The organism is Bradyrhizobium sp. RDM12, from assembly GCF_051917485.1.
Classification (GTDB): domain Bacteria; phylum Pseudomonadota; class Alphaproteobacteria; order Rhizobiales; family Xanthobacteraceae; genus Bradyrhizobium.
Genome location: NZ_CM133064.1, coordinates 1885001 through 1999799 on the forward strand (window position 1 = coordinate 1885001; position 114799 = coordinate 1999799).

Consider the following 114799-nt stretch of genomic DNA (forward strand, 5'->3'; position numbering starts at 1 on the left):
CGAAGGTGATCGCCCAGCTCGACGGCGTCGCCAAGAAGCACGGCTTCGCCAGCTATGACGACTACAACAACGTCGTCGACAACATCAGCCTGGTGCTCGGCGGCTTCGATCCCGCCACCAAGAAATATGTCGGCGCCGAAGCCGTCATCAAGTCGCAGATCGCGCAGGTCGAGGCCGACAAGAAGATGCCGGCCAAGGACAAGAAGGAAGCGCTCGACGAACTCAATCAGGCCCTGAAGACCCCGGCTCCCGCGATCGAGAACAAGGGCAACATCGATCTCGTCGGCAAGTATTACGACAAGCTGGTTGCCGCGTTAGGGGATGATCAGAACTGAGCTCTCACTGTCATGCCTCCCGAATCGACCATTCCAGTCCATTTTGATGTGTCAGCTATGTCTCCGAACACCTGTCAGTGATCTGTCCGGTCTAAACACTTCGCGGGCGATGACACTCGCTTGCACCAAAAAAGCCCCCGGAGACACCTCCGGGGCTTTCGTCGTTTCCGCCCTTCCTCGCGCTCTCGGTGCCTCACGTCTTTGTCCGCATCTTTGCCGTGAAGCTGTCGAAGCTCAGCGTTGCGAATAACGCTGTCGCTATTCAGATTTTTGAGAGTCCATCACTTAGGCCCGCTTTGCGAAGCCCGTCGAGGAAATGATCCAGGTCGATCGGGTCTCTATACCTGTTGGCGCGCATCCGCGCGAGTTCGAGTGTGTTGAGGGGCAGAGCTTTGCCATTCTCACTCAATTCTCTCTCGAATGAATGCGCGCGCCTCAAAGCTTGCTTCTGTCAATCGATCAGTTTGCGCGTAGCACGCGGCAAGGAGCGCGTGCGACCAGCGGTCACTCGACCGGGCTTCCCTGAGAACTTTGATCGCCTGTTCGTATTCGCGAGCCGAATAAAGAGCCAGCGCGTGGTACCAATGGTAGATGTTGGGTGGAAACGGATTTAGCCGTTTAGCCGACTTGATCCACGTGAGCGCGTCCTTCCAACGCGCCCAGTAGGCCAGAATATTTGCAAAAGCAGCGGCGATATCGGCGTCGTTCGGATTGAGCGTCAGAGCGCGTTTGAAGTGAGTTTCAGCCTCTTGGTCGCAATCTTGCAGGAAAAGACATTGTGCGAACACGCCATGCGACCAGGCATCGGTCTCGTCGAGTTCGAGGGCGATCTCGATCTCGCGGTCGTAGCGTTCCGTCCAAAGAGCGAAGCCGCTTGCGGCGTCCAGAAGCTTGACGGTCACCCGCACCCGTTTCCCGATACGGCGCGCGCTCCCTTCCACCACGTATCGCGCGCCAAGTTGCCGGCCGACCTCTCTGATCTCGGACGAGGTGGCCCGGTAAACGAAGCTGGAATGGCGGGCCACGACGAAGAGCGAACGGAAGCGCGACAACTCCGCAATTGCGAAGCCGCTGGGTACGTCGAGCCGGCATCATTGCGAGCCGGGATCATTGTGAGGTGACCTGCCCCTCCTTCGCGAACGCCGCCTCCATCGCCTTCCGCGTCCTGATCGTCTCGTTGTTGGCCTCGAACTCCACATCGCTCCAGCGCACGATCTCGCCATGGGCGACGTCGTGCTTCAGCCTGAGGCGGTGCGCCAGCCCGATCGGCAGCGCGCCGGCGTTCAGGCTCGCGGCCGCAGGCACCAGCTTGCCCCACACTGTGTAGCCGCCTTCGCCGTCCAGCATCTCGCCGGCGCGCAGGTTTCGCTTGGCCACCGACGCGACGTCGCCACGGAAGCCGTAGGGCTGCCCGGTCGGCTCGCCCCGCAGCGCGGCTGACAGCACCGAGATGTTCAGCTCCAGCCCGATCAGATGATAGGGCTTGTACATCGCGGCAAAGCGTCCGCTGCCGTCGGTCTTCAGGCCGTATTGCTTGAAACAGTCGGCGGCATAGTCGTTTGGCGCCTCCAGCACGACGTAGACGCCCCAGCGCAGATCGCGAAACACCGGCCTTCCGTCCCGCTCGAGCGAGGAAACGACTTCGACCACGCCGGAGCGCTCCAGCACGCCGCCGCGCGAGCGCGGCCGCATGATGTGCGGGAGATCATCGACGCCGCAGGGCGGAAACAACAGCCCTTCCGTCGGCACGTCGAGACCGCAGGCGTTCGCGATCGCCGCCATTTCGATCGCCGACTTGGTGCCGTCGAGGAAGGAGTTGAACATCTGCGGGTTCATGCCGGCCGACTGCGCTTCGCCCGCGGTGAGACCATAGTGCTGCCAGACGCCGTCCGGCGTCACGTCGTGATAGGCCGGCAAATATTTTGTCCCTTTGCCGGCTGCGACGACGTGAAAGCCGGTGGCGCGGGCCCAGTCCACCATCTCAGCCGTCAACGCCGGCTGATCGCCATAGGCGAGCGAATAGACGACACCTGCTCTCCGCGCCTCCTCGGCGAGGAGCGGACCGGCCAGCACATCGGCCTCGACATTCACCATCACGATATGTTTGCCGGCCGCAATCGCAGCGCGGGCGTGCCTGATGCCGGCGGCCGGATTCCCGGTCGCCTCCACCACCACATCGATGGCGCCGCCGGCGATCGCGCGTGCGCCGTCATCCGTGAAGACGGTGGCCGCAATCCGCTCGGCGCTCCAGCCGACGGTGCGGCAGGCCTCGCGCGCGCGCTCGCGATCGATATCGACGATAACAGGCACCTCCAACCCCGGCGTGTGCGGCACCTGTGCCAGAAACATCGAGCCGAATTTGCCGGCGCCGATCAGCGCGACACGGACAGGCTTGCCGGCGGATGCGCGGGCCTGGAGGAGGCGGAAGAGGTTCATGGGGGATTCCGATTATGATCGTGTCGCGGGACGCGAAGCGCCGCTCCGCAGAGCCGGGACCCAGAGAAAAACTATCCGCGTGGCGTGGGCCCCGGCTCAGCAGCGCATCGTCGAAGAGACGCTGCGCTGCGTCCGGGGCACCATACCTTACTCCGCCGCCTGCCGTGGCGCGCGGGCCAGCCGCAGCAACGCGTCATCATCCACCGTCTTGATCGGCGCGAAATCGCGGTGCGCGATGTAGTCCGGCCGGGTCGGGGTGCGGATGTAGTTCGAGACCGCGTTCAGCGTCAGATACACGATCTTGCGCGGGTAGGGCGTGATGTTGCCGGCCGAGCCGTGCACGAGATTGCCGTGGAACATCAGCATGCCGCCGGGCTTGCCGGTCGGCGCGACGATGCCGCCCTGCTTGACCAGCCGCGTCACCGTGTCCTCGTCCAGCGTCCACAGTGGATAGGACGTGGTGGCGAGGTCATGCGAGGCCTTGAGATCGCCGGCGTTCTGGCTCTGTGGCACCAGCATCAGAGGCCCGTTGATCGGCATCACCTCGTCGAGGAAGATCGCGATGTTCATCGCGCGCGGCTCCGGCATGCCGTCGTCGCGCTTCCAGGTGCCGTAATCCTGGTGCCATTGCCAGACGTCGCCGGTGAAGGCCGATTTCGCGTTGATCTTGAACTGGTGCATGTAAACAGGCTCGCCGAACACCTGCTCCACGGGATCGATCATGCGCGGATGCGCGCCCAAAATGCGGAAAGCCTCGTTGTAGAGATGCGCGGCAAAGGCCGTGCGCGGCGCACCGCTCTTCTCGCGCCAGACCTCCGGCCGGTTGGCGTCGTAAATGCCGACCGCCTCGCGCGCTAGGAAGTCGACTTCCTCCGGGCTGAACAGTTCAGGCAAAAACAGCCAGCCCTCGCGGTGGAAGAACTCCAATTGCTCCTGCGACAGTTTCATGGGTCGTCCTCCTTCGTTGTTTTGTTTTTGTCATTCCGGGGCACGCGAAGCATGAACCCGGGATCCATTGATGCGCAGTCTCTGTAGCCCGACAGATTCCGGGCTCGCTCCTGCAGACCGCCGCGGAATGACGGCGAGTGCTGCTACGCCGCGACCTCGTCCGTCGCCCTCAATCTCTCCTCGGTCATCCGTCCCGCCGTCTGCGCATGCGCCAGCGCCGCGCGTTCGGCCGCCTTGGCGTCGCCTGCGAGAATGTGCTTGGCGATGTCGGCATGCTCGGCCCAGGCGCTGTCGCGATAGTCGAGCTCGGCGAGCACGGTCGCCATCGAGCGGCGCATATGCGGCCATTGCGGCGTGATGGTCTCCTCGATCACGGGATTGCCGGCGAGCTGGTAGATGGCGCGATGAAAATCGACATCGAGCGCGATCAACTCGGCGAGCGTGGTCTTGCGATCGATGCCCCGTCCCGCAGCGAGCGCCGCGTCGAGCCGCGCGCGTCCCGCCGCGTCGGTTGCGGCGCGCATCGCGGCAAGCCGGGCTGCGAGCGCGTCGATGGCGCCGCGCACCTCGTAAAGCTGGCGGATGCGGGCGGGATCGAGCTGGGTGACTTCAAAGCCGCGCTTCCCGCTCTCGGCGACGAGCCCCTGCCGGTGCAACAGATGCAGCGCGTGCGACACCGGCTGGCGCGAGACGCCGAGTTTGTCGGCGAGCTCGTTCTGCCGGATGCGCTGGCCGGGCTGCAGCGTCCGATCTGAGATCGCCTCCAGGATCCGGGCATAGACCTGGTCGATCAGGTTCGGAAGCGGGTCGAGGGGGATCACGCCGGCAGCTCCGAAGAGGGAATACGGAATTCCGTGTTCGAAAATAGCGTCGGAGGGACAGGTCGTCAACGATGTCGTTTCGGGCCGGATAAGCCTTTGATTCTGTTCGGGTCGTCTACTGTGCACGGGGTTGTTTTGAGGAAGTTGCCACGCCCCGGGCTCCCCTACGCCGTCAGGAATCTGTCCACCACGTCGCCGAACGCCAGCGGCGCCTGCTCGAACATCCAGTGTCCCGCATTGGGGATCACGGCCGTCTTGCTGCCCGCGATGTGCGCGGCCAGCACGCGCCAGATCACCGACAGGCTGCCGGTGGTGGCGCCGCCGCCGATCAGCAGTGTCGGCGTCCTGATCGCCTGCATATCCGCAAGCGTGTAGGGCCTGCGCTGCTCGTTGATCTGGCCGAGGAAGGTCAGTGCGTTGTCGCGCAATTGCTGTTTTGCAGCGGCCGGCACGCGCCGCCACGAGCCGTCGCCTTCGATGCCCTCGTAGAAGTTCTGCAGTGCGCCCTCGATGTCGCCGGCGCGGATCATCTCGACGGAGCGTATCGTCTTCGCGGCGAGCGGCGGATGCGCGGGCGTGCCTTCGGGCACAGGCAGGCTGGCATCGAGATCGCCGCCCGGCTCGGCCAGCACCAGCTTTCGCAACAGATCAGGCCGCGCCTGCGCGATGCGAAACGCGATGTGTCCGCCGCGCGAATGGCCCATCAGATCGACCGGGCCGGGCTTCACCTGCTCGATGAAAGCGATTGTGTCGGCGACGTGCCGGGCCATCTTGTAATCGTCGCCAACGGCGTCCCAATGCTCGGGAAAGAAGCGCCGCAGGCTGACCGAGATCACCCGATGGTTCTTCGACAGCGGACCGAGCACCGAATACCAGGTGCGGAAATCCCCGAGCGTGCCGTGCACGCAGACCAGCGGATGGCCCTCGCCGATTTCGAGATAGGCCATGTCGTAACCGTTGAGGCGGAATGTCTGCATGGTCAGCTCGCCAGAAAGTCCAGCACCACTTCGGAGTATTTCTGCGGCGCCTGCTCGAACATCGGGTGCGTCGCGTTCGGGATGATCGCCGTCCTGGAATTGGGCACATGCGCGGCGAGCGCGTGCAGCACCTTCGGCAGCAGGCCTTTCGTTCGCTCGCCCAGGATGAACAACGTCGGCATCAGAATCGCCTCCGCATCCGCCTTCGAGAACGGCGGGCGATTGTCGCGGATCTGGCCGATCAAGGTATAGGCGTTGTCGCGCAAATTCTGCTTCACCATCGCCGGCAGCCGCGGCCAGGTGCCGGGTCCTTCCAGCGTGTCGACGAAGACGGCAAGCCCGCCATCGACATCGCCGTCCGTGATCTTCTCGGCCGAGGCCGTGAACCGTGCCAGCAGCGGCGAGGGGCCGCCGGCATGGTCGGGATCGAGGCTCGCATCGAGCTCGCCGCCGGGTTCTGCGAGGACGAGCCGCCGTAGCAGATACGGCCTCGCTTGCGCGACGCGGAAGCAGATGTGCCCGCCGCGGGAATGTCCCATCAGATCGACCGGGCCGAGGTCGAGCTTCTCGATAAAGGCGATGACGTCACTGACATGCTGGGCAATCGAATAGGTGTCGCCGACGCCGTCCCATTGGGCCGGGAAGAAGTGCCGCAGGCTGACAGCGATCATCCGGTGCCGCCGCGTCAGCGGCCCGAGCACGCAGCCCCAGACGCGGAAGTCGGACAGCGAGCCGTGCACGCAGACCAGCGGCGGGCCACCTCTGTTCTCGCCCACATCGAGATAGGGCATATCATATCCGTTGACGTGGAAGCTTTGCATTCGGGACTCGCGCGAAGGGGCGGAACTGCTGTGCAAGATTCCCGGAAACCGGGTGGATCGCAACTATTTCCAAGCCTAGATTGAGCCCGAGATCACGATGGGGGCATGCGACGAGGACGCGAGCTCAGGAACCAAGCCATGACCAACCAGCATTTTGCCCTGTTCGACACCAGGATCGGCCTCTGCGCCATCGCCTGGGGCCCGCGCGGCATCAACGGCACGCAACTGCCGATGGGCGGTGAGGAAAAGATCCGCACCCGCATCAGCCAGCGCCACGCCGACGCCAGCGAGGCCGAGCCGACCCCTGAAGTGCAGCAGGCGATCGACCGCATCGTGAAACTGCTCGCGGGTGAGCCGGATGACCTCACAGACATCCCGCTGGATCTCGATGGCGTGCCCGACTTCAACCGCGGCGTCTACGAGATCGCTCGCGCAATCCCGCCCGGCAAGACCATGACCTATGGCGACATTGCAAAACGCCTCGGCGGCGTCCAGCTGTCGCGCGACGTCGGTCAGGCGCTCGGGCACAACCCGTGCCCGATCGTCGTGCCCTGCCACCGCGTGTTGGCCGCCGGCAACAAACCCGGCGGCTTCTCGGCCAATGGCGGCGTGGTGACCAAGCTGAAGATGCTGGAGATCGAAGGCGCGCTGGTGAACCACACGCCGAGCTTGTTCGATTGAAGCGCTCAAATCTTCGCCGCCGTCTTCGGCCAATATTTGTCGCGCAGATGCCGCTTCACCAGCTTCCCGGTCGGCGTGCGCGGTAGCTCGGCTTCGAAGTCGACCGAGCGCGGGCATTTGATTGCCGAGAGGCGCGCCTTGCAGTAGGCGATCAGGTCGGCCTCGAGCGCCTTGCCCGCACGCTTCATGTCGTGCGGCTGCACCACCGCCTTCACCTCTTCGCCCATCTCCTCGTTCGGCACGCCAAACACCGCGACGTCGGCGATATCAGGGTGAGCGATGAGAACGTCCTCGGTCTCCTGCGGGTAGATGTTCACCCCGCCCGAGATGATCATGTAGGATTTGCGGTCGGTGAGGAACAGGAAGCCGTCCTTGTCGAGATAGCCGACGTCGCCGAGCGTCGACCATCCTTTGGCATTATAGGCCTTCTTGGTCTTCTCGGGATCGTTGTGATAGGTGAATACAGGTGCATCGGCGAAATAGACCGTGCCGATCTCGCCCGGCGGCTGCTCCTCGTCGTTCTCGTCCAGAATCTTGATCTTGCCGACCACGGCGCGGCCGACGCTGCCGCGGTGCTCCAGCCATTGCTGCGAGTTGCAGACAGTGACGCCGTTGCCTTCCGAGCCTGCGTAATACTCGATCAGGATCGGTCCCCACCACGCGATCATCTTTGCCTTGACGTCGACCGGGCAGGGCGCGGCGGCGTGAATCGCGCCCTTCAGCGTGGAGACGTTGTACTTCGTGCGGACCTCGTCCGGAAGCTTGAGCATGCGCACGAACATCGTCGGTACCAGCTGCGACTGCGTCACCTTGTATTTTTCGACGAGCTTGAGGAAATCCTCCGCGTCAAAATGCTCCATGATGATCGAGCTGCCGCCGAGCACGATCGCCATCATGTTGAAGCGCAAGGGGGCTGCGTGATAGAGCGGTGCGGGCGACAGATAGATGCTCTCGGCGTTCATGCCGCACATATCGGCGCAGAGTACGCGGAGGAACGCGTTCGGCACGTCGATATTGTTACCCTCAAAAGCCTTCTTGATGCCCTTCGGCCGGCCGGTTGTGCCCGATGAATACAACATGTCGTAGCCGGCGACTTCGTCGGCAATCGGCGTGACTGGCTGCGCGGCCGCTTCCTTGTCGTAGGAGCGGAAGCCGGGCAGGGGCTCGTCGACCATGTAGAAGATCGGCTCGCCCGGCGCACTCTTGACCAGGTCCTTGATTTGGTCGGCGCATTTCGGCGTGGTGATCACGACCTTGGCGCCGCAATCGCCGATGATGTAGTCGATCTCGTCTTGCTTCAGATAGCGGCTGATCGCGGTGTAATAGAGCCCGCTCCGTTGCGCCGCCCAGCAGATCTCCATGAAGGCGAGGCGGTTCTCCATCAACAGCGCGATGTGGTCGCCGGCTTTCAGTCCAAGCGAACGGAACAGGTTTGCACCCTGGTTCGAAAGCTCGTCGAGTTCGCGGTAGGTGATCGCCTTGCCGGTTCCGGCCATCTGGTAGGCAATTTTGTTGGGCGTGCTCTTGGCGTAGACGGACGGATGGGTCATGGCGTTCCCTCAAAAAAAGAGGCGAGCGGTGAATGGAGACAGGGGCGGAAGCCGCTCCCTGTCTCCACTCGCCACTCGCCATTTGTTCTTCGCTTTTCTTCTTACAATCGTTCGACGATGGTCACGTTGGCCATGCCGCCGCCTTCGCACATGGTCTGCAGGCCATAGCGCTTGCCGCGCTGATGCAGGGCGTGGACCAGCGTCGTCATCAGCTTGGTGCCGGAGCCGCCGAGCGGATGACCGAGCGCGATCGCGCCGCCATTGACGTTGAGGCGGGCGGGATCCGCACCGGTCGTCTTCAGCCAGCCGGTCGGCACCGAAGCGAAGGCCTCGTTGACCTCGAACAGGTCGATGTCGTCGACCTTCATGCCGGCCTTTTCCAATGCGCGCTTGGTGGCGTGCAGCGGGGCATCGAGCATGATGACGGGATCGCCGCCCGTCATGGTCATGTGGTGGATGCGCGCGAGGGGTGTGAGGCCAAGCTGCTTGAGGCCGCGCTCGTTCACGACCATCACGCCCGAGGCGCCGTCGCAGATCTGGCTGGCGCTCGCCGCGGTGAGCTTGCCGTTCTCGGCGATCAGCTTGACCCCCTTGATGCCTTCCAGCGTGGCGTCGAAGCGGATACCCTCGTCGATGTGATGGGTGTCCTTGCTCCCGTCGGCGCGGGTGATCTCGAGCGGCACGATCTCCTTCTTGAAGTGACCGGCTTGTGTGGCTGCGATCGCGCGCTGATGACTGTTGTAGGAATATTCGTCGAGCTCGTCCTTCGACAGGCCATACTTCTCGGCCATCATTTCCGCGCCGGTGAACTGGCTGAACACGATGTTCGGGTACTTTGCCTCGATGCCCGGGCTCTTGTAGTTGCCAAAGCCGTTCTTGGCCGGGAGCTGGGACGACAGGCCCATCGGCACGCGCGTCATCGATTCCACGCCGGCCGCGATCACCACGTCCATCGTGCCGGACATCACGGCTTGCGCCGCGAAGTGCAGCGCCTGCTGCGAGGAGCCGCACTGGCGGTCGATCGAGGTGCCTGGCACGCTCTCCGGCAGCTTCGAAGCCATGATCGCGTTGCGCGCAACGTTGTTGGACTGCTCACCGACCTGCATCACGCAGCCCATGATCACGTCCTCGACCAGCGCAGGATCGACCTTGGTGCGATCGACCAACTCGTCCAGCACCTTCGCGGCGAGATCGGCCGGATGCCAGCCGGCGAGGCGGCCCCCCTTGCGCCCGCCCGCGGTGCGCGCAGCGGCGACGATATAAGCCTCGGCCATTTCGGTCTCTCCCATGATTGTTCTTGATCGGGTTGGGTTGTCGGGGGCGGATTTAACGGGCGAGCAATCGTTTAGTCAATCGATCAATTAACCCTTGTGGGGAGGCGCTGCTTGGGCTTATCTGCGGCCCGCTTCGAGCGGCGAGAACAAGGGATCTCCGTGACTACCAGCGTACCGAACAGGCTTCCCGGCGGAAAGAATTCCACGGCAGAGAAGTTGCTCGTGGCCGCAAGCGAGCTGATGATCGAACGCTCCTCGATCGAGATCTCGCTCTCCGACATCGCACAGAAGTCGGGCGCCAATGCTGCGCTGGTCAAATATCATTTCGGTAACAAGGACGGCCTGCTGCTGGCGCTGCTCGCGCGCGACGCCGCGACAGAAATGTCCAATCTGGAATATCTGCTGGCGCAGCAGATCACCTCCACGGCGAAGCTGAAGCTGCATATCGCCGGCATCATCCGCGCCTATCACCGGTTTCCCTACATGAACCGGCTGATTCACTATCTCCTGCACGAGAGCGTTGCCGGCTCCGCGGACGAGGTCTCGAAATTCTTCGTCGCGCCGCTGCTCGACTTTCATCGCCGCCTGCTCACCGAAGGCGTCAGCCGCGGCGAGTTCCGCCAAACCGATCCGGTGCTGTTCTACACCAGCCTGATCGGCGCCTGCGATCACCTGTTCTTCGGCCGGCACGCGATGTCTCGCGCGACCGGCGTCGGTCCGGTCACCGATGACGTCTGCCGGCAATACATCAAGCACATGGAAACGCTGATCTGCGGCGGCATTCTCACGCAAGTCGAGGAAGCCGCCGCGGCCGGATAATCCGACCGAGACGTTCAGTCTAGCAGTCTGCTGAAGAACCCCTCGCCACGGAGGAGGCTTGATGATTCACTTATCATCTCGATTCGGCGGAGGCGATCATGCGCGGCAGGTTTACGGATCAGGGCGGCCTGTTTTCGTACATCGCGCCGGATAAGCGTGTGCCAGCGAACCACCCGCTGCGGAAGGTCCGGGAACTTGTCCGGGATGTTTTGAGTGATTTGAACCGCAGCCTTGGGAGGCTCTACGCCAGCGAGGGACGTCCTTCGATCCCTCCGGAGCAATTGCTAAGTGCGCTGCTGCTGCAGGTGTTCTACGGCATCCGCTCGGAACGTCAGTTGATGGAGCAACTGGACTACAATCTTTTGTATCGGTGGTTTGTGGGACTGTCGCCGGACGATCCGGTTTGGGACCCGACCACCTTCACCAAGAACCGGGAGCGGCTGCAGAACGGCGATGTATTCACGAAGTTCATGACCAGGCTTCTCAACCATCCACAGGTCAAGCCGCTGCTGTCGGACGAGCACTTCTCGGTGGATGGAACGCTGATCGAAGCCTGGGCTTCACAGAAGAGCTTTCGTCCCAAGGACGGCAGCGGCGACGATGATGACGGCGCGAACTTCCATGGCCAGAAGCGCAAGAACGACACCCACGCGAGCACCAGTGACCCCGACAGCCGGCTTTATCGCAAGGCGGCCGGACGGGAGGCCAAGCTTTGCTATATGGGCCACGCCACCATGGAGAACCGGCATGGGCTGGCGGTGGCCGGCAGGGTCACGCATGCCAATGGCACCGCCGAACGCCGGGCTTCGGAGACCATGCTGAAGGCGAGACGCAAAGCCGCAGGCCGCCGCATCACGGCCGGTGAGGACAAGGCGTACGATACCGCCGATCATGTCGCCAATCTTCGCGCCATCGGCGTGACGCCGCATGTGACACAGAACCAGGCCGTCACCAAAACCGGCAAGACCCGCAACAGCGCCATCGACGAACGAACCACGCGGCATCCAGGGTACGGCATGTCGCAATCGCGCCGGGCGATGGTCGAGTGCATTTTCGGATGGGGCAAGCAACACGGCACCATGCGCAAGACCAAACATCGCGGCATCGCTCGCGTCGCCGCCGACTTCCTGCTCAATCTGATCGCCTACAACCTGATCCGCATTCCAAAACTGCTTGCCCCTTAGCCACCCGGCGTCAGGGTGCCCCCAACACCAGGCTAGAAATCACATCCAACTCCGCCACGCCGCCCCAACAACGACCGGACAGAATAAGAAAACTCTCCATTTCAAGGTTTTTCAGCAAACTGTTAGAGAAGAAACGCGCAAGGAAAGGTAGCCTGTCATGGAACTGAAAGACGTAGCCGTTCTCATCACCGGTGGTGGTTCGGGTCTTGGTGAAGCGACCGCGCGCGCCATGGCCGCGAAGGGCGCCAAGATCGGCGTGATCGACCAGAACAAGGACAACGCCGAGAAGGTCGCGGCAGAAGTGAAGGGCGTCGCGCTCCATGCCGACGTCACCAGCGAGGAGCAGATCAAGGCGGCGATCGCCAAGGCGGAAGCCGCGCACGGCGTTGCCCGCGTGCTGATGAACTGCGCCGGCATCGGCGGCTCGCAGCGTATTGTCGGCCGCGACGGCGTCTATCCCCTGGAAAAGTTCGCGCGCATCATCAACGTCAATCTGATCGGCACGTTCAACTGCCTGCGCCTGTTCGCCGAGCGCCTCGTCACGATCGAACCGGTGGGCGAAGAGCGCGGTGTCATCATCAACACCGCCTCAGTGGCTGCTTACGAGGGCCAGATCGGCCAGATTGCCTACTCCGCCTCGAAGGGCGGCGTCGTCGGCCTCACCCTGCCTGCCGCGCGTGACCTCGCGAGCCAGAAGATTCGCGTCAACACCATCGCGCCGGGCCTGTTCTTCACGCCGCTACTGATGGGTCTGAACGAAGAAGCCCGCAAGAGCCTAGGCGCACAGGTGCCGCATCCCTCACGCCTCGGCGATGCCAAGGAATACGGCGCGCTTGCCGTGCACATGGTCGAGAATCCGATGCTCAACGGCGAGACCATCCGTCTCGACGGCGCCATCCGCATGGCGCCGCGGTAAGGCTGCTCTTCCTTCTTCCCCTGTGGGGGAAGGTGGCGCGAAGCGCCGGATGAGGGTCTCTCCGCGGAGACAGACCCCTCACCCAAACGCGTATGTGGCTAGCGATGTACATGCCCTCTCCCGCGACAAGGGGAGAGGGCGCAGCAATCGGCGCCGCCACCCGCGGCTAGCACGAGGCTCCCATGTCCCAACCGCTGCTGATCGAGCACCGGGACGGCGTCGACCGCGTGACGCTCAATCGTCCTGACAGTCTCAATGCGCTCGATCCTGCGCTGATCGATGCGCTCAACGTCTATTTCCAGGGCCTCCAGCGCAATCGCGATACACGCGTTGTTGTGCTGAAAGGGGCGGGCAAGAACTTCTGCGCCGGCCTCGACCTCAAGGCCGCGATGGCGCGCCGTGCGGGGCAGCAGGAGCCGCCCGGCGTCACCGAGTCGCTCGACTCGCAGCGGCGCATTGCCGACATCGTGATGCTGATGCGGCGCTGCCCCCAGCCGATCCTGTCGCTGGTGCAGGGCGCAGCGGCCGGCGGCGGCTTTGCGCTGGCGCTTGCCTCCGATATTCGTATCGCGACGAAGTCGGCCCGGATGAACTGCGCCTTCATCAAGCTTGGCCTCGGCGACTGTGACATCGGCACCAGCTACTTTCTGCCGCGTCTCGTTGGCGTGTCTGTGGCGTCCGAGCTGATCCTGACTGGACGCTTCATCGGCGCGGAGCGCGCGCTCGCGGTCGGGCTCGTCTCCGACGTCGTCGACGAAGACAAGCTCGATGACGCCGCCGAGCCCTATGTCGATGCGATGATCACGGCATCGCCGGTGGGCCTACGCCTGTCAAAGGAATGTCTCAACATGAGCGTTGACGCCGGATCACTGGAAGCCGTGATTGCAATGGAGGATCGCAATCAGGTCCTGTGCAGCCGCTCCGAGGAATTTTCGGAAGGCATCAGGGCCTTCCTTGAGAAGCGAAAGCCTGTCTATATCAAGCGCTGAACAAGGATCCGCAAAGGACGATAATTCCGGGAGACGCAAAATGGATGGAAGCGCGGCGGCGGTGATGTCAAAGCCCGCCTTTCGCAAGGTCGAGTGGCTGGCACGCGACATCGATGTCGAGCGCCGCGCCGACGGCACGGTGGTGCTGAAGTCGCGTATTCCGCTGCAGGCCTACGAGAAGCATCTTCCGGCCTCGCTCGCGAAATGGGCGACGGAAGCGCCGGAGCGCATCTGGCTCGCGCAGCGCGGCGGACCCAATCGCGAGTGGCGCAAGGTTTCGTATGGTGAAGCCAAGTGCACCGTCGATGCTCTGACTCAAGCGTTACTCGATCTCGGTATCGAGGGACGCCCGGTCACGATCCTCTCCGGCAATTCGATCGAGCACGCACTGATGACGCAAGCCGCGATGCAGGCGCGCTCACCGGCGGCTCCGGTGTCGCCGGCCTATTCGCTGATGAGCCACGATCACGTCAAGCTGAAGTACCTGTTCGACCTGATCAAGCCGGCCGTGATGATGGTGCAGGATGGCCCCACTTTCGAGAAGGCGCTGAAGGCGCTCGATCTTACCGGCGTCACGGTGGTTCACGTCGTGCGGCCGTGCGACGGCATCAAGAGCGTCAGCTTTGCCGAACTGGCGGCAACGCGCGTAACGGCCGATGTAGAAGCATCGATCGCGAAAATCACGCCCGATACCGTCGGCAAGCTGCTGTTCACCTCCGGCTCGACCGGCATGCCCAAGGCCGTCATCAACACGCAAAAGATGATGTGCGCCAATGCAGCGATGATGATGCAGGTGCGGCCGCGCGCGCCGGGCGGTCCGATCGCCACGGTGCTGGACTGGATGCCCTGGAATCACACCATGGGCGGCAATGCCGCGTTCCACCCGGTGCTGGTCGACGGCGGCACGCTCTATATCGACGACGGCCGGCCGATGCCGGGGCAGTTGGAAGAGACCATCAAGAATTTGCGCGAGATCTCGCCGACCTATTACGCCAACGTGCCGGCCGGCTACGCTGCGCTCGCTGCTGCCATGGAGAAGGATGACGCGCTGTGCCGCTCGTTCTTCAAGAACCTCTCGATCATGGCCTATGGCGGCGCGCGGCTGCCCGATGATTTGTACGACCGCATGCAGGCTCTCGCCGTGAAGACCACCGGCGAGCGCATCGTGTTCTACACCGGCTGGGGCTCGACCGAGACTGCGCCGACTTCGACCGGCACCTATTGGGACACCGAGCGCGTCGGCCTGATCGGGCTGCCGTTCCCCGGCGTCGAACTGAAGATGGTGCCGTGCGGCTCGAAATATGAACTGCGCCTGCGCGGCGTCAACGTCACGCCCGGCTATTTTGGCCAGCCTGATCTCACCAAGAAGATGTTCGACGAGGAGGGGTTCTACTGCATCGGTGACGCCGGCATTTTTGTCGACGAAGCCGATCCGGTGAAGGGCATCATCTTTGCCGGCCGCGTCGTCGAGGATTTCAAGCTCACCACCGGCACGTTCGTCCATGTCGGCTCGCTGCGTACCGATGCGATCGCGGCCGCGACGCCGGTCGTGCATGACGCGCTGGTCGCGGGGCAGGATCGCGCCTTCATCGGTCTGCTGGCCTGGCCAGATCTGCACGCCTGCCGCCAGCTTGTCGGCAATCCCGATCTCAGTTTCGAGGATGCGGTCAAACATTCCGAGGTCATTGCCTGCTTCAGGCGTGGCTTGGAGGCGCACAACAAGGAGTGCGAAGGCGCCAGCAGCCGCATCATCGCGCGCGATGCTGATGGCCGAGCCGCCCTCGATTGACGGCAATGAGCTCACCGACAAGGGCTACATCAACCAGCGCGCCGGCCTGGAACGCCGCGCTGCGCTGGTCGATCGGCTCTATGCGGACCAGCCTGACCAAGACGTCATCATTCTCAAGTAATCGACATCATTCAACACGGGTACGCGCCATGAACTTCGATTTCTCTGACGACCAGAAGCAGCTCCGCGACCAAGCGCGCAAATTCCTCGCCGAAAAATGTGCGCCGAAGGCGGTGCGCGTCGTGCTCGACGGCAAGGCGCCCTACGACAAGGAGCTGTGGAAGGGCCTCGCCGAAATGGGCTTTCTCGGCGTCGCGATCCCCGAGGAGTTCGGCGGCGCGGGCGCGGGTCATCTCGAGCTCTGCGTGATCGCGGAGGAGATGGGCCGGGCCAATGCGCCGGTGCCGTTCTCCTCGACTGTGTATCTTGCCGCCGAAGCCGTGCTGATTGCCGGTAGCGACGCGCAAAAGAAGAAATGGCTGCCGGCGATCGCCTCGGGCGATGCGATCGGTACGCTGGCGCTGTTCGAGGGCAAGGGCAATCCGGCGCCGAAGAACGTCAAGCTGACCGCCGCGAATGGCGTGCTCAACGGCGTCAAGAAGCCGGTGCCCGATGGTGCGATCGCCGATTTCGCGGTGGTTGCCGCGCGCACGGGCTCCAGCGGTCGCGACGGCGACATCTCGCTGTTCCTGGTTGACTTGAAGGCCGGTGGTGTCGAGATGAAAGGCCTCACCAATCTCGATCCGACCCGAGGTCAGGCTGAGATCACTTTCAAAGATTGCAAGGCCGAGCCGCTCGGTCCCGCCGGCGAAGGCTGGAGCATTCTGACCCAGGTGCTCGACCGCGCCGCGGTGCTCTGCGCCTTCGAGCAGGTCGGCGGCTCCGACCGCGCGCTGGAGATGGGCCGCGACTACGCCCTCGACCGTATCGCTTTCGGCCGCCAGATCGGCTCGTTCCAGGCGGTCAAGCACATGCTTGCCGACATGTATGTCTCGGCGACGCTGGCGCGCTCCAACAGCTATTACGGCGCCTGGGCGCTCTCGACCAACGCGGCCGAACTGCCGGAAGCCGCCGCCGCCGCGCGCATCAGCGCGACGCAGGCGTTCCAGCATTGTGCCAAGAACAATATTCAGGTTCACGGCGGCATGGGTTTCACCTGGGAGTTCGACTGCCACATGTACTACCGCCGCGCCAACGCCATGGCGCTCGGGCTCGGCAGCCTGTCCTATTGGGAAGACCAGCTGATCGATCGCATCCGCAAGAAGAATGCGGCGTAAGGACCGGGCCATGAACTTCGACGACACCCCGCAGGAAGCCGAATTCCGAGCCACTGCTCGTGCCTGGATCGGTACCAACGCGCCCAAGCAATACGAGGAGGAGCTGCGCAAATCCTCGCTCGGCCGCACTCAGCTCAAGGACGCCAACATTCTCGAGGTCGCAAAGGCCTGGCAGAAGAAGAAGGCCGATGCCGGCTGGGCGTGCCTGCACTGGCCGAAGGAATACGGCGGCCGCGGCTCGTCGCCGATCGAGCGCGTGATCTGGCAGCAGGAGGAGGGCGCGTTCGGCAAGCTCTCCCACATGTTCATTATCGGTCACGGCATGTGCGGCCCAACCATGATGGCGTTCGCGCGCGAGGAGCATAAGCGCACCTATCTCCCTCCGCTCGCCTCCGGCGAAAAGGTCTGGTGCCAATTGTTCTCCGAGCCTGCCGGCGGCTCTGACGTCGCAGGCTTGCGTACCCGCGCGGAAAGGGACGGCAACGATTGGATCATCAACGGGCAGAAGATTTGGACCTCGGGCGCGCATTATTCCGACTACGGCATCCTGCTGACCCGCACCGATCCGAACGTGCCCAAGCACAAGGGCCTCACCATGTTCTTCCTGGACATGAAGAGCCCGGGCGTCGAGGTGCGGCCGATCAAGCAGGCGAGCGGTGCCTCCGACTTCAACGAGGTCTATTTCACCAATGTCCGCATCCCCGATCATCAGCGCCTCGGCGAGGTCGGCGACGGCTGGAACGTCTCACTGACGACGCTGATGAACGAGCGCATGTCGATCGGTGCGGGCGTGTCGACCGGCCTTCCCGAGCTGTTCGAATATTGCGCGAGTCTGATGCTCGACGAGGGTCCCGCGATCGAGGATCGCGCGGTGCGCTCGAAGCTCGCCAACTGGGCGGTGAAGGCGAGTGGCCTGCGCTACACCAGCATGCGGGCGATCTCGGCGCTGTCGAAGGGCGAGCGGCCGGGTCCGGAAAATTCCATCGGCAAGCTGGTCGCGGGTTCGATGATCCAGGACGTCGCGACCTACGCGCTGGATCTGCAGGGCGCGAGCGGTGTGGTCAGCGGTCCGGAGGATGCCGAAGTTGCCGGCCGTTTCCAGGCGATGCTGCTGCGCGCGCCGGGGACGCGCGTCGAAGGCGGTACCGACGAGATCATGCGCAACATCATCGCCGAACGGGTCTTGGGCCTGCCCGGCGATATCCGTGTCGACAAGGACGTGCCGTTCAACAAGATCCCGACCAAGGGAAGATGAGTTCGTGTCCCGGACGCGATGCAGCGCGCAGCGCTGCTTCGCAGAGCCGGGACCCAGAAGCCACAATGGGCCCCGGCTCTGCAGCGCACCGCTTCGCGCTGCGCCGCGTCCGGGGAACGAGAGAGGAGCTCGAACATGAATTTCGACGACACCCCGCAGGAAGCCGCATTCCGCGAGACCGCGCGCAAATGGGTCGACGCCAACGCGCCGAAGCAGTTCGAGCAGGAGCTGTCAAAATCCTCGCTCGGCCGCATCAGGCTTGCGAAGCATGACATGGTCGAGGTCGGCAAGGCCTGGCAGAAGAAGAAGGCGGAGGGCGGCTGGGCCTGCCTGCACTGGCCGAAGGAATATGGCGGTCGCGGCGCCACGCCGATCGAGCGCGTGATCTGGCAGCAGGAAGAGGGCGTCTATGGCAAGCTGACGCAGCCGTTCCAGATCGGCGAGGGCATGTGCGGCCCGACCGTGATGGCCTGGGGCAGCGAAGATGCCAAGCGCCGTTATCTGCCGAAGCTCGCCTCGGGCGAGGAGATCTGGTGCCAGCTGTTCTCCGAGCCGTCGGCCGGTTCCGACGTCGCGGGCCTTCGCACGCGCGCCGAGAAGAAGGGTGATAGTTGGGTCGTCAACGGCCAGAAGATCTGGACGTCGGGCGCGCACTATTCCGATTACGGCCTGTTGATTGCGCGCACCGATCCGAACGTGCCCAAGCACAAGGGCCTCACCATGTTCTTCCTGAATATGAAGAGCTCCGGCGTCGAGGTGCGGCCGATCAAGCAGGCCAACGGCATGCAGGAGTTCAACGAAGTCTATTTCACCGACGTCGTGATCCCCGACAGCCAGCGGCTCGGCGCTGTCGGCGAGGGCTGGAGCGTGTCGCTGACCACGCTGATGAACGAGCGCATGTCGATCGGTTCGCGGCTTGCGACCGGCGTGCCCGAATTGTTCGAGTTCTGCTCGAATCTGATGCTTGAGGACGGGCCCGCCATCGACGATCCTGCCGTGCGCTCGAAACTCGCGAGCTGGGCGGTGAAGTCGAGCGGGCTGAAATACACCAGCTACCGTGCGATCTCGTCGCTGTCGAAGGGCGAGCGGCCTGGACCGGAGAATTCCATCGGCAAGCTGGTGTCGGGCATGATGCTCCAGGACATCGCGACTTACGCGATGGACCTTCAGGTGCGGCCGGTGTTCTCACCGGCACTGATGAGGAGACGGTGCACGGCCAGTTCCAGCAGATGCTGCTGTCCTCGCCTTCGATGCGCATCGCCGGCGGCACCGACGAGATTTTGCGCAACATCATCGCCGAGCGCGTGCTGGGATTGCCGGGCGATATTCGCGTTGACAAGGACGTGCCGTATAACAAGATCCCGACCAAGGGACGGTGATCTCGCCTCTCGTATCTCGTAGGGTGGGCAAAGCGAAGCGTGCCCACCATATCAAGCCGCTGGGGCAAGTCTGTCGGTGGGCACGGCGCTATCGCGCCTTTGCCCACCCTGCGAAGAAAGAGCGCGAGCTGATCCATGGACGCACAAGTGAAGCAGAACGACCGCATCGGCGTGCTCAAGGAGCTCCTCAACGAGCGCTACTCCGTCCGCGCGTTTCTCCCCAAGGACGTCGATCGCGCCACCATCGAGCATGTGCTGACCACGGCACAGCGCACCGCGTCCTGGTGCAACAGCCAGCCCTGGCAGGTCGTCATCGCCAGCGGCGAGGCCAAGGAGCGCTTCCGCCAGCTGATCTACAAGGAGGCGTCGGGTGGCCTCGGCGAGGATTATGATTTCGTGCCGCCGCGTGAATATGTCGGTGTCTATCTCGAGCGTCGCCGCGAGAGCGGCTTTCAGCTCTACAACACGCTGGGCATTCCGCGCGGTGACAAGATGGGCTACGCCAGGCAGGCGCTGGAGAATTACAATTTCTTCGGCGCGCCGCACGTCGCGATCATTCACACCAGCGAGCCGCTCGGCATCTACGGCGCGATCGATTGCGGGGCTTACGTGTCGAATTTCATGCTCGCGGCCCAGGCGCTCGGGCTCGGCACGATTCCGCAGGCAGCACTTGCGCGCCATTCCGGCCTGATCCGCCGTCACTTCAACCTGCCCGACGACCGCCGTGTCGTCTGCGGCATCTCGTTCGGTTACGCCGACCACGCGCACAAGGTCAACAGCTACCGCACCTCGCGCGCAACTGTCGCCGACGCGGTGACGTTTGTCGACAAGTGACCGAGCGGAAATAAGCTGCCCAGGCGCATGAGAAGGCGGCCGGGCAACGACCGCCTTCACAGCTGTTGCCTTAAGTCGATGACGCGGCTATCCGCCGCTGCCGCCGATCACGGCGCGCACGGTCTCGTCGGGCCCGAAGTCCTCGGCGCCGTCGACATAGAGCAGCGCGGCGAGCTTCGAGCGCGCGCGGTTGACGCGGCTCTTGATGGTGCCGACCGCACAGCCGCAGATCGAGGCCGCATCCTCATAGGAGAAGCCGGAGGCGCCGACCAGGATCAGAGCTTCGCGCTGGTCCTGCGGAAGCTTCTCGAGCGCGCCGCGGAACTCCTCGAACTCGAGATGGGCGTTCTGCGAAGGCTGCGTCTTCAGCGTCTTGGCATAGTTGCCCTCGGCATCCTCCACCTCCCGCCGCCGCTTGCGATAGTCGGAGCGGAACAGGTTGCGCAGGATCGTGAACAGCCACGCCGGCAGGTTCGAGCCAGGCTGGAACGAGTCGATGTTGGCGAGTGCGCGCAGCAGCGTCTCCTGAACCAAATCGTCGGCGCGGTCCGCGTTGCCGCTGAGCGAGATCGCGAACGCGCGAAGGCTCGGCACGGCCGCGAGGATATCATCACGCAGCGAATTCGTGAGAGGCATCAATCCCTCCCATTGTTGTCGTTGGAGCCCCCAGCCCCATTCTCGTTCTGGGATCCACCTCCTGGCGCATCAAGCTTCTTGATGAGCTCGGCGAACCGGTCCGGCACCCCCTGCCGCACGACGTCGTCGTACATGGCGCGCAGTTGGTGCCCGATCCGGGACTGGATCTCCGGAGTGAGGCCTCCCTTGCCGGGGGTCGTGCTTTTGCTGGCTTGAGACTTGAGATCTTTCATGACCTGTTCCACGTTTCCCCGAGTTAAGTGACTGCAAAGTCGAGAAGTTTTCTCAACCGGGAGCCGTTCCCTGGATGAGTTCAATTCCACGTTCGACAAAAAGTTCCCAGGCCTTGGGAACTTTTCTTATCCTGAAACGTAATCTGTCCAGCAGGGGAACCCGGGCCTCCCTTCGCAGTTCCTGATTTTCGCGATTGGCCCGAATGAATGGAGTGGGGATGTCCCGTTCGCAGCTTGTTGCTGAGCACTTGCCGTTGTTGCGCCGATATGCGCGCGCCCTGACGGGCAGCCAGGCCTCCGGTGACGCCTATGTCGCAGCCATGTTGGAAGCCATGCTGGGAGATCCGTCGGTGCTCGACGAGAGCCATGGGCCGCGCGCCGGTCTGTTCCGGCTGTTCACCCAGATCTGGAATTCGGTCTCGGTTAACGACGACGCCGAGGTGGCGACGCTGCCGATGCCGCCGGAGCGGCGGCTGTCCAACATCACGCCGCTGCCGCGGCAGGCCTTCCTGCTGCTCTCGCTCGAAGGATTTTCGGAAGAGGAAGTCGCCTATATTCTCGCGACCGATGTCGCCGAGACGCGGCGGCTGGCCGATGCCGCCGGCCGCGAGATGGCCGCCGAGATCGCGACCGACGTCCTGATCATCGAGGACGAGACCTTCATCGCCATGGACCTCGAGAGCCTGGTGAAGAATCTCGGCCACAATGTCGTTGGCGTCGCGCGCACCCATGCCGATGCGGTGGCACTAGCCAAAAACAAGCGGCCGGGCCTCATCCTCGCCGACATCCAGCTCGCCGACGGCTCGTCGGGCCTGGATGCCGTCAACGAACTGCTCCGCACCTTCGAGGTGCCGGTGGTGTTCATCACCGCCTATCCGGAGCGCTTCCTCACCGGCGAGCGTCCGGAGCCAGCCTTCCTGATCTCAAAGCCGTTCCAGCCCGCGATGGTGTCGGCGGTGGCAAGCCAGGCGCTGTTCTTCCAGCGCAACTCGCGCAACCGCGCGCCCAAGGCGCCTGCGGCGTAACAATCGCGCGGCGAGCCATCTGGCGATGATGATTTGATCCGGCGTGCTGCAAAGCACGCCGGATTTTTTGTGCCCGCTTGGGCCGCTTGACGCGCGTCGCGTTCACCGCCCATACCTCGCGCATTGCCCTGATCGGAGACGTGCCCATGGACCAGCAACTCATTGACCGCCTCGCCATCCGTGACCTCGTCGAGAACTGGGCGGTCTGGCGCGACGCCGGTGACTGGGAGCGCTTTGCAACGGTCTGGCACGAGGATGGCTGGATGTCGGCGACCTGGTTTCAGGGGCCGGCGCGGGATTTCATGCGCGTCAGCCAGGAGGGTTTTGCAAAGGGCGTGCGCATCCTGCATTTCCTCGGCGGCACCAGCATCGACCTTGCCGGCGAGCGGGCCATCGCGCAAACCAAGATGACGATCTCGCAGCGGGCCCCGGTGCACGACGTGCTCTGCGACGTCGTTTGCACCGGGCGCTTCTACGATTTCATGGAGAAGCGGCAGGGCAAATGGGGGATCGTCCGCCGCCAGCCGATCTACGAGAAGGACCGGATCGACCCGGTCGATCCCGCCGCAACCCTTCAACTCGACCAAAAGGCGCTCGCCGCACTGCCTGAGGGCTACCGCCACCTCGCCTACATGCAGGAGCTGATCGGCTACAAGGTCAAGCGCGACATGCCGGGCCTGATCGGTCCCGAGGTCGAAAAGCTCAATGGCGACGGGCGGGACTGGCTCGCGGGGAAGGCCAAATAGCCTGCAGGCAAAAGTGAACGCCAGACAAAAGTAAGGCGCGACTGGCATCACCACAGTCGCGCCCTACATCACCGGCTTATGGGGCAGGGGGGAATAGCCGGCTGCTGAGACGACTCCCCGGCGCGGGAGTCGTTCCAGGCGGCCTGCAAAATTTTTCGCAGGCACGTGCCGCCTCCGCACACGGTTAAGTGATCTTAACGTTTGGGAAACTCAGGCGCTCCCCTCGCGTTGTTCCCGCGACCGCCATGGGGCGAGGGGCCAACAGCCATGCCACAGCTTCAAAAGATGTTCTTTGGTGCCGTCGCACTCGTCGCGACGCTCGGCGCCGTCCAGGTTGGCGCGGTGCAACTGGGCTCCGGCCATGATCAGGCGGACCGCTGGCAGGTTCTGGCCAACCAGCCGGCTCCACCCTCAGGTGGCAGCGTTGCAGATCACAATGTCAATCGTGCCGCTAAGTCCGACCGGCTCGGGGACTTGAAGCCGGCGGCCGTTCCCACCCGCACTGTCTCGATGCGGCTGAACGATCTGGCGGACACGTCCGTGCTGCTCCGAGTCCCAGCGGTCACCGAGACCGGTAATGCCAAGCCGGCTCCCACGTTATTGAAGCCGGGCCGCAAGCCGACGATCGCGTGCGAGCCGATGGTCAGCTCCTGACCGAAGTCGCCAAGCTGCTGCAGCCGGGCCGCTGCGTGACCTGATCGGCGCCGTCCCTCATGCAAAACCGCCCGCCGGGCGGACGGTTTTGCATGTGCACTTGATCCCCTGTCGCCTCGCGTTATATCCCGGGTTTCCCCACTTTTGATTGACCGGGTAAATGCATGACGACGTCCGATACGGCCACGCATACGCAGCCTTTCCAGGCTGAGGTTTCCGAACTGCTGCACCTGATGGTGCACTCCGTTTATTCCGAGACCGACATCTTCCTGCGCGAGCTGGTCTCCAATGCCTCGGATGCCTGCGACAAGTTGCGCTATGAGGCGATCGCCAGTCCGGCCCTGCTGGGCGAGGGCGACGCCCTCAAGATCCGGATCGTCCCGAACAAGACGGCAGGGACGCTGACGATTGCCGACAACGGCATCGGGATGGAGCGGCAGGAGCTGATCGATCATCTCGGCACCATCGCCCGTTCCGGCACCAAGGCCTTCGTGTCGAAGCTGAAAGAGGCCAAGGACGGCCTCGGTCTGATCGGCCAGTTCGGCGTCGGCTTCTATTCCGCGTTCATGGTTGCCGAGAAGATCGTGGTCGTCAGCCGCCGCGCCGGCGAGAGCGATGTCTGGACCTGGACGTCATCAGGCGGCTCCGGCTTCGAGATCGCGCGCGCGAGCGACGAGGAGGCGGCTCGCGTGGCGCGCGGCACCGAAATCGTCTTGCACCTGAAGGACGATGCGAAGAAATATCTCGAGACCTACGAGATCGAGCGCATCGTTAGTGCTTATTCCGACAACATCCTGTTCCCGATCGAGCTCGTCCCGGAACAAGGCGAGCCGCGCCAGATCAACTCGGCGAGTGCGCTGTGGCAGCGCTCGAAATCCGAGCTTTCGACGGAGGACTACAAGAAGGCTTATCAGCAGATCGCGTCTGCCTTCGACGATCCCGCGATGACGCTGCATTATCGCGCAGAGGGCCGCTATTCCTACGCCGTGCTGCTGTTCGCGCCCTCGACAAAGCCGTTCGATCTGTTCGAGCCGAATCGCAAAGGACGCGTGAAGCTCTATGTCCGCCGCGTCTTCATCACCGATGACGCTGACCTGTTGCCGGGCTATCTGCGCTTCATCCGCGGCGTCGTCGACAGCGAGGATCTCCCGCTCAACATCTCGCGCGAGATGCTTCAGAACAACCCGCAGCTGATGCAGATCCGCAAGGCCGTGGCGACCCGCGTCGTCAACGAGCTCGAAAGCCTCGCCGAGAAGGATGCGGAGAATTTCGCAAAGATCTGGGACGCCTTCGGTGCGGTACTGAAAGAGGGCATCTATGAGGATTTCGAGCGCCGCGAAAAGCTGCTCGCGCTGTCTCGCTTTACCACCACGACCGGCGAGAAGCGCGCGCTCAAGGATGTCGTCGCCGGTTTCAAGCCGAACCAGACCGAGATCTACTATCTCGTCGGTGACAGCATCGATCGGCTGAAGTCCAGTCCGCGGCTGGAGGCCGCGACCGCGCGCGGCATCGAGGTGCTGCTGCTGTCCGATCCGGTCGATGCGTTCTGGACCTCGATGCCGACGGAGTTCGAGGGCAAGCCGCTGAAGTCGCTAAGCCAGGGCGATCTCAATCTCGACCTGATCCCGCGCGTCGACGAGAAGGATGAGGCGAAGAAGGACGAGCCCGAGGCAGACGAGGCCGCCACCATCGCAGTGATCAAGGCGGCGCTTGGTGAGCGCGTCAGCGACGTCAAGGCCTCGACCCGCCTCACCAGTTCCGCCTCCTGCCTCGTCGCCGACAGCCAGGGTCCGAGCCGCGAACTCGAGCGCATCCTGGCGCAGCAGAACCGCGGCATGCGCACCAAGCCGATCCTGGAGATCAACCTGCGCCATCCCATGGTCACGGCGATCACGAGGGCCCAGGCCGGCTCGAAGACGGTCGACGATCTCAGCCTGCTCCTGCTCGAACAGGCGCAGATTCTGGACGGCGAGCTGCCGGAGGATCCCGCCGCGTTTGCCGCGAGGCTGAACCGGCTGGTGCTGCAGGGGCTGGGCTAGCGCGAGCCCAGCCTACTCCGCCGCGTCCTTCTGCTCTTCGCTTTCGGCCTCCGCTTCCGGCTTTCTCTCCATCCAGCGTGACAGTGTGTTGGAGAAGCGGTCGAGGTAAAGGTAGACAACGGGCGTCGTGAACAAGGTCAGCGCCTGGCTGACCACGAGACCGCCGACCATGGCATAGCCGAGCGGTTGGCGGATCTCGGCGCCGGTGCCGGTGCCGAGCATCAGGGGGACGCCGCCGAGCAGCGCCGCCATCGTCGTCATCATGATCGGCCGGAAGCGCAGCAATGCGGCCTGGCGGATCGATTGCTCCGGCGTCAGATGCTGCTCGCGCTCGGCGGCGATGGCGAAGTCCACCATCATGATGCCGTTCTTCTTGACGATGCCGATCAGGAGGATGACCCCGATCAGGGCAATCAGGCTGAAATCAAAGCCGAACACCATCAGGATCGCGATCGCGCCGACGCCGGCCGACGGCAGCGTGGACAGGATGGTCAGCGGGTGGATATAGCTCTCGTACAGCACCCCCAGCACCAGATAGACCACGACGAGTGCGGCGAGAATCAGCATCGGTACGGTGCCGAGCGATTGCTGGAACGCTTGCGCGGTCCCCTGGAAGCTCATTGACAGCGTCGGTGGAGCGCCCATCTCGTCGACCGCGCGCATCACGGCGGCGGTGGCCTGTCCGAGCGCCACGCCTTCGGCAAGGTTGAAGCTGATCGTCACCGCCGGAAACTGGCTCTGATGCGCGATCGCGAGCGGCCGCACCGGTTCGTTGGTCCAACGACAGATGACGGAGAGCGGAACCTCATCGCCGGTCAGCGGCGACTTGATGTAGAGCTTATTGAGCGTGTCGAGCTTGCCCTGCAGTGCCGGCGTGATCTCGAGCACGACATGATAGCTGTTGGTCTGCGTGAAATATTGCGCCACCTGGCGCTGGCCGAAGGCGTCGTAGAGCGTGTCGTCGATCAACTGCGGCTGGATGCCGTAGCGTGCGGCGGTGTCGCGATCGATCGTGAGCTGCACCGTCGTGCCCTCGGTCTGCTGGTCGGTCGCGACGTCGCGAAGCTCCGGCAGGCCTCTCATCTCCGTCAGGATCTTCGGCGCCCATGCGTCCAGTTCGGCGAGATTGGCATCCTGAAGCGTGAACTCGAATTGGGTGCGGGTGGCGCGACCGCCGAGCCGCACGTCTTGCGAGGCCTGCATATAGAGGCGCGCGCCCTCGACCTTGGCGAGCTTCGGCCGCAGCCGCGCGATGATCTGTTGCGCATTGGCGTGGCGCTCCTCGAGCGGCTTCAGAGTGACATACATGCGTCCCGAATTGAGCGCCGTTCCACCCCCGCCGATGAACATCGCGATGGAATCGACGGCAGGGTCGGCCTGCACAATGGCATTGAGCTCCTCCTGCCGCCGCTTCATCTCGGCGAAGGAGATGTCCTGGGGCATTTCCGACACCGCGGTGAGGAAGCCGTTGTCCTGCTGCGGGAAGAAGCCTTTGGGGATCAGGATGAACAGCAGCGCCGACAGCGCGACGGTGGCGAAGAAAACGCAGAGGGTAACGAGGCTATGCCGCAGCGCGAGGTCGAGCCCGCGTTCATAGGCGCCAAGCAGGCGCTCGAACAGCCGCTCGCTCCATTGATAGAAGCGGCCGCCGCGGGCTTCGTGGTCGGAACGGAGAAAACGTGAGGCCATCATTGGCGTTAGGGTCAGCGACACCCCGAGCGAGACGAAGATCGCCATCGAGAGCGTCACCGCAAATTCGCGGAATAGCCGGCCGATAATGCCGCCCATCAGCAGCAGCGGTATCAGCACGGCGATCAGTGAGATGCTGATGGAGACGATGGTGAAGCCGATCTCGGCGGCGCCCTTGTAGGCGGCGGTAACCGGATTCTCGCCCCGCTCGACATAGCGCGTGATGTTCTCCAGCATCACGATGGCGTCGTCGACCACAAAGCCGACAGCGATGGTCAGCGCCATCAGCGAGAGATTGTCCAGCGAGTAGCCGAACACCCACATCAGCGAGCAGGCCCCGAGCAGGGCTAGCGGCACGGTGATGCTCGGGATGATCGTGGCCCAGAAACTGCGCAGGAAGATGAAGATCACCATCACCACCAGCGCGATGGTGATCATGAGCGTAATCTGCACGTCGTCGACCGCGGCGCGGATGGTGATGGTGCGGTCGCTGATGATCTTGATGCCGATCGCGGGCGGGATCGCCGCGATCAGCCGCGGCAGCTTCTGCTTGATGCGGTCGACCGTTTCGATGACGTTGGCGCCTGGCTGCTTGAAGATCACGAGGAACACGCCGCGCTTGCCGTCGGCCCAGGCCGCGGTCTTCATGTCCTCCGGTCCCGGCACCGCCTCGCCAATGTCACGAATCCGCAAAGGGGCCCCGTTACGATAGGCGACGATCACATCCTGCCACTGCGTAGCCTCGAGCAGCTGGTCGTTGGCGTAGACAGTGTAGGCGCGTCGCGTGCCGTCGATGTTGCCCTTCGGGCTGTCCGTCGTAGCGATCGCGATCTGGCTGCGCACGTCCTCCAGCGACAGTCCCTTGGCGACCAGCTTGGCCGGATCGACCTGGATGCGCACCGAGGGCTTCTGCTGCCCCCCGACAAACACCTGGGCGACACCGGGAATCTGGCTGATCTGCTGCGCGAGCTGGGCGTCGGTACGGTCGCTGACGGTGGTCAGGGGCAGCGTGTCGGACGTTGCCGACAGGATCATGATCGGCGAGTCCGCCGGGTTGACCTTCCGATAAGTCGGCGGTGAGGGGAGGTTCTTCGGCAATTGGCCGCTCGCCGCGTTGATCGCAGCCTGCACATCGTTGGCGGCGGCATCGATCAGGCGATTAAGATCGAACTGGATGGTGATCGATGCCGAGCCGAGCGAACTCGTCGACGTCATCTGCGTGATGCCGGGGATTTGCGCGAGCTGGCGCTCGAGCGGCTGCGCCACGGAGGAGGCCATGGTTTCGGGGCTGCCGCCCGGAAGCGACGCGGAGACCTGGATGGTCGGAAAGTCAACCTGCGGTAATGGCGCAACCGGCAGCAGGGGGTAGGCCACGAGGCCAACGAACAGGATGCCTGCCATCAGCAGCGAGGTGCCGATCGGATAGCGGATGAACGGAGACGAGATGCTCTCTTGCATGCTCTGGGACCACGGGTGGGCCAGCGCATCTTCGCCCCGCGCATGGTGGAGCCGCGCTCGCAGGATCGAGCGCGAATGTGCGTTTCCTTCGGCCCATATGTTTGTTGATTGCCCTGGAACATCATCGGTCCTGGGCCGGCGTCGTGATCGAAAGAGTAGTCCGTTCGCCCGGGCCTGCGAACGGATTCCTGCGCCAATGGCGTGCGACCTTTGTCGAAGGATGGCTCTAGCGCGATATGCGTTTAGTGCAGACCGGCTACGGAGCGCCTTCGCCGTTTCGGATCGTTACGGCGCCGTGTCGGATCGTTTTTGGTGCTTGTCACAAGCGGGAGAGGTATGAGCAGCGACGATCGCTTCTTTCGCGCTGTTGTGCCATATCGAAATGGCATAACGCCTGCCGTTGCTACCGATTCGAGGAAATGTCCGATGCGCCTGCCTGTCCTGACCCTCTCCGCCATTGCCACGCTGTTCGTAGCGGCAGATGCCAGCGCCCAGACCTATGATCCGCGCTACCCGGTGTGTATGCACGTCTACACGGGCGGAGGCGGCGGCTTTGGGGGTGGCGGCGGCGGCTATTTCGACTGCTCCTTCACGTCGCTGCCGCAGTGCCGTGCGACAGCGTCCGGCCTCGCGGCCAGCTGCGACGTCAATCCGTACTACGCTTTCGATGAGCCGCCGCCGCCACGCAAGCGTCACCGGAAGGCGCACTGACGGGCCGTACGACGGCATCCGGCCGGGCCGCGACCTATGACCTCAATCCGTATTACCGCGCAAACGTAACGCCGCCGCTTCATCAGCAAAGGCAGAACGCCCGCTCGCTTGTCATGATCCGGCCTTCCGCGATTGCGCCAGTTCAAGACGCATATCGGTGATCAGCCGCACGCTCCTGCTTCCGCTGGCGCGCATGGCTTGCGCCCGCGGGGAGGCTATTCCTTCTTGATCCCCGACAGCTCCACCACCTCGCGCCAGCGGTCGGTCTCTGCGGTCAGCATGCCGCCGAACTCGCCGGGATTGCCGTGCAGTGGGATCGCGCCGAGCTCGGCGATGCGGGTCCTGATCTCGGCGTCGGACAATGCCGTGTCGACCTCGCGATTGAGCAGGTCCACGATCTCCCGCGGCGTGCCGTAGGGAGCGCCGACGCCGTAGAATGAGGATGTCTCGTAGCCGGGAAGCGTGTCGGCGATCGGTGACACGTCAGGCAAAATCTCCGAGCGCTCGCGCGTGGTGACGCCGAGCGCGCGCAGCTTGCCCGCGCGCACCAGCTCGAAAGACGAGGTGACGTTGTCGAACATGCCCTGGATCTGGCCGCTCATGACGTCGGTCAGGCCCGGTGCGGAGCCGCGATAGGGCACGTGGGTGAACTGGATGCCGGCCATCGACTTGAACAGCTCACCGGAGAGATGCAGCGAGGTACCGATGCCGGACGAGGCAATCGACATCTTGCCGGGATTGGCCTTGGCGTAGGCGATGAATTCAGCGACGCTGTTCACCGGCAAATCGTTGTTGACCACCAGCACCAGCGGTATGCGCGCGACGCCCGCAACGGGTGCGATGCCTTTGGCGAAATCGTAAGGCAGCGCCGGATCGAACGACGCGTTGATCGCGTTGGCAGTCGAAGTCAGCAGCAGCGTGTAACCATCCGGCGCGGAGGTGATCACCGCCTGGGTGCCGATATTGCTGCCGGCGCCCGGCTTGTTCTCGACCACGAAGGCCTGGCCGAGCCGGTCGGACAGCCGCTGGCAGATCAGACGTGACAGCACGTCGGTGGCGCCGCCCGGTGCATAGGGCACCACCCATTTCACGCTGCGCGACGGATAGGACGGGTTGCCGATGGCAAGGGCGCGCGGAGCGATGAGCGTGGCCGCGGCACAGGCGGCGGTCTGAAGGAAATGTCGCTTGGTGATCATCGTGGCTTCCAGTTCATCTCTCGCGGCGAGGGGACGCGCGCAGCGCGCCCGAATGACTGGATTGCTGTCGCAAGAATCGCGCCTGGCCGCACCACGTTCCCGTCGGTTTGGTAAAGGATGATCGCAGTTAATCGAGAGCTAACCGAGTTTTACCTTGTCTCTTAACACCTGGGCAGGGCCCGCGAGCTAAGCTGCGGGGAACAAGCAGACACCGCCCCAAAGAATGAACGGCATGACCACCGGCGTCATCGAGCAACCGAAAGCGCGCGCCCCCTCGGCCTCAAAGATCTGGCTGAAGGCGATCGAGCTGACTGCGCGGATCGAGACGCTGCCGGGCCGCCTCTTCGCCGACGTTGTCGACGATTGGGCACGCCGCCAGCCCGATCGCGTCGCGCTGGTCACGGACGACGCAAGCGTCGACTATGACGGCCTGTCGAAGCGTATCAATCGCTATGCGCGCTGGGCACTCTCGGTCGGCCTCGCCAAAGGGGGTACCGTCGGCCTGATCATGCCGAACGGCATCAATTATGTCGCGGCCTGGCTCGGCATCAGCCGCGTTGGCGGCGTAGTGGCGCTGATCAATACCAGGCTTGTCGGTCCGTCCCTCGCGCATTGCCTCGATGTCGCAAAGCCCTCGCATATCATCGTTGCGCATGATTTCGCGGAGACGCTGGAGAGCGCAAAGCCGCATCTGAAGACCGACGCCAAGATCTGGACCCATGGCGATGCCCGCAACGAGCGCGCGATCGATGATGCGCTTGCCGCGCTCGATGACGGGGCGCTGTCGCCGGAGGAGCGCGGCGACGTCACCATCGACGACCGCGCGCTGCTGATCTACACCTCCGGTACCACCGGCCTGCCGAAGGCCGCCAGCATCAGCCATCGCCGCATCCTCAATTGGGGGTTCTGGTTCGCGGGCCTCACCTGCGCGACGCCGCAGGATCGGCTCTATGATTGCCTGCCGCTGTTCCACTCGGTCGGTGGCATCGTCGCGCCGTGCAGCATGCTCGCCGCCGGAGGATCGGTGGTGATCGCCGAGAAGTTTTCGGCCTCGAACTTCTGGCCCGACATCGTCCGGCACGACTGTACGCTGTTTCAGTACATCGGCGAGCTCTGCCGCTATCTGCTCAAGGCGCCGCCGTCGGAATACGAAAACCGGCACCGCCTGCGGCTGGTCTGCGGCAACGGCCTGCGCGGTGATATCTGGGAGGATTTCCAGAGCCGTTTCGCCATTCCCGGCATCCTCGAATTCTATGCCGCGACCGAAGGCAACTTCTCGCTGTTCAACGTCGAGGGCCAGCCGGGCGCCATCGGGCGCATCCCGCCGCTGCTCGCGCATCGCTTTCCCGCAGGCCTCGTCAAGCTCGATCCCGACAGCGGCGCGCCGCTGCGCAATGGCGATGGCTTCTGCATCGCCTGCGCGCGCGGTGAGGCCGGTGAGGCCATCGGCCGTATCGGCAAAGCGGACGAGGGCGGTGGCCGCTTCGAGGGTTATACCGACGCCGGCGAGACCGAGAAGAAAATCCTTCGCGACGTCTTCGCCAAGGGCGATGCCTGGTTTCGCACCGGCGATCTGATGCGGCTCGACGACAAGGGCTTCTTTCACTTCGTCGATCGCATCGGCGATACCTTCCGTTGGAAGGGCGAGAACGTCGCGACCTCCGAGGTCAACGATGCCGTGCGCGATTTCACCGGCGTGGTCGATGCCACCACCTATGGCATCAGCATTCCCGGCGCCGACGGCCGTGCCGGCATGAGCGCGATCGTCGTGAACGAGGGATTTGATGTCGAAGCGTTGGCCGCACACCTCGCGCAGCGCCTGCCGGTCTATGCCCGTCCTGTCTTCATCCGCATCTCGCGCGAGCTCGATGCGACCGAGACATTCAAGCAGAAGAAGGGCGAACTCGCGCGTGAGGGCTTCGACCCAGGCGCAATAGAAGACCCGATGTTCATGCTCGAGCCGAAATCCGGCGCCTATGTCACACTCGACTCCAGAGCTTTTGCGCAGATCGTGGACGGTACGATCAGGCTGTAGCGCTGCAAAATCGAAAGATGGGTCGAATTTTATCTGAATTGTCCAAGAGGCCATTTACTTCTGTCAGGTAAACACGGGGCATGGGAAGGCGGTCATCACGAGCCGCCGCAACACGTACGATTAACTAAGTAAGAGGCGAACCAGCCATGTCGGTACGATCCAAGGTCATTGAGGCGATTCAGCAGATCGCCAAGGAACAGCACGTCACGCTTCCTGCGCTCTCGGACGATCTGTACCTGCACGAGACGGGCTTTGACTCGCTCGCTTTCGCGATCCTGGTCGCGCGTCTCGAGGATGAGACCGGCGTCGATCCCTTCACCATTTCCGAGGACGCAGCGTTCCCCGCCACCGTGGGCGATTTCGTGCGGGCCTACGAAAATGTCCCCGCGTGAGATCTTTGCGCTCCGTGACCATCTCGGCGCGGAGCTGACCGGCCGTACGCTGTCGGATGCGCACCATGTTGTGTCGCTGACCGCTATCTTGTCGCAGACCGTCCTCGGCGGCCGCCTGCGCGAGCTGTCCGGACGCGCGGTCTTGCTGAAGCTGTCGGACCAGCTCCGCTCGGGCCTCGCCATGATCGAGCTCGACGGTATCGTCCGCCGCATGTTGCTGTGCCCGCCGGATCTCAACCCGGCGCATCTGGACGCCCTGATCGCGGATGCGGGGATCGATGCTGTCGTTACCGACGAGCCTGATCGCTGGGCCGCGACCGGCGTGTCGCTGGTCGTTACTGCGCAATTGCCGCTTCAACCCACCGCGCCTGCGCAGACCGAGCGCGCGACCGAATGGCTGATGCTCACCTCCGGCACATCAGGCGTGCCGAAAATCGTCGGCCATACGCTGGAAGCACTCACCGGTGCGATCGTCGCCGAAGGCCCCGCCAAGGACCCGCGCCGGTCTGGGCTACGTTCTATGACATCCGCCGCTATGGCGGCCTGCAGATCTTCCTTCGCGCCGTGCTCTCCGGGGGCTCGATGGTGCTGTCGGACCCGCACGAGGCGCTCACCGATCACGTTGCCCGGCTGAACGCGCGCGGGGTCTCCCACATCTCCGGCACGCCCTCGCATTGGCGCAAGCTCCTGATGAGCGGCTCCGCGGCGCAGTTTGCGCCGGCTTATGTTCGCCTCTCCGGCGAGATCGCCGACCAGGCGGTGCTCGACGGGCTCAAGGCGGCATTCCCCCGTTCCTCCGTCGGTCATGCCTATGCCTCGACCGAGGCCGGCGTCGGCTTCGCCGTCGATGACGGCCTCGAAGGTTTTCCGGCGAACTATCTCGGCAACCGTAACGGCGTCGAGATGAAGGTTGTCGAAGGTTCGCTGCGGATCCGTTCGACGCGCACCGCACATGCCTATATCGGCCGCAATGCGGCCGCGCTCACCGACGGCGACGGTTTCGTCGACAGTGGCGATATCGTCGAACTGCGCGGCGACCGCTATTATTTCGTCGGCCGCCGCGGCGGCATCATCAATATCGGGGGGCTGAAAGTTCACCCGGAAGAAATTGAAGCGGCGATCAACCGTCATCCCGACGTGCGAATGTCGCGGGCGAAATCGCGGCGGAGCCCGATCACGGGCGGCATCGTCGTCGCCGATGTGATCCTTGCCGACGGCACCGACCAGGCACGCGCGAAGGAAATTCGCGACCAGATCCTGGATCAGTGCCGCGCGCAGCTGGCGTCCCACAAGGTGCCGGCGGTGATCCGCTTCGTCGAGGCGCTCGACGTCACCCCGGCCGGCAAACTGGCGCGTACCGATGCATAATGTCCTCGTCACCGGCGGCAGCCGCGGCATCGGCCTTGCGATTGGCAAGCGTCTGGTCGGCGCCGGCTACAACGTGATCGCGGCCGCGCGACGCGAGAGCGACGAGCTCAAGGCCGCGATCGCCGGGTCAGAGGGACGTCTGCATTTCCGCGCCTGCGACCTTGCGGTGATCGATGCGATCCCGGCTTTCGCAAAGCTCCTGCGTGATGAGTTCGGCCCGACCTACGGTCTCGTCAACAATGCCGGTCTCGGCACCGAGGGCCTGCTCGCCACCATGCACAATTCGGAGATCGAGGCGCTGGTGCAGCTCAACGTGCTGTCGCCGATTATCCTCACCAAATATGTCGCACGCCAGATGATGGCCGATGGTGCTGGCCGCATCATCAACATCTCCTCGATCATCGCGACGACGGGCTATAATGGCCTCTCGGTCTATGGCGCGACCAAGGCCGCCGCCACCGGCTTCACCCGATCGCTCGCGCGCGAGGTCGGCAAGCTCGGCATCACCGTGAACGCGATCGCGCCCGGCTTCATCGTTACCGAGCTGACGCATGATCTCTCCGACGAAAGCCGCAAGCGCATCGCCGGCCGTAGCGCGCTGCGCCGCCTGCCGGAGACCGAGGATGTCGCGCGCATGGTGGAATATCTGCTCGGCGAGGGCGGCCGCAACGTGACCGGCACCGTGTTCACGATCGACGCCGGGAATACGGCTTAAGACGGAACTCTGCCGTCGCAATCGGGTTGATCCGGCGCAATGACATCACGCCGGATTTGGTTGTAAGATGCTCCGTCATCGATTGGGTTACGTCAATCGAACTGCCCTAAACGGCAAGGAGCAGTCCATGGCCTCTCAGAATATGGCCTCTCAAAATATCGCCTTTCAAAATATGGCCACGTCAAGCACCCCCGTTGCGAGCCACGGCCGTACGTCTATGGAGCCATTGCCCACGAAACTGGACGAGGCCCGTTGCGCGCCGATGTCGCATCAAAACTCCGGCAGCCACGGCCACGAAATTTATCCGCAGCAATTCGTGCGGCTAATCGGCTGTCATGAAGCCTTGCGCAAGCGCGCGAGCGAAAATCTGCATTAGGCGATAGCGCGGGGCTGCGTCGCCTCGGCGATTGCATTTGATTATGCTTGCCGGCGTGAGCAGGCATCTTGTTGTCGAGCCCGTTTCGGCCAATGATGCCCTGCCTTTTCGGGGAGCCGGCTGGCGAACCCAAACCGGTCCCGCCACGTATCTCGTCTCACCTGCAACCCGACCGGCTCCTGCAATGAGCGCCGCTTCCTTCTACGGCAGCATCCCTGTTTTCCGCGGCTTCACCAGCCTGATGGAGCCCGAGCTCTATTCCCGCTGCCGGAGGACTGGAGCGTCGGCGTCGCCGACATCGTCGATTCCACCAAGGCGATCGCGGCGCAACACTACAAGGCGGTCAACATGGCTGGGGCTGCCGTGATTGCGGCGGTGACGAACGCGCTGGAAGGACGCGAATTTCCTTTCGTGTTCGGCGGCGACGGCGCCGGTTTTGCCGTCGCGCCGGCGGATCTCGTGGCGTCGCGCGAAGCTTTGGCTGCAACGGCGACCTGGGTGCGGGAAGACCTCGATCTTAAAATGCGCGTCGCGCTCGTGCCGGTGAGCGCCATCCGAGGGCAGGGTCTCGACGTGCGTGTGGCGCGCTTCGGTCCGTCGGCTAATCTATCCTATGCGATGTTCTCCGGCGGCGGGCTCGCCTGGGCCGACGCCGCGATGAAGCGCGGCGAGTTCGCCGTCGCTGAGGCGCCCTCAGGCACGCAGCCCGATCTCTCCGGCCTCTCCTGCCGCTTCGAGGTGATGCCGGCCTCGCGCGGGCTGATCCTCTCGGTGCTGGTGATGCCGGCAAGCGGCACCGACCCCCAGGCCTTTCGCAAGGTGATCGAGGACATCATCCATCTTGTCGAGCGCAGTCCGGATTCCGGCCGTCCCGTGCCACCGCAGGGGCCGCCGCTGAAATGGCCTCCGCAAGGCCTGGACTACGAGGCGCGGGCGATCCGTGGCGGGTCGTTGCTCAAGCGCCGCGCCGGTCTGCTCGCCTATACGTTCTTCGCCTATGTCCTGATGCGCTTCGACATCAAGGCCGGCGGCTTCCTTCGAAGGTCTACAAGCGCCAGGTCGTCGAGAATTCCGACTTTCGAAAATATGATGACGGCCTGCGCATGATCCTCGACTGCACGCCGGAGCTCGAGCGCGCCTTGAGCGATGCTCTTGCGGCCGCTGCGCGCGATGGCGTCGTGCGCTACGGGCTTTATCAGCAGGATGCCGCGATGATGACCTGCTTCACGCCCTCGGCGCTGCGCAGCGACCACGTGCACTTCATCGATGGCGCGCGTGGCGGCTACGCCTCGGCGGCGACGGCCTTGAAGGCGATGGTGGTGGCCGCGACCTAGCGTCCCGCCCGCGTCCAGGTCTCGCCGCCGCAGAGCGCGCCCACGCAGCCTTCGACGCGCAGCGTCTCGGCTGATGTCACGGAGACGCTGCTTGCATAGGTGCTGCCGTCATCCGCATTGTAGATCTGGCCCGACCATTTGTTCGGTCCTGCTGGCTGCATGCCGGAGAACAGCGGCAAGCCGATCATCGGCCGCTTGGCGAGTGCGGGATTGGGATTCTTGCTGTCGGTCGCGGGCTGGCCGGTCGCGGTGTCGTATGGTTCACGCAACCACACGATGACGCCACAAATGCCGCCGCCGCATTTGCTGATCCTGACGCGGGCATCGCCGGCCTGGGTGAGCCAGGTCCCGCTCGCGTCAGCACTTTGCGCACGCGCGGCCGTCATGCCGGACAGCGCACCCAGGAGCACGGAGAGGACGACGAATCTGCGGGACATGGAAGGGCCTCGAAATGGAGGCGTCTCCATAGCAGCAAATCAGAATCGTGCAACGCCTGATGGAATCACATTCCTGGCTCATTTGCCCCAGTGAATAGTTCACCACGGCAGGCCGCAGAGGTCGATGGTGCCGAGCGTCGGCGCACGGACGATGTCGAACACGTAGGGCGCCATCTGTGTGAAGCGGACGCGGCCCTCCGGCTGCTCGCAATAGATGTCGCCGGTGAAGGCGCGCCATTTGCGGGCCTCGTAGAACGCGACATTGTGCGGCTCGCAGAACAGCATCGCGAAGCGAACCGCCTCGTTGGCGCGCATCGTATGCACCGCCGCGTCGATCGCCATGGTGGCATAGCCGCGGCGCCGGCGATCCTCACGCGTAGAGACGCCGCCGATGCCGCCGACATGCGCCTTCTGTCCATTCCAGGTGATGGTGCGGAAATAGATGCCGACGTGGCAAACAAGGCCGTCCTCAGGCGTCTCGATCAACACGCGCAGATCGGCATGGGCCTATTTGATGTGGCTCCAGGACGGCTGCTCGGCGGCGTCGCGCCCCCAGACTGCGCTGAGTAACGGTTGTGCGATCGGCCAGGAGGCGTCGCCGTTCAAAATGTCGATTTCGATGCTCATGGCTTTCGCAGCTCTGCTCCGTGGCGCATTCGTTCTGATATAAGCGCTTCAAAGGCAATGATATTTTTCGAGGACATGAAAGTTGTGCAGACACGCCATGCCGTCGCAATCGCGCCTTTTCGCAAATTGACCGTATTTAACGGCGCAGGAACCTTCTATAAGGGGTGATCGTTAGAACACGTTCCCCACCAGTTGCGGACAAGAACCCATGACATTCACGCTGCCCCCCCTCCCTTACGCCTATGACGCCCTCGGCCAGTTCATGTCGAAGGAGACGCTGGAATTCCACCACGACAAGCATCATCAGGCCTACGTCACCAATGGCAACAACGCGCTCAAGGGCACCGAATGGGAAGGCAAGTCCCTTGAAGAGATCGTCAAGGGCTCGTTCGGCAAGAACCCTGCGGTGTTCAACAACGCCGGCCAGCACTACAACCACATCCATTTCTGGAGCTGGATGAAGCCCAATGGCGGCGGCTCCAAGCTGCCGGGCAAACTCGAGAAGAAGATCAACGAGGACCTCGGCGGCTTCGAGAAGTTCAAGACGGACTTCCAGGCGGCCGGTGTTGGCCAGTTCGGCTCCGGCTGGGCCTGGCTCCAGGTCAAGAACGGCAAGCTCGAAATCGCCAAGACCCCGAACGGCGAGAATCCGCTGGTGCACGGCGCGACCCCGATCCTCGGCGTCGACGTCTGGGAGCACTCCTACTACATCGATTATCGCAACCGCCGTCCCGACTATCTCAAGGCGTTTGTCGAGAACCTCGTGAATTGGGAATACGTCGAGTCCCTGTTCGACAAAGTCTGAGATTTTTACTCCGTCAATCCGGGATGGTGCGTTAGCACCAGATCCGGAATCTCGAGATTCCGGGTTCGGCTTCGCCGCTCAGGAATGACGGAAATAACCGGGGCGGTCGCTCACGCTGCCGCCTCTTTGCTGTGTGGAATGGCCCTGCGTGACGGCCGTGGACAGACGTAATGTTATAATATAACGTCTTGGGTATGGTTCCCGCCGCGTCCCACGCCCATCATCCCGACGATGCTCATGGCCACTCCTATGGCCATTCGCACGGGCACGACCACAGCCACGCCCATGTCCACGACGCGGCCTCTCCGCACCCGGCCCAGGACGCGCCCTGGTCGATCCTGCGCATGACCGTGGCCGGCCGCCTCGCGGCAGCCGTCGCCGTCTGCACCGTGCTCTGGGGCGTCGTCTGGCTTGCGATGAGGTGACCATGGCAGCGCTCCACTTTCACAATGTCACGCTGGGCTATGACCGCCATCCGGCCGTGCACCATCTCAACGGCGAGGTCGCGTCCGGCGCGCTGGTCGCCGTGATCGGCCCCAACGGCGCCGGCAAGTCGACGCTGCTGCGCGGCATCGTCGGCATTCTCCGGCCGCTCGACGGCAGCATCCATCTCGGCGGGCTCGATAGCCGCGATATCGCCTATCTGCCGCAGAGCGCCGACATCGACCGTAGCTTTCCAATCTCGGTGTTCGATTTCGTCGGCACCGGGCTGTGGCGCGCGGCCGGCCTGTTCGGCGGCATCAGCAAGGCTGCGCGCGAAAAGATCCTTCGCGCGATCGCTTCGGTTGGCCTCAACGGTTTCGAGAACCGTCCGATCGGCACGCTCTCGGGCGGGCAGATGCAGCGCGTGCTGTTTGCGCGCGTGCTGCTCCAGGATGCACGCCTGATCGTGCTCGACGAGCCTTTCAACGCCATCGACAGCAAGACCGCGGCCGACCTGCTCGTGCTGGTGAAGCATTGGCACCGCGAGGGCCGCACCGTGCTCGCGGCGCTGCACGACATGGAGATGGTGCGCACCCATTTCAGTGAGACGCTGGTGCTGGCCCGCGGCCCCGTGGCCTGGGGACCGACGGCGGAAGTGCTCACGCCGGAAAACCTGCTGGTCGCGATGCGGATGTGCGAAGCTTTCGACGACAGTGCGGCGGCCTGCGCGGCCGACGATCCCCGCTCGCGGGCGGCGTGATCCCAGATGGTCTATGACGCGCTGATCGGTCCGTTCGCCGAATTCGAGTTCATGCGGCGAGCGCTCGCCGCAGTGATCGCGCTGTCGTTGGCGGGCGCGCCGATCGGCGTGTTTCTGATGTTGCGGCGGATGAGCCTCGTCGGTGACGCCATGGCGCACGCAATCCTGCCGGGCGCCGCCGTCGGTTTCCTGCTCTCCGGCCTCAATCTGTTCGCGATGACCGCCGGCGGCCTGATCGCCGGCTTTGCCGTCGCAATCCTCGCCGGCGTGGTCGCGCGCTCGACCGGATTGAAGGAGGACGCCTCGCTCGCGACCTTCTATCTGGCCTCGCTGGCGCTGGGCGTCACCATCGTCTCGATCAAGGGCACCAATATCGACCTGCTCCACGTGCTGTTCGGCAACATTCTCGCGATGGACGACCAGACGCTGCTGGTCGTCGCCTTCAACGCCACGGTCACGCTGCTGGTGCTGGCGGTGATCTATCGCCCCCTGGTGATCGAGAGCGTCGATCCGCTATTCCTGCGAACGGTCAGCCGCGCCGGCGGCCCGGCGCATCTCGCCTTCCTCGCGCTGGTCGTCATCAACCTCGTCAACGGCTTTCAGGCGCTCGGCACGTTGCTTGCGGTGGGCCTGATGATCCTGCCGGCGGGTATTGCGCGGTTCTGGTCGCGCGATCTCACGGTGATGATCTGTCTTGCCGTCGTCGCCGCCGCGGTCTCGGGCTATGCCGGCCTCGTGCTGTCGTTCCAGACCCGCGTACCGTCGGGCCCTGCTATCATTCTGGTGGCGACGGTGTTCTACATGGTCTCTGTCCTGTTCGGCCGGGTCGGCGGCATCGTCCGGCAGCTGTTTCCGGGCCGGCATCTGGAAGCATGACGATGCGGCGCCTCCTGCTTTGCGTGCTTCTGCTGATCGCCTCGACGTCACACGCCGCGGAGCGGCTCAACGTCGTCGCCAGTTTTTCGATCCTCGGGGATTTCGTCCAGGCCATCGGCGGTGATCGCATCAACGTCACGACGCTGGTCGGCCCCGACAGCGACGTCCACGTCTATGCGCCGGCGCCATCCGATGCGAAGCGGATCGCGGACGCAAAACTCGTCATCGTCAACGGGCTCGGCCTCGAGGGTTGGCTGCCGCGGCTGGTGCAATCCTCCGGCAGCAAGGCGACAATCGTGACCGCGAGCGTCGGCGTCGCGCCTTTGAAGCTCGGCGCGGCCGCCGATCCGCACGCCTGGCAGTCGGTCCCCAATGCCAAGGTCTACGTGGCCGACATCACCAACGCGCTGGCCGCCGCCGACCCGGATGATGCAGAATTCTTCCGCACCCGGGCAAAAACCTATCTGGAAAAGCTCGAAGCTCTGGACCGCGAGGTTCGTGAGGCCGTGACCAGGATCCCGCCGGATCGGCGCAAGGTGATCTCGACCCATGCGGCCTTCGGCTATTTCGCCGCCGAATACGGTATCCAGTTCATCGCCCCGCTGGGCGTCTCCACCGAAACCGAGCCCAGTGCGCGGGACATCGCGGCCATCATCAGCCAGATCAAGGCCCAAAAATCCCGGCCGTGTTCCTGGAAAATATCAGCGACGACCGGCTGATCCGCCGGATCGCCGCCGAGACTGGGGCCAGGGTCGGCGGGACCTTGATTTCGGACGGTTTGACCGGCGAAAAGGGGCCTGCACCCACTTACATTGACATGGTCAGGCACAATATAAAGACCCTGACCAGCGCGCTTGACCACTAGGGCAGGGGGCCACCCCGCCGTGCGTCGCGCGGAAAGCCCGAAGCCGGAGTTGTTATGTCTGAAGCGACCTCCCCAAAAATTCCCGTGACCGTCCTGACCGGCTATCTCGGCGCCGGCAAGACCACGCTGTTGAACCGCATCCTGTCGGAAAACCACGGCAAGAAATACGCCGTCATCGTCAACGAATTCGGCGAGATCGGCATCGACAACGACCTCATCATCGGCGCCGATGAGGAAGTGTTCGAGATGAACAATGGCTGCATCTGCTGCACCGTGCGCGGCGACCTCGTCCGCATCATGGACGGCTTGATGAAGCGCAAGGGCAAGTTCGACGCCATCATCGTCGAGACCACCGGCCTTGCCGATCCGGCGCCGGTCGCCCAGACCTTCTTCGTCGACGAAGACGTGCAGAAGAACGCCCGCCTCGACGCGGTCGTCACGGTCGCCGACGCCAAATGGCTGTCGGATCGTCTGAAGGACGCCCCCGAGGCCAAGAACCAGATCGCGTTCGCCGACGTCATCGTGCTGAACAAGACCGATCTCGTCACCAAGCCCGAACTCGCCGAGGTCGAGGCCCGCATTCGTGCCATCAACCCCTATGCGAAGCTCCATCGCACCGAGCGCTGCTCGGTGGCGCTGGCCGATGTGCTCGATCGCGGCGCGTTCGACCTCGACCGCATTCTCGATATCGAGCCGGACTTTCTGGAGGTCGATGATCATGACCACGACCATGATCATCATGGCCACGATCATCATCACCACCATGATCACGGCCACGGCCTGAAGCACTATCACGACGAGGACATGCAGTCGCTGTCCCTCAAGTCCGACAAGCCGCTCGATCCGAACGTGTTCATGCCCTGGCTCCAGAATTTGGTGCAGGTCGAGGGCGGCAAGATCCTGCGCTCCAAGGGTATCCTTGCCTTCCACGACGATGACGACCGCTACGTCTTCCAAGGCGTCCACATGATGCTGGAGGGCAATCACCAGCGGAAGTGGAAGGAGGATGAGCCGCGCCAGAGCCGCCTCGTCTTCATCGGCCGCGAATTGCCCGAAGAGCTCATTCGCACGGGCTTCGAGAGCTGCATCGTCTCGTGATGAAAGAGTTTACGCCGGCGCCCGATTCCGCCTCGATCGTCTCCGTCACCGATCGCGTCAAGCCTGTTACGCTCAACATGGGCGTGACCTCGGTGCATTTCCTTGGCCCCCGCGCCGCCTTCGTCGGCGGTGAGGAGAACGTTGCATTCGTCGATGCCAAGGGCGAGGTCAGCACCGTCGCCGTGCACAGCGGCGGCATCCTCTCGACCGCCTCCGATGGCAAGCGCCTCGTGATGGGTGGGGACGACGGCAAGGTCGTCGCGCTCGACGCCAAGGGCGAGGTGACGCTGCTCGCGACCGATCCGAAGCGGCGCTGGATCGATGCGGTGGCGCTGCATCCGGATGGTGCCTACGCCTGGTCGGCCGGCAAGACCGCGACCGTCAAGAGCGGCAAGGCCGAGGAGAAATCACTCGAGGTGCCCTCGACCGTCGGCGGCCTCGCGTTCGCGCCGAAGGGCTTGCGGCTCGCGATCGCGCATTACAATGGCGCAACGCTGTGGTTTCCGAACATGGAAGGATCAGCCGAATTCCTGCCCTGGGCCGGCTCGCATCTCGGCGTCACCTTCAGCCCGGACAACAAGTTCCTGGTCACCACCATGCACGAGGCGGCGCTGCACGGCTGGCGGCTTGCCGACAACAGGCACATGCGGATGACCGGCTATCCCGGCCGCGTCCGTTCGATGTCCTGGAGCGCGGGCGGCAAGGCGCTGGCGACCTCGGGCGCCGACACCGTGATCCTGTGGCCGTTCGCCAGCAAGGACGGCCCGATGGGCAAGGAGCCCGCGATGCTGGCGCCGCTGCAGGCCCGCGTCGCTGTGGTTGCCTGCCATCCCAGGAACGACATCCTCGCCGCCGGCTACAGCGACGGCACCGTGCTGATGGTGCGGATGGAGGATGGCGCGGAGATTCTGGTCCGCCGCAACGGCACGCCGCCGGTGGCCGGGCTCGCCTGGAACGCCAAGGGCACGCTGCTGGCCTTCGCCGACGAAAATGGGGACGGCGGACTTCTGGAGCTTTGAACTGTCATCGTTCCGGCCGTATAGGGACTCATGCGGTTCCTGACGACCTTCCAGCTTGCTGATTTTGCCGACACCCTGATCAGCCTGTTCACGGCGTTCGTGCTGGGCACGCTGATCGGTGCCGAGCGGCAGTATCGGCAGCGCACCGCCGGCCTGCGCACCAACGTGCTGGTCGCGGTCGGCGCTGCCGCCTTCGTCGATCTCGCCATGCATCTGACTGGCGCGGACGGCGCGGTGCGGGTGATCTCGTATGTCGTCTCCGGCATCGGATTCCTTGGCGCTGGCGTTATCATGAAACAGGGCATGGACGTGCGCGGGCTCAACACCGCGGCGACGTTGTGGGCCTCGGCCGCGGTCGGCTCCTGCGCCGGGGCCGACATGGTCGCGCAGGCCGCAGCGCTCACCGTGTTCGTCATCGCCGGCAACACGATGTTGCGTCCGCTGGTCAACGCCATCAACCGCATTCCGTTGAACGAGAAGACGTCGGAGGCGACCTACTATTTCAAGCTCGCGGTCGCGACCGACGCCCTCCCCGACATGCGCGACCGCGTCGTCGACAGGCTCGAGGCGGCGAAGTATCAGGTGGCCGACATCGAAGTCGTCGAGATCGGCGACGATGTCCTGGAGATCGTCGCAAAGCTGGTGGCGACCGCGGTCGATCCGAACGAGTTGAACGCGGTGGCGACCGATCTCCAGCATCTGCCCGGCGTACGCCACGCCACCTGGGAGGTCAGCACCACGGACTGAGCGTGGCGTTTTGGCAGGCTGGCGCCCGGTTCCAGTCCCGGCCGGGCACGGAACCGCAGTCGGAGAACTTCGTTGGTCTCGCGGACAAAGACGGTGATCGACATGCCCGGCCAATATGACAAGCGCAGATTGAGGCTCGACCTGACAATCGCTTGCTCGCTGTTCGCAGCAGGGATCGCGGTATCTGTGATGTCGCTCGCCCAAATTCGCGCCCAAAGCCGGATGGAGCTGGCGCAGGCGACGCAGCCGCTCCAGGGCACGCCCTCCAACGATCGGGACAAGACGCCCGCCGAGGCAAAACCTGGCGGCGAGCGCCCGACCACCCCGGCCCCCGAGCCCGCCCGCCCCGATCCGCAGACGCAAGGCGCTGCGGGCGCGGCCAGGCCCGCTCTGCCGCCCGCCCCGGCCGAGAAGGTCGCGCCGCCGATCAAGGAGAAGTAGGCGATCTCTGTCATTTCGGGGTGCGCGAAGCGCGAGCCCGGAATGAACGGGTAGAGAGCCGTCTCACCGCACCAGCACATTCCGGAACTGCCAGGGATCGCTGGTGTCGATATCTTCCGGGAACAGTCCCGGACGATCAGTCAACGGCGTCCAGTCGGTGTAGAATCCCTTCACCGGGCCGAGATACGGCAGCTGGATCTCCAGCAGCCGATCGAAATCCATCTCGTCTGCTTCGACGATGCCTTCGTCCGGATTTTCCAGCGCCCACACCATGCCGCCGAGCACGGCGGAGGTCACCTGCAGGCCGGTGGCGTTCTGATAGGGCGCGAGCCTGCGGGTCTCTTCGATCGAGAGCTGCGAACCGTACCAATAGGCATTGTTGTCGTGGCCGAACAGCAGCACGCCGAGCTCGTCGATGCCGTCGACGATCTCGTTCTCGTCGAGGATGTGGTGCTTTTCCTGCATCTTGGCGGCGCGGCCGAACATTTCGTGCAGCGACAGCACGGCATCGTCGGCCGGATGATAGGCATAGTGGCAGGTCGGCCGATAGATTGCCTTGCCCGATGCGTCACGCACCGTGAAGTAATCGGCGATCGAGATCGACTCGTTGTGGGTGACGAGGAAGCCATATTGCGCGCCGCGCGTCGGGCACCAGGTGCGCACGCGCGTGTTGGCGCCGGGCTGCATCAGATAGATGGCGGCGCCGCAGCCGGCTTCGTGGGTACGCGCATTCTCGGGCATCCATTTCTCATGGGTGCCCCAGCCGAGCTCGGACGGCTGCACGCCTTCCGACAGAAAACCTTCCACCGACCAGGTGTTGACGAATACATCCGGCTCTTTCGGCGTCCGGGAGCGCTGGGTGTCGCGTTCGGCGATGTGGATGCCCTTGATGCCGGCCTGCCGCATCAGATCCGCCCATTCGGCCTTGGTCTTCGGCTTGGAGGCATTGAGCTTCAGATCGGCGGCGACGTCGAGCAGCGCCTGCTTGACGAAGAAGGAGACCATGCCGGGATTGGCGCCACAGCAGGAGACGGCCGTCGTCGAGCCGGCGGGGCGCGCCTTCTTGGCGGCCAGCGTCACTTCGCGCAGCGCGTAGTTGGAGCGCGCTTCCGGGCCCTTCGAGGAATCGAAATAGAAGCCGAGCCAGGGCTCGTTGACGGTGTCGATATAGAGCGCGCCGAGCTCGTTGCAGAGCTCCATGATGTCGGTCGAGCCGGTGTCGACCGAAAGGTTGACGCAAAAGCCCTGGCCGCCACCTTCGATGAGCAGTGGGGTCAGCAATTCGCGGTAATTATCCCTGGTCACGGCCTTCTGGATGAATCGCACATTCTGCTTCTCGCAATGCGCCTTGCGGCCCTCGTCCTTGGGATCGATCACGGTGACGCGCGACTTGTCGTAATCGAGATGCCGTTCGATCATCGGCAGCGTGCCTTTGCCGATGGAGCCGAAGCCGACCATGACGATGGGACCAGTGATCTTCGCGTAGATCTGCGAGGGGAGGCTCATGGAATGGTTTCTCCGGAACGTGCTGGCGGACAAAGGGTGAGGGGTGGCACAGGCGCTGCGGCGCTTGGCGGTGACTTCGATCTCGACCTTCATCTCGGGCTTGGCGAGGGCGCTGACGACCAGCAATGTCGCAGCCGGCCTGATGTCACCGAGAACCTCGCCGCAGACGGCGAAGTGGGCGTCGACGTAGCTGGCGTCGGTGACGTAGTAGGTCGCACGGACGATATCGGCCATCTCGAAACCGCCCTCTCTCAGAGCGGCTGCGATGGTCTTGAAGCAATTGCGTGACTGGCTCGTGACATCGGCCGGCATGGTCATCGTGGTGTAGTCATAGCCGGTGGTCCCCGCGACAAAGGCGAACTCGCCGTCGATCACGGCGCGGCTATAGCCGACGGTCTTCTCAAGGGGAGAGCCGGTGGAGATCAGACGACGGGACATGGTCGTGGGCCTCGACTGAAGGGGGATGTTTGGCGGGTTAAAGGGCGTTTCTCAGGCCCGCGCAACCCTAAAGGAACGGCAAACACGGGCATCGCCGCGGAACGCGGCTCGGGTCGTTGCTGTCATGGCAATCCCTCAGGCCGCGTGCGCCTGGAGGGCACGAAGGACCCTCCGTTTGGGCAGGGCCGCGCCGGTCGGGACGATCATCCCCTCGACACCATCGAGCGCACCAGCCTCGAATTCGATCGCCAGCAGGCGGTCGCGCTCGAACGCGCCGGGCAGCATCAACGCGCCGGTCCTCTCGGCCGAGAAGCCGAAGCGGGTGTAGTAGGACGCATCGCCGAGCAGGATGACGGCGGCATGTCCGCGCGCCCGGGCGGCGGCCAGCGCTTGTTGCATCAGCGCGGCGCCGATCCCGAGCTCGCGGCAGGCAGGGTCCACCGCCAACGGTCCGAGGACCAAAGCGGGCCTGCCTCCGGCGCTGACGTGCCACAGCCGCACGGTTCCCACGAGAGTCCCCTCGCGCACGGCCGACAACGCAAGTCCGGCGGCGGGTGCACGTCCGTCGCGCAGGCGCTGGCAGGTGCGGTCATGGCGGTTCTCGCCAAAGGAGGCATCCAGCAGCGCTTCACGGGCGACGGCGTCGGCAGCACGTTCCGCACGGATCGCGAACGGAGCGGCTTTCGAAGTGAGGGCGACTTGTGGCTTCCGAAAAGCAGTCATGGCGCGTCAGTCCCCGCTTGAAGCCGACGTGCGCGTAGCGCGCCGGTCCAAGGCGTCGTCAGAAATCGAAATGTTGGGGGGGGAGCCGGCAAGCCGGCTCCCGGGTTCGTCAGGCCTCAGAAAAGAGGCGGATCAGATGTGGTAGGTCTTCAGCGGCGGGATGCCGTTGAACGCCACCGCCGAGTAGGTCGACGTATAGGCCCCGGTGCCTTCGATCAGCACCTTGTCGCCGATCTCGAGCGTGACGGGGAGCGGATACGGGTTCTTCTCGTACAGCACGTCGGCGCTGTCGCAGGTCGGGCCGGCGAGCACGCAGGGCGTCATGTCCGCGCCGTCATGGGCGGTGCGGATGGCGTAGCGGATCGACTCGTCCATGGTCTCGGCGAGACCACCGAACTTGCCGATGTCGAGATAGACCCAGCGCACCTCGTCCTCGCCGCTCTTCTTCGAGATGAGCACAACCTCGGATTCGATGATCCCTGCGTTGCCCACCATGCCGCGACCCGGCTCGATGATGGTCTCCGGAATCTGGTTACCGAAGTGCTTGCGCAGCGCGCGGAAGATCGAGCGGCCGTAGGTCACGACCGGCGGGACGTCCTTCAGGTACTTGGTCGGGAAGCCGCCGCCCATGTTGACCATGGAGAGGTTGATGCCGCGCTCGGCGCAGTCGCGGAACACCTGCGAGGCCATCGCCAGCGCACGGTCCCACGCCTTCACCTTGCGCTGCTGCGAGCCGACATGGAAGGAGATGCCGCACGGCTCCAGGCCCAGGCCCTTGGCAACGTCGAGCACGTCGACGGCCATTTCCGGGTCGCAGCCAAACTTGCGCGACAGCGGCCATTCTGCGCCGGCGCAGTCATAGAGAATGCGGCAGAACACCTTCGCGCCGGGAGCGGCACGGGCGACCTTCTCGACCTCGGGGACGCAGTCCACGGCAAAAAGCCGGATGCCGAGCGCGAAGGCGCGCGCGATGTCGCGCTCCTTCTTGATCGTGTTGCCGAACGAGATGCGGTCGGGTGTCGCACCTGCGGCCAGCGCCATATCGATCTCGGCGACCGTCGCCGTATCGAAGCAGGAGCCCATGGACGCCAGCAGCGCCAGCACTTGCGGCGCCGGGTTCGCCTTGACGGCATAGAACACGCGGCTGTCGGGCAGCGCCTTGGCAAAGGTCTGGTAATTGTCGCGCACGACTTCGAGGTCAACCACGAGGCAAGGCTCGGTGTCCCGGCCCTCGCTGCGGCGGTTGCGCAGGAATTCCTGAATACGTTCGGTCATAGCACTCTCCCAAACGGCCCAGCGACGGGGATCCGTTCAAAAAATGTCGTCGGATAAGAGCGCTCCGGCCAGATCACGCGATGGAGGCGTGACGAGCCAAAGACTCACATCAGACTGTGCTGCCGTGGATTGGTTGGGAATTTTCCCGCCCGCACACCTGGCAATGAAGGACAAGCCTTTTCAGTAGCCCGCGCCGGCGTTGGACTGCCGGTAGAGACCAAAAAAGCCCGATCCGTCGTTGCTTTAAGTCGCGTCCCCCGTTGAGAGCGGGGTGCGCCGGTTCGCCTCCGGCTGCCAGTCACGGTTGCAAAAAGTGAAGTCACCTTCGACAAGGCATCTCTTTGGAGAGATGCTGGACGCTCCGGGTTTGCTTCTGTCGTCCACCTTATGAAGGCTTCCGACTTCCGCACTTCCGAAGAGCCCCTCGGCTTCTTCACCCCTTGGCGGCTGTCCGGCCTCTTGTCCGGATACCTACCGACTGACACACGACCACAGGCACGTGCGAAATTGGGCAAGAGCGCACATAAGCGTTTTGACTCGGCTTCGCAAGAAATTTTTTAGGCTGAGAACAGAATTGCCTAACATCTGCTTGCGCAGTGTTGTGCGAGCTTCTCGGAAGATGAACGCGCGTTAAGATTTCTGTGTCGCGCGCGTCTCTGAGACGCGCGCGAGGAGCGTCAGCCGCGCTTAAAGAACGGCTCGACGCGCTGGGCTGCGCGGATGAAGGCGGTCATCACCAGCACGCCGAGCGCGAACAGCACGGCCTGGAGGATGTGCGCGCCCTGGTCGCCGAGCCCCAACAGAATTGCGAGCGCCCAGCCACCGGCAAACGCTGCGCCGAACACCTCGGCACCGATCAGGATGGCGGCGCTGACGACGGTGATGATGTTCGGCCAGACGATCTGACGGGAAGACGAGGAGGGCGCGTTCATGGGCTTTGGGGTCCGTAGCTTCGAGGGCCGCAATCTCCCCGAAAAGGCAGGCGGGAGCAAGGCCAAATGGCCCAAAAAAGCCCCATCGCGTGCTATAGCTGGACCCAACAAATCGGCTCAAAAATCGGACTTGCGATGTCAGACCCCCGCCAAACTACGGACTCCGAGACCAACCCGCTGCTGAAGGCCTGGGTGACGCCGTTTGCGACCCCGCCCTTCGGCGAGATCAAGCCGGAGCACTTCCTCCCCGCCTTCGAGCAGGCCTTCGCCGACCACTCCGCCGAGATCGCTGCGATCACCAACGATCCGGCCGCGGCCGACTTCGCCAACACCGTCACGGCGCTGGAGCGCTCCGGCAAGCTGCTCAACAAGGTCGCTTCGGTCTTCTACGACCTGGTCTCGGCGCATTCCAACCCGGCCATCCTGGAGATCGACAAGGAGGTTTCCTTGCGGATGGCGCGGCACTGGAATCCAATCATGATGAACGCCGTGCTGTTTGGCCGCATCGCCCAGCTGCACGAGAACCGCGCCAATCTCGGCCTCGATCCGGAGCAGCTCCGCCTGCTGGAGCGCACCTACACCCGCTTCCACCGCGCCGGCGCCGGCCTCTCCGACGAGGCCAAGACGCGCATGGCGGAGATCAACGAGAAGCTGGCCCAGCTCGCGACCGGCTTCAGCCATCATCTGCTCGGCGACGAGCAGGACTGGTTCATGGAGCTCGGTGAGGCCGATCGCCAGGGCCTGCCGGAGAGCTTCGTCGCCGCCGCCAAGGCCGCGGCAGAAGATCGCGGCATGGAAGGCAAGGCCATCGTGACGCTCTCGCGCTCCTCGACCGAGCCGTTCCTGAAGAGCTCGGCCCGGCGCGACCTGCGCGAGAAGGTCTACAAGGCCTTCACGGCGCGCGGCGACAACGGCAATGCCAACGACAACAACACGATCATCGGCGAAATCCTGAAGCTGCGCGAGGAGAGCGCCAAGCTGTTGGGCTACCCGACCTTCGCCGCCTATCGTCTCGAAGACTCCATGGCCAAGACGCCGGATGCGGTTCGCGGCCTGCTCGAGCGCGTCTGGAAGCCGGCCCGGGCCCGGGCGCTCGCCGACCGCGACGAGATGCAGGCGCTGATCACGGAGGAGGGCGGCAATTTCAAGCTGGCGCCCTGGGACTGGCGCTTCTACGCCGAAAAGCTCCGCCTCCAGCGTGCCAATTTCGACGACGCCGCGATCAAGCCCTATCTGACGCTCGACCACCTGATCGCCGCCGCCTTCGACTGCGCCACGCGCCTGTTCGGCATCACCTTCGCGGAGCGCAAGGACGTGCCGGTCTGGCACCCCGACGTCCGCGTCTGGGAGGTGAAGGGCCCCGACGGTAAGCACAAGGCGCTGTTCTATGGCGACTATTACGCGCGGCCGTCAAAACGCTCCGGCGCCTGGATGACCTCGCTGCGCGACCGGCAGAAGCTCGACGGCGAGATCGCGCCGCTGGTCATCAATGTCTGCAATTTCGCCAAGGGCACCGGAACCGAGCCGTCGCTGCTGTCGCCCGACGATGCCCGCACCCTGTTCCACGAATTCGGCCACGGCCTGCACGGCATGCTCTCCAACGTGACCTATCCGTCGCTGTCGGGCACCTCGGTGTTCACCGACTTCGTCGAGCTGCCCTCGCAGCTCTACGAGCACTGGCAGGAGCGGCCCGAGGTTCTGCAGCAATTCGCCCGCCACTACCAGACCGGCGAGCCGCTGCCGGACGACCTGCTTCAGCGGTTCCTTGCCGCGCGAAAATTCAACCAGGGCTTTGCCACCGTCGAGTTCGTCTCCTCGGCGCTGCTCGATCTCGAGTTCCACTCCCAGCCGGCAGCCGCGGCGCAGGATGTCCGCGCCTTCGAGAAACGCGAGCTGGAGAAGATCGGCATGCCCGAGGAAATCTCGATGCGGCATCGGCCGACCCAGTTCGGCCACATCTTCTCCGGCGACCACTACGCCGCCGGCTATTACAGCTACATGTGGTCGGAGGTGATGGACGCCGACGCCTTCGGCGCCTTCGAGGAGGCCGGCAACATCTTCGATCGGGCCGTGGCCAAGCGCCTGCACGACGACATCTATTCGAGCGGGGGATCTGTCGATCCGGAACTGGCCTACGAGGCCTTCCGCGGCCGCCCGCCCGAGCCCGATGCGCTGCTCCGCCGCCGCGGCCTGCTCGACGACGCCAAGGCGGCCTGACCGGCATGCGCGCGCTGCTGGGATGGCTGCTCGCCGCCGCGATGATGCTCGCATCAGGCACGGCGAGCGCGCATCCGCATGTCTGGATCACGGCGACGAGCGAGCTGCTCTATGCCGAGGACGGCTCGATCACCGGCGTCCGCCATGCCTGGACCTTCGACGACATGTTCTCGGCCTATGCGGTGCAGGGGCTCGAGGCCAAAAAGAAGGGGACCTATACGCGCGAGGAGTTGGGGCCGCTGGCGCAGACCAATGTCGAGTCGCTGAAGGAATATGCCTACTTCACCTTTGCGCGAGCCGACGGCAAGAAGGAGCGCTTTAACGAGCCGGTCGATTATTTTCTCGATTACAAGGATACGGTGCTGACCCTGCACTTCACCTTGCCGCTGAAGACGCCGCTCAAGGCGAAGCAATTGATGCTGGAAGTGTTCGATCGCTCCTTCTTCATCGACTTCCAGATGGCCAAGGACAGTCCGGTCAAGCTGGTCGGCGCGCCCGCAGGCTGCCAGATGAAGCTCGATCGTCCCAGCGACGGCACCGCGACGGCGCAGAAGCTCAACGAGCAGACCTTCATGGACGGACCGAACGCCAATTTCGGCATGATGTTCGCCAACAAGATCACGGTGGATTGCCCTTGAAGCCGCACTCTCGCCTCTTGTTCGCGGGCTCCTCGCCTGCGCCGCTGTTCTCCTCGTCGTCGGCGTGGCCGATGCCGTGCTCCATGATGTCTTGGCGCAAAATCCGTTTGGCGCGCCGAAGCCGGCGCAGGCGGTCGAGCCCGAGGCCAGCGGCCTCATCGGCTGGCTGCTGGCAAAGCAGTCGGAATTCTATCGGCAGATGTCCTCGACCATCCGCGCCGCGAAGACCGACGGCTCCGCGGTGTGGACGTTGCTCTTCATCTCCTTTGCCTACGGGATCTTCCACGCCGCCGGCCCCGGCCATGGCAAGGCGGTGATCGCCTCCTACCTCGTCGCCAACCGCGAGACCGCCCGACGCGGCATCGCGCTGTCGTTTGCTTCGGCGCTGATGCAGTCGCTGGTCGCGGTCCTGATCGTCGGCATCTCGGCCTGGATCCTGAACGCCACCGCCAAGACCATGTGTAAGGCGGAGGGCGCGATCGAGATCGCGAGCTATGGCCTGATCGCGCTGTTCGGCCTGCGGCTGGTCTGGGTCAAGGGCGGCGCCTTCATCCGCGCGCTTCAGGCAACGCAGCCGGTACCCGCGATCGCGGGCGTGCCGCATGATCATCATGATCACGGCCATCATCATCATGATGCGCATGATCACCATGACCATGGACATGATCACCGTCACCACGGCCATGCTCACACTCAGCAAGCGCACGACCACGTCCACGACGAGCATTGCGGCCATTCCCATGGCCCGACCCCGAGCGAGCTCGCCGGCCGCGGCGGCTGGCGGCGCGGGTTTGCCGCGATCCTGACTGTCGGGATCCGGCCCTGTTCGGGGCGATCCTGGTGCTGGTGTTCGCGCTGGCGCAGGGCTTGTTCTGGGCCGGTATCGCCGCGACTTTCCTGATGGGATTGGGCACCGCGATCACGGTCGCGGCTATCGCCGTGATTGCCGTTTCCGCCAAGGACATTGCCGCCCGCCTGAGCGCGGGCCGTGACGGCGGCGGCGCGCTCTTCATGCGCGGCATCGAATTCGGTGCCGCCGCCCTCGTGCTGCTGTTCGGGGCGGGGCTGTTGTTCGGTTACGCCGCGGCCGAACGGACGACGTGCTTTTAAGCTAGTACTCTCGTGCCTCGGACGCAGCGCAGCGTCCCTTCGACGGTGCGCTGCAGAGCCGGGGCCCATCTCTCCGCATGGCAGGGCTTGGTTTTCTGGATCCCGGCTCTGCGGAGCAGCGCAAGAGCGCTGCACCGCGTCCGGGACACGGGTGCTCACACCGGTAAAAGCCGCTTCAGCATCGGCATCAAGAAAATCCCGAGATTGAGCGCAAAGCCGATGCTCCAGAGGATGGAGCGCAGCGTCGGGCGGTTGCCGAGATAGGTCAGCACATAGGCGATCCGCACGATCAGGAACAGCACCGCAAGCTCGTCGATCAGGCGCTGCGGCGCGTCCCGGAATTCGGCGAGCAGGACGGCAAACGCGAAGAACGGGAAGGTCTCGATCCCGTTCTGGTGCGCGCCGAGCGCGCGCTGCGCGATGGCGTCCTCATAGAAGGTGGGATCGCGCGGCCGGGAGTTGTCGAAGCCACGAAACCGGATCCATTTGATCGAGCCTATCGTCAAGAGATAGAGCAGCAGCGCTCCGAGAACGCACCATTCCGCGAGTGTCATCGTCCCTCCCCCGCCTGCGGGCGACCCTAGCGAAACCGGGCTCATCTTGACAAGTTCGGAGCAACGCGCGACGCAACTGACGATGACGACCACCACCCCCATCGTTTCAGCGAAACCGGCCACACCATTGGGCCGGCCGCGCGTCGGCGTGCTGCTGGTCAATCTCGGCACGCCCGACACCGCCGACGCTCCGGGCGTGCGGGTCTATCTCAAGGAATTTCTCTCGGACGCCCGCGTCATCGAGGACCAGGGCCTGATCTGGCAGCTGGTGCTGAACGGCATCATCCTGCGCAGCCGTCCCCGCACCAAGGCGCTCGACTACCGGAAGATCTGGAATACTGAAAAGAACGAATCGCCGCTGAAGACCATCACGCGGTCGCAAGCCGACAAGCTCGCCGCCGCGCTGTCGGACCGCGACCACGTGGTGGTGGATTGGGCGATGCGCTACGGCAATCCCTCGATCAAGGCGGGCATCGATGCGCTGATCGCCGGGGGATGCGACCGCATCCTCGCCGTGCCGCTTTATCCGCAATATTCCGCCTCGACCTCGGCGACCGTCTGCGACGAGGTGTTCCGCGTGCTCGCCCGCCTGCGTAATCAGCCGACGCTGCGGGTGGCGCCGCCCTATTACGCGGATGACGCCTATATCGAGGCGCTCGCCGTCTCGATCGAGACGCATCTCGCCCCGCAGCCGTTCAAGCCAGAGCTGATCGTCGCCTCCTTCCACGGCATGCCGAAATCCTATGTCGAGAAGGGCGATCCCTATCAGGGTCACTGCGTCGCCACGACTGCGGCTCTGCGCCGCCGGCTCGGTATCGACGAAACAAAACTGCTGCTGACCTTCCAGTCGCGCTTTGGTAATGACGAGTGGCTGCAGCCCTACACCGACAAGACGATGGAGCGTCTCGCCAAGGAAGGCGTGCGCCGCATCGCGGTGGTGACGCCCGGCTTTTCGGCCGACTGTCTGGAAACGCTGGAGGAGATCGCGCAGGAGAATGCCGAGATCTTCAAACACAATGGTGGCGAGCAGTTTTCCGCGATCCCCTGCCTCAACGACAGCGATCCCGGCATGGATGTGATCCGCACGCTGGTGCTGCGCGAGCTGCAAGGCTGGATATGAGGATCGCTCCATGAACCGCCGCGAATGTCTGGCGTTTGTTGGGACGATCACTGCGTTGGCGCCGTCCGCTCTGGCGCAGCGGCCGACGACGATGCGACGGCTCGGCGTTCTCACCGTTATCGAAGATGACGTGATCGGGCAGCCCCCTTGCCGAGGCGCTCGCCGCCCATGGCTGGAAGGAAACGGCCAATCTGCAAATCGACTGGCGCAGCGGTGGGGGCGACAGGCAGCGGATCGCGAAGTTCGCGGAGGAGCTGGTCGCGCTCAAGCCCGATCTCTTGTTCGCGATCGGCACGCCCTCGGTCGAGGAGCTGCAGAAGCGTACGGCGACGACGCCGATCGTCTTTGCCGTGATCACCGACCCTGTCAGTCAGGGCTTTGTCAAAAACCTCGCCCGTCCCGGCGGCAATCTCACCGGCTTCACTGACTATGACGGCCCTCTCGCCGGCAAGTGGCTGGACCTGCTGATGGAGATCCAGCCAAGGGTTTCCCGCGTGTTCGTCGTCTACAATCCCGCGACCGCGCCTTTCGCCGGCCTCATGTTGCACACGATCGAGCAGGCCGGACGCGCGCTTCATGTGACGGTCGAGCCCGCGCCGGTCCACGACGCCGCCTCGCTTGCCGCGCTGGCCTCGCACAAAGATGGAAGCTTCCTGGTACTGCCGGACTTCTTCACCATGGCCAATCGCGCACCTCTGCTCGCGGCCATCGCGCAAGCGCGGGCGCCGGGGATGTTTTGGAGCCGCGTCTTTGTCGACGAGGGCGGGCTGATCTCCTACAGCACGGAGAGCGCCGAGCAGCTACGCCGTGCCGCAAGCTATATCGATCGTATCCTCAGAGGGGCGCAGGCGGCCGACCTGCCGGTCCAGAATCCCACCAAATTCGAATTGGCGATCAACCTGAAGACGGCCAAGGCGATTGGCGTCACGCTTTCCCCAAGCCTGCTCGCAACCGCGAACGATGTCATCGAGTAGCGGCGCAATATCTTAACGTTTGTCGCTAGGGCTGCGTCCGGATCCTTTCAAGAGCCCATCGCAAATACATAATCGTGACCGTTCCCTCTCCGTGCGTCTTGTGCAGAATGGCGTGGACGCCGACGTGAAAAGCGACCGCTGAACCGGTAGGGTCCCGATCTCGACCAATGGCAGCGCGGGAAGCGCTTTTCCCGCCTTGGAGGAAATATGAGCGGTTTCGATATTTTCGCGATTGTTCTGGTGTTGCTCGTTATCGTCACGCTGATTGCCGGCGTGAAGACTGTGCCGCAGGGCTATGACTGGACCATCGAGCGGTTCGGAAAATATACCCAGACGCTGAGCCCCGGGCTCAATCTGATCGTGCCCTATTTCGACCGCGTCGGGCGCAAGATCAACATGATGGAGCAGGTGATCAACATTCCCGAGCAGGAGGTGATCACAAAGGACAACGCGACCGTGACGGTGGACGGCGTCGCCTTCTTCCAGGTGTTCGATGCGGCCAAAGCGAGCTACGAGGTCGCCAACCTCGAGCAGGCGATCATCGTGCTGACCATGACCAACATCCGATCGGTGATGGGCTCGATGGATCTCGATCAGGTGCTGTCGCACCGCGACGAGATCAACGAACGCCTGCTGCGCGTCGTCGATGCCGCGGTCTCGCCTTGGGGCCTCAAGGTCAATCGCATCGAGATCAAGGATATCGTGCCGCCCACCGACCTCGTCGAAGCGATGGGCCGGCAGATGAAGGCCGAGCGTGTCAAGCGCGCCGACATCCTTCAAGCCGAAGGTCAGCGCCAGTCCGAGATCCTGCGCGCCGAGGGCGCCAAGCAGGGTCAGATCCTCCAGGCCGAAGGCCGCAAGGAAGCTGCATTCCGCGACGCCGAAGCGCGTGAGCGGTCCGCCGAGGCCGAGGCCAAGGCGACGCAAATGGTCAGCGAGGCCATCGCGAAGGGTGACGTCGCGGCGCTGAATTATTTTATCGCCGACAAATATATCAAGGCATTCGGTCAGTTCGCGGATGCGCCGAACCAGAAGATCATCATGCTGCCGATCGAGGCCGTGAGCCTGCTCGGTTCGCTCGCCGGCATCGGTGAGATCGCAAAGGCAACCTTCGGCGAAAGCGCAGCATCCGCGGCCGCCGCCGCGCGCCGCACCGGTTCGGTGCCGCCGACCGGCAGCACACCGCCGGCGGTGCCGCCGCGGCAGGGGTAAGGAATTGCGCATGATCTCCGACAAGGTCATGCGCGAATATTCGGAGGTCGTGTCATGACCGACATGTTCGTATCGCTCGGCACCTGGAACTGGCTGATCTTCGGCTTCATTCTGATGGCGCTGGAGGTGGTCGCGCCGGGCGTGTTCCTGTTCTGGCTGGGATTGGCAGCGTTGCTGGTCGGCCTGATCTCGTTCGCCGTCGTCATATCCTGGCAAATCCAGCTCGTGATGTTTGCGGTGTTCGCAGCCGCCGCGGTGCCGGTGTGGCGCCGGCTCGCCCGGCCGAAGCCGGATGCGAGCGCAAGCCCCTTCCTCAACAAGCGCAGCGAGGCGCTGCTGGGCCGCGAGTTCACGCTGGAGAGGCCGATCATCGACGGCAACGGCACCATGCGTATCGGCGACACGGTGTGGCGCGTGGCAGGCCCGGACACACCGGCGGGAACGCGGGTCAGGGTGGTGCAGGTGGACGGCGCCAATCTGACGGTGGCAGCGGCGTAGTCTACCGCAATGACGAGATTGTTGCGGCTGGATCGCCAGAGCTAGAGACCGCTCTTGCTGATCCACCTCTCTGCGAACCTGTGCAGCGGCATGAATGTCTCGCACAGATCCCGCCCGAGCGCCGTCAGGCCATAGCCGCCGCCATAGCCGAGTTTGACGAATCCCGCCTCGCGCAACTCCGTCAGTCGCGCCTGCAGCACCGTCGGCGATGCCTCGTCGCAGACCGCGCGTAGTGCGCGCGAGGTGAGGGGCTGATCGCGCAACTCCCACAATATCCGCAGGCTCCAGCGCCGGCCGAGCAGATCGAGCAGCGCCATGATCGGCCGCCCGGTATGCGAGCCACAAACGCGGCGCTCCCGTGATGCTGCTTGTTTCGCCATCGCGACCCTCTTGCGTATTGCTACATATAATGTAGCAATGAGCTACAGTAATTGTAGCAAAGAGGACGGCTATGTCATCCCCGACGCCGCGTATCGCTCCGCCCGCGCCGCCTTATCCTCCGGAGATCCAGGCACAATTCGACCGCATCATGCGCGGGGCGCCGCCGCTGGTGCTGTTCCGGGTGATGGCGGGGCACCCCCGCGCCTGGGACAAGTTTCGTGCTGGCGGCCTGCTTGATCCCGGGCCGCTGTCGCTGCGCCAGCGCGAGATCGTCATTGATCGGACCTGTGCGCTCACCCATTGCGAATATGAATGGGGGGTCCATGTCGCGATTTTCGCCGGCGCAGCGAAGCTCACCGAGGATGAGGTCAGCGCGACGGTGCAGGGCGAAGCGAATTCACCCTGCTGGTCGCCGGCCGAGCAGGCCCTGATCGCGGCGGTGGACGCGCTGCATCACCGCGCGACGTTCACCGACGCCGAGTTCGACGTGCTGTCGGCGCATTACGACGAGGCGCAGATTTTGGAGATCATGCTGCTGTGCGGCTTCTACCGCACCGTGTCGTATCTGGCGAACGGGTTGCGACTCCCGCTGGAGGAGAAGGCAGCGCGGTTTCCGCAATAGCCGTCATTGCGAGGAGCTCGCGACAAAATTGCAAAGCAATTTTGCGCTGCTGCGACGAAGCAATCCAGAATCTTTCCGCGGAAGCAGTCTGGATTGCTTCGCTGCGCTCGCCATGACGGTGGAGAGAGCGGCGTACCTTACGCCACGCCAGCCCGGAGCAGATCGTGCAGATGCACGATGCCGACCACCTTGTCCGCCTCGGTCACCACCAGCGTTGTTATTTTTCGCGTGTTCAGGACCTCGATCATCTCGGTCGCGAGCATCGACGGCGGCACCGTCTTCGGCTGCCTGGTCATGATGTCGTCGACCGCCGCCGTCAGCAGGTCCGGTCGCATGTGACGGCGCAAATCGCCGTCTGTGATGATGCCGACAGCCTCGTTGGCAGCGTTGACGATACAGACGCACCCGAGCCCCTTGGCGGACATCTCCATCACCGCGTCCGACATCTTGGTGCCTTCAGGCTTGACCGGAATCTCCGCGCCGGTGCGCATGTAGTCGCGGACGAATTTCAGCATCGCGCCCAGCTTGCCGCCCGGATGGAAATGCGCGAATTCCAGCGCGGTGAAGCCGCGGCCTTCGAGCAGCGCAATCGCAATGGCATCGCCGATCGCGACCTGCATCATCGTCGAGGTGGTCGGCGCCAGATTGTGCGGACAGGCCTCGCGGGCCTTCGGCAGCTCGATCACGATGTCGGCGGCCTGGCCCAGCGATGATGCCGCGTTCGACGTCACCGCGATCATCGGGATCGCAAACCGCGCCGAATAGTTCACCAGCGTCTTCATCTCCGGCTGCTCGCCGGACCAGGACAGCGCCATGATGACGTCGTCGGTGGTGATCATGCCGAGATCGCCATGTGCAGCTTCAGCGGTGTGGACGAAGAAGGCCGGCGTGCCGGTCGAGGCCAGGGTCGCTGCGATCTTGCGCGCCATGTGGCCGGACTTGCCGAGGCCAGTGACGATGACGCGACCCTTGGCGTTGCGGATCAGGTCGACTGCCTTGGCGAACGCCTCGCCGAGCGGGCCGCGCAGGGCAGCCGCGAGCGCGTTGATGCCTCCGCTCTCGGTCTCCAGCGTGCGGAGCGCGGATTCGACGCTAGTCGGAGTGGGGCCGGATGATGGGGTCATCAGCGGTTTCGAGCTCGGCATGTTCTGGTCCAGGGGAGGAGGGGCGTCGGCCCGTTGCCGGCCTGCTTAGCACGGCCGGGCCGATGAGGCGACGCGGACCCTGAACCCATCAACGGGTCATTAACCATAATTGTTTTAACTCCATTAACGATGGTTCCCCCGCGCTCGCGGATGGCCATGGAAGAAGTAGCTGATTTCGTTGGAGTTATTCCATCGTGGGGTCGCCTCCAGGTAGGGGCCGGAGCAGTCGCGCGTACGCCTTTCGCGCCGCTTTGCCATGCCTGCTGCTGACCATACTGGAAACTGGCCCGGCGGCCGCCCAGAGCCTGACACCCGACCTGTTCAATCCCAACCGCGGCGGCTTCGTCGCGCTCGACACGCTGCCGATGCGCCGCACCGCTGGCGTCCCGCAGGCGCCGTCGGATGCGATCCCGGCGCCGCCCGATCCCAACGACGATCCGCGCAAGAGAAGCGAGACGCCTGCACCATCGCGTGTCGGCCAGATACCGACCTATGGCCTGCCCGCAGCGAACGGCGCGAGCAGCTCCGGCTACGACTCGCTCAATCGCAAGCGCCAGCAGCCAAAGCTCTATCCGGGCCAGCCGAAGCCGAAGAAGCCCGCAGGTCCGGGCTCACCGGTGCCGTCCACAACACCGCCGCTGTCTCCACTGGGTGCGCCGCGCATCGCGCCGCCGCCGTCGGAGACCGCGAACAAGACGCCGGTGCCGCCGGCGATGGCGGGCATCGTGCCCGGTCAGCCGCCGCGCCGTCGCCTCAAGATCGATGACGATGCGTTCGGCGCGGTCGGCGACTACGCCGGCAGCTTTCTGATCAAGGGCGGCCTTGAGCTCTCCACCGGTTACGACACCAATCCGGCGCGCCTGCAGAAGCCGGTCGGATCGCCGGCCTATGTCGTCGCGCCCGATCTTCTCGTCATGTCGGACTGGGAGCGCCACGCGCTGGTCGCTGACTTGCGCGGCTCGTTCTCCGGCTACACCAACAACATGCCGGCGACGATCGACGGATTCGCCTCGCCGTCGCCGGTCGAGATCGACCGTCCCGATTTCACGGGCCATGTCGACGGTCGTTTCGACGTCGACCGCGACCTCAAGCTGACCTCGCAGCTGCGCCTGCGCCTCGCCACCGACAATCCAGGCAGCCCGAACGTGCAGGCCGGCCTGCAGAAATATCCTGTTTACGCCAGCTATGGCGGCACCTTCGGCTTCGACCAGACGTTCAACCGCTTCCAGGTCGCCGCCGGTGCCACCATCGATCGCACCGCTTACACCGCCTCCAAGCTCACCGACGGTTCCACCTTCAGCAACGACGATCGCGACTTCAACCAATATGGCGGCGTCGGGCGCTTCTCCTACGAGCTGAAGCCGGGCTTGAGGCCGTTCGTCGAGATCGAAGGCGACAACCGCGTCCACGACCAACCCGCCGATCGCAACGGATACCTGCGCGATTCAACCGGCGGCTATGCCAAGGTCGGCTCGTCCTTTGAATTCTCGCGTATCCTCATCGGCGAGATCTCGGTCGGCTATTCCGCGCGCAATTATGTCGACCCGCGGCTGAGCCAGCTCTCGGGCTTCCTGACCTCGGGCTCCCTGATCTGGAACGCGAGCGGGCTGACGACGGTGAAATTCAACACCGACACGCAGATCGCGGAGACCACGATCCCCGGCTCCGCCGGCGTGCTGGTGCACACCTATGCCGCCGAGGTCGATCACGACTTCCGCCGCTGGCTCACCGCAATCGGCAAGTTCACCTACGGCACCTACGACTACCAGGACCAGAATCGTAACGACAAGACCTACTCGATCGAAGGCAATTTGATCTACAAGGTCAACCGCAATGTCTGGATCAAGGGCACGCTGCGCCACGATATCCTGGATTCGAACCAGCCGGGCTCAAGCTCGCAGGGGACGGTGGCGATGGTCGGGGTGAGGTTGCAGAATTGAGGGCGCTGACGTGTTGAGGCATTGCTCTCAACGCGCATTCCACTGTCGTGCGCCGGCTCGACCGGGGCATCCAGTACGCCGCGGCTTCTCCGTATCCTGGCAAGTCTCTGGAGTACTGGATCGCCCGCTCCAGTGCGCGATTGCGCACAAGGCGGGCGATGACACCGTTTGCTAATCTGGCTGCGGAGCGAGACTCACCGCGGCAGATCCGTCTTCCCCATCAGGAACGTGTCGATCGACCTTGCACACAGCCGGCCCTCGCGGATCGCCCACACCACCAGCGATTGGCCGCGGCGCATGTCGCCCGCGGAGAACACGTTCGGGCGCGAGGTCTGGTAGTCCAGCGTGTTGGCCTTGACGTTGCCGCGCGGGTCGAGGTCGACCGCGAGCTGCTTCAACAGGCCCTCGTGCACGGGATGGACAAAGCCCATCGCGAGCAGGATCAGCTCGGCATCGAGCTCGAATTCGGTGCCGGCAATCGACTTGAACTTGTCGTCGACGCGCACGCAGTGCAGCTTCTTGACCTTGCCGTTCTCGCCGGAAAATTTTTGGGTCAGCACCGCGAATTCGCGCACCGCGCCTTCGGCCTGGCTCGAGGACGTCCGCATCTTGAGCGGCCAGTTCGGCCAGGTCAGGCCCTTGTTCTCGCGCTCGGGCGGGGCGGCCATGATCTCGAGCTGGGTCACTGAGAGCGCCCCCTGGCGCAGCGAGGTGCCGATGCAGTCGGAGCCCGTGTCGCCACCGCCGATGACGACGACGTGCTTGCCGCCGGCCAAAATCTCGGTGACGCCGTTCAAGGGCTCGCTGGAGACGCGGCGATTTTGCTGCGGCAGGAAATCCATCGCATAGTGGATGCCGTCGAGCTCGCGGCCGGGGATCGGCAGGTCGCGCGGGGCTTCCGCGCCGCCGGTCAGCGCAACGGCGTCGTACTCGTTCAACATCTCGCGCGGATCGACATTGCCGTCGACGCCGACATGGCTGTTGTAGTGGAAGGTGACGCCTTCACCTTCCATCTGCTTGACGCGGCGGTCGATGACGCCCTTCTCCATCTTGAAGTCGGGAATGCCGTAGCGCAGCAGGCCGCCAGCCCTGGCGTACTTCTCGAACAGGTGCACGTCGTGGCCGGCGCGTGCGAGCTGTTGGGCGCAGGCCATGCCGGCCGGACCCGAACCGATCACGGCGACCTTCTTGCCGGTCTTCACCGCCGCGACTTCGGGCTGCAGCCAGCCATTGTCCCAGGCGCGGTCGACGATCGCGCATTCGATGGTCTTGATGGTGACAGGGTTGTCGTCGATGTTGAGCGTGCAGGAGGCTTCACATGGCGCCGGACAAATGCGGCCGGTGAACTCCGGGAAATTGTTGGTCGAGTGCAGATTGCGCGAGGCCTCTTCCCAGTTGCCCTGATAGACGAGGTCGTTCCAGTCGGGGATCTGGTTGTTGACCGGGCAGCCGGGCGTACCGGGCGCGACCGAGCCGGTGCCGTGGCAATAAGGAATGCCGCAGTTCATGCAGCGTGCGGCCTGGTCGCGCGTTTCCTTCTCGGTCAAGGGGACGACGAACTCGTTGAAATGCTTCACGCGCTCGGCGACCGGGGTGTACTTGCGGTCATGCCGTTCGATTTCGAGAAAACCCGTGATCTTGCCCATTAAACCCGAAGTCCCTGCCGCTTAGTCGTTTTGTTGTTCCCTCACCGTCATTGCGAGGAGCTCTTGCGACGAAGCAATCCAGTCTGCTTCCGAGGAGAAAGTCTGGACTGCTTCGCTACGCTCGCAATGACGGGCGCTGATATTCCTAGGCCCCGATCGCGATTTTCGGCTCGGCGTCCGCGTTGGCGGCCATTTCGCGCAGCGCGCGCCGGTACTCGACCGGCATCACCTTGCGGAATTTGGGCAGCCATTCCTTCCAGTTGGCAAGGATGTCGGCGGCGCGCTTGGAGCCGGTCGCTTTCGCATGGCGCGTGATCAGGACGTGCAGGCGCTCGACGTCGGAGTCGAGCAGGTCCTTGAACACGTCGACCCGGCCATGTGCCTCGAGGTCGCCGGAGTGATGATAGGTGCCCGCGTTGATCAGCTCTTCCGACAGCACCGGCTCGAGCTCGACCATCGCCATGTTGCACAGCTTGTCGAAGCCGCCGGTCTCGTCGAGCACATAGGCGATGCCGCCGGACATGCCCGCCGCGAAGTTACGCCCGGTCTTGCCGAGCACGACCACGATGCCGCCGGTCATGTATTCGCAGCAATGATCGCCTGCGCCTTCGACCACGGCGACCGCGCCCGAGTTGCGTACGGCAAAGCGTTCGCCGGCGACGCCACGGAAGTAGCACTCGCCCTGGATGGCGCCGTACATCACGGTGTTGCCGACGATGATGCTCTCTTCCGGCACGATGCTGCTGTTGGCCGGCGGCTTGACGATGATCTTGCCGCCCGAGAGGCCCTTGCCGACGTAGTCGTTGGCCTCACCCTCGAGCTCGAAGGTGACGCCGTTGGCAAGCCACGCACCGAACGCCTGGCCGGCAGTGCCCTTGAGACTGATGTGGATGGTGTCCTGCGGCAGGCCGGCATGGCCGTAGATCTTGGCGACCGCGCCCGAAAGCATCGCCCCCGCGGAGCGGTTGGTGCTGTTGATCGCAGCCTCGATCCTCACTGGCGCGCCGCGGTCGAGCGAGGGCTGTGCCTTCTCGATCAGCGTGCGGTCGAGCACCGCCTCCAGATGATGGTTCTGGCGCTCGGAGTGATAGATCTTCTGGCCCTTCTCTTCCTTCTGCTTGACGAAGAGCTTGGAGAAATCGAGGCCCTTGGCCTTCCAGTGCGCGACCAGCCTGGTCTGATCGAGCAGCTGAACCTGACCGACCATCTCGTTGAAGGTGCGGAAGCCGAGCGAGGCCATGATCTCGCGGACTTCCTCCGCGACGAAGAAGAAGTAGTTGATCACGTGCTCGGGCTGGCCGGTGAAGCGCTTGCGCAGGACGGGATCCTGCGTGGCGACGCCGACCGGGCAGGTGTTGAGATGGCACTTGCGCATCATGATGCAGCCGGCCGCAATCAGCGGCGCGGTGGCAAAGCCGAACTCGTCGGCCCCAAGCAGCGCCCCGATCACGACGTCACGGCCGGTGCGAAAGCCGCCGTCGACCTGGACCACGATGCGGCTGCGCAGCCGCTCGCGCACCAGCGTCTGGTGGGTCTCGGCGAGGCCGATTTCCCAGGGGCTGCCGGCATGCTTGATCGAGGTGAGCGGCGAAGCGCCGGTGCCGCCCTCGAAGCCTGCGATGGTGACATGGTCGGCGCGCGCCTTGGCGACGCCCGCGGCGACGGTGCCGACGCCGATCTCGGAGACGAGCTTGACCGAAACGTCGCCCGTCGGGTTGACGTTCTTAAGGTCGTATATCAGCTGCGCCAGATCCTCGATCGAGTAGATGTCGTGGTGCGGCGGCGGCGAGATCAGGCCGACGCCGGGCGTCGAATGACGAACCTTCGCGATGGTCGCGTCGACCTTGTGCCCGGGCAGCTGACCGCCTTCGCCGGGCTTGGCGCCCTGCGCCATCTTGATCTGCATCATGTCGGAGTTGACGAGATACTCCGTGGTGACACCGAAGCGGCCCGAGGCGACCTGCTTGATCGCCGAACGCATGCTGTCGCCGTTCGGTAGCGGCTTGAAACGGTCGGCTTCCTCGCCGCCTTCGCCGGTGTTTGACTTGCCGCCGATCCGGTTCATGGCGATCGCGAGCGTCGTGTGCGCCTCGCGCGAGATCGAGCCGAAGCTCATCGCGCCGGTGGCGAAACGCTTGACGATGTCCTTGGCCGGCTCGACCTGGTCGAGCGGCACGGGCTTCCGCTTCTCTTCCTCCGCGTTCTTGATCCGGAACAGGCCGCGCAGCGTCAAAAGGCGCTCCGACTGCTCGTTGAGGATCTTCGCGAAGGCGCGATAGCGCTCGAGCGAATTGCCGCGGGCGGCGTGCTGAAGCAGCCCGACCGATTCCGCGGTCCAGGCATGGTCCTCGCCGCGGCTGCGATAGGCGTATTCACCGCCGACATCGAGCGCTGTCTTGTAGACCAGCGCCTCGCCGAACGCGTCGGCATGGCGGCGCACGGCCTCTTCCGCGATCTCGGCCAAGCCCACGCCCTCGACACGGGTATGCGTGCCGGCGAAGAACTTTCCGACGAAGTCCGCCTTCAGGCCGACCGCGTCGAAGATCTGCGCGCCGCAATAGGACTGGTAGGTCGAGATGCCCATCTTGGACATCACCTTGAGCAGGCCCTTGCCGATCGACTTGATGTAGCGCTTGACGATCTCGTAGTCGTCGAGCGAGCCGGGCAGGCGGTCCTTCATCGCGATGATGGTTTCGAACGCCAGATAGGGATTGATCGCTTCCGCGCCGTAACCGGCCAGGCAGGCGAAGTGATGCACTTCGCGCGGCTCGCCGGATTCGACGACGAGGCCGACCGAGGTGCGCAGGCCGGTGCGGATCAAATGATGATGCACGGAGGCGCAGGCCAGCAGCGACGGGATCGGCACCCGGTCGGTGCCGACCATGCGGTCGGACAGGATGATGATGTTGACGCCTTCGCGCACAGCGGCTTCCGCGCGCGCGCAGAGCTCGTCGAGCACCTGATCCATGCCGGCCGCGCCGAGACCGGCGTGGAAGGTCGTGTCCAGCGTGCGCGACTTGAAGTGCGACTCGGCCACGTCCGAGATCGAGCGGATCTTTTCCAGGTCGGCATCGGTCAAGATCGGCTGACGCGCTTCGAGGCGCTTGGTGGTGGCAAGACCCTGCAGGTCGAACAGGTTCGGCCGCGGCCCGATGATCGAGACGAGGCTCATCACCAGCTCTTCGCGGATCGGATCGATCGGCGGGTTGGTGACCTGCGCAAAATTCTGCTTGAAGTAGGTGAACAGCGGCTTGGCCCGGTCCGACAGCGCCGAGATCGGCGTGTCGTTGCCCATCGAGCCGGCGGCTTCTTCACCGGTGGCCGCCATCGGCGTCATCAGGATCGCGATATCTTCCTGGCTGTAGCCGAACGCCTGCTGGCGATCGAGCAGCGACAGGTTCGAGCGCACGCCGGTGGTCGCAACCTTCGGCAGCTCTTCCAGCACGATCTGGGTCCGCTCCAGCCACTCCTTGTAGGGATGGCTCCGGGCGAGCTCGGCCTTGATCTCGTCGTCCGGGATCAGGCGACCCTGTTCGAGGTCGACCAGCAGCATCTTGCCGGGCTGCAAGCGCCACTTGGTGATGATCTGGTCCTCGGGGATCGTCAGCACGCCCATTTCGGACGCCATCACGATGCGGTCGTCCTTGGTCACGAGATAGCGCGCCGGCCGCAGACCGTTGCGGTCGAGCGTGGCGCCGATCTGGCGGCCGTCGGTGAAGGCGATCGCGGCGGGGCCGTCCCACGGCTCCATCAGGGCGGCGTGATATTCGTAGAAGGCGCGGCGCTTCTCATCCATCAAGGGATTGCCGGCCCAGGCCTCCGGAATCATCATCATGACGGCGTGCGGCAGCGAGTAGCCGCCTTGCACCAGGAATTCGAGCGCGTTGTCGAAGCAGGCGGTGTCCGACTGGCCTTCGTAGGAGATCGGCCAGAGCCGGTTGATGTCCTTGCCGTACAGCTCGGAACTCACCGAGGCCTGGCGCGCCGCCATCCAGTTGGTATTGCCGCGCAGAGTGTTGATCTCGCCGTTATGCGCGATCATGCGGTAGGGATGCGCCAGCGACCACGCCGGGAAGGTGTTGGTCGAGAAGCGCTGGTGAACGAGCGCGAGCGCGCTCTCGAAATCCTTCTCGTGCAAATCGGGATAGTACTTGCCGAGCTGGTCGGCGAGGAACATGCCCTTGTAGATCACGGTGCGGCAGGACATCGAACACGGGTAATAGCCTGCGAGCCCGCGGTCGCGGCGCTGATAGATCGCCTGCGAGATCGACTTGCGCAGGATGTAGAGCCGGCGCTCGAAATCGTCCTCGGTCTTGGCGGTGCCGTTGCGGCCGATGAACACCTGCATGCAGGCAGGCTCGGTCGGCTTCACGGTGACGCCGAGCGAGGAATTGTCGGTCGGCACGTCGCGCCAGCCGAGCAGGGTCAGGCCTTCCGCCTTGATCTGGTCGGCGATGATGCTCTTGATGACGTTGCGCCAGGCGGTGTCGCGCGGCATGAACAGCGCGCCGATGGCGTATTCGCCGGGCGCGGGCAGTGCGAAGCCGAGCTCCTTGGCCTTGCGGCTGAAGAAGGCGTGCGGGATCTGCACCAAGATGCCGGCGCCGTCACCGGCGCGCGGGTCGGCGCCGACGGCGCCGCGATGCTCGAGATTGCAGAGGATGTTGAGCGCGTCCGAGACGATCTCGTGGGACTTGTTGCCCTTGATGTTGGCGATGAAGCCGACGCCGCAGGAATCCTTCTCCAGGCTCGGATCGTAGAGACCTTCGGCCGGCGGGCGCGAATTGTGCTCCTGGATCGGATCGGTCGTTTTCGAGGCGACCGTCGCCGACAGCTCTTCTGCCACGATGTTTGCGCGCTCGAATTGCGACCCGTTCATGTCCTCGTCCTCTACATGCGGCAAGCTGCCTCACCGCCATCTTCGGCGCACCTTGGGCGTCCCGCGGCACCCGGTTTTGGGCCACCGCTCGTCCGCTGCGAGCCGCATTTTCTTAAATTCAGGCCAAGGCGTTCTTCGTCCCCGAGAACGGCTTTGCCTGTTGCCTTCATGGTGCTCGAAAGCACCAACTTTCGTTGCAATCCCTATGCCGGAACCGCAAGCAAAATTGAGACAGTCTTCCTGTCCTAACCATCACCTTGCCAAATTTTTCTTTATCACACAAGCGCGCGAAAGTCCCGATTCCCAAAGTGTCAATCGCCGCTTTCTGCATGGCGCGCGGCCCCGGTTTTGAAGCAAACGCGCCCTGATCCGGCCCTGCCGACGCCGAAATCCCGAATGAAGCTTCGGTTCGCCCCTTCGAAAGGCGCGTCACGCCGCAAGAAGCGAAAGAGCGCGACCATCCGGGGGCCTGACAGGAGCGTGTCGACCATGAAGTTTTTCACAGGATGTGTGGCCGCGGCCACGCTGGCGCTGACTGCAACCGCTGCTCAGGCTCAGGTTCCGGCGAGCGGCATTTCCGGCGGGGCCATGATCGCGGCATCGGATTTCGATGGACCCTACGGGCCGCCGGACGCCGTGCCACCACCGCCGCCGCGCTACGGCTATGCTATGAGGAACGCGGCGCGGCGCCGGCATTGCTGCCGGCCACCGAGGTCTACGCGGTGCTGCGCGAAAACGGCTTCTCGCCGCTCGGCATCCCGCGCCTGCGTGGCGCGGTCTATACCATCGCGGTGATCGACCATCGCGGCGACGACGGCCGGCTCGTGATTGACGCCCGCGACGGGCGGATTATCCGCTTCATGCCCGCCGCGGATGCCTACGGCATGGCGCCGGCCTATGAGGAGCCTTCGGTTGCACCTTACCGGCCGCAAAGTGCGCTGCCGTCGCCGACCATGGTCCGTGGCGGCCCGCCGCGCCCGCCGGCGCCGATCCCGCATGTCGCCCGCCGCACCGTCCCACTGCCGAAGGCGGTTCCGCAGCGGGTCGAGACACCGGTCGCGGCCACCAAGCCCGCCGAGCAGACGGCGCAGCCCACGCAGCAGACGGCCGCCGTGCAGGCAAAGCCGGCCGAGGCTGCCGCACCCACCGCTGGTCAGGCGAAGCCCCCAGCAACGATCTTGCCGACACAGCAGATGCCGGCGGCACAGGGGCTGGATTAGAGCGACGCGCGCTCGACGCGACAGCGCGGAGAGAGCTGAGCAAAACAAAAGGCGCCCGAAATGTTCAGGCGCCTTTTGCATTTCAGCGGTCGCAGCTCAGCTGCGCGGATACCCGGCCGCCTCCATGATCAAATTCGCAACGTCCTTCGGATGCGACACCAGCGAGAGGTGGCCGGCGTCGAGCTCGATCGTGGTTGCGTTCATGCGCTTGGCGAGGAAGCGTTCGAAATCGGGGTTGATGGTGCCGTCGTTCTTCGACACCGCGTACCAGCTCGGCTTCGAATGCCAGGCGGCTGCAGTGGTGCGGCCAGCGAAGATCGAGGCGGCTGTCGGCCATTGCACCGCGTAGAGCTCCTTCGCGCGCTCTGGCGCGACGCCGTTGGCGAAATAGTTCAGGAAGGCATCTTCCGAAAGCTTTGTGTAGCCGTCGCGCTCGACGATGCCGGCACGCGCGAGCCCCGCCGGAAACTGTTTTGACAACGCGACGAAATCCTCGTTGGCATCGGGGGCGCGCGCGGCGATGTAGACAAGGCCGGTGACCTTCGGATCGGTGCCGACCTGGCTGATCACGGTGCCACCCCAGGAATGCGCGACCAGTACGGTCGGGCCGTCCTGCTCAGCCAGCACGCGTTTGGTCGCCTCGACCGACTCGGCGAGCGATCCTAGCTGATTCTGTACGGCGGTGACGTTGAGGCCTGCGGCCTGAAGGATCGGGATCACCTCCGACCAGCTCGAGCCATCTGCCCAGGCGCCGTGCACCAGCACGACGTTCTTCGCCTTCACCGTCTGCGGGGTCTGTGCATGAGCAAGGCTGATGGGAGCCGCCAGCAGGCTCGCGGCGACGAAAAGGCTGCGCCAGAAAGTCATGATCGTTCTCCGTCTTGTTCTTGGGTTCCATATCCAAAGGACGGAGCGTGAGGTCGCGGCGTTACGCATCCTCACCACTCTGTGATGCTGCGCAAAAAAACACCCGGGGGCACCGGGGTGTTTTCGCAGGCTGGAAGCTTATCTGCTGCTTAGGCAGCGACCGAACTCTCGATCACCTGCGCCTTTGCTGCGCCGCTGTTGATCGCGATCTGGCGCGGCTTCTTGGCTTCGGGAATCTCGCGCACGAGGTCGACGTGGAGCAGGCCGTTCTCGAGCGAGGCGTCCTTCACCTGCACGAAGTCGGCAAGCTGGAAGGCGCGCTCGAAGGCTCGGGCGGCGATACCGCGATAGAGCACTTCGGACTTCGAGTTCTCGTTAGCGACTTTCTCGCCTTTGATCGTCAGCGTGTTTTCCTTCGCGACGATGGAGAGCTCATCCTTGGCGAAGCCGGAGACCGCAACGGTGATGCGGTAGGCGTTCTCGCCGGTGCGCTCGATGTTGTAAGGGGGATAACCGGGGCTGCCGTCCGAGCTCGTCTGGTCGAGCAGGTTAAAGAGGCGGTCGAAGCCGACGGTGGAACGATAGAACGGGGTGAGATCGTAGGTACGCATGGTCAAGTCCTCCATCGAGCGACTATTCGGGTAACCCGCCCGCCAATCGGGCCGGGCTTTAGTCTGTGTGCAGCCTGATGTTCCGGTTCCGAAACACTGGTAGCGGCCTGCACTGAGGTGATATGGGTGAGTCCAGACAGCGTTCAAGAGGGCGGCAATCGCGCCTTTTCGGCGCTCCCGCCCCCCTGATTTGCAGCACTTGGCGCCCACGCACTCCCAATCATGACGCTGGTCTCGATTCCGTCCAACCCCGTTCCCGAAGACGTCGTCAGCGGGATCATCAAGACGCCCGACGGTGTCGAGCTGCGGTTCGCGCGCTGGGCGCCGCCGGCGAACCGCAAGGGCACCGTCTGCGTCTTCACCGGACGCAGCGAGCAGATCGAGAAATATTTCGAGACTGTGCGCGATCTGCGCGACCGCGGCTTCGCGGTGGCGACGTTCGACTGGCGCGGGCAGGGACATTCCTCGCGCCGGCTGCGCGATCCGCGCAAGGGCTACGTGCGCAACTTCGCCGACTACGAAATCGATGTCGAGACCTTCGTGCAGCAGGTGGTGCTGCCGGATTGTCCGCCGCCGTTCTTCGCTCTGGCCCATTCCATGGGCGGCGCGGTGCTGCTGCGCCTGGCGCACGCGCAAAAGCGCTGGTTCGACCGCATGGTGCTGTCGGCGCCGATGATCGACCTGCCCGGCCGCGCCACCTCGTTTCCGGTGCGGGCGTTGTTGAAGACGATGCGGATGCTGGGGCGGGGCGGGGCTTACGTTCCCGGCGGCAGCGACCACCTCACCGGGTTGTCGCCCTTCATCAACAATCCCTTGACCAGTGATCCCGTGCGCTACGCGCGCAACGCCGCGATCCTGGAGGAGGACCCCACGCTCGGCCTGGCATCACCGACCGTCGCCTGGGCCGATGCCGCGTTTCGTGCGATGAACATCTTCAAGGGCATGAACTACCCGTCCGAGATCCGCCAGCCGATCCTGACGCTGGCGGCCTCCAACGACGCCGTGGTTTCGACCGCGGCGATCGAGGAATTTGCCTACCACTTGCGCGCCGGCTCTCATCTCGTGATCGCCGGCTCGAAGCACGAGATCCTGCAGGAGCAGGACCGCTATCGCTCCCAGTTCTGGGCCGCGTTTGATGCATTCGTGCCGGGCACGCCGCTGTTCGGGTGAGAACGCATCCGCGAAGGCGGTGCGCTCCCTCGCCCCGTTCTTACGGGGAGCGGGTTGGGGTAAGGGGCTGCTTCAACAAGGATGGTGAGAGTTGGATTCGCGGAGCGTCCTCATTCTCCGTCATTGCGAGGAGCTCCTGCGGCGAAGCAATCCAGAGTCCGTCTGCTGAGATTCTGGATTGCTTCGCTGCGCTCGCAATGACGGGTGTGGGCAGATTTCGACTTCTCCTCGCATCCGTCTTCGCTGAAGCTTCGGCGGATCAGACCAGGTCGAGGTGAAGAGCAACTCACAGCGTCTTCAGATACTCGATCAGATCGTAGCGCTCTTGCTCTTTCAGCACGCGGCCGATGGTGCCGTCCTTGCCCGGGCCCGGCGTGCCATCGAACGAGTGGCCGGCATTGCTGTTGCCGAACATCTCGGTGCCATCAGACGCTCGCGTCGAGAAGCGCGACTGCCCGGTCTTGCAGCTCTCGCCATCGGCGACGGCGAAGCCGACCTGCTTCGGATCGTAGTCGCGACCACCACCCATGCAGAACGATTTGGGGCGATCGGCCGCGGGGCTCAGCATCCAGTAAAGCGAAGGCACCGATCCGTTGTGCAGGTAAGGCGCGGTAGCCCAGACGCCGTTGAGCGGCCGGGCGCGATACCATGGCCCCGGCTCCTGCTTGTCGGGCGGCTGCGGACCGGGATTCGGGCAGTTCTGGCGCGCACCCCACCAGTTCTGCTGAACCTTCGGATCGATCTTCGCATCGTCCATCGCTTTGCGGCCGACGATGTCGACAAGCACCATCAAGCCGAGCGAGTAAGGCATGTCGGTCGACGAGATATCCGGCAGATTGCAGCTCCACCAGGCATTGAGCTTCTGCGTGGGATCGAGCTTGAGAAAGCCCGGGACCTGAACCATCCGCGTCTCCAGCACGCTGGCCTGAGCGGGATCGGTCCCCATGCCTTTGACGCTCTTCTGCACCTCGTTCAGGAGTTTGTCCTTGCCGATGGTCTCCCAGCGCGACGAAGACCAGATGCTCTGGTCCGGAAATTCGGTGTCGAACACGGGATCGTTGACCGGTCCGAGATGGCATTCGACGCAGATCTGCGCGTAGAGTTGTCGGCCGCGTTTGACGCGTTCGCCATCGATCTTCCAGGCATCATCGCCGAAGATGTCCGATGGCCATTTCGGCGATGTCAGTCCGGAGAGCTGCTTTTTCGGATAGGGCGCCGACCCCTTCAGCAGATCCTCGATCCAGTTCAGATTCTTGATGTCCATCGACGAGCGGAACAGCGTGTCCTTGGGGGCATTGTCGGACAAATTGAGCAGCGCGGTCACGCCCAGCGCTTCGCCGGCGTTGCGGATCAGCGGTTGTTCGATCGAAGCGTCATATTGCGCGAATTTGAGCCAGGGCACGGTCCAGATCGGCGGGAAGCTGACCGGCGCGTCCTTGGCATGCAGATTCTTCTCGAAGCCGCTGAGGCCGCTGAGCGTCATGTCCTGGGCGAAGACCTGATTGCCGATGCGGTTGAGCGCGTCGAGACGGCCGTATCCTTCCTCCGTATCCTGCTGCTGCTCCTGCCGCTTCGTCTTCTCGTCGAATCTCGTCTTGCCGTCGATGGTTTTCTTGTAGGTCTTCTCCCAGTCGACCAGGAATGTTTCGATCGCACGCAGCTTCTGCTTCAGCGCATCGCGATCCGCATCACTGGCGGAGGGGCCGAGCACGCGGTCGGCGAATCGCGTGAAGCGACCGGGCACGATGAGCGTGTAGGCGATGGACAGTGCGGTCGTGACCTCGAGCTTCCTCAGGTCGGTCATGGCCGGGCCGCCGTCGAAGCGGATGTCGATGCCTTTGTAGCGGATCTGGCCGGTGTGGCAGGCGGCGCAGGTCAGGCCGATCCGGTCCTCGCCGACCTGGCCGGTCGCAGGATCGGGCACGCCGGTCATACGCGCAAAGCCGACCGGCAGGCCGTCGACGTTTTCGACCTGGGTGCCCCAGTCAACCGGCGGATCCCAAAGCCGCGCAGGCACCGGCTTTGTCTTGTCGTAGACGTTGGCATAGCCGAACCGGCGCAGCGTGGCGTCATCGGTGTTGATGGTCTGCGGGCTTGGGATAAAGCCGAAGCGCTGCAGATGGTCGCTATCGTGCAGCATCCCCGGCTTCGCGAAGAAATGAAGCCGCGGCTGCTCGAGCGCCATGAACCAGCGATAGGGCACCGGGAAGGTCGCCGTGCCCTGGCTGGCGTGATGAAACCAGTGCCGGTCCTCCAGCGCCCAGTTTTGCTCGAGCCAGTACGCGGCCCGGGGTTCGACGTGCTCCGGCAATGGCGGCGCCACCAGGTCCCCGAAGATGCCGGGCAGCATCGGCTGGAATTGATCGGGAAAGCGCAGCGCCACGATGCCAAAGACGAGGAGCGCAGCGACCAATCCGCCGGCAAGGCGCAATATAAGCGAGGGCGGGGTGACCGGCTGACTGACGACCCGCTGGGTGATCCTGTCAGGGAATTTGCGCTCGTTGAACAATGTCCTCACCTCGGCCACGCTGAGATAGCGGTCGTCACCCTGACCCTTGCCCATGATCTTGAGCAGGACCGGCCATTCGAACTTCATCAGGATCGGGTAGTACCAGCGCGATTGATTGCCGGCGCGCTTGAGATTGTCGTCCATGAAGGTCTGGATTTGCGACGCGTTGAGGCCGGTCTCCGTGCCGCCATCGGGATCGGCATAGGTGCCGCCGAAACCGGCGAGCCGCGCGAACTCGGCCTCGTTGATGCGCCCGCCAACGCCGAGGATGCGCGAGCCGGCACCGAGCTTGTCGAGCGGGCCGCCGCGCAGCCTGTTGAGCTGCGCGCCCCAGCAGATGCTCTGCAGGATATGACAGGCACCATTGGCGATCAGCGCGACGCCACGGGTCTGGATGCGGGCCAGTGTCTTTTTCGCTCCAGTCTCGCCACTCGCATTTGCGATGGTCAGCGATAGCGTCCGGAGCGGCACCGTCCCGCCGTCGACAAAACCCTCGCCGACGAGGCCGCGCAGGAACGGGCAGGGATTGTTCGGCGAGACCTGGATCGATGGATCGATGGGGGGCTTCGAGACGGAGTCGTTCATGGCTCAAAATCCTGAAAACAGCGAATCGCGAAATGAAATACAGACGCGCCGATCAAGCGCGGGAAGTCCTAACAAACCGGCCGCAATCTATACTACTTCAGGGTGTGGAGAAGTGTGGTTGAATTCATTGTCGTGTCAACAAAGTCAGAGATGAGATTGCAACGCGCGCGCAGCTTCGCCCTCAGGATTCGGCGGCGCGCCTGACGTCGCTCTGGACCAGGGTGAGCTTGCTGGCCGGGACGCCGGCCTTCAGGAGCCCCTCGCGATAATGCGCGATGTCCTCGGGCCGCTTCCAGTGAAAATTCCGCAAATGGCGGTCGACATTCAGGGTCGGGTAGTTGCCCATCAGCACGCCGGTCGCCTCGATCGCCTCGCCGGTCCGTCCCAGTTGCGCCATCGCCGCGGCGCGAATCGCGAGCGCCTGCATGTGGTTCGGGTTGACGTAGAGCTGCTCGCGGGCCCACGACAGGGCTGCGTCATACTGGCCGACGAGATAGTGGCTGAAGGCGTTCAGCGCCGCCCATTGATAACGCGGGTCGCTGCTGTCGCGCTGGGCGGCCATCGAGAACAGCTCGATCGCCTGGCGGTGCTCGCCGATGACGAAGTGGCAGATGCCGAGCACGCCGCGCGCGCCCATGTCGTAGGGGTTGAGCGCGACCGCGCGCTTGGCAGCGTCCATCGCCGCCTCGTCATGGCCTTCCATCGCGTGCGCCCAGGACAGGATCGAGAACGCAAAGGAGGACCGCGGGTCGAGCCGGACGCTGGTTTCGGCAAGCCGCATCGCCTCGGCCCACATCTCGCGCGTGCCCTTGACCCAGCCGAACTGGATGCTCTGGATCTGGATCGTGGCGAGATAGGCGTGCGCGATCGACAGTTTTGGATCGAGCGCAATCGCCTCCCGGAACAGGTCGACGGCCGTGGTCAGATCTTCCTTGGTCTGCCGGTAGTAATGCGACAGGCCCTTCAGGAAGCGGTCCCAGGCCGTCACGTCGGAAGCCGGGCGTGCAGGCGCGGAGGCCTCGGCGCGGACGATCTCGGTGGCGATGGCCGCCGACAGATTGGTCGTGATCTCGTCCTGCATCGCGAAGAGGTCGCCGATGTCGCGGTCGTAACGACCGGTCCAGAGCTGCTCGCCGGTCTCCGGTGCGATCAGTTCGGCGGTGACGCGGATCTTGGCGCCGGCGCGCCGCACCGACCCCTGGATCAGGTAGGTGGCGTCGATCTCGCGCGCGATCACGCGGGTGCTGACATTCCTGCCCTTGAAGGCGAAGGTCGAGTTGCGGCTCAGCACGCGGTAGAACGATTGCAGCGACAACGCGTGGATCAGGTCCTCGGTCAGACCGTCCGAGAAATATTCGTCCTGGGCATCACTGAGATTGGCGAAGGGCAGCACGCCGACGATGGCAGTGCGGGATTGCTGCGAGAGCGCCGATCCTTCCTTCAGCTCCGGCGCAAGTGCGGTCGCGCCGTCGGGCGTCCAGGTCCAGACCCCGACGGGATCCTTGATGTTCTTGAAGCGGTGGTTGCCGCCGTCGACCAGCGGCACGGTGAGATGCTTGCTCGCCTCGCGGTACGCCTTGGCCGAGATCGCGAACCCGCCGGGGCTCGCCACCGATTCCAGGCGGACGGCGATGTTGACGTCGTCACCGAACACCTCGTCCTCGTCCGCGATGACGTCACCCATATGGATGCCGAGCCTGAACTGCATGGTGCGGTCGGCCGGCAGATGGTGATTGCGTTCCGCCATCAGCAGCTGCATCGCGATCGCGGCTTCGGCGGCGCCGACGATGGAGGGGAATTCCAGCAGGAAGCCGTCGCCGGTGTTTTTGACGACGCGGCCGCCATGATTGAGGATGATCGGATGGATCGCGCTGCGATGGGCCTTGAAGGCGGCGTGGGTGCCGGCCTCGTCAGTGCCCATCATCCGCGAATAGCCGGCGACATCGGCGCAGACGATGGCGGCCAGACGTCTTTCCATATCCTCGGAGCTCCAAGGGAGAGGGCACAGCCACCGCGTGGCGGTCGCCTCGAATCCCGCATTTTCAAAACCCTGCCTTTATAGAGCAGATGGGGCCGAGCGAAAGTATGATCCGCATTGCAAATTCGATGCAAATCCGACGCAATCCGGGCGGTGGACGAGCGGGAGCCAACCGATTAAGGCCAATCCCCTGAGACTGCCCGGCCGGGCGGCGGAGGCTCTCATATGCTGGGCATTCACGAAATCTGGCTCTTCGTCCTGTCGGGCGTGCTGCTCAACGTCACGCCGGGGCCGGATTCGGTCTATGTGATCGGTCGCAGCCTGCAGATGGGCTGGCGCGGCGGGGCGGCGGCGGCCTTCGGCATCAGCTGCGGCTGCTTTTTCCATGTCGCGGGCGCTGCGATCGGCCTTTCGGCGCTTTTGATGGCCTCATCCACCGCGTTCTCGATCCTGAAGCTGGTCGGCGCGGCCTATCTCGTTCTGACCGGCCTTCGGATGCTGCGGTCGCGTCCGGCGCTGCTAGCGGTCAAGGACGAGGCCGAGCGGAGCTCGCTGCGGCGGGTTTTCCTCCAGGGCGTCTTCACCAACGCGCTCAATCCCAAGGTCGCGCTGTTCTTCCTGGCCTTCCTGCCTCAATTCGTCGCAGCCGATTCTGCGCACAAGCCGGTCGCCTTCCTGACGCTCGGCCTGATCTTCATCTGCACGGGGACGCTGTGGTGCCTGGTGCTGGCGGCGTGCGCGGCCAAGGCAGCCCGCCGGCTGCGGCAGTCCGAGGGCGTGATCGCCTGGGTCAACCGGACCCTGGGCGGCCTTTTCATTTATCTCGGCATCCGCGTCGCCATGCTGGAGACGCGCTAGCTCATCCGAACGGATCAGTGGATCTCACGTCAGGCGAATTCCTTCAGCAGCGCGCTGCCGGCCAAATAGACGCCGAGCAAAATCATCGCGACCAGGAACCAGCGGCGGAATGCGTCCGCCGGCATCCGCGCCCGCACCGACTGGCCGATGTACATGCCGGCAAATGCCATGGCCATGGCGACGGCGCCCGGTACGGCATTGGCCGAAGTCAGCAGGCCGCCGGCGGTCAGGTTGAAGGCGAGTGCCAGCGTTGCGGTGGTGAAGAACACGCCGAGCGCTTGCACCAGTTCGTCCTTCTCCATGCCGATCGCCTGCATGAACGGCATCGAGGGGATCACCTGCACGCCGGTTGAGGCCGAGATCACCCCGGTGATCACGCCGACCACGCCGCCGACCCATTTCTCGTTCTGAGGTGCGACGTGGAATTTGAACTTGCTAAGGCCGATAATGGCGTAGATCACCAGCAGGATGCCGAGCACCGCGGTGCCATAGCGGGCGTAGGGTCCGGTCAGCGCGCCGGCATTGAGCCAGCATCCGATCACGGTGCCGATCATCAGCGGCCACAACCGCCTCAGGATGTCGCGCAGATGCGGGCCGACAAAAGTCTGCCAGATGTTGGTGACGATGGCGGGCACGATCACGATCGCGATCGCGCGGCTGGGCGCCATGTTCACCGCGAGCAGGCCCATGGACACCGTCGGCAGGCCGAGCCCGACGACGCCCTTGACGAATCCGGCGACCAGGAAGACGGCGGCGATGAGAATGAGAAGAGGGTCAATCATGACCCGCACATTGACCTAAGCGGCGCGCGGGCACAATCTGGAGGTTACGGAGATAGCCTTTGTCTATCACGAAGGCTAAGCTTGGGAAGAAGCACAATGCGTTTCGACCTCGTCGATCTCCAGCTCTTCATTGCGGTCGCCGACCAGCGCAGCATCACCCGCGGTGCGGAGCGCTCGCATCTGGCGCTGGCCTCCGCCAGCGCGCGGATCAAGGGACTCGAGGATGCGCTTGGCGTCGCCTTGCTCAAGCGCGGGCGCCGCGGCGTCGAACTGACCGCGGCCGGCGAGAGCCTGCTCGACCATGCACGGCTCGTGATCCACCAGATCGACGCCATGCGCGGCGACCTCGCGGGCTTTGCCAGCGGGGTGCGCGCCAGCGTGCACTTCCTTGCCAACACGTCGGGCTTGTCGGAGCATCTGCCGAAGGCGCTGGCCGGCTTCCTGCGCGAGCATCGCGACATCGCCATCGACATCGAGGAGCGCGAAAGCACCGACATCGCGGCGGCGATCACCGCCGGCGCCGCGGATCTCGGTTTCGCCGCCGAGCATGCGCTGCCCGACCATATCGAACGTTTCGTGTTCAGCGAGGATCGCCTGACGCTGGTGACGTCGAAGCGCGGCCCGTTCGCCGGCCGCCGCCAGATCGATTTCCAGGAGGCCAACGTTTGCGAGTTCGTCGGCCTGACCAGCGCCACCGCGCTCCAGATGCATATTTCAAAGCATGCCGCCCGGCTCGGCATGCGCCCGCATTTCCGTGCGCGGCTGCGCGACTTCGACGCGATCTGCCAGCTGGTCTCAGCCGATGTCGGCGTCGCACTGGTGCCGGAAGCCGCCGCCCGCCGCTGCGCCAAGCTGATGCCGCTCGCCATGGTGCGCCTGCGCGATGCCTGGGCCAACCGCAAGCTCGTGATCTGCGCGCGGAGTTTCAAGACGCTGCCGCGGCCGGCGAAGATGCTGGTGGAGCATTTGAAGGCGGCTGCGGTGTGAGTGTGAATGCGACGTCGTTGCACACGGGCGGTCAGCTCCCTCTCCCGCTTGCGGGGAGGTGAAGAGCCACCTACTTCGCCGTCTCCACGCCGGCGTCCTTGATCACCTTCGCCCATTTCGCGGTCTCGTCCGCAATGAATGCGCGAAAATGCTCCGGCGTGTCGCCGATCAGCGCTGCGCCCTGTGCGGCGAGCTTCTCCTTTACCGCGGGATCCGCCATCGCCTTGGTCGCGAGGTCATGCAGCGTGGTGACGATCTCCTTTGGCGTGTCCTTGGGTGCGACCATGCCGTACCAGTTCTCGATGCGCAGATCCGGAAAGCCCGCTTCCTTCGTGGTCGGCACGTCGGGCGCGGTCGGGACGCGCTCCGGCGAGCCGATCGCGATCGGCTTCAGGGCGCCAGCCTTGACCTGCGGCAGCAGCACCGGGAGGTCGAGGAACGTCATTTGCACCTGCTGGCCGAGCAGATCGTTCACCGCAGGTGCGGCACCACGATAAGGCACGTGCACGATGTCGATGCCGGCCGTCAGCTTGAACAATTCGCCGGCCAGATGCGGCAGGCTGCCGGGGCCGGAGGAGGCGAAGTTCAGCTTGCCGGGCTGCGCTTTCGCCAACGCAATCAATTCGCCGATGTCCTTGGCAGGCAAATTGGTCGCCACGACCAGCATTTCCGGCACGGTCGCAACCAGCGTCACCGGCGTCAGGTCATTGAGCGTGTCGTAGGCGACCTTCTCCATGCTCGGGCTGATCGCAAGTGCGCCGGCAGAGGAGATGGCGATCGTGTAGCCGTCTGGCGCACTCTTGGCGACGGCGTCGGTGCCGAGCACGCCGCCCTGGCCGCCGCGATTGTCGATCAGGACCGGCTGTCCCGCCAGTTCCGACATGCGCTGGCCGATGACCCGCGCGATGATGTCGTTGGGGCCGCCGGCCGGAAACGGCACGATGAGCTTGATCGGTTTTGCCGGAAAATTCTGCGCCGCGGCCAGTGACGGCAGCAGCAGAAACAATCCAAACAACAATCTAGCGAGAAGCTTGCGTGAGATGGTCATGCAAGCCTCCCGCGAGTGGTTGTTACTGGTTGAGCAGTTTCAGTGCTTCTTCGTGCACCCTGGCGTCGCCGGCCGCGACGATGCGGCCGCCGCCCTGGGCCGGCTTGCCTTCCCAGGTGGTGACGACGCCGCCGGCGCCGGTCACGATCGGGATCAGGGCTGCGATGTCGTAAGGCTTCAGCTCGGTCTCGACCACGAGATCGACATGGCCGGCCGCCAGCATGCAATAAGAATAGCAATCGCCGCCATAGCGCGAGAGCCGCGCGCCTTGCTCGATCCGGCCGAAAACGGCGCGGTCACGCTCGTTCATCAGCAGCGGGCTGGTGGTATAGGTCGTCGCCTCCGCCAGTGAGGCGCAGCGGCGAACCTGAAGCCGGCGCTCGCCGGACGGGCCCTTATAGGTCGCCGAGCCGTTGTCGCCGGAAAAGCGCTCGCCGATGAAGGGCTGGTGCATCATGCCGTAGACCGGCGTGCCCTTGTGTAGCAGCGCGATCAGCGTGCCCCAGATCGGAAAGCCGCCGATGAAGGACTTTGTGCCGTCGATGGGGTCGAGCACCCAGACATAGTCGGCGTCCTCGCGCTCATTACCGAATTCCTCGCCAACGATGCCGTGCTGGGGAAAGCTGGCCTTGATCAGCCGCCGCATCACCGCTTCCGCCGCGCGGTCGGCTTCCGTCACCGGATCGAAATCCTTGGTCTTGCTCTTGTCGTCGATCGAGAGCGAGGTCCGGAAGAACGGCAGGATGGTTTCGCCGGAGGTGGTGGCAAGCCGTTCGATGAAGGCTGAGAAGTCGATCACCGTCACGGCGCATCCTCAAAACGAAACTCGGGTGAAGCTTTCATCTGCCTAGCTCAATTCGCGTCTCGCGTGCAGCGCTGTCTTGGTTTGCGCCCTGGTATTTTGGATGCGGATACGGCCGCCTCCCGCAAGCCATATGCTGGCCAAATATCGATCACAGTGTTGAGAACTTAGTTCCATATATGCCTTGTTCGTGTGCAAATGCCAATCAACCCATTGGAATTGCTTATCAAAGAAACTGAATCCGGATTTCGCTGGAAGCAAATGAGCCATGTGTTTTTGCATAGGAAATGGCTCAAAAGCCCTTGCACTTTGTGCGGCGCGGCCGCATATTGTTGCGGTGCGGTAGCGCTTCTCGCGTTACCGCTGCCCTCCTTGGGCGTTTCCTCCCTAGACTTGGGCCGCTTCTTCATCAGAAGCGGCCCTTTTTTCTCAGGTCGCCTGTTTCAGTTTAGCGCGCGCATGCTTGCGAAGCGAAACGCATTCGCATCTCTCGCAGAGAGCACGCTCGTTCGAGCAAGATCTTTCGAGAAACAGTCGCGCCTATTCCGCCGCGGCCTGGAACGGGCCAAGATCGCCGAACGGGATCGTGGTCGCCAGCACATCGGCGAGGACGCCGAAGTCGGTTGCCACCTGCGCAAAGCGCGGGCCACGCTCGCGCCGGCGCTCGTCCATGTAGATTGCGCGGTTGAGCTCGAGCTGTACCGCATGCAAGCCGCTCGCCGGGTTGCCGTAATGCTCGGTGATGAAGCCACCGGCATAGGGCTTGTTGCGGCCGATCGAATAGCCGAGCCCGGTCATCGTCTCCTCGACCCGATCGGGCAGCAGTGGCGTGCAGCTCGTGCCGTAGCGGTCGCCGATCACGATGTCGGGCCGGCGCGGCTCGTCGCGCGAGACGCCGACCGACGGCATCGAATGGCAATCGACCAGCACCACGGTGCCGAAGATCTGGTGCACCTTGTTGATCAACCGGCGCAGCGCGCGATGGTAGGGCTTGTATAGCGTCTCGATCCGCGCCAGCGCGTCGTCGACCAGAATGCGGTCGCGATAGATCTCCTGGCCGTCGCCGACGACGCGCGGAATGGTCCCAAGCCCGCCCGCGACCCGCATCGAGCGCGTGTTGGCAAAGCTCGGCAGCCGGCCGGTGAACATGCGGGGATCGAGCTCATAGGGCTCGCGATTGACGTCGACATAGGAGCGGGGAAAGTTCACCCGGACGGTCGGAAAGCCGCGATCGCTCAAGTGACCGATCAGCTCGTCCATGAAGGAATCTTCGGACCGCCGAAGTTGCGGCAGGTCGATCCGCGATGCCGAGAGGAATTCGTCCGGATAGGTCGAGCCGGAATGGGGCGAGTTGAAGATAACAGGCGCGCGCCACTCGGCGGGCTCCACGATCTCGAAGGCTGGCGACGCGTCGCCGTCAAACCGGGTCATCTTCTCAGGCTTCGTCCCTTCACGCCGCGCGATCCGGCATCGGGTCCAGATCGAGTGATTCGGCCGATCGAGCGGCTCTTATGTGTCGTCATTGTCCGGAATCGCAACCATTCTGCCAAGCGAAAAGATGTGATCGGCGCTGGAACATATCTTAACCGTGCGCGCAGGGAGGCGGGGATGTGCCGACGCGTCTCGATTGATTCACGCGGCATTCGGGTTCACAAGGGGCCGCGCCGGTCGGGCCCATGGTAAAGATTTTCACCCGAAGTTTACCCTCTGTCGGGCTTAGTGACCTCTGCATATCCTTTGGGGATCTGACGTTCCTGCCATGCCAAAAATCCTGCTCGCCGAAGACGACAACGACATGCGCCGTTTCCTGGTCAAGGCGCTGGAAAACGCCGGTTTTCAGGTCTCGTCCCATGACAACGGCTTGGCCGCCTATCAGCGGTTGCGGGAAGAGCCGTTCGAGATGCTCCTGACCGACATCGTGATGCCGGAGATGGACGGCATCGAGCTTGCCCGCCGGGCCTCGGAACTCGACCCCGACATCAAGATCATGTTCATCACCGGCTTCGCCGCGGTCGCCCTGAACTCGGATTCGGACGCCCCCAAGAATGCCAAGGTGCTGTCGAAGCCCGTTCACCTGCGCGAATTGGTGAGCGAAGTGAACAAGATGCTGGCGGCCTAAATTGGCCCCCTTCCGTCCTTGCACCGGCTCCGCCGAGCCGTTATAGGGACCCCACCCGACGTAAGTGGACCTTTAGGGCACGTAGCTCAGCGGGAGAGCACTACCTTGACATGGTAGGGGTCACAGGTTCGATCCCTGTCGTGCCCACCATCTTCTTCAATGACTCAGGCGCCTCGCGCCAAGGCTTGAAGAGATGGTTTCCACGAAGGCCGGCTTTGTTGCGGCCTGCGCCACCCGGGGTGGCGTTCCTCGTCCTTCCTGAGTTCGGACGCCAACACCTCCGGCTTGCCGAGCTTCGGCGACCTTTACGTCCTCCTAGAGTTCCGATTTTTCTACGCGAGACGCGTCGGGCTCGGTGGATGCGCCGTCTTTGGATGTCGGTCGTGCAGCAATTCGGCGAGATCGGTCGCAATCGCGCCGTCGTCCACCGCGGCAGCGAAAAGCTGTTCTTGCGCGCTCCGTGGAAGGTCCGCCCAGACCTTCAGCGCCGCTCGCCCGAGGAGGCCGGCAAACCTGTTCTCGTCGCCGGGCGAGGCCATCAATCGAGCGTCGCGGTCGTTCCGTTGTGGCATCGCTTGCGCCAAGGGCGATGAGCCCGCAGCTTCGACGGGGTCGCACGTCGAGCCCGCAGCAGCTTCGCGAGAGCCTTCTTCCGCGAGCTTGCCGTCGCCCACGATCTCGGCGACGAGTTGCTTGACCGTTCCGGCCACGGAATCCTGATCTGCCATCTCGTTCCTCGCTTTGAGATTAGCGTAACGGATAGGTCCTCGGTACGTTCCTGCGTCGATGGGTAGCAACCTTCGCCGATCCTCCCGTTGCCTCCGCGCGACAGGCCAGGACTTGAACGTGGCCTCTGTCCGCGGATCCTTGCGCGGTTACAACTCGCCACGCGCCAGTAGGAACCTCGATCCTGCCGACCGGTTGAACGTCGCCGCCTGCTGAACGGAGACCTGGCCGTGGAAAGCACCATCATCGCAGAATTCAACACACGCCGTGCGGCTGAGCTCGCAGTCGAGCACGTCGTACAGGAATGCGGCGTTCCGCGGGGCGATGTGTTCGTGCAAGCAACGGGCGGCGCTAACAGTGTCGGAACGCGTTCGGCGGGTGCCGACGTCAAAGCCGCGCCCAGACCCGAGCAAGGCGAAAAGCTGGAAGGCGCGCTCGAAGTGTCCGTGGACTTCCATGGCGACGATCCGACGCAGGTGACCGAAGCGCTTCGGAGCGCAGGTGCAAGCCATGTCCGGACGAAGTGAGGAGAGGTTCTCTATGCAAGATCATCCCAAGCCGCCTTTTGCCAGCCAGCGTCAGCCCATGCCGGGCTCAACGGTGAAGATGGATCCGCGTCCGGACCACGGCGAAACCAGCTACAAGGGCTCCGGGCGCCTTCGCGGCAGGCGAGCCATTATCACCGGCGGAGATAGCGGCATCGGGCGGGCGGTCGCTATCGCCTTCGCCCGCGAGGGCGCCGACATCCTGATCGCCTACCTCGACGAGGCGGAGGACGCCAAGGAGGTCGCTGCCTTCATCGGGAAGGAAGGACGCAAGGCGGTTCTGGTCGAAGGCGACCTTCGATCGGCCGACCACTGCCGCGCCGTCGTCGATAGCGCCGTGCGCGACCTCGGCGGTATCGACATCCTCGTCAACAACGCCGCACACCAGGCCACCTTCGCCGACATAGGAGACATCAGCGACGAGGAATGGCGAATGACATTCGACGTGAATATCCATGCGATGTTCTTTCTCGCCAAGGCGGCGGTCCCGCACATGAAGCCCGGCGGCGCCATCATCAACACGGCGTCGGTGAACTCAGACATGCCGAACCCGATCCTGCTCGCGTACGCGACCACGAAGGGCGCGATCCAGAATTTCACCGGCGGCCTCGCTCAGATGCTGGCGGACAAAGGTATCCGGGTGAACGCGGTCGCGCCAGGTCCGATCTGGACGCCTCTGATCCCATCGACCATGCCCGAAGACGCTGTGAAGAATTTCGGCAAGCAGGTTCCGCTCAAGCGGCCGGGGCAACCGGCAGAACTCGCCACGGCCTACGTGATGCTGGCCGATCCTCTTTCCAGCTATACGTCCGGCACGACCGTTGCAGTCACCGGAGGCAAGCCGTTCATTTAGCTTGCGTACGGGCGCTTGATCCTCTGCGTGACCATCATCAACAGATGTTCGTTCCAAGCAAAAGCCCTTGGGATTACCCAAACGCGAACCAAGCCAAGGTCGCGACTATCGGGATAATCGCCAGGCCGAAAAGCACCAATGGTGAAGATTCATTGCCTGTGCGGTCATCTCTCATTTAGAGCTCCTGAACTCACGAGATATCGCTCCCCGGGGAGTCACTTTGTGATCACACCATGCAGTAAGGTCGACGCCGTTCATCAGAAATCGAGAGGTTGATAGCCATCAGCTGGAATTCTCCGCTCCGATTGCATTTTCACTCTCGGGTACGGTCAAGCGAACAGCATGGCCTTGCCGCATGGCTAATGACGCAGCCGCAACCGCAGCCTCGAACGCCGCTTCTTTCGTCTGGTACGTATTGCGCCGCACGCCGTCATGTTCGACGTGCCACTCGCCACCGCGGCCCGTGATATCGTAAGCTGCCAATCCCATCTCTGCTCCTCCTGTCAGGCGTCCGGTGTGGCCTTGGATGCCTGCGTGCTGCTGACTGGATCTGACGCCGGAAAGCTTCCCTTCGTCGTTTGCTTCTCGCTCGGCCAATAACGTCCCCGGCAACGGCCCGTTCCTCGATGGGAACGAGCCGGAGTCGACGCTGCGAAGAAGGACAGCCCGGAAGGTCACAAGGACCACCATCACTACATCGACAAGAAGCTCGTCGGTTCGGTGGAGGGCGAGGTTGTCAAATCTCGTTGAACGCCGACGCTGTCCCCAAACAGGAAGGCTCAGCTCCGTAGCAGAAGCCCCCTTCGGGGGCTCGTTGTCGGGCTTACAATAGCAACGTCACGACGTGTCCGAGGTTGCCGTACATGACGAAAACCACCGACAAAATAGCCGGAAACGTCAAACGATTGATCGCCAAAGTTACTGGCGACGGCAAGCTTGCTGAAGAAGGCAAAGAGCAGACAAGGAGCTCCGACAAAGAACCCGCCAAGCCTTTCGGAAATCTGGAGAAGCTCACCTGATGCGCTAGTTCTCCTACTTAGGAACACGTCAGCCGTCGTGGCATTATGACCTCACATCAAACAGGAGGAGAGTGATGCGTAAATTCGTTGTTGCAGCCCTTGCGGCAGGCGCGATATCCGCCGCAGCCATAGCGCCGGCCGAGGCGCGTTGGCGTGGTGGTGGTTGGCATGGAGGGTGGGGCGGTCCCGCTCTTGGCTTCGGGCTTGCCGCCGGCGCGTTGGCCTTCGGTGCCGCTGCGGCTGCTTCACCTTATTACTATGGGCCGGGTTACTATCCTGGTCCGTACGGGTATTACGGACCAGGTCCGTATGCGTATTACGGCCCGCGATATTATCGCTCGTACTATCGGCCGTACGGATATTGGTAGCGACAAGGCCCGGTCTGATCCGGGCCTTTCTTGACAGCCCGCATTTGTATTTTTATCGGGGGAATCGCCGGCCGCGGCACGCCTTTCGTCCGACGCGGGCGCCATGCTCAGGCCGCGCGGTATTGCGGCAGCGGACCGAAACCGCAGTCAACCGACTCGGGCGAATATCCCCTCGTCTTCGCGTGTTGTCTGAGTTTGAAGGTGGACCACCTTCGTACTTTAGACCACGTCTGTAGATCGGGTATCTCTCCGGGAACGTGCAATGAAGGCACCTGCCGTCGTCCATCGATCGCGGTTGCGAGCAGCATACCGCTCGGCATCGGCCATTTTGGGCATGGAATTAACATGTGCGAATCCAGAAATTGCCGTTTCGTGCATAATCGATCCGACAATGGGGAGCACGATGTTTGATGCCCAAACAGCCGCCTTGTTGCGCACAATCCTCGACGAAGTTTGCGGAGCTATGTCCGCCGACGAAGCCGCGACCCGAGCCCATGTGGCATCGAAGCTCTTCGAATCCGCCAACCGCGGCGAAACCTCGATCGACGGTCTGAAGGCAGTCGCCCTAAAGGCCCTCTCGGATACCCCGACGATGTGGCGGTGATGTCAGGGGCGGCATCGAAGTCGCCGCGCCGCCTCAACGTCCGTTCGTCTCCTCCATCTTGTCGAGTACGCGTTCCACCGCAGGAGGGTCTGCTTCGAGCCCTCCTCGCTCCTCAGAATCGGCGCTCGCGGCCTTCGGGGGTGCCGTCCGATATTTGCATCGAAGATAGGAACGGATGCCCGGTCATGGCTTATGCTCTCCGAAGAGCGAGGGAGATGGTCGATGATGCCGCGTTTCTATTTCGATCTGCGCGACGGCGACGACCTCGCCATTGATGAAGAAGGCCTGGAGCTGCCGGATATTGGCGCAGTGCAAGCGGAGGCCGCGATATCGCTGGCGGACATGGCCCGGGATGCCGTGCATAGCGCTCCCCTGATTCCTGGCGGACACCACATGGCGATCGAAGTTCGGGATGATGTCGGCCCGGTGATGCAAGTCAGGTTTTTGTTCGAGGTTGAAAGACAGAGACAGTAATCGGCTGCAAGCGCCGAGCGCGCTTGCAGTGTATTGCCGGAAAGGTTTGCGATCGTGAAGGGGCGGCCGGTGAAGACACCCTCCGGGATGGCTGAGGTCCGTTAGGCCAACGGGCCGCAGATCTCGATAGCTGACGCGTTAACCTATGTAGGTGCCGTCTAAAATGCCTGGTTGTAGCTTTGCGGTGGGATAAGCGTGAGAAGAATTGCAATGCAACGACGGCGCTTTAAGCAGACGACCTCGCTCCAGAAGCGAATCGCGGAATTTTCCGAGAAGGTCCGTAAACAGGCGGATGCGGCGACTGATGGGAAAGAGAAGGAAGAGCTTCTCAAGAGACTCCGTTGCGCCGATACGGCGGCGGACCTCGAACGGCAACTGACCAGCGACCCCTGATTGTCTTAGCGGTTTGTCCGAGGCACGAAAGGTGATCCGGCGCGCCTGTGTTGTCGTGTCCAGCGGGCGTCATGGTTCATGTCCGTTCGGCAGCGACCGGGCATCCTTTCTAGGATTGCTTCGACCAAACTCTTTTCGGTCGAGTGTTACGGTCATTTCGAACAATGGCCCGTCCTGGCTTCTTACGGTTACGGTCACGTGCGATCCCTTTGCAGTGAACACGTCCCTGGCTATCGAGGTCAGCGTGACGATGGCTTCCTTCCTCGCGGCTTCGAGGCTGGCATATTCGCTTCCGTAGCCATCGGAGACGGCAAGAAAGTCATCCCGAATGTCGAAATAGTAACGCATGGTTCAGAGCGAAGGATCGAGATGGAGGTAGAGCGCGTCGAAGTCGGCTATCTCTCTCAATTTGGCTTCGTCCAGTATGGAAATACGCCCCCTGTCAAAATCGAGCAGACCCCTGCCGCGCAATTCCTGGACGACCCGGTTCATATGGACCACGCTCGTCCCTACCGCATCCGCAAACAGGGCTTGAGTTGCCGGAAAGCTGAAGGACGCACCGTCCGTGCGTCCGATCGCCTTTAGTCTGGTGTAGAGCTCGAGCACGAGGTGCGCCACGCGGCTCGTTGCGTCGCGCTGGCCGATGTTGCAGATCCAATCGCGGAATATCGAGGCGTCAGTGAGGGTATCGCGCCAAAGCGCCTGCGCAATGTTCGGTCGGCGTTTGATGAGCTCGCGTAGCGGGGCATGGGGAATAAAGCCCAGGACGGAATTGCCGAGCGCACTGACATCATGATCCATGACGTGAAGAAACAGGCTCTGTAGATCAGGGACATCACCCGGCTGGTGAAATGAGAGGATCTGACGATGCCCGGTCCCGACGATCTTCGAGCGCAGCACAAAGCCGTCGATGACGAGACAGCAGGCCGATGGCCGATCTCCCAGCGATACGATTGGTTCGCCGCCGGCGACCTGTTTGACGGCTATGGGGAGATTTCTGATCGCGCGCTCGTCCTCCTGGTCGATCTCAGTGCTGACTCTCAACCTCTTCAAAAAGGACTCTGTAATATCCGCTTTGGTCATCCCTCACTCCTGAACGGCAAACCTGCTCTCAGGGAAAGGTTCCAAAGCCATGGCAGCCGATGGGTGGAGCTGCAGCATGATCATTTCGGCCGATCGTTAGAGCTTCTCTGCCGTCGGCCTGATTGAGACCTGTAGCGGCTATTTCAGCGTATATAAGTAAGCCGTGATATCTTGTGCGTCGTTCTGCGGAATGCCCATGCTCGGCATGGCATTGCCCGGCAGGACCTTCTGAGGCTCACGGATCCAGAACGTCATATTCTCCGGAGAATTTCGCACGAACCCTGCGATGTAAGTGCGCGTGCCGATACGATGCAGCGGTGGGCCAACATTCCCATCCGCGCCCGCGATACCGGGAATGTCATGACAACCGCCGCAACCGTATTGGCCGATCAACTCGGCGCCGCGTCGCTCGTCACCACCGAAATTGACCGGGCCGGCAGCTTTGCCGGGACCGCAAGCCGCGAGCACCGAGCCGAGCAGCAGGATCATCAGAAGACGCACACTAGGGGGCGCAAGGAAGCAGATCATCGGGCGCTCCGTCTAGCTCATGGTTTCTGACCGAAGCCGAACCCTTTCGTGCTCGACCAGGGATCGCTGGTCGAGACCTGCTCGGATGGTACCTGCTCGACGTTTGGCGACAGTGGATTTGCGGAGAACGTGCGGCCCCATTCATGGCTTGGCTCGTTGCTGATCTTGCCGATATAGGTCACGAGATCCCAAATCACGGAATCGGGCAGCACTGCGCCCCATGCCGGCATGCCGTTCGGGCGGCCCTGGTAAATAGAGAGATAGATGTTCTCGGGCTGTGATCCGTAAATGAAAACACTGTTGCTGAGTGCAGGCCCCATGCCGCCGCCGCCATTCGGCGCGTGACACCCGACGCAGTTGAGATTGACGTAATACGTCATGCCGCGTTCGAGTGCCTTCGGGTCTCCCTGTACGGGATTCTTGATGGTCGGGCTGCTAGGCTGTGCGCCCGGGAAGAGGTGGGTGACCGGCACCTGCATGAAAACGCCGGGCCTGCCATTGCCGACACTTTCGCCAAAATCGGGCCGGGGCGCGAGCGTGGGCGTTTGCGCTTCCTGCGATTGTGGCAGGCTTTGCTGGCCGATTGATGGTCCGCTGCCGGCGCAGACCATGAGCAGAGCAATAGCAATCCTGAAGGGAGGCAGGGGCATCTAGTGTCCTCCGGAGGCGGTTTCCGATATCTCCACCAAGGAACGCCGTAGTCGCGCAGGAGGGTTGCGATTTCGGCGCGATGCCCGACGATGAAGGCATTGAGCTGATCGCGCAGGGCGTGATCACCCTTGCGCACGCCCATCGAAATGGAGAACTGGAATTGCTGGGGCGCAAACCGGTCCCCGTCCTGGACCGGGGTGACGGTCAGAGGAACCGGCGACAGCTTCGCAAAGTAGCCGGCGAGGGGTCCCCAGGCGGCGGCAACGTCGATCTCGCGGTTTTCGACCGCCTCGAGCAAGCGCGCCGGCGGATCTGCCTGGCGATAGTCGCCATAGATCGAGTAGCCACGCACGTTGTCGACGATACCCTGCTCGCCGAATGCCTGCGCAGGTGGCGCATTGTTGCCGTCGTCGCCGATCAGGTGCACGCCGATCCGCAACTTACGTAGCTTCGGATCGAGCAGGGAGGCGACGTCAAGATGCTGATCCTGGCGCGACAGGAAAACGTAAGTCGATCGATAATAGGGAAGTGTCGCCTCGACCAGATCGTAGGTCGAGGGCACGCCCATCACGACGTCGCATTTGTCGGCCTTCAACGTGTTTCGAATGAAGCCACGGCGCTGCGCCCACCAGGTGTAGGAGACCTGCTTGCCCAGCTGGTCCGCGATCATGGCCGCGAGCCGGTTCTCAAATCCGAGCTGCGCGCTGTTGGAAAACGGCATGTTGTTTGGGTCGGCGCAAACCCGAAGCTCGGAGGGGGTCGCGGCCATAATATGGCTGGTCAATGCGACCATGGTGGCGACTGCTACTGTCACTCCATTACCGAGCCGGCGCATGATTGTTGTCCTGCGCCGGATTGCCCAACCTGAAGACGAGCAATTCGCTGCCGCCCGCCGTGTAGAACGGCAAATCCTGGGTAGCGCCTGTAAAGCCAAGCGCGGCGTTGCGCACGCGCGGATCGATCTCGGCATTTGCCACCGCGCCCGGCCAACCCCCGACGCCTGACAGAATGGCGACGTATTGCTGGCCGTCCGAGCCGCGATACGAAACGGGCTGACCGATAAATCCGGACCCCGCCCTGAACTGCCAGAGCAGATGTCCGTCCTTGGCATCGACCGCTTTGAACAAGCGATCCATCGTGCCGTAGAACGCAACGTCTCCTGCCGTGACCAATGCACCGCTCCAGACCGGAAGCTTCTCGTGAATCTCCCACACTTTTTCCGCGCGGCCGGATCCCACGCCATGAACTCGCCGCGGTAGCCGCCCGGGCCCGCAAACATGTCGACTTCAGCGCCGACATACGGAGTGCCGGCGATATAGCCGACCTGAGAGGCTTTGAAATTCATGCAGAGATGTTGATGCGGAACGTAGAGCAGCCTGGTTCGGGAGACCAGGCGCTCGGTTGCCAATCCTTGGCGCCGGGCGCGCTGGGGCAGATGTCTTCGATGGTCTTGCCGAGCAGAGGCGTCTTCTCGTCATTGGGGATGATCTTCCCCGTCTTGAGATCGACGCCCTTGTAAGCGTTGACGAACTCGTAGGCATCCGCGGAGATCACCTCGCCGGTCGCGCGATCCATCACGTACATGTAGCCGTTGCGGCCGGGATGGATCAGGACTTTGCGCGACTGCCCGTTGATCTCGAGGTCGACAAGAACGTTTTCGTTGATTTCGTCGTGATCGAACAGGTCGTGCGGGTTTACCTGATAAGCCCATTTGGCGCGGCCGCTGTCAGGATCCCTTGCGAAGATCGTCGTGCTCCAGAGATTGTCGCCGCTGCGCTGGTTGGCGTTCCACGGACTTGGGTTCGCAGTACCGTAGTAGAGCAGTTTCAATTCCGGGTCGTAGGAAATCCAGCCCCACACCGTGCCGCCGCCAACCTGCCAACGGTCGGCTGGCCAGCTCTTGACGCCGAGGTCTTGGCCCTTGAGATTGTCGTAAAATGGCTTGAAGTCTTCGCCGATCAGGACATCCTTGTCAGGTCCTGTCGCATAGGCGCGCCAGACGATGGCGCCGGTGTTTTCGTCCAGTGCAGTCACCCAGCCGCGAACCCCCATCTCACCGCCGCTGTTGCCGACCAGGATCTTGCCATTGACGATCACCGGCGCCATCGTGATCGTTTCGCCCTTGTTGATCTCTCCGAGCTTCGTGTGCCAGAGCTCCTTGCCACTGCCGGCATCGATCGCAACCGTGTGGTTGTCGAGCGTGTTGAGAAAGACCTTCCCATTGTCGAAGGCAAGTCCCCGGTTGACAACGTCGCAGCAGGCGACGCCGGCCGCGGCGGGCTCCGGCTTTGGCGCATACGACCATTTCAGCTCGCCAGTCGTCGCGTCGAGCGCGAACACGCGGTTGGGGTACGGGCCCGCATAGGGACCGACCACATACATCGTGCCGTCGACGACGATGGGGGCCGCTTCCTGTCCTCGATCGGCTCCAACCGAGAATGTCCAGGCAAGCTGCAGGCGAGAAGCATTGCTTGCATTGATCTGATCGAGCTCACTGTAGCGGGTGTTGGCATAGTCCCGCGCCGCCATCGGCCATTGCCCGGGATCCTTCATGCGGTTGATCAGATCGGTTTCAGCCGAAGCGGCGGACAGCGGCATTCCGGTGATCAAGACGGCGCCCAACACTCCCACCAGTCTCGAGGCCAATACCAACATATGTAAATATCTCCACGGCAACATACGGTCCGCGCCGCGCCGCAGGCCAACCGCGAACGTACAAAGGTTTCCTCAGCTGTTGGTTCCTAACCCGCCCGCCGCGGAAGCCTATCTCACGACGTTTCCCGAGACCCCGGCACCAAGATCGGTTGCGATCTGGTCTTCCCTGCCGTTGCATTTGGGGTGGCCAAAGCCCGAAGGGCTTTTGCCGTCCGGCCCGATATCGTAAATGATGGCGTCCTTCATGTTGGGACTGACGCCCGCCGGAACGTGATCGAGCCCAAGATAGTGGCGCGTGCGCCAGGCGACATTGTGATCCGCACACGAGCTGTCGCCGCTGATTCCGATCGCACCGGCGATACCGTGGTCGTCATAGAGTGCGAGGCCGCCGCCGAACACGATCATGCCGCCGACCGGTTTGCCGATCATCGGATCCTGCGCGGTGCCGAAGTCCTCGGGCCGACCGGCATAGATGACCTCCGGTGAAGGCGGATTGCTGAGTGCCGCGCCGAACAGAAAGCCTCCAGGTTGTGCGCCCGCATACAGGTTTGCGCTCGCCATCGCCTTGTTCTTGAGGCTAAACGCATTGGCTGTGTTTGCCTTCTCTGCTGCGATGGCGCGACTGCCGAGCCATTGATCGTCCACTTTGTCGCCGCTGTAAGCGACGGCGCAGACGATGCCTTGGCGGTTGACGACGGCTGCCCACTCATTGTTGTCAAATCCCCCGTTGCTTGGACCTCCCGACGGCTTGACGCTCTTCTTGAGGACATCGGCCAGTTGATTATGATCGACCGGACAGGACATTGGAGGACTCGGCTGATCCTGCGCTTGCGTTGCCGTCGGACCAAGTCCGGAAAGCATCAAAATCGCAAATCCTGCCATTGCGTGTCGGTTGCTCATGCATCCTCCGATTACCGGTGCTGACCGTTCACCACTGCGCGACGAACGCCGAGCGAAACCGGCGGTTCCTAACCGAGCCCGGGCATTCGGTAGGAGTAGGCGCGAGCGGATGGCGACTCGTTCATGGTGAGCCAGCGATAGGCGAAGACCAGCGCCGCGCCGGTGTAGAGGGCTCCCATCGGCACCCACATCAGGATGCCTGCGAGCTGCTGGTCTTCCAGCTTTGAAAGGCCGAAATCCGCCGCGAGAACACCCTGGCCGGGAATCCAGACGCGTGTCGACAACGTCAGGAGAGCCCCGAGCACGCCGGAATGCAGGACGGTTACAAAGAGACACGCGATGCCGATCCCGTCGCGCAGCCGCGCGCTGCGTCCCGGACCGCGGCCATAGAAAAGCACCCACCAGAACAGAAGCGCTGTCGCAAAAAAGCTGACATGCTGGAGACGATGAACGGCGACATTCTCCAGAGCCCAGGTGTAGAGAGGCGGTGCGTGCCAGATCCAGAGAGCAAGCCCCTGCAGCGCGGTCGCGCTGATTGGGTGGCTGACGAAACTCCAGATGATTGCCAACGGACCTGTGCTGAGGACGCGACCCACCGGGGCGCGCAGCTTCGAGGGCAGACTCCATAGCATCGGACCGTTGATCCTTGCCCAGGCCATGAGCGGGGCGGCAACCAACATCAGCAATTCATGTTCGACCATGTGCGCGGTGAATAGGCGCTCGCCGATCCAGTGAAGCGGTGATGTGACCGCGAGCGCAACGACGAGCCATCCGGTCCAGAACGCGGCCACGCGATTGTAGCTCACCCCATGTCCACCGCCGGCGCTACGCCAGAGCCGTTGCGTTCCGATGTAAAAAGCGATGCCGACGGCATAAAGCGGGACGAGCAGCCAAGGGTCGCAGCTCCACAACGAGGATGAATCGATAACGTCGGAAACGCCGTGCGCGCCGGCGAAGGACGGCAGGGACGCGACAAGCAGCAGAACGGCAATCAGCGCAGGCATGAGTTGACCGTGAATGCGGCGATGAGCTGATTTGCGATCACGAGCGCGAACAGGACGCCGCTACCGACCCCCAGCCAGGCCATGAACGTTCTGGGGCCGCCGCCTCGGGCGTCGGCCCATTCGCCGCGGCGCCGCGATAGATCGCTCGCGCCGACAGCAGGGAGCCGGTCAGAGAGACGAGGATCAAGATAATCCCGATGACCAAGCCGCTGGAAGCCGTGTTGTGGCAGGCGAAATGTGTGATGGCGTAAGCGGCCTGCAAATTTGTCGCCCAGGCGGTCGGTCCTAGAGCGACGCCGGCCCAATAGAGCAGCGTTGAGTTTTGCTCGGGGGTATTCATAGCCTGGGCACCCAATCAAGCAGGACGTACAGAGGCAGCCATGCAAGCACGACGAAATTCCAGTAGAAGACGTTGTCGGTGACGTCACTGAAGCGACGCGGTTCTGCGTGTGAAGTGAACATCAGCACCGTCAGAACGATCGTGTCGGCAAGATCGGTCGCGAGATGCGTCGTATGCAGGCCGAGAATGAGCCAGACGATGGAGCCATAGGCCGAATTGTCCCATCGGGTGTTGAGATGCGCGAATTCGAAGCCGCGCAACACCAGCAGCACGATTCCGATCAGCGACATGACGATCAGGCAAACTCGCACCTTCCGTAGATCGTGGCGATGCGCCACACGATTGGTGTACTGGTTCGGGATGATGCTGAGGAGATACAGCGCGGTCTCGACGCTACCCGGCCAAAGGTCGGGTGGCGATGCTCCAATCGGCCAGGTCGGGTTCACCGCATACAGGTAGAGGTATGCACCGACGGCGATGGCAAAGCCCATGCCTTCCAGGGCCATGAAACTCATCGCGCCCCACCAGGGCCCGCTCCGCGGGCCAAAGCCGTAGGTCGGCAATTCCGCGACGTTGAGAACGATCTGCTGCTGCCTCACTCCTCGTCCTCCCTGCTGCCGGTCGGCCAGAACCAGCCGATCAGGGCAATCGCCATGGGGGGCGTACCCCAGAGCACGGCCCAGGGCGTAAAGATCGAGCCAACGAAAAACACCGTGGTGGCGAGCGCGGTGAGAAGTGGCCAGATGCTCGGCTCCGGAGAGGCTTCGCGGACCTGGGGATCGGCTTCCGCGAGCGATGTCAGCAGCACCTCACGGCGCTCCACGCTCAAGCCGGCCACGACGCGTTTGCTTTCGGTATCAGACCACAGCGGGTCGCGATGATCGACCGCGGGAATACGATCGAAATTGTAGGGCGGCGGAGGGGAGGTCGTCGCCCACTCCAGCGTGGAAGCGTCCCAGGGATTATCGCCGGCCGGCGCGCCCTTGCGAAGGCTGACGATCACATTTGCAATCAGCAGGACGAAGCTGACGGCGAAAAGTGCCGCGCCGCAAGTCGACAGGAGGTTCAACCGGTCCCAGCCCATATCGGGCGTGTAGGTGTAGACCCTGCGGGGCATGCCCATGAGTCCGAGAATATGCATCGGGAAGAACGCAACATTGAAGCCCACGAATGCGAGCCAGAAATTCCACCGCCCCAGTCTCTCGCTCAACATGCGGCCACTGATCTTCGGGAACCAATAATAGACAGCCCCGATCAGCGGAAACACCGCTCCGCCGATCAGCACATAATGAAAATGCGCGACCACGAAATAAGTGTCGTGCACCTGGGTATCGATCGGAACCGAGGCCACCATCACACCCGAAAGGCCGCCGATCACGAAGATCACGATGAAGCCGAGCACGAACAACAGGGGCGTGCGGTAAATCGGCCGGCCGTCCCACAGCGTTGCGAGCCAGCAGAAGATCTGCAGGCCACTCGGGACTGCGATGAGCATGCTGTTGGCCGTGAACAACGCGGCGCCGAGCTGCGGCAGTCCGGTCACGAACATATGGTGCACCCATAGCCCGAACGACAGAAAGCCGGTCGCGATCAGGGACAGGACGATCACGGGATAGCCAATCACCGGCCTCCTCGCAAAGGTAGCGAGAATCATGGAGGCCATGCCCGTCGCAGGCAGGAAGATGATGTAGACCTCGGGATGTCCGAAGAACCAGAACAAATGCTGCCACAGCAGTACGTGCCCGCCGGACGCCGGGTCGAAGAAATGCGTGTTGACGAGCCGGTCGAGGATCAGCGAGGTCGAGGCGATCATGATGGAAGGCATCGCAAACATCACGAGGAAGGACGTCACCAGCATCGACCACACGAAGATGGGGATGCGGTCGAGCGTCATGCCGGGTGCGCGCAGCTTGAAGACGGTCACGACGATCTCCACGGCGACCGCAAGCGCGGCGACTTCCGTAAACGTGATCATCTGCGCCCAGACGTCGGCGCGCTTGCTGGGCGTGAACTGGAGGTTCGAAAGAGGGACGTAGGCGAACCAGCCGACATCAGGGCCGACATTGAAAAGAAAGGAAATCCACAAAAAGAGTCCGCCGAACAAGAACATCCAATAGCTGAAGGCATTGAGGCGCGGAAATGCGATATTCCGCGTACCGACCATCAACGGCACGAAATAGACAGCGAAGGCCTCCATGACGGGCACGGCGAACAGGAACATCATGGTCGAGCCGTGCATCGTGAAGACCTGGTTGTAGAGGTCTGCGGATAACACGTGCTTCTCTGCGCCGGCGAGCTGAGTGCGCATGATGAGCGCGAGAAGGCCGCCCAGAAACAGGAATATAAAAGCCGTAAGGATGTAACGCCGGCCGATGACCTTGTGATCGACCGAGGTAAGCGCGCCGATCAAGCCGAATGGGGTTCGCCAGATCCTGTCGAGCCGCGCCGCGAGTTGCAGCCCGTCCAGAGCATCGTCGCGCAATTCGCTGTGCTGGGCGACCAGGGTCACTTGAGCTGCTCCAGATAATGTTGGATCGCGATGAGTTCATCTGACTGCATGGGCATCTGCGGCATGAGATTGCCGGGCTTGATGTGCTGCGGATCGGCTAGCCATGCGCCGAGAGTCGCTGAATTGAGGGGCAAGGTACCCGCCGCAATGGTGGTTCGGCTGCCGATATGCGTCAGGTCGGGGCCGAGCTGACCGCCGGCGAGGGTGCCGCGAATGGTGTGACACAGGGCGCAGCCGCGCGCGCGAAACAGCTGCTCGCCCTGTTTTGCCAGCGGGTCGCTGGCGCTGACGGCGCCCTGGTTCTCATGATCGCGCCAGCGGTTGAATTCATCTTTGGGCAGCGCGATCACTGCGAAGGCCATATGCGCGTGCTGCAGTCCGCAGAACTCGGCACATTGGCCGCGATAGGTGCCCGGCGTCTTCGCCGTGAACTGGATCTCGTTCTGCTGGCCTGTGATCAAATCCATTTTTCCCGTGAGACTGGGGACCCAAAAACTGTGAATGACGTCGGCCGATTCCAGTTGCAACCTCACGGGCTGCTCGGTCGGGATCCGAATCTCGTTTGCCGTGACGAAACTCAAATGCGGGCTGTCCGCCTCATAACGGACTTCCCACCACCATTGATGTCCGGTGATCTTGAGGGTGAGCGCGTTTGGGTCTTTCGCGAACACGCTGCGTTGTCCGGCGTAGCTGACCAGGGATAGCGCAAGTACGATGATGATCGTCGCTATCCCGAGCCCAAGGACAATTTGGCCAGCACGCCTCTCGAACGGCGGATCGAGCGCAAGTGGGTTTCGGGACGCTGAGGACCGGCGCCAGAGTCCGGCGGCGAGAGCCACCATGACGGCGATCCAGACCACCGCTGCGAGTCCCAGGAAGGCGAGAAACGTGCGGAAAATGTCTTCGGACTGCAGCGCGTGAGGATCCAACGCAGATTGCCGCCCGGCGCAGGCGCCGAGTGGCCAAGCCGCAAAAAACACAAGACCCGATCTCATCCAGGCTGGCATAGGTGGTACAGATACTCCGCCTCCTCGGAACCTGCGGCAGGGTACAAAGGTTCCTATTTGCGGCTGCGCGGTGTGGTTGCCGCGAGCCTAGAGCGGCGGCCACCCCCTTAACCGCGATCGCGATCGCTGCATCGCCGGCAGCGATGAGCAGGAGGACGAGGCCAGTGGCGATCAACGCTCCTGGCTGAGCGAATGCACGCAGATATTCGAGCATGACGTCGTGGTTTCCATAAGCCGCCCTGAAGAATGGTTTTAAGGAAGAGTGGTTCCAAGTACCCGAGGGCAGGAGCGATCGCGCGTGCGCGCGTTCTGAATTGGGAACGGGCGAGTATTCAGGCAGCCGGCGCCAAGCGGCGCCGGGAATCAGCAAGACAGCCGGCGGATTGCTTTGACCGCACGATTGGGACCGTGCCATCCCAGGAAACTGAGCTCCTTGTTTTCCAACGCATTGGTTGCGCGAAAGAACTGCTCGAGCTCTTCGCGGCCGTGCGATGGCAGGTCCCGGACATCCCGGAGATCGACTTCGAGGGATGAACGCCCGGGGACCGCGAACACGCGGTCATTCCGTTCCACGCGGCCTTTGCTCTTCTGCTGGACTTCCAGTATCCCGATCGGCCTGCATTTCAGGACCACGCCGGGATATGTCTTGGCGTCGTGAATGATGAGCACGTCGAGCGGATCTCCGTCTTCCGCTTTGGTGGATGGAATGAAGCCCCAATCGTAGGGATAAGTGAGCCCCGCCATGAGCGGCTTCGCCAACGTGAAGACGCCAAGCTTGGGATCGAAATCAAGCTTGCATGAGCTTCCACGCGGCGTCTCGACGACCGCGTGGAGATTATCTGTATCAGCCCAGCTTGGCAGCCGCAGGAGATCCGTCATTGAATGGGCTCAATACGGACGAGGTCGGCCGAAAGCGCGCCGACCTCGTGATTAAATTTAGGCTGGGCGCCGCTTCGTCCTAGGATTCGGCCTGTTCCAAAGTGGCGGGCATTTTGGCCACGGACATCAGCGATCGCGCAACCTGGTTGAGCAGGACATCAGCATTCTCTTCCTCGGCAAGCGACTCGGACAGCAGTGCCACGATCGCACTGTGTCGGAGTTGCTGTGCAAGGTTGCGGGCGGTGGTGTAGCCGGCCATCTCATAGTGCTCGATCCGCTGGGCGGCACCGATCAGGGCGAGGTCGGCGGCCGCGTCTTCCTTTTCCGCGCTCTCCTCCATGACCTCCTTGCCTTCCTCGACGAGGCCCATCATGCCTTTGCACGGTTTGGCGCGGGCGTTCTCGCCGAGAAGCTCGAAGCACTGATTGATACGGGCGATCTGCTCTTCCGTTTCGCCCAGATGCTGCTTGAAAAGCTCCCGCAACTGATCGAACCGGGCAGTCTGCGCCATTTTTGGCAGCGCTTTGGTCAGTTGCTTCTCTGCATGCAGGATGTCCCTCAGCTCATGCAAGAGGAGCTCGGTCAGGCCGGCCTCGTCGACCGGGGGTGAGCTTTCGGTGACGATGGGTGTCGGGGCGCCGGGCTCGGCAGCCTGCAGCGCGGGCGAGTCGGTAAATACCCATTCCCCACCTTCGTTCCATGGACCGCGCGTGTCGATCTCGCCATGGTCGCCCGTCCCGGTGGAGTCGTTGAAGAACTGGTTGACGAGACCCGGCGTCGGCGCAATCCGGCCGACGCTGAACGCCGGCTTGGACAGGCTCTCAAGCGCGGCCGCGAATGCCTTCATATGCGTGATTTCGCGAGTCATCAGAAACTGCAGGGCGTCCTTGGAACCGGCATCGTCGCAAAAATTGATCAGTCGCTCATAGACGATTTTCGCGCGCGCTTCGGCCGCGATATTGCTTCGGAGATCGACGTCGAGTTCACCGGTGATCTTCAGATAATCGGCCGTCCATGGATTTCCTTGCGAGTTGAACAGATTCACCCCGCCGCCGCCGGCAATTGCGATGAGCGGATCCGCCTCCGCGGCCTGGCGGTCGAATTTCGACGGCGCCAGATGCATTCGCGCGAGACAGCCGACGACTTCCAAATGGCTCAGTTCTTCCGTCCCGATGTCCATCAGCAAGTCCTTGCGATCGGAGTCCTCGCAATTGAGGCCTTGAATGGAATACTGCATTGCAGCGGCGAGTTCGCCATTGGCGCCCCCGAACTGCTCGAGCAGCATGTTGCCAAAGCGCGGATCGGGTTCGTCGACGCGGACGGTGAACATGAGCTTCTTGACGTGGTGATACATGGGAATTCCTGGGCAGGTGGACTGGGTGACGCGACAACGGCGCCTTCAAAGCTTCGTTCCTACTGATCCACCGCAGCGTCTGCCGCGCCTCAAGCCCTGCTGAGTTCGATTATCAGACCCTCGTTGCCTTTCAGGAGAGTGGATGCCGGCTCAGCAGTGTGTAAGGGCCGGTCCGGATGCGTCGACAGGAGCACGTTCCCAGGACGTTCCCATTCAAACTTGCGGGGCTCGGCCGCGATGTTGAGAATGATCAGCAGCTCACTTGCGTCCAAGGTACGCTTGAACGCCAGGACGTCGTTACGGGCCCGGACCGGGTGATATTCGCCGCGCCGCAGCGCTGGGTGTGCTCGCCTCGCCGCAATGAGGCGCCGGAATAGATGCAGGATAGAGCGCTCATCGCTTCGTTGCTGCTCGACGTTGCGGGCGCCGTCTGTCTCCAGCGGCAACCAGGGCTCGCCCGTCGTGAAGCCGCCCGCGGGGCTGTCATCCCATCGCATCGGAGCGCGCTCGGGATCGCGACAGAGACCATATCCTTTGACCAGCTTTTCGAACGGATCATCAATTCGATCATCGGGGATGTGAACGCGTTCGCGGCCGATCTCGTCGCCCATGAAGAAGAAAGGCGTACCTTTCAGCGTCATCAACAACATCGCCAGCGTGCGCATCGCCGCTTGTCCGATCGAGCTTGCGATGCGCTGCTTGTCATGACCTCCGATGACCCACACCGGCCAGGCATCCTCGGGCAGAGCATTCAAGTAAGCATCGATCGCTGCCTGCAACTCGAGCACGTCCCAGGGGCAATCGAGCAGTGCGAAATTGAGCGGGAGGTGAAGACGTGGCCGCTCGTTTCCGTAGAAGTGACCAATGCGGTCCGTCTTGCCCTGAACTTCCCCGCATAGCAGCCTGCTCTCGTAGCGATCGATGACTTCGCGAATGAACTCGATGCATTGCATCGTTTCTGGTCGATCGTCGGTGAAGACCGGCGTGAAACGCTGCGGCGGCGGCTTGTTCCGGCCTTGTGGCGCGGGCGGATTATCGCGGAGGAGGTGATCCTTGATCAGGACGGCGCTGGCGTCGACACGAAATCCATCGATTCCGCGATCCAGCCAGAACCGCATGACATCTGCGATTGCCGTCCGGACCTCGGGATTGCGCCAATTGAGGTCAGGTTGCTCGGCCAGAAAGGAATGGTAGTAGTACTGTCGCCTCGCGTCGCACCATTCCCAAGCGCTGCCGCCGAAGCGGCTGAGCCAATTGTTGGGCGGAGCACCTGTCGCAGCCGGCTCGGCCCAGACGTACCAATCCGCCTTTGGATTGTCGCGGGAGGCACTGCTTTCAACGAACCAATCGTGATCACTGGACGTGTGGTTCGGCACAAGATCGAGAATAAGCTTGATGCCAAGCCCGTGCAGCTTGGCGATCAGGCGATCCATATCCTCAAGGCTGCCAAACGTCGGGTCGATCGTCCGAAAGTCGGAAATGTCGTAACCGAAATCGCGGAAGGGACTTCTATAGATCGGAGTCAGCCAGACTGCGTCGACGCCGAGCCAGCTGAGGTAGTCGATGCGCGGGAGGAGGCCGGGCAGATCTCCTTTGCCATCTCCATTGAGTCTTGAAAGGAAACAGGCGCTAGTTCGTAAATGACCGCGGACTTCCACCAATCGTCTGCAAGTTCGTTCATGAAGAAGCTTTGCCGCGTTGTCTGTTTACGGGCGTGTGTCGTCTCATTAGCGCTGGTCTGCGATTGTCAGTCTGCTGCGTGCCATCCGGCCCGCCTTCCGCGGTGCGATTGCGGGCACCAGCGCCGGCGCATCCGTTGCTATGCGGAGAGCAAAGTAGGCGATTGTTGCCTGAAGCCCGTCTTTCAGCGCCACGCGTGGACGCCATCCCAATGACCTTTCGGCCGTATCTATAACCGGCTTGCGGCGCTGCGGATCGTCCTTTGGCAATTCCTCGAATCGCAGGGGCGAGTCCGACCGCGTAAACGACAGAACCTCACGGGCAATCGCTTCGATCGTAACCTCGTGCGGGTTTCCCAGATTGCATGGCCCTGTGACGGAGGCCGGGCTCTCCATCAGGAGCTGCAGTCCCCGCACGAGATCTTCAACGAAGCAAAAGCTCCTGGTCTGAGTTCCGCGCCCGTAAATCGTGATGGGTTCTCCCCGCAATGCCTGCACAATGAAGTTCGAGACGACCCGGCCGTCATTCTCGAGCATGCGCGGTCCATAGGTATTGAAGATGCGGGCGATCTTGATCTCGATGCCATGCATCCGGTGATAGTCGAACATCAAGGTCTCTGCCGCCCGTTTGCCTTCGTCATAGCAGGCTCGTGGGCCGATCGGATTGACGTTGCCGAGGTAAGACTCCGGCTGAGGGTGAATCTCGGGATCGCCATATACCTCGCTGGTGGATGCCTGAAGCACGCGAGCTCCTTTTTCATGCGCCAGTTCGAGAATGTTCAGGGTCCCGACGACGCACGTCTTCATCGTGCCGATCGGATCCCTTTGGTAGTGGCGCGGCGAGGCCGGGCAGGCCAAGCTGTAGATTCGGCTGATGTCCTCGTCGATCTCAAGCGGCTCACGCACGTCATGCTCGATGAAACGAAAATTCGGATGGTTGAGCAGAGGCCTGATATTGTCTGTCGTCCCGGTCAACAGGTTGTCGACACAGATCACTCTGTGGCCGCGCTGTAGCAAGGCGTCGCAAAGATGCGATCCGATAAAGCCGGCGCCTCCCGCAATCAAGACGGCGGAGGAGTTACGGGGCGCATTGATGCGGGTCTGGAACGTCATGGTAATCTCCTTCAGAGCTCGGCGACCTGCACCCGCCGGATTTCGGACAATTTTCTTGATTTGCGCCGACGCCGCGCCAGTGCTTCCAGATAATAGGTCTCCAGTTGCTCGGCTCGATGATGCGACGTGTGTTCGGCGAGAACGCGCCTTCGCGCGTTCTCCGCGATGGTGCGGCGGCATTCCTCAGGCATGTCCCGCAGGATCTCGACGACACCCTGCGAGTCGGAGACGAGAAGAATTTCGTGTGACGGCTTGAAGATCGTCTCGATTCCGGGCCACTGGTCTGAGATGATCGGCGTGCCGCAAGCGGCTGCTTCAAACAGCCGAACGCTTGGGGAGAAGCCCAAAACACGCATGTCGGCGCGGGTCGCGTTAAGAGCGAAGCGCTGCTCGAATAGAACATCGGATGCTGTTGCGGCGTGAGATGCTCGATTCGGTCTACGTTGCCCGGCCAGGTTATATGTTCGGGATATTGAGCCCCGGCGACGACAAATTGCTCGGAAGGAAGGACCCTTGCAGGTGCAAGAAGCAATTGTTCAAGAATCGGCTGCCGGTCGTCACTGTAGGTCCCCAGATAACCCAGCGACCATTTCGGCTCCGCCGGCTGCGGAGCGTAAAGCTTCGTATCGGCACTGCAATACAGCGCCCGCGCCAGAGGGCTACCGTAATTCTCCTCGATCATCTGCGGGACTGAACCACCTGAGAACGAGAGATAGAGGTCGAAACGCGGAATCATCGCGGCAGAAAGATAATCCAGGCCGCCTTCGAGTCGGGACAACGTGACCGGCGTATCGATGTCATAGAAGGCCGTAATGCCTCGGGCCTGGCTCGTGACCCACTCGGAAATCGCAATGCCGTCCGGGACGAAGGAGCCGATAATGACCAGATCCGCCCCACGGATGAGTTGGCCGAAGCGGTGCGGAATATCACTCAGAGACTCGTAAAGGCCGACATTCCACCCGGACGGCTTCACCAGATCGCGATGGTTTCGATACCACGGAACGTCCCGCTCCAGAAAGCTAACGCGGTGGCCACGTTGCGCCAGGGCCTCGATCAGGGCACGGTAGGTCGTGGCGTGACCGTTGCCCCAGGACGACGTGACCGAAAGACCGATGACGACAATATTGAGGTTCATTCTGCTGCCTCGATTCGCGAACTGATTCCGGCAAATAGATCGTTGAACTGGTGCGCGCGATGGCGGTAGGTGTGATGGCCGAGGATGCGCGCACGTGCACGGCCGGCGATGGCCTGTGCGCGACCGGGGCTCAGGGCGCTGATGTGGTCCGCGACCTCCGCGCCTGTCGAAGCCACCAGGACCTCGCGGCCGGGCTCGAGGAAATGATCGATGCCGTCCCATTGATCGGTGATCAGGCAGGCGCCGGCGCCGATGGCCTCAAAGACACGCGTCGGAGGAGAAAATCCGTATCGAGCCATGCTGTCGCGATTGACGTTCAGTGTGGCGAGCCCTGAGCCGAAGAATGCGTTGTGGTCGGCCGTTCCGACATGTCCGACCTTACGTAGATTGGCAGGTGTGTCCTTGGTTTCCCAACCGGAGCCGCCGAGCACAAACGTCCTTGCCGGCAAGGAAGATGCGACATCGATGAAGAACCGTTCGACGCGCTCCTCCCGGTCGGGCAAGCGGTTGGCCAGCAGGCTGAGATCGCAGCCGAACCGTGGAATCGGCGCCGTAGGGAAGTGCGTGACGGGGTCGAGCGCGTTGTAAATCGGTACGCAGTCCCGGGCACCGATCGCGCGATAGGCGGATACGACGCCCTCTCCACCGCCATAGGTCAGCACCATGTCGTAGGACGGGATTGCGCGTCGGAGGTGGTGATGCGGGTTAATCGCCATCGACTCGAGCGTAGCGGGCGCGTCGACATCCCAGTAAATGCGCATCGCTTTGGAGGGAGCGTTGGCTGCGGCGATTTCCAGCTCCTGATCGAAGACGCCGACGCCGCTCGCCTTGATGAGCATGTCGGCCGATCTTGCTGCGATCTCGATACTGCGTTGCCAGCCATCGGGCGTTGCCGGATAAACCACCACCTTTGCCCAATCGGGATCTGCGATGTCGCGATGCGCCTGGCGTTCAAAGGCGTCCGGCTCGAAGAAGGTGATGTCGTGCCCGAGTGCCGCGATTTCCTTCAGCATGCCACGATAATAGGTCGCGGCGCCGTTCCAGTACGACGAAACCAGGCTCGATCCGAAAAAGCAGATCTTCATGCGACGGCTCCGACATATGGCCGCTGCTTCGACCGGCCCGAGGCCCGGATGTTCTCGACGATGCCGAGAAGCTGTTCTGCGCGATGACGGCAGGTGTGACGTTCCCTGATCGCGCGGAGGCCGGCTTCCACGGTCGCGGCGGATAGCTCGCGATCGTCCAGAAGCATGCGCAGGGTGCGTTTCATCTGCCCTCCATCGGCGGCGCTGAAATAGGTACCTTCGGGGAACAGACCTTCCGCGTCCGACCAGGGCGCGGAAACCAACGGGATGCCGCACGCCATCGCCTCGAACACGCGAATGGTCGGGATGCCTGGAAGAGACCGGACATAAGGGCCGCGCGGCACATGCACCGTTGCGCGTGCGCTGGCGAATGCTGCGGGCGCCCGATGCGCCGGCAGCCAGCCTCCATGCCGGATGCCTGCGGCCCGTATCGTGTCGAGCGCCGCATCCGAATAGCGGACGCCGTAGGCGCGCGCGCTGAGCTTCAGCTCAGCCACCGGGCCAACCAGGAACTCGTTGAGTTCGGCGCTTCGTTCGCCATCGCCCCAATTTCCGATCCAGATCAAATCCTCGGTGCGTTCGATGTGCGGCAACGGACGGTACAGAGCGACGTCAGCCGCCTCATGCCATGTGAACGCCCGGTCCGCCCAGCCGAGCTTCAGGTAAATCTGGCGGAGCACCTCACCGAAGGCGAGCACGCCGTCGAATCCATCGAGGTCGAACTGCGCGAGCTCTTCCGGCGCACTGACGGCCCGGTGATGGGTATCGTGAAACAGCAAGGTGAACGAAGCGCCTTGCGCGCGCCTGCGCCCGATTTGCGCGATCAGATCGGGCGAGTTCCATTCGTGAACAATCACAAGATCGGCGCCGTGCAGCACCCCATCGAGATCCAGGGATGCGTCATGGCGACGAACATCGATGCCCGGGAAGAGCGCCGGGATGTCGTCCATCGCCTGAGTGCCGCCCTCTCGCATGGCATTCAACCGGCTCCAGCCGTCGATGGGCTCATAGACAATCACGTTGTGACCGAGCGCATGCAGCTCGCGCGCATAGCCTCGCAAGAAATGCGCATTGCCATTGTTCCAGCAGGAGCTGAACGCGTGGTAGAACAGGACGCATTTCATGCGCGCACCTCGATGGGACTGTCTGACGCTTTCGCGCGCCCGGAAGTGAGCAGCCCTTCGTAGAGCCTGAGATAAGCGCTCGTCATCCGTGTCAGCGAATAGGTCAGGGAATGCTCATAGGCGGAACGCTGCAACCGGGTGCGCTCACGTTCGTCGGTGCAGAGATGCGCAAGCGCGCGATGCAGCGCCTGGCCGTCGGCAGGATCGACGAACAGGGCAGCTCCGCTCCACAATTCCCGGAACGTCGGAATGTCGGACAGCACAAGTGCGCAACCCGCTGCCGCGGCCTCAAGAACGGAGAGGCCGAACGGCTCGTAGAGCGCCGGGCTGACGAAGATTGCGGCATGCTGCAAGCGTGCGCGCATGACATCGTGCGGCAACTGTCCGAGCCAGCTCACGGCGGCCGAAGGGCAAGCATCGGCCGGTCCCGCGACCTGGACGGGCCAAGGCAGTCCGGCTGCCGCGGCCGTCAGAGCTTCGATGTTCTTGGCGCGGTCCCAAAGTCGACCGGCCGCCATGATCAGGTCCTGTTTTCGCCCGCCGGGCTCGCCGGGCGCGATCCCATTCCAGATCACCGCGCCCGGGGAGCGGGGACGGTAGATCTCCGCGATCACGTTGTGGAAGGACTGGCTGGGGCACACCCAGGCTTGAGTGTTGTGGAGAGCTGCAGCGACGCGTTCGGTGTAGCGGCGCCATCGCGGCTGCTCCAGCCAATCCGTATCCCGGCAGGCCAGTGCCCAGGAATTAACGCAGGAGTGTGCCGCGAGCACAGTTGGCGCGCGCCAGCCGAAGGACGCCTCACGAAAGCTATTGAGATGAACAACGTCCGGCCTGAGTTTGCTTTCGAGGCCGGCAAGGACGCGCCGCGCGTCGGATAGGTTTTGCCCTTCGGGATCCTGCCATTCGAGCGCAAGATCCGTTTCGATCAAGCGCACGCGAGAACCATGCAGCATCGCCCGCTGATCTGCCCGCGCGCGCGGACCCATTGTCACGAGCTTGACCTCGGCGCCGGACTCCGAGAGATGCGATGCGAGACCGCAGGAATAGGTCCCACACCTCCGACCGTATCGGTGGTCATCAGAATCATGATGTCCGAGACACGGCTCATGGCACGACCTGGAGTTCGAGAGCATCGAGGGGCACCGGGCGATCGTTCTGCACGTCGCTGAACTGATCGAACAGCGTCAGATAGTGCCGGTGCGCGCGTTCCCAGGCGAAATCGTCGGGCTCGCCCCACAATTTTCTGTAATCCGGCGAGCCCGGATAGGGATAAAGCGGCACCGGATCGTTTGCCCAGACTCCCGCGTCTTGCATTTGGCGGCGCCAGCGCTGCACGACCGGATCCTCGTCCTCCGGCACCTCGATCAAATTGGCCTGCACGAAGGGAACATGGCGGCGTGCCTCGACCAGCCGCTCGGCCAATTGATCGGTGGTCATCTTGCAATTCTTCGCGAGCGCGGCGCGCCCCTCGACCGTCAGGCTCTCGATACCGGCCTCGATCGAGACACAGCCGGCCTCGCCGAGCAACGCCAGCATGTCTGGTTTCCAGAGGTCGATCCGGGTCTGCACGCCAAACTTCAGCCCTCGCGCGCTTAGCCCCTTGAGGAGTTCGCTGTTCGGAAGAAAAATTTCATCGATGAAGTAGACATATTCGATGCCCTGGTCGCGGAGCCTGTCGATTTCATCGAGGATGATCGCGGGGGGCGCTTGCGATAGGCATTGCGAAAATTGTCCTTGGCGCAGAACGTGCAGCTGTACGGACATCCCCGTGACGCCTCGACCTCGGCGCCCGGAGCGAATGGCTCGGCCTCGAAGCGGTGATGGTGGTGGTGATGGCGCCGGATCATTTCATCCGGCCAGCGCAGCGGCGGCTGGTCCTTGAAGTCGACCGCCTGAGGGCCGCCATTGATCCGGATCGAAGCCCCCTCGGCGAAGCACAGGCCGGCGAAGTCGCGTTCGCCATTGGCCAGTCGAAGCAGGGAGATCTCGCATTCCCCCATCACGACGACGTCGACGCCGAGCTTCTTCAACGCCGCCCGCGGCGTGGTCGAGCCGTGGGGACCTATCGCGACCAGGACCGGGGCGAGGTCTCGCACTGCCAGCGCAAGCTCCTGTGGAACGCGGAGCTCGGGCGGTGCACAGCGCCAGAACAGATATGTCGGCGCCGTCGGACGACGACCAAGTCGGGCCCGAAAGCGCGCAGTTCGGCCTCGATCTCGACGAGAGACAGATCGAACATGTGCGCGTCGAGCAACAGAGTCTTGTGCCCGGCCGCCCTCAGGTAGTGCTCGGATATTCCGAGTTCGAGCGGGAGGTGAGGGGATCGGCAGCCGAAATAGATGCTGCCGCTGAAATCCCAGTTGGGGTTGATGAGGGCGACGCGCGTCATGCCAGAGCCTCGCGGTCGCCGTGTGATGATCCGAACCGGCTTTCGAGCCATGTGTGGAGTGAGCGGAGACCTTCCGTGACGGCAATCCGCGGCGCCCAACCGAGCGCGGTGGACAGCGCGCGCGTGTCGGTGACATACCAGGGCTGATCGCCAGGACGCCAATCGGCGAAACCGTATCCGACATTGCGGCCGGTCAGATCGGTGATGCTGTCGATCAATTCCAGCAGGCTGATCGCGTTGGCGGGGCCACCGCCCAGGTTGAACACGCGTCCGCGCACCAGGTCCATGCGGTCAAGCACGGCAAGCCAGGCGGTAACCGCATCCGAGACGTGAAGCGCATCGCGGACCTGCTTGCCATCGCCGTAGATCGTGAGCGGGTTGCCGCGGATCGCGCTCAACAGAAAATGCGCGATCCAGCCCTGATCCTCGGTCCCGAACTGCCGCGGTCCGTAGATGCAGCTCATCCGCATCACCACGGTGCGCAGACCGAACACCCGGGCGTAGTCGTGAACATACTGATCCGCCGTGCCCTTCGAACATCCATAAGGACTATAGAAATCGAGCGGCGCGTTTTCGGAGATACCATTGGCCAGGACATCGTCCGTCGGGACATAGCGGCGGCCCGAGAGAGCGATCGCGCCGTCGTCGATCAGGCGGCCGTAGACTTTGTTGGTCGAGGCGAAAACCACCGGTGCCTGCCTGTTGTGCAGGCGAACCGCTTCGAGGACGTTCAGCGTGCCGCGTGCGTTGATCTCGAAATCGGAGGCGGGATCGCTCAAGCTGTCGGTGACGGCGACCTGGGCTGCCAGGTGCAGCACGGCACGAGCTTCGCGCACGGCGTCGATTACCGGAATCGGGTCGCGGATATCGGCAATCGTGATGTTGATCTTCTCGCCGTGTCTGGACTTCAGCCATTGCGCGTTTTCGCGCACCCCGGCGCGAGCGAGATTGTCCAGCACCAGAACGGTCTCGCCACGCTCCGCAAGCCGATCGGCCAGATTGCAGCCGATGAAGCCGCAGCCGCCGGTGACCAGGACAGGCCTGTTGTCCGCGCTCTGGGTCATCACGCAACCAATCCTCTTTCCAGCAGCTCTCTGGTTGCTCGCTCGGCCTGATCGTCGGCAATCTGATCCGCCAGATATTCGGCGAGCTCCTCGAGGCCATCCTTGAAGCCGACATGGGGCTCGAAGCCGAGCAGATCGCGGGACTTGCCGATATCGGCGAAGCAGTGCCGAATATCGCCCGCGCGGTACTTGCCGGTGATTTCGGGTTCGATGTCGGTCCGGCCCATGACTTCGGCCAGATCTTGCGCCACCGAAACAATGGTTCGACTGTGACCCGAGCCGACATTGAAAACGTCGTGGGCGTGCTCGGCCTCAAGCGCTATGCGGCATGCACGCGCGACGTCATGCACATGGACGAAGTCCCGACGCTGCAGGCCATCCTCGAACACGAGGGGGGCCGTCCGTTGAGCAGCCGGGCCGCAAAGATGGCAAGCACGCCGGTGTACGGATTGGACAAGGCCTGGCGCGGGCCGAACACGTTGAAGAAACGCAGGGCTACGGTGGGAATGCCATAGGCTTTTCCCGTAATCAGGCACATGCGTTCCTGCGCATATTTGTTGAGCGCGTAGATTGAGCTCAACGACGGCTGCTTTGTCTCGGGCGTCGGAACGGGCTCGAGAGGATGACCGGCGTTGTCGCGCAAATCCCAATCACCGCGGCGAAGCTGTTCGATGGGCCGCTCCTCGCAGGCAAACACGCCGTGGCTGGCGTTGCAATAGAGGCCTTCGCCATAGATGCTCATGGACGACGCCACCACCAGCCGCTCGACCGGCCGCTTCGATAGCGCCTGTAGCAGAACGGCAGTGCCGACCTCGTTGGTTCTGACGTAAGGTTCGATGTCGTACATGCTCTGACCAACGCCAACGGCCGAGGCGAGATGGAGAACCATGTCGGTCCCGCGCAGAGCATGTTCGACGGCCAGTGCATCGGTGACGTCCCCGATGACGAGCTCAGCGTCTTTTGCAAGATAGGCCGGATGCTGGCGATTGCCGCCGTGAACCTGAGGCGAGAGATTATCGAGGAGTCTAACCTCGTAACCCGCCGCGAGGAGGACATCGGCAGCATGGGAGCCGATGAAGCCCGCCCCCCAGTGATCAATATTCGCGTCATTCACCGCTCCATGCCGCGTGAGACCGATCTCGTGATCGGCCTGGATGAGAGTGGAAGCGCGCTTTGCTGATGGTCGGGCGACCCGCGCGCCAGTCACATTCCTAGAAGCGGTGCAAGGAATGTTCGTTCCTCGGAAATGTACAAACGAAAATTTCTCTAACCTGGATCAATAATCCAGGTGAATCGCGAACGTCCTCTCAAAAGCTGGTCCCGTGCAGCGGCGGCGGCAATTCGAGATGCTTGGCCACGGAAGCTGCAATATCGGCAAAGCCGGTCCGCTGACCGATCGAGGTGGTCCGGCTGGCATTCACGGCCAAGATCGGAACCTGCTCGCGCGTATGATCTGTGCCGCTCCACGACGGGTCGCAGCCATGATCGGCCGTGATAATCAGAAGATCGTCGCTTCGCAGGCAGTCCCGCAACTCCGGGACGCGTGCATCGAACGCTTCGAGTGCTGCGGCGTATCCCGTCACGTCGCGGCGATGACCGTAAGTCGTGTCGAAGTCCACGAAGTTGGCGAACAACAGACCGCCGTCTGCAAGTCCATGCAGACCTTCGAGCGTCGCATCGAATAGTGCATGATTGCCGTCGCCTCGCTTATTACGTCCGGTGCCGCGATGGGCAAAGATGTCGTCGATCTTCCCGATGGAGACGACGTCGCGATGGTCAATTTCGGCGAGATCGAGCAGTGTTTGTCCTGGAGGAGGGACAGAGTAGTCGCGGCGGCGCGAAGTCCGTTTGAAATCGCGTCCGGAACTGCCGATGAACGGCCGGGCGATAACGCGGCCGATATTCAGAGGATCGACCAGCTTGCGCGCGATCGAGCAAACCTCGTAGAGGCGTTCGAGCCCGAAGGCCTCTTCATGTGCGGCGATCTGGAAAACGCTGTCGGCGGAGGTGTAACAAATCGGTTCGCCGCTTTGCATATGGCGCTCGCCAAATTCCGCGATGATTTCCGTGCCGGAGGCGTGACAGTTCCCCAGGATGCCGGGTACCCCCGCCTGCGCACACAATCGCTCCGTCAGTTCGCCGGGAAAACAGGGTTCTGTTCTTGGAAAATAGCCCCAGTCGAACGGGACGGGGACGCCGGCGATTTCCCAATGTCCTGATGGGGTGTCCTTGCCTCGCGACAATTCACTTGCGCATCCGAACTGGGGTTGCCCACGCGCGAGGTCGTCGAGACCGGGAGGAATACGCCCGGTGGCGAGGCGGCAGGCTTGACCCAGCCCCGTTGCCACGAGATTGGGAAGACGCAGGGGGCCCTCGCGCACCTCGTTGTCGGCTTGCCCGCGCGCGCATGCATCGGCGATGTGACCGACGGTGTCAGCGCCTTCATCGCCGTAGTGCTGGGCATCGGGAGCGCCGCCGATCCCCACCGAATCCATCACCAGGATCAGGGCACGCATATGCGCTCCTCGTTGGCCGAAGCAGGCGAAGATGCTCGATCTGAAACGCCGGTTCTAACACAATAGCGTTCGACCATTCGCGCGCAGAAGTCCGCAAACTCGTTTGCGTCGAGCGGCGGACTTGTGTGGTGGGGTGCGATGCCCCTGTGTTCAGGCGTGAAGCAGAACGTGACCGTAACCTGAAAATCAGCCAAGGCGTCCATTTGACGGTCGAACCAATCGAGAGCGTTCGGACGGAAGCTGTCAGCCCACGACAAGCCTGTCCTGAGATGCACCACACCGAGGCGCCGCATCCAGCGCACCGCATCTGCCAGGCGATGGTCCTCAAAGTGGAACCACTGGCACAGTCCCATTTCGCGCGCGTACTGGCCGAAAATGTCCAGCGCCGCCTTTGGCGTGCCATCCTCACGCAGCAGCCCCATGTGGAAGTGGCGATAGTAGGAGGACCCCTCGGCCTCCTTATGCC

General features: G+C 63.3%; 92 protein-coding genes, 1 tRNA gene and 17 pseudogenes (2 of these 110 cut by a window edge). 52 read left to right on the top strand and 58 right to left on the bottom strand.

The window, feature by feature from the left end:
* Positions 1–335 (top strand): annotated as a pseudogene (locus tag ACTGJ9_RS08975) (hypothetical protein) (it extends 255 nt beyond the left edge of the window).
* Between the two features lie 401 nt (positions 336–736).
* Here the strand turns inward: ACTGJ9_RS08975 and ACTGJ9_RS08980 are convergent.
* From ACTGJ9_RS08980 to ACTGJ9_RS09005, 6 genes are all read right to left on the bottom strand, one after another.
* Entirely contained in the window at positions 737–1387 is a 651-nt protein-coding gene (locus ACTGJ9_RS08980) for a tetratricopeptide repeat protein (protein WP_456676765.1), read from the bottom strand.
* Positions 1388–1442: 55 nt separating this feature from the next.
* The gene (locus ACTGJ9_RS08985; protein ID WP_456676766.1) at positions 1443–2771 is read right to left on the bottom strand and encodes an NAD(P)H-dependent oxidoreductase; all 1329 of its coding nucleotides are present in this window, start codon (positions 2769–2771) and stop codon (positions 1443–1445) included.
* A gap of 147 nt (positions 2772–2918) precedes the next feature.
* On the bottom strand, positions 2919–3719 hold the full coding sequence (locus tag ACTGJ9_RS08990) for a phytanoyl-CoA dioxygenase family protein (RefSeq protein WP_456676767.1): 801 nt from the start codon (positions 3717–3719) through the stop codon (positions 2919–2921).
* Between the two features lie 143 nt (positions 3720–3862).
* On the bottom strand, positions 3863–4540 hold the full coding sequence (locus ACTGJ9_RS08995; protein ID WP_456676768.1) for a GntR family transcriptional regulator: 678 nt from the start codon (positions 4538–4540) through the stop codon (positions 3863–3865).
* A gap of 164 nt (positions 4541–4704) precedes the next feature.
* The gene (locus tag ACTGJ9_RS09000) at positions 4705–5517 is read right to left on the bottom strand and encodes an alpha/beta fold hydrolase (protein WP_456676769.1); all 813 of its coding nucleotides are present in this window, start codon (positions 5515–5517) and stop codon (positions 4705–4707) included.
* A 2-nt stretch (positions 5518–5519) separates the two neighbouring features.
* Positions 5520–6338 (bottom strand): alpha/beta fold hydrolase, encoded by an 819-nt coding sequence (locus ACTGJ9_RS09005; RefSeq protein WP_456676770.1) that lies wholly within the window; start codon positions 6336–6338, stop codon positions 5520–5522.
* A 138-nt stretch (positions 6339–6476) separates the two neighbouring features.
* Between ACTGJ9_RS09005 and ACTGJ9_RS09010 the strand changes: the two genes are divergently transcribed.
* Positions 6477–7019, top strand: coding sequence for a methylated-DNA--[protein]-cysteine S-methyltransferase (locus tag ACTGJ9_RS09010; RefSeq protein ID WP_456676771.1), 543 nt, complete (start codon positions 6477–6479; stop codon positions 7017–7019).
* 5 nt (positions 7020–7024) lie between these two features.
* Here the strand turns inward: ACTGJ9_RS09010 and ACTGJ9_RS09015 are convergent, their stop codons facing one another.
* Both ACTGJ9_RS09015 and ACTGJ9_RS09020 read right to left on the bottom strand, forming a co-directional pair.
* Positions 7025–8569, bottom strand: coding sequence for an acyl-CoA synthetase (locus ACTGJ9_RS09015; RefSeq protein WP_456676772.1), 1545 nt, complete (start codon positions 8567–8569; stop codon positions 7025–7027).
* A gap of 101 nt (positions 8570–8670) precedes the next feature.
* Positions 8671–9843: an acetyl-CoA C-acetyltransferase gene (locus ACTGJ9_RS09020; protein ID WP_456678475.1), complete on the bottom strand. Its 1173-nt coding sequence runs from the start codon at positions 9841–9843 to the stop codon at positions 8671–8673.
* Positions 9844–10059: 216 nt separating this feature from the next.
* Between ACTGJ9_RS09020 and ACTGJ9_RS09025 the strand changes: the two genes are divergently transcribed.
* From ACTGJ9_RS09025 to ACTGJ9_RS09065, 9 genes and pseudogenes are all read left to right on the top strand, one after another.
* On the top strand, positions 10060–10662 hold the full coding sequence (locus tag ACTGJ9_RS09025) for a TetR family transcriptional regulator (RefSeq protein WP_456678476.1): 603 nt from the start codon (positions 10060–10062) through the stop codon (positions 10660–10662).
* Positions 10663–10760: 98 nt separating this feature from the next.
* Entirely contained in the window at positions 10761–11846 is a 1086-nt protein-coding gene (locus tag ACTGJ9_RS09030) for an IS5 family transposase (RefSeq protein WP_456673093.1), read from the top strand.
* Between the two features lie 157 nt (positions 11847–12003).
* Positions 12004–12762, top strand: a complete 759-nt coding sequence (locus tag ACTGJ9_RS09035) for an SDR family NAD(P)-dependent oxidoreductase (RefSeq protein WP_456676773.1) — start codon at positions 12004–12006, stop codon at positions 12760–12762.
* Between the two features lie 182 nt (positions 12763–12944).
* On the top strand, positions 12945–13751 hold the full coding sequence (locus ACTGJ9_RS09040; RefSeq protein ID WP_456676774.1) for an enoyl-CoA hydratase/isomerase family protein: 807 nt from the start codon (positions 12945–12947) through the stop codon (positions 13749–13751).
* A 40-nt stretch (positions 13752–13791) separates the two neighbouring features.
* Positions 13792–15661 (top strand): annotated as a pseudogene (locus ACTGJ9_RS09045) (AMP-binding protein).
* Positions 15662–15689: 28 nt separating this feature from the next.
* The gene (locus ACTGJ9_RS09050) at positions 15690–16817 is read left to right on the top strand and encodes an acyl-CoA dehydrogenase family protein (RefSeq protein ID WP_456676775.1); all 1128 of its coding nucleotides are present in this window, start codon (positions 15690–15692) and stop codon (positions 16815–16817) included.
* 10 nt (positions 16818–16827) lie between these two features.
* The gene (locus ACTGJ9_RS09055; protein WP_456676776.1) at positions 16828–18072 is read left to right on the top strand and encodes an acyl-CoA dehydrogenase; all 1245 of its coding nucleotides are present in this window, start codon (positions 16828–16830) and stop codon (positions 18070–18072) included.
* Positions 18073–18207: 135 nt separating this feature from the next.
* Positions 18208–19451, top strand: a pseudogene (locus ACTGJ9_RS09060) (acyl-CoA dehydrogenase).
* 135 nt (positions 19452–19586) lie between these two features.
* The gene (locus ACTGJ9_RS09065; RefSeq protein WP_456676777.1) at positions 19587–20285 is read left to right on the top strand and encodes a nitroreductase; all 699 of its coding nucleotides are present in this window, start codon (positions 19587–19589) and stop codon (positions 20283–20285) included.
* Positions 20286–20372: 87 nt separating this feature from the next.
* Here the strand turns inward: ACTGJ9_RS09065 and ACTGJ9_RS09070 are convergent, their stop codons facing one another.
* Positions 20373–20921 carry a sigma-70 family RNA polymerase sigma factor gene (locus ACTGJ9_RS09070; protein WP_084292346.1) on the bottom strand — a complete coding sequence of 183 codons (549 nt, stop codon included), beginning with the start codon at positions 20919–20921 and terminating at the stop codon, positions 20373–20375.
* On the bottom strand, positions 20921–21154 hold the full coding sequence (locus ACTGJ9_RS09075) for a NepR family anti-sigma factor (protein ID WP_045004093.1): 234 nt from the start codon (positions 21152–21154) through the stop codon (positions 20921–20923). The genes ACTGJ9_RS09070 and ACTGJ9_RS09075 overlap by 1 nt, the downstream gene beginning before the upstream one ends.
* 218 nt (positions 21155–21372) lie before the next feature.
* Between ACTGJ9_RS09075 and ACTGJ9_RS09080 the strand changes: the two genes are divergently transcribed.
* From ACTGJ9_RS09080 to htpG, 4 genes and pseudogenes are all read left to right on the top strand, one after another.
* Positions 21373–22179, top strand: a complete 807-nt coding sequence (locus ACTGJ9_RS09080; RefSeq protein ID WP_456676778.1) for a response regulator — start codon at positions 21373–21375, stop codon at positions 22177–22179.
* Between the two features lie 146 nt (positions 22180–22325).
* Entirely contained in the window at positions 22326–22925 is a 600-nt protein-coding gene (locus ACTGJ9_RS09085; protein WP_456676779.1) for a nuclear transport factor 2 family protein, read from the top strand.
* 267 nt (positions 22926–23192) lie between these two features.
* Positions 23193–23623 (top strand): annotated as a pseudogene (locus tag ACTGJ9_RS09090) (hypothetical protein).
* A 120-nt stretch (positions 23624–23743) separates the two neighbouring features.
* Positions 23744–25618 (top strand): molecular chaperone HtpG, encoded by a 1875-nt coding sequence (gene htpG, locus ACTGJ9_RS09095; RefSeq protein ID WP_456676780.1) that lies wholly within the window; start codon positions 23744–23746, stop codon positions 25616–25618.
* Positions 25619–25630: 12 nt separating this feature from the next.
* Here the strand turns inward: htpG and ACTGJ9_RS09100 are convergent, their stop codons facing one another.
* A complete protein-coding gene (locus ACTGJ9_RS09100; RefSeq protein WP_456676781.1) occupies positions 25631–28765 on the bottom strand; it encodes a multidrug efflux RND transporter permease subunit in 3135 nt (1044 codons plus the stop codon).
* A 426-nt stretch (positions 28766–29191) separates the two neighbouring features.
* On the opposite strand from ACTGJ9_RS09100, the gene ACTGJ9_RS09105 reads away from it, so the two are divergent.
* A complete protein-coding gene (locus ACTGJ9_RS09105; RefSeq protein WP_456676782.1) occupies positions 29192–29476 on the top strand; it encodes a DUF3551 domain-containing protein in 285 nt (94 codons plus the stop codon).
* Between the two features lie 215 nt (positions 29477–29691).
* On the opposite strand, the gene ACTGJ9_RS09110 is transcribed toward ACTGJ9_RS09105, so the two are convergent.
* Positions 29692–30672, bottom strand: coding sequence for a Bug family tripartite tricarboxylate transporter substrate binding protein (locus tag ACTGJ9_RS09110; RefSeq protein ID WP_456676783.1), 981 nt, complete (start codon positions 30670–30672; stop codon positions 29692–29694).
* A 223-nt stretch (positions 30673–30895) separates the two neighbouring features.
* Here ACTGJ9_RS09110 and ACTGJ9_RS09115 point away from each other — a divergent pair, with 223 nt between their 5' ends.
* The 6 genes and pseudogenes from ACTGJ9_RS09115 to ACTGJ9_RS09140 all read left to right on the top strand — a co-directional run bounded on the left by ACTGJ9_RS09115 (position 30896) and on the right by ACTGJ9_RS09140 (position 36892).
* Positions 30896–32707 carry a long-chain-acyl-CoA synthetase gene (locus ACTGJ9_RS09115; protein ID WP_456676784.1) on the top strand — a complete coding sequence of 604 codons (1812 nt, stop codon included), beginning with the start codon at positions 30896–30898 and terminating at the stop codon, positions 32705–32707.
* A gap of 146 nt (positions 32708–32853) precedes the next feature.
* Positions 32854–33099, top strand: coding sequence for an acyl carrier protein (locus tag ACTGJ9_RS09120; RefSeq protein WP_456676785.1), 246 nt, complete (start codon positions 32854–32856; stop codon positions 33097–33099).
* A pseudogene (locus ACTGJ9_RS09125) lies at positions 33086–34467 on the top strand (class I adenylate-forming enzyme family protein). The gene ACTGJ9_RS09120 and the pseudogene ACTGJ9_RS09125 overlap by 14 nt, the downstream one beginning before the upstream one ends.
* Positions 34460–35182, top strand: a complete 723-nt coding sequence (locus tag ACTGJ9_RS09130) for an SDR family NAD(P)-dependent oxidoreductase (RefSeq protein WP_456676786.1) — start codon at positions 34460–34462, stop codon at positions 35180–35182. The pseudogene ACTGJ9_RS09125 and the gene ACTGJ9_RS09130 overlap by 8 nt, the downstream one beginning before the upstream one ends.
* A 127-nt stretch (positions 35183–35309) precedes the next feature.
* Positions 35310–35558 (top strand): hypothetical protein, encoded by a 249-nt coding sequence (locus tag ACTGJ9_RS09135; RefSeq protein WP_456676787.1) that lies wholly within the window; start codon positions 35310–35312, stop codon positions 35556–35558.
* A 297-nt stretch (positions 35559–35855) separates the two neighbouring features.
* Positions 35856–36892: pseudogene (locus ACTGJ9_RS09140) on the top strand (DUF3095 domain-containing protein).
* Here the strand turns inward: ACTGJ9_RS09140 and ACTGJ9_RS09145 are convergent.
* Entirely contained in the window at positions 36889–37329 is a 441-nt protein-coding gene (locus ACTGJ9_RS09145) for a DUF2147 domain-containing protein (protein ID WP_456676788.1), read from the bottom strand. The pseudogene ACTGJ9_RS09140 and the gene ACTGJ9_RS09145 sit on opposite strands and share 4 nt — an antisense overlap.
* A 99-nt stretch (positions 37330–37428) precedes the next feature.
* A pseudogene (locus ACTGJ9_RS09150) lies at positions 37429–37956 on the bottom strand (GNAT family N-acetyltransferase).
* A gap of 208 nt (positions 37957–38164) precedes the next feature.
* On the opposite strand from ACTGJ9_RS09150, the gene ACTGJ9_RS09155 reads away from it, so the two are divergent.
* From ACTGJ9_RS09155 to ACTGJ9_RS09195, 9 genes and pseudogenes are all read left to right on the top strand, one after another.
* Positions 38165–38761 carry a superoxide dismutase gene (locus ACTGJ9_RS09155; protein ID WP_456676789.1) on the top strand — a complete coding sequence of 199 codons (597 nt, stop codon included), beginning with the start codon at positions 38165–38167 and terminating at the stop codon, positions 38759–38761.
* A 194-nt stretch (positions 38762–38955) separates the two neighbouring features.
* Complete coding sequence (locus tag ACTGJ9_RS09160) at positions 38956–39186, top strand: hypothetical protein (RefSeq protein ID WP_456678477.1); 231 nt, start codon at positions 38956–38958, stop codon at positions 39184–39186.
* A 2-nt stretch (positions 39187–39188) separates the two neighbouring features.
* Positions 39189–39944, top strand: coding sequence for a metal ABC transporter ATP-binding protein (locus ACTGJ9_RS09165; protein WP_456676790.1), 756 nt, complete (start codon positions 39189–39191; stop codon positions 39942–39944).
* Positions 39945–39950: 6 nt separating this feature from the next.
* On the top strand, positions 39951–40820 hold the full coding sequence (locus ACTGJ9_RS09170; RefSeq protein WP_456676791.1) for a metal ABC transporter permease: 870 nt from the start codon (positions 39951–39953) through the stop codon (positions 40818–40820).
* 2 nt (positions 40821–40822) lie between these two features.
* A pseudogene (locus tag ACTGJ9_RS09175) lies at positions 40823–41685 on the top strand (metal ABC transporter solute-binding protein, Zn/Mn family).
* Positions 41686–41739: 54 nt separating this feature from the next.
* On the top strand, positions 41740–42783 hold the full coding sequence (locus ACTGJ9_RS09180) for a CobW family GTP-binding protein (RefSeq protein ID WP_456676792.1): 1044 nt from the start codon (positions 41740–41742) through the stop codon (positions 42781–42783).
* A complete protein-coding gene (locus ACTGJ9_RS09185) occupies positions 42783–43802 on the top strand; it encodes a WD40 repeat domain-containing protein (RefSeq protein WP_456678478.1) in 1020 nt (339 codons plus the stop codon). Before ACTGJ9_RS09180 ends, ACTGJ9_RS09185 begins: the two co-directional genes overlap by 1 nt.
* A 30-nt stretch (positions 43803–43832) precedes the next feature.
* Positions 43833–44549, top strand: a complete 717-nt coding sequence (locus ACTGJ9_RS09190) for an MgtC/SapB family protein (protein WP_456676793.1) — start codon at positions 43833–43835, stop codon at positions 44547–44549.
* A 102-nt stretch (positions 44550–44651) separates the two neighbouring features.
* Positions 44652–44990, top strand: a complete 339-nt coding sequence (locus ACTGJ9_RS09195; RefSeq protein ID WP_456678479.1) for a hypothetical protein — start codon at positions 44652–44654, stop codon at positions 44988–44990.
* A 63-nt stretch (positions 44991–45053) separates the two neighbouring features.
* Here ACTGJ9_RS09195 and ACTGJ9_RS09200 read toward each other — a convergent pair whose 3' ends face one another.
* The 5 genes and pseudogenes from ACTGJ9_RS09200 to ACTGJ9_RS09220 all read right to left on the bottom strand — a co-directional run bounded on the left by ACTGJ9_RS09200 (position 45054) and on the right by ACTGJ9_RS09220 (position 49864).
* A complete protein-coding gene (locus ACTGJ9_RS09200) occupies positions 45054–46496 on the bottom strand; it encodes a homospermidine synthase (protein WP_456678480.1) in 1443 nt (480 codons plus the stop codon).
* 78 nt (positions 46497–46574) lie between these two features.
* A pseudogene (locus tag ACTGJ9_RS09205) lies at positions 46575–46934 on the bottom strand (RidA family protein); the annotation flags it as partial.
* A 135-nt stretch (positions 46935–47069) separates the two neighbouring features.
* Positions 47070–47657, bottom strand: a complete 588-nt coding sequence (locus ACTGJ9_RS09210) for a GNAT family N-acetyltransferase (RefSeq protein WP_456676794.1) — start codon at positions 47655–47657, stop codon at positions 47070–47072.
* 132 nt (positions 47658–47789) lie between these two features.
* The gene (locus tag ACTGJ9_RS09215; RefSeq protein ID WP_456676795.1) at positions 47790–48932 is read right to left on the bottom strand and encodes a type III PLP-dependent enzyme; all 1143 of its coding nucleotides are present in this window, start codon (positions 48930–48932) and stop codon (positions 47790–47792) included.
* A 677-nt stretch (positions 48933–49609) separates the two neighbouring features.
* Positions 49610–49864, bottom strand: a complete 255-nt coding sequence (locus tag ACTGJ9_RS09220) for a hypothetical protein (protein WP_456676796.1) — start codon at positions 49862–49864, stop codon at positions 49610–49612.
* 135 nt (positions 49865–49999) lie between these two features.
* Between ACTGJ9_RS09220 and ACTGJ9_RS09225 the strand changes: the two genes are divergently transcribed.
* The 3 genes and pseudogenes from ACTGJ9_RS09225 to ACTGJ9_RS09235 all read left to right on the top strand — a co-directional run bounded on the left by ACTGJ9_RS09225 (position 50000) and on the right by ACTGJ9_RS09235 (position 53829).
* Positions 50000–52081: a M3 family metallopeptidase gene (locus ACTGJ9_RS09225; RefSeq protein WP_456676797.1), complete on the top strand. Its 2082-nt coding sequence runs from the start codon at positions 50000–50002 to the stop codon at positions 52079–52081.
* A gap of 5 nt (positions 52082–52086) precedes the next feature.
* Positions 52087–52719, top strand: coding sequence for a DUF1007 family protein (locus tag ACTGJ9_RS09230; protein WP_456676798.1), 633 nt, complete (start codon positions 52087–52089; stop codon positions 52717–52719).
* Positions 52709–53829 (top strand): annotated as a pseudogene (locus tag ACTGJ9_RS09235) (nickel/cobalt transporter). The gene ACTGJ9_RS09230 and the pseudogene ACTGJ9_RS09235 overlap by 11 nt, the downstream one beginning before the upstream one ends.
* Positions 53830–53984: 155 nt before the next feature.
* Here the strand turns inward: ACTGJ9_RS09235 and ACTGJ9_RS09240 are convergent.
* Entirely contained in the window at positions 53985–54383 is a 399-nt protein-coding gene (locus tag ACTGJ9_RS09240; protein WP_456676799.1) for an MAPEG family protein, read from the bottom strand.
* Positions 54384–54465: 82 nt separating this feature from the next.
* Here ACTGJ9_RS09240 and hemH point away from each other — a divergent pair, with 82 nt between their 5' ends.
* From hemH to ACTGJ9_RS09260, 4 genes are all read left to right on the top strand, one after another.
* Positions 54466–55503 (top strand): ferrochelatase, encoded by a 1038-nt coding sequence (hemH, locus tag ACTGJ9_RS09245; RefSeq protein ID WP_456676800.1) that lies wholly within the window; start codon positions 54466–54468, stop codon positions 55501–55503.
* Positions 55504–55700: 197 nt separating this feature from the next.
* Positions 55701–56477: an ABC transporter substrate-binding protein gene (locus ACTGJ9_RS09250; protein WP_456678481.1), complete on the top strand. Its 777-nt coding sequence runs from the start codon at positions 55701–55703 to the stop codon at positions 56475–56477.
* Positions 56478–56684: 207 nt separating this feature from the next.
* Positions 56685–57689 (top strand): SPFH domain-containing protein, encoded by a 1005-nt coding sequence (locus ACTGJ9_RS09255; protein WP_456676801.1) that lies wholly within the window; start codon positions 56685–56687, stop codon positions 57687–57689.
* Between the two features lie 54 nt (positions 57690–57743).
* Complete coding sequence (locus ACTGJ9_RS09260; protein ID WP_456676802.1) at positions 57744–58187, top strand: NfeD family protein; 444 nt, start codon at positions 57744–57746, stop codon at positions 58185–58187.
* A 41-nt stretch (positions 58188–58228) separates the two neighbouring features.
* Here the strand turns inward: ACTGJ9_RS09260 and ACTGJ9_RS09265 are convergent, their stop codons facing one another.
* Positions 58229–58567 carry a winged helix-turn-helix transcriptional regulator gene (locus ACTGJ9_RS09265; protein WP_456676803.1) on the bottom strand — a complete coding sequence of 113 codons (339 nt, stop codon included), beginning with the start codon at positions 58565–58567 and terminating at the stop codon, positions 58229–58231.
* Positions 58568–58638: 71 nt separating this feature from the next.
* Between ACTGJ9_RS09265 and ACTGJ9_RS09270 the strand changes: the two genes are divergently transcribed.
* A complete protein-coding gene (locus ACTGJ9_RS09270; protein ID WP_456676804.1) occupies positions 58639–59190 on the top strand; it encodes a carboxymuconolactone decarboxylase family protein in 552 nt (183 codons plus the stop codon).
* A 137-nt stretch (positions 59191–59327) separates the two neighbouring features.
* Here ACTGJ9_RS09270 and ACTGJ9_RS09275 read toward each other — a convergent pair whose 3' ends face one another.
* Positions 59328–60335, bottom strand: coding sequence for a KpsF/GutQ family sugar-phosphate isomerase (locus tag ACTGJ9_RS09275; RefSeq protein ID WP_456676805.1), 1008 nt, complete (start codon positions 60333–60335; stop codon positions 59328–59330).
* Between the two features lie 194 nt (positions 60336–60529).
* Here ACTGJ9_RS09275 and ACTGJ9_RS09280 point away from each other — a divergent pair, with 194 nt between their 5' ends.
* The gene (locus ACTGJ9_RS09280; RefSeq protein WP_456676806.1) at positions 60530–62275 is read left to right on the top strand and encodes an outer membrane beta-barrel protein; all 1746 of its coding nucleotides are present in this window, start codon (positions 60530–60532) and stop codon (positions 62273–62275) included.
* A gap of 194 nt (positions 62276–62469) precedes the next feature.
* Here the strand turns inward: ACTGJ9_RS09280 and ACTGJ9_RS09285 are convergent, their stop codons facing one another.
* Both ACTGJ9_RS09285 and gltB read right to left on the bottom strand, forming a co-directional pair.
* Positions 62470–63921 (bottom strand): glutamate synthase subunit beta, encoded by a 1452-nt coding sequence (locus ACTGJ9_RS09285; protein WP_456676807.1) that lies wholly within the window; start codon positions 63919–63921, stop codon positions 62470–62472.
* Positions 63922–64066: 145 nt separating this feature from the next.
* Entirely contained in the window at positions 64067–68800 is a 4734-nt protein-coding gene (gltB, locus tag ACTGJ9_RS09290; RefSeq protein WP_456676808.1) for a glutamate synthase large subunit, read from the bottom strand.
* Between the two features lie 489 nt (positions 68801–69289).
* On the opposite strand from gltB, the pseudogene ACTGJ9_RS09295 reads away from it, so the two are divergent.
* Positions 69290–70020, top strand: a pseudogene (locus ACTGJ9_RS09295) (hypothetical protein).
* Positions 70021–70116: 96 nt separating this feature from the next.
* Here ACTGJ9_RS09295 and ACTGJ9_RS09300 read toward each other — a convergent pair.
* Both ACTGJ9_RS09300 and ACTGJ9_RS09305 read right to left on the bottom strand, forming a co-directional pair.
* A complete protein-coding gene (locus tag ACTGJ9_RS09300) occupies positions 70117–70887 on the bottom strand; it encodes an alpha/beta fold hydrolase (protein WP_456676809.1) in 771 nt (256 codons plus the stop codon).
* A gap of 149 nt (positions 70888–71036) precedes the next feature.
* Positions 71037–71498 (bottom strand): Hsp20 family protein, encoded by a 462-nt coding sequence (locus tag ACTGJ9_RS09305; protein WP_456676810.1) that lies wholly within the window; start codon positions 71496–71498, stop codon positions 71037–71039.
* Between the two features lie 222 nt (positions 71499–71720).
* Here ACTGJ9_RS09305 and ACTGJ9_RS09310 point away from each other — a divergent pair, with 222 nt between their 5' ends.
* Entirely contained in the window at positions 71721–72668 is a 948-nt protein-coding gene (locus ACTGJ9_RS09310) for an alpha/beta fold hydrolase (protein WP_456676811.1), read from the top strand.
* A 286-nt stretch (positions 72669–72954) separates the two neighbouring features.
* Here the strand turns inward: ACTGJ9_RS09310 and ACTGJ9_RS09315 are convergent, their stop codons facing one another.
* The gene (locus ACTGJ9_RS09315) at positions 72955–75762 is read right to left on the bottom strand and encodes a di-heme-cytochrome C peroxidase (RefSeq protein WP_456676812.1); all 2808 of its coding nucleotides are present in this window, start codon (positions 75760–75762) and stop codon (positions 72955–72957) included.
* Positions 75763–75943: 181 nt separating this feature from the next.
* Positions 75944–77740: an adenylate/guanylate cyclase domain-containing protein gene (locus ACTGJ9_RS09320; RefSeq protein WP_456676813.1), complete on the bottom strand. Its 1797-nt coding sequence runs from the start codon at positions 77738–77740 to the stop codon at positions 75944–75946.
* A gap of 225 nt (positions 77741–77965) precedes the next feature.
* Here ACTGJ9_RS09320 and ACTGJ9_RS09325 point away from each other — a divergent pair, with 225 nt between their 5' ends.
* Positions 77966–78598 carry a LysE family translocator gene (locus tag ACTGJ9_RS09325; RefSeq protein WP_456676814.1) on the top strand — a complete coding sequence of 211 codons (633 nt, stop codon included), beginning with the start codon at positions 77966–77968 and terminating at the stop codon, positions 78596–78598.
* 29 nt (positions 78599–78627) lie between these two features.
* On the opposite strand, the gene ACTGJ9_RS09330 is transcribed toward ACTGJ9_RS09325, so the two are convergent.
* Entirely contained in the window at positions 78628–79380 is a 753-nt protein-coding gene (locus tag ACTGJ9_RS09330) for a sulfite exporter TauE/SafE family protein (protein ID WP_456676815.1), read from the bottom strand.
* A 96-nt stretch (positions 79381–79476) separates the two neighbouring features.
* Here ACTGJ9_RS09330 and ACTGJ9_RS09335 point away from each other — a divergent pair, with 96 nt between their 5' ends.
* Positions 79477–80367, top strand: coding sequence for a LysR substrate-binding domain-containing protein (locus ACTGJ9_RS09335; protein ID WP_456676816.1), 891 nt, complete (start codon positions 79477–79479; stop codon positions 80365–80367).
* 70 nt (positions 80368–80437) lie between these two features.
* On the opposite strand, the gene ACTGJ9_RS09340 is transcribed toward ACTGJ9_RS09335, so the two are convergent.
* The 3 genes from ACTGJ9_RS09340 to ACTGJ9_RS09350 form a co-directional block, all read right to left on the bottom strand.
* On the bottom strand, positions 80438–81415 hold the full coding sequence (locus ACTGJ9_RS09340; RefSeq protein WP_456676817.1) for a Bug family tripartite tricarboxylate transporter substrate binding protein: 978 nt from the start codon (positions 81413–81415) through the stop codon (positions 80438–80440).
* 22 nt (positions 81416–81437) lie between these two features.
* Positions 81438–82220, bottom strand: coding sequence for a histidinol-phosphatase (gene hisN / locus ACTGJ9_RS09345; RefSeq protein ID WP_456676818.1), 783 nt, complete (start codon positions 82218–82220; stop codon positions 81438–81440).
* A 537-nt stretch (positions 82221–82757) separates the two neighbouring features.
* Complete coding sequence (locus ACTGJ9_RS09350) at positions 82758–83648, bottom strand: N-formylglutamate amidohydrolase (protein ID WP_456676819.1); 891 nt, start codon at positions 83646–83648, stop codon at positions 82758–82760.
* Between the two features lie 328 nt (positions 83649–83976).
* Between ACTGJ9_RS09350 and cpdR the strand changes: the two genes are divergently transcribed.
* Together cpdR and ACTGJ9_RS09360 are read left to right on the top strand one after the other, a co-directional pair.
* On the top strand, positions 83977–84336 hold the full coding sequence (gene cpdR / locus ACTGJ9_RS09355; RefSeq protein ID WP_200296331.1) for a cell cycle two-component system response regulator CpdR: 360 nt from the start codon (positions 83977–83979) through the stop codon (positions 84334–84336).
* A gap of 75 nt (positions 84337–84411) precedes the next feature.
* Positions 84412–84486 (top strand) — tRNA-Val (locus tag ACTGJ9_RS09360).
* A 182-nt stretch (positions 84487–84668) separates the two neighbouring features.
* Here ACTGJ9_RS09360 and ACTGJ9_RS09365 read toward each other — a convergent pair.
* Positions 84669–85064 carry a hypothetical protein gene (locus ACTGJ9_RS09365; protein ID WP_456676820.1) on the bottom strand — a complete coding sequence of 132 codons (396 nt, stop codon included), beginning with the start codon at positions 85062–85064 and terminating at the stop codon, positions 84669–84671.
* Between the two features lie 228 nt (positions 85065–85292).
* Here ACTGJ9_RS09365 and ACTGJ9_RS09370 point away from each other — a divergent pair, with 228 nt between their 5' ends.
* On the top strand, positions 85293–85589 hold the full coding sequence (locus ACTGJ9_RS09370) for a hypothetical protein (RefSeq protein WP_456676821.1): 297 nt from the start codon (positions 85293–85295) through the stop codon (positions 85587–85589).
* Between the two features lie 13 nt (positions 85590–85602).
* On the top strand, positions 85603–86460 hold the full coding sequence (locus ACTGJ9_RS09375; RefSeq protein ID WP_456676822.1) for an SDR family oxidoreductase: 858 nt from the start codon (positions 85603–85605) through the stop codon (positions 86458–86460).
* 282 nt (positions 86461–86742) lie between these two features.
* On the opposite strand, the gene ACTGJ9_RS09380 is transcribed toward ACTGJ9_RS09375, so the two are convergent.
* A complete protein-coding gene (locus ACTGJ9_RS09380; protein WP_456678482.1) occupies positions 86743–86949 on the bottom strand; it encodes a hypothetical protein in 207 nt (68 codons plus the stop codon).
* 374 nt (positions 86950–87323) lie between these two features.
* Between ACTGJ9_RS09380 and ACTGJ9_RS09385 the strand changes: the two genes are divergently transcribed.
* From ACTGJ9_RS09385 to ACTGJ9_RS09400, 4 genes are all read left to right on the top strand, one after another.
* Complete coding sequence (locus ACTGJ9_RS09385) at positions 87324–87479, top strand: hypothetical protein (RefSeq protein ID WP_456676823.1); 156 nt, start codon at positions 87324–87326, stop codon at positions 87477–87479.
* Positions 87480–88109: 630 nt separating this feature from the next.
* On the top strand, positions 88110–88451 hold the full coding sequence (locus ACTGJ9_RS09390; RefSeq protein ID WP_456676824.1) for a hypothetical protein: 342 nt from the start codon (positions 88110–88112) through the stop codon (positions 88449–88451).
* A 225-nt stretch (positions 88452–88676) separates the two neighbouring features.
* The gene (locus tag ACTGJ9_RS09395; RefSeq protein ID WP_456678483.1) at positions 88677–88925 is read left to right on the top strand and encodes a DUF6894 family protein; all 249 of its coding nucleotides are present in this window, start codon (positions 88677–88679) and stop codon (positions 88923–88925) included.
* 210 nt (positions 88926–89135) lie between these two features.
* A complete protein-coding gene (locus ACTGJ9_RS09400; RefSeq protein WP_456676825.1) occupies positions 89136–89318 on the top strand; it encodes a hypothetical protein in 183 nt (60 codons plus the stop codon).
* A 69-nt stretch (positions 89319–89387) separates the two neighbouring features.
* Here the strand turns inward: ACTGJ9_RS09400 and ACTGJ9_RS09405 are convergent, their stop codons facing one another.
* From ACTGJ9_RS09405 to ACTGJ9_RS09520, 24 genes and pseudogenes are all read right to left on the bottom strand, one after another.
* Positions 89388–89666, bottom strand: coding sequence for a DUF6894 family protein (locus ACTGJ9_RS09405; protein WP_456676826.1), 279 nt, complete (start codon positions 89664–89666; stop codon positions 89388–89390).
* A 3-nt stretch (positions 89667–89669) separates the two neighbouring features.
* Positions 89670–90401 (bottom strand): Crp/Fnr family transcriptional regulator, encoded by a 732-nt coding sequence (locus tag ACTGJ9_RS09410; protein WP_456676827.1) that lies wholly within the window; start codon positions 90399–90401, stop codon positions 89670–89672.
* A gap of 138 nt (positions 90402–90539) precedes the next feature.
* Positions 90540–90929, bottom strand: a complete 390-nt coding sequence (locus ACTGJ9_RS09415; RefSeq protein WP_456676828.1) for a c-type cytochrome — start codon at positions 90927–90929, stop codon at positions 90540–90542.
* Positions 90930–90946: 17 nt separating this feature from the next.
* Positions 90947–91309 carry a c-type cytochrome gene (locus ACTGJ9_RS09420; protein WP_456678484.1) on the bottom strand — a complete coding sequence of 121 codons (363 nt, stop codon included), beginning with the start codon at positions 91307–91309 and terminating at the stop codon, positions 90947–90949.
* Between the two features lie 270 nt (positions 91310–91579).
* A pseudogene (locus ACTGJ9_RS09425) lies at positions 91580–92373 on the bottom strand (substrate-binding domain-containing protein).
* A 25-nt stretch (positions 92374–92398) separates the two neighbouring features.
* Positions 92399–94178 (bottom strand): annotated as a pseudogene (locus tag ACTGJ9_RS09430) (PQQ-dependent dehydrogenase, methanol/ethanol family).
* Positions 94179–94343: 165 nt separating this feature from the next.
* A complete protein-coding gene (locus ACTGJ9_RS09435; RefSeq protein WP_456676829.1) occupies positions 94344–95039 on the bottom strand; it encodes a GlcG/HbpS family heme-binding protein in 696 nt (231 codons plus the stop codon).
* Between the two features lie 164 nt (positions 95040–95203).
* Complete coding sequence (locus ACTGJ9_RS09440) at positions 95204–96139, bottom strand: cytochrome c oxidase assembly protein (RefSeq protein ID WP_456676830.1); 936 nt, start codon at positions 96137–96139, stop codon at positions 95204–95206.
* Positions 96140–96475: 336 nt separating this feature from the next.
* Positions 96476–97078: a cytochrome c oxidase subunit 3 gene (locus ACTGJ9_RS09445; protein WP_456676831.1), complete on the bottom strand. Its 603-nt coding sequence runs from the start codon at positions 97076–97078 to the stop codon at positions 96476–96478.
* Entirely contained in the window at positions 97075–98988 is a 1914-nt protein-coding gene (gene ctaD, locus ACTGJ9_RS09450; protein ID WP_456676832.1) for a cytochrome c oxidase subunit I, read from the bottom strand. The genes ACTGJ9_RS09445 and ctaD overlap by 4 nt, the downstream gene beginning before the upstream one ends.
* Complete coding sequence (coxB, locus tag ACTGJ9_RS09455; protein ID WP_456676833.1) at positions 98985–99995, bottom strand: cytochrome c oxidase subunit II; 1011 nt, start codon at positions 99993–99995, stop codon at positions 98985–98987. Before coxB ends, ctaD begins: the two co-directional genes overlap by 4 nt.
* A 363-nt stretch (positions 99996–100358) precedes the next feature.
* Complete coding sequence (locus ACTGJ9_RS09460; RefSeq protein ID WP_456676834.1) at positions 100359–100874, bottom strand: inorganic diphosphatase; 516 nt, start codon at positions 100872–100874, stop codon at positions 100359–100361.
* 79 nt (positions 100875–100953) lie between these two features.
* The gene (locus ACTGJ9_RS09465; RefSeq protein WP_456676835.1) at positions 100954–102228 is read right to left on the bottom strand and encodes a DUF892 family protein; all 1275 of its coding nucleotides are present in this window, start codon (positions 102226–102228) and stop codon (positions 100954–100956) included.
* An 89-nt stretch (positions 102229–102317) separates the two neighbouring features.
* A pseudogene (locus ACTGJ9_RS09470) lies at positions 102318–103909 on the bottom strand (alpha-amylase family glycosyl hydrolase).
* Positions 103910–103955: 46 nt separating this feature from the next.
* On the bottom strand, positions 103956–105020 hold the full coding sequence (locus ACTGJ9_RS09475; protein WP_456676836.1) for a UDP-glucuronic acid decarboxylase family protein: 1065 nt from the start codon (positions 105018–105020) through the stop codon (positions 103956–103958).
* Between the two features lie 11 nt (positions 105021–105031).
* Positions 105032–106155: pseudogene (locus ACTGJ9_RS09480) on the bottom strand (CgeB family protein).
* A complete protein-coding gene (locus ACTGJ9_RS09485; RefSeq protein WP_456676837.1) occupies positions 106152–107240 on the bottom strand; it encodes a CgeB family protein in 1089 nt (362 codons plus the stop codon). Before ACTGJ9_RS09485 ends, ACTGJ9_RS09480 begins: the two are co-directional and overlap by 4 nt.
* Positions 107237–108364 (bottom strand): CgeB family protein, encoded by a 1128-nt coding sequence (locus ACTGJ9_RS09490; RefSeq protein ID WP_456676838.1) that lies wholly within the window; start codon positions 108362–108364, stop codon positions 107237–107239. Before ACTGJ9_RS09490 ends, ACTGJ9_RS09485 begins: the two co-directional genes overlap by 4 nt.
* Positions 108361–109497 (bottom strand): glycosyltransferase family 4 protein, encoded by a 1137-nt coding sequence (locus ACTGJ9_RS09495; protein WP_456676839.1) that lies wholly within the window; start codon positions 109495–109497, stop codon positions 108361–108363. The genes ACTGJ9_RS09490 and ACTGJ9_RS09495 overlap by 4 nt, the downstream gene beginning before the upstream one ends.
* Positions 109469–110753 (bottom strand): annotated as a pseudogene (locus tag ACTGJ9_RS09500) (TIGR04295 family B12-binding domain-containing radical SAM protein). Before ACTGJ9_RS09500 ends, ACTGJ9_RS09495 begins: the two are co-directional and overlap by 29 nt.
* Positions 110750–111817 (bottom strand): NAD-dependent epimerase/dehydratase family protein, encoded by a 1068-nt coding sequence (locus ACTGJ9_RS09505; RefSeq protein WP_456678485.1) that lies wholly within the window; start codon positions 111815–111817, stop codon positions 110750–110752. Before ACTGJ9_RS09505 ends, ACTGJ9_RS09500 begins: the two are co-directional and overlap by 4 nt.
* Positions 111817–112927, bottom strand: a pseudogene (locus ACTGJ9_RS09510) (NAD-dependent epimerase/dehydratase family protein). The gene ACTGJ9_RS09505 and the pseudogene ACTGJ9_RS09510 overlap by 1 nt, the downstream one beginning before the upstream one ends.
* Positions 112928–113124: 197 nt before the next feature.
* Positions 113125–114333 (bottom strand): phosphopentomutase, encoded by a 1209-nt coding sequence (locus ACTGJ9_RS09515; RefSeq protein WP_456676840.1) that lies wholly within the window; start codon positions 114331–114333, stop codon positions 113125–113127.
* Positions 114321–114799, bottom strand: the 3' portion of a protein-coding gene (locus ACTGJ9_RS09520; RefSeq protein ID WP_456676841.1) for a beta-xylosidase. 475 nt of this gene lie beyond the right edge of the window; 479 of the gene's 954 nt are visible here — the last part of the coding sequence; its start codon lies beyond the right edge, outside the window; the stop codon is at positions 114321–114323. The genes ACTGJ9_RS09515 and ACTGJ9_RS09520 overlap by 13 nt, the downstream gene beginning before the upstream one ends.

Coding starts and splice junctions, on each gene's coding strand:
- ACTGJ9_RS08985 (WP_456676766.1), bottom strand. CDS start 2,771: ATGAACCTCTTCCGCCTCCTCCAGGCCCGCGCATCCGCCGGCAAGCCT.
- ACTGJ9_RS08990 (WP_456676767.1), bottom strand. CDS start 3,719: ATGAAACTGTCGCAGGAGCAATTGGAGTTCTTCCACCGCGAGGGCTGG.
- ACTGJ9_RS09000 (WP_456676769.1), bottom strand. CDS start 5,517: ATGCAGACATTCCGCCTCAACGGTTACGACATGGCCTATCTCGAAATC.
- ACTGJ9_RS09005 (WP_456676770.1), bottom strand. CDS start 6,338: ATGCAAAGCTTCCACGTCAACGGATATGATATGCCCTATCTCGATGTG.
- ACTGJ9_RS09010 (WP_456676771.1), top strand. CDS start 6,477: ATGACCAACCAGCATTTTGCCCTGTTCGACACCAGGATCGGCCTCTGC.
- ACTGJ9_RS09015 (WP_456676772.1), bottom strand. CDS start 8,569: ATGACCCATCCGTCCGTCTACGCCAAGAGCACGCCCAACAAAATTGCC.
- ACTGJ9_RS09020 (WP_456678475.1), bottom strand. CDS start 9,843: ATGGCCGAGGCTTATATCGTCGCCGCTGCGCGCACCGCGGGCGGGCGC.
- ACTGJ9_RS09030 (WP_456673093.1), top strand. CDS start 10,761: ATGCGCGGCAGGTTTACGGATCAGGGCGGCCTGTTTTCGTACATCGCG.
- ACTGJ9_RS09035 (WP_456676773.1), top strand. CDS start 12,004: ATGGAACTGAAAGACGTAGCCGTTCTCATCACCGGTGGTGGTTCGGGT.
- ACTGJ9_RS09040 (WP_456676774.1), top strand. CDS start 12,945: ATGTCCCAACCGCTGCTGATCGAGCACCGGGACGGCGTCGACCGCGTG.
- ACTGJ9_RS09050 (WP_456676775.1), top strand. CDS start 15,690: ATGAACTTCGATTTCTCTGACGACCAGAAGCAGCTCCGCGACCAAGCG.
- ACTGJ9_RS09055 (WP_456676776.1), top strand. CDS start 16,828: ATGAACTTCGACGACACCCCGCAGGAAGCCGAATTCCGAGCCACTGCT.
- ACTGJ9_RS09065 (WP_456676777.1), top strand. CDS start 19,587: ATGGACGCACAAGTGAAGCAGAACGACCGCATCGGCGTGCTCAAGGAG.
- ACTGJ9_RS09070 (WP_084292346.1), bottom strand. CDS start 20,921: ATGCCTCTCACGAATTCGCTGCGTGATGATATCCTCGCGGCCGTGCCG.
- ACTGJ9_RS09075 (WP_045004093.1), bottom strand. CDS start 21,154: ATGAAAGATCTCAAGTCTCAAGCCAGCAAAAGCACGACCCCCGGCAAG.
- ACTGJ9_RS09080 (WP_456676778.1), top strand. CDS start 21,373: ATGTCCCGTTCGCAGCTTGTTGCTGAGCACTTGCCGTTGTTGCGCCGA.
- ACTGJ9_RS09085 (WP_456676779.1), top strand. CDS start 22,326: ATGGACCAGCAACTCATTGACCGCCTCGCCATCCGTGACCTCGTCGAG.
- htpG (WP_456676780.1), top strand. CDS start 23,744: ATGACGACGTCCGATACGGCCACGCATACGCAGCCTTTCCAGGCTGAG.
- ACTGJ9_RS09100 (WP_456676781.1), bottom strand. CDS start 28,765: ATGCAAGAGAGCATCTCGTCTCCGTTCATCCGCTATCCGATCGGCACC.
- ACTGJ9_RS09105 (WP_456676782.1), top strand. CDS start 29,192: ATGCGCCTGCCTGTCCTGACCCTCTCCGCCATTGCCACGCTGTTCGTA.
- ACTGJ9_RS09110 (WP_456676783.1), bottom strand. CDS start 30,672: ATGATCACCAAGCGACATTTCCTTCAGACCGCCGCCTGTGCCGCGGCC.
- ACTGJ9_RS09115 (WP_456676784.1), top strand. CDS start 30,896: ATGAACGGCATGACCACCGGCGTCATCGAGCAACCGAAAGCGCGCGCC.
- ACTGJ9_RS09120 (WP_456676785.1), top strand. CDS start 32,854: ATGTCGGTACGATCCAAGGTCATTGAGGCGATTCAGCAGATCGCCAAG.
- ACTGJ9_RS09130 (WP_456676786.1), top strand. CDS start 34,460: ATGCATAATGTCCTCGTCACCGGCGGCAGCCGCGGCATCGGCCTTGCG.
- ACTGJ9_RS09135 (WP_456676787.1), top strand. CDS start 35,310: ATGGCCTCTCAGAATATGGCCTCTCAAAATATCGCCTTTCAAAATATG.
- ACTGJ9_RS09145 (WP_456676788.1), bottom strand. CDS start 37,329: ATGTCCCGCAGATTCGTCGTCCTCTCCGTGCTCCTGGGTGCGCTGTCC.
- ACTGJ9_RS09155 (WP_456676789.1), top strand. CDS start 38,165: ATGACATTCACGCTGCCCCCCCTCCCTTACGCCTATGACGCCCTCGGC.
- ACTGJ9_RS09160 (WP_456678477.1), top strand. CDS start 38,956: ATGGTTCCCGCCGCGTCCCACGCCCATCATCCCGACGATGCTCATGGC.
- ACTGJ9_RS09165 (WP_456676790.1), top strand. CDS start 39,189: ATGGCAGCGCTCCACTTTCACAATGTCACGCTGGGCTATGACCGCCAT.
- ACTGJ9_RS09170 (WP_456676791.1), top strand. CDS start 39,951: ATGGTCTATGACGCGCTGATCGGTCCGTTCGCCGAATTCGAGTTCATG.
- ACTGJ9_RS09180 (WP_456676792.1), top strand. CDS start 41,740: ATGTCTGAAGCGACCTCCCCAAAAATTCCCGTGACCGTCCTGACCGGC.
- ACTGJ9_RS09185 (WP_456678478.1), top strand. CDS start 42,783: ATGAAAGAGTTTACGCCGGCGCCCGATTCCGCCTCGATCGTCTCCGTC.
- ACTGJ9_RS09190 (WP_456676793.1), top strand. CDS start 43,833: ATGCGGTTCCTGACGACCTTCCAGCTTGCTGATTTTGCCGACACCCTG.
- ACTGJ9_RS09195 (WP_456678479.1), top strand. CDS start 44,652: ATGCCCGGCCAATATGACAAGCGCAGATTGAGGCTCGACCTGACAATC.
- ACTGJ9_RS09200 (WP_456678480.1), bottom strand. CDS start 46,496: ATGAGCCTCCCCTCGCAGATCTACGCGAAGATCACTGGTCCCATCGTC.
- ACTGJ9_RS09210 (WP_456676794.1), bottom strand. CDS start 47,657: ATGACTGCTTTTCGGAAGCCACAAGTCGCCCTCACTTCGAAAGCCGCT.
- ACTGJ9_RS09215 (WP_456676795.1), bottom strand. CDS start 48,932: ATGACCGAACGTATTCAGGAATTCCTGCGCAACCGCCGCAGCGAGGGC.
- ACTGJ9_RS09220 (WP_456676796.1), bottom strand. CDS start 49,864: ATGAACGCGCCCTCCTCGTCTTCCCGTCAGATCGTCTGGCCGAACATC.
- ACTGJ9_RS09225 (WP_456676797.1), top strand. CDS start 50,000: ATGTCAGACCCCCGCCAAACTACGGACTCCGAGACCAACCCGCTGCTG.
- ACTGJ9_RS09230 (WP_456676798.1), top strand. CDS start 52,087: ATGCGCGCGCTGCTGGGATGGCTGCTCGCCGCCGCGATGATGCTCGCA.
- ACTGJ9_RS09240 (WP_456676799.1), bottom strand. CDS start 54,383: ATGACACTCGCGGAATGGTGCGTTCTCGGAGCGCTGCTGCTCTATCTC.
- hemH (WP_456676800.1), top strand. CDS start 54,466: ATGACGACCACCACCCCCATCGTTTCAGCGAAACCGGCCACACCATTG.
- ACTGJ9_RS09255 (WP_456676801.1), top strand. CDS start 56,685: ATGAGCGGTTTCGATATTTTCGCGATTGTTCTGGTGTTGCTCGTTATC.
- ACTGJ9_RS09260 (WP_456676802.1), top strand. CDS start 57,744: ATGACCGACATGTTCGTATCGCTCGGCACCTGGAACTGGCTGATCTTC.
- ACTGJ9_RS09265 (WP_456676803.1), bottom strand. CDS start 58,567: ATGGCGAAACAAGCAGCATCACGGGAGCGCCGCGTTTGTGGCTCGCAT.
- ACTGJ9_RS09270 (WP_456676804.1), top strand. CDS start 58,639: ATGTCATCCCCGACGCCGCGTATCGCTCCGCCCGCGCCGCCTTATCCT.
- ACTGJ9_RS09275 (WP_456676805.1), bottom strand. CDS start 60,335: ATGCCGAGCTCGAAACCGCTGATGACCCCATCATCCGGCCCCACTCCG.
- ACTGJ9_RS09285 (WP_456676807.1), bottom strand. CDS start 63,921: ATGGGCAAGATCACGGGTTTTCTCGAAATCGAACGGCATGACCGCAAG.
- gltB (WP_456676808.1), bottom strand. CDS start 68,800: ATGAACGGGTCGCAATTCGAGCGCGCAAACATCGTGGCAGAAGAGCTG.
- ACTGJ9_RS09300 (WP_456676809.1), bottom strand. CDS start 70,887: ATGACTTTCTGGCGCAGCCTTTTCGTCGCCGCGAGCCTGCTGGCGGCT.
- ACTGJ9_RS09305 (WP_456676810.1), bottom strand. CDS start 71,498: ATGCGTACCTACGATCTCACCCCGTTCTATCGTTCCACCGTCGGCTTC.
- ACTGJ9_RS09310 (WP_456676811.1), top strand. CDS start 71,721: ATGACGCTGGTCTCGATTCCGTCCAACCCCGTTCCCGAAGACGTCGTC.
- ACTGJ9_RS09315 (WP_456676812.1), bottom strand. CDS start 75,762: ATGAACGACTCCGTCTCGAAGCCCCCCATCGATCCATCGATCCAGGTC.
- ACTGJ9_RS09320 (WP_456676813.1), bottom strand. CDS start 77,740: ATGGAAAGACGTCTGGCCGCCATCGTCTGCGCCGATGTCGCCGGCTAT.
- ACTGJ9_RS09325 (WP_456676814.1), top strand. CDS start 77,966: ATGCTGGGCATTCACGAAATCTGGCTCTTCGTCCTGTCGGGCGTGCTG.
- ACTGJ9_RS09330 (WP_456676815.1), bottom strand. CDS start 79,380: ATGATTGACCCTCTTCTCATTCTCATCGCCGCCGTCTTCCTGGTCGCC.
- ACTGJ9_RS09335 (WP_456676816.1), top strand. CDS start 79,477: ATGCGTTTCGACCTCGTCGATCTCCAGCTCTTCATTGCGGTCGCCGAC.
- ACTGJ9_RS09340 (WP_456676817.1), bottom strand. CDS start 81,415: ATGACCATCTCACGCAAGCTTCTCGCTAGATTGTTGTTTGGATTGTTT.
- ACTGJ9_RS09350 (WP_456676819.1), bottom strand. CDS start 83,648: ATGACCCGGTTTGACGGCGACGCGTCGCCAGCCTTCGAGATCGTGGAG.
- cpdR (WP_200296331.1), top strand. CDS start 83,977: ATGCCAAAAATCCTGCTCGCCGAAGACGACAACGACATGCGCCGTTTC.
- ACTGJ9_RS09365 (WP_456676820.1), bottom strand. CDS start 85,064: ATGGCAGATCAGGATTCCGTGGCCGGAACGGTCAAGCAACTCGTCGCC.
- ACTGJ9_RS09375 (WP_456676822.1), top strand. CDS start 85,603: ATGCAAGATCATCCCAAGCCGCCTTTTGCCAGCCAGCGTCAGCCCATG.
- ACTGJ9_RS09380 (WP_456678482.1), bottom strand. CDS start 86,949: ATGGGATTGGCAGCTTACGATATCACGGGCCGCGGTGGCGAGTGGCAC.
- ACTGJ9_RS09385 (WP_456676823.1), top strand. CDS start 87,324: ATGACGAAAACCACCGACAAAATAGCCGGAAACGTCAAACGATTGATC.
- ACTGJ9_RS09390 (WP_456676824.1), top strand. CDS start 88,110: ATGAAGGCACCTGCCGTCGTCCATCGATCGCGGTTGCGAGCAGCATAC.
- ACTGJ9_RS09395 (WP_456678483.1), top strand. CDS start 88,677: ATGCCGCGTTTCTATTTCGATCTGCGCGACGGCGACGACCTCGCCATT.
- ACTGJ9_RS09400 (WP_456676825.1), top strand. CDS start 89,136: ATGCAACGACGGCGCTTTAAGCAGACGACCTCGCTCCAGAAGCGAATC.
- ACTGJ9_RS09405 (WP_456676826.1), bottom strand. CDS start 89,666: ATGCGTTACTATTTCGACATTCGGGATGACTTTCTTGCCGTCTCCGAT.
- ACTGJ9_RS09410 (WP_456676827.1), bottom strand. CDS start 90,401: ATGACCAAAGCGGATATTACAGAGTCCTTTTTGAAGAGGTTGAGAGTC.
- ACTGJ9_RS09415 (WP_456676828.1), bottom strand. CDS start 90,929: ATGATCTGCTTCCTTGCGCCCCCTAGTGTGCGTCTTCTGATGATCCTG.
- ACTGJ9_RS09420 (WP_456678484.1), bottom strand. CDS start 91,309: ATGACGTATTACGTCAATCTCAACTGCGTCGGGTGTCACGCGCCGAAT.
- ACTGJ9_RS09435 (WP_456676829.1), bottom strand. CDS start 95,039: ATGTCCTGTCCGGTCGATCATAATCAACTGGCCGATGTCCTCAAGAAG.
- ACTGJ9_RS09440 (WP_456676830.1), bottom strand. CDS start 96,139: ATGCCTGCGCTGATTGCCGTTCTGCTGCTTGTCGCGTCCCTGCCGTCC.
- coxB (WP_456676833.1), bottom strand. CDS start 99,995: ATGCCAGCCTGGATGAGATCGGGTCTTGTGTTTTTTGCGGCTTGGCCA.
- ACTGJ9_RS09460 (WP_456676834.1), bottom strand. CDS start 100,874: ATGACGGATCTCCTGCGGCTGCCAAGCTGGGCTGATACAGATAATCTC.
- ACTGJ9_RS09465 (WP_456676835.1), bottom strand. CDS start 102,228: ATGTATCACCACGTCAAGAAGCTCATGTTCACCGTCCGCGTCGACGAA.
- ACTGJ9_RS09475 (WP_456676836.1), bottom strand. CDS start 105,020: ATGACGTTCCAGACCCGCATCAATGCGCCCCGTAACTCCTCCGCCGTC.
- ACTGJ9_RS09485 (WP_456676837.1), bottom strand. CDS start 107,240: ATGAAGATCTGCTTTTTCGGATCGAGCCTGGTTTCGTCGTACTGGAAC.
- ACTGJ9_RS09490 (WP_456676838.1), bottom strand. CDS start 108,364: ATGAAATGCGTCCTGTTCTACCACGCGTTCAGCTCCTGCTGGAACAAT.
- ACTGJ9_RS09495 (WP_456676839.1), bottom strand. CDS start 109,497: ATGCTCTCGAACTCCAGGTCGTGCCATGAGCCGTGTCTCGGACATCAT.
- ACTGJ9_RS09505 (WP_456678485.1), bottom strand. CDS start 111,817: ATGACCCAGAGCGCGGACAACAGGCCTGTCCTGGTCACCGGCGGCTGC.
- ACTGJ9_RS09515 (WP_456676840.1), bottom strand. CDS start 114,333: ATGCGTGCCCTGATCCTGGTGATGGATTCGGTGGGGATCGGCGGCGCT.